Below are 115,343 nucleotides of genomic sequence, written 5' to 3' on the forward strand. Positions count from 1 at the left end.
TCAAGCGTTCGATGATGGTCTTAGGGTTCCAGCTCCAGCCAGAAAGTTCTTCGAGGGTTGCCTTGGTGTCGATGCCGATGCCGGCCTTTGCCGGCGTGACTTTAGTCGTTGCGTTACCTGCGGTGAGGGTGAGGTCCTCGTTGAGTTTGCTACCGAGCTCTTTGTCGATCTTGACGGCGGCCTCATCAGTGGAGAGACCGGAAATGTCGATGCCGCTGACAGTGAGGTTCGCAGGCAGCTTGTCCGATGTGTACCACGCGGATCCGACGTAGGCGGCGCCGGCGAGCAGGAGGACTCCGCCGGTGATGGACGTTGCGATCAGCCCGCCACGCTTACGCTTTTCGGCACGCTTTTTGCGTGCGCGGCGGTTGGCTGGCTGAGGTGAAGACTGCTCTTGTGCGGCGGTCTCGTCCGGCCCAAGCTGTGCGTCCATGAATACCCTTCTGCAGTGCGCTCGGAAGTGCACCTGTTTGAATGCTGGTGAAGCGCTCCCAACATTCTAAGGCTTTTCATATGTTTTATAGAGGCGGCTTGCGGGCTTGGACTGTGGTTTAGCTCTCTATAGATCCCATCCGAGCAGCGCCGCTACGGCATCCAGGCGACGCAGTGAGAGGGTTCCGCTGGCAACGGCCCGGAGAGCTGGTTTGGGCTGCAAGCCGAGACCTCCGGTTGCTGTTGTTAGTAGGTCGATGTCGTTGGCGCCGTCGCCGAGCCCTAACGAAGGGATCTGGTTATCGGAAGTCCATTGCGCGCGATGGGTGGCTTTGGCTTGGCGGTCGATGACCGCGCCGGTCACGCGGCCGGTGAGTGCGCCATCGGTGATTTCGAGGTGGTTGGCAACGGCTCCGTCGAGGCCAAGCCGTTCCGCGAGCGGGTCGAGGATCTGCTGGAATCCGCCGGAGACGGCGTAGACTTTCCAGCCGCGCTGGTGAGCAGCGTCGATCAGTTTGTCAGCCCCGGCAGTTGGGGTGGTTTTCCTGCGACGTCTTCGATGACGTCGGCCGAGAGCCCTTTGAGCACCGCGACACGTTCGCGCAGGCTTTGTTCGAAGTCGAGCTCGCCCCGCATCGCGCGTTCGGTCACCGCGGCAACCTGGTCTTCGAGTCCCACATGCGCGGCGAGCATTTCGATGACTTCTTGTTCGATCAGCGTTGAATCGACGTCGGTCACGATCGCGCCGGCGGGTGCGTTCCAAGCAGCCATTTCTGCACTCGTCCACGCGGCCCAAGCGCACGCTGCGCCGGTAGTGCCGGCCGCTCCAGCTTCGCCTTCCTTGGCAGCCCACTCACGCAAGCGATCGCGCGCAACGGCGACCGCGTCGTCGTGCGTCAGAGTCCATGCCGTGGCGGCAAGGTCTGGCGCGGTGTGGGGTGCGGGGCATTCGGATTCCAGTAGTTTCCCGAGCAGGTCAGCAACCTGCGTGCGTGCAGCCGCAACAGAGTCCGTTGGCGCGACGAGAAACACGGTGGGCTTGGATGTGCGAGGAGTGCTCATAGTTGCATTGTTTCGAATATTGAGCAGATGTTGCCCATCCATGGCGCAAGAATGACGCCGATGTGTCCTAAAGTGGTGTGCATGAGCTCCGTTTTGAACCTGGAAAATGTCAGCCTGTGGCGTGGCCGGAAGTACCTGCTGAAGGATGTTAATTGGCAGGTGAAGGACGACCAGCGCTGGGTTGTGTTGGGTCCGAACGGTGCGGGCAAGACGACGTTGATGAAGATCGCGGCGACGCAGCTGTTCCCGTCGGCGGGCACCGTCGACATCCTGGGCGAGCGCTTGGGGCGCGTCAACGTTGCAGATTTGCGACCATCGATCGGGCTCGCGTCGAACTCTGTTGCTGCGATGGTGCGTGAGCGTGAGCAGGCGCTGGACCTTGTGGTGTCAGCGGCTTACGGTATGACGGGCCGTTGGAGCGAACACTATGACAAGGAAGACGAGCGTCGCGCGTTCCAGCTGTTGCAGGAATGGGGCGCGGGCACGCTCATGTCACGCCGGTTCGCGACGCTGTCTGGCGGCGAGAAGGCGCGTGTTCTGATTGCTCGGGCCCTCATGACTGATCCTGAGCTGATGCTGCTGGATGAGCCGGGTAACGGCTTGGACTTGGGTGGACGCGAAGATTTGGTGTCGCGCTTGGCGGAGTTCGCGCGTAGCCCGTATGCGCCAGCGCTGATCTTGGTGACGCACCATCTTGAGGAGATCCCTCCGGGTTTCACGCACGTCCTGATGCTCAAAGACGGCGAAGTGACGGCGAAGGGCCCGCTGGATGAGACTCTCACGGAAGAGAACCTGAAGAAGACGTTCGGCGTGGATGTCACGCTGACCCGGACTGAACAGGGTCGCTTTAGCGCGTTCGCTCGCTAGAAGCTGGTGGGCTAGTGGGTGAGTGGGAGCTCTGGCAGCTCGCTTTAATTTTTTTGTCTGGCTTGTGGGCCGGGACCATTAACACTGTTGTGGGTTCCGGTACGCTGGTGACGTTCCCTGTACTGGTTTCGATGGGCATGAATCCAGTGAACGCGGTGGTTTCCAACGCGATGGGGTTGGTGGCCGGCGGTTTCTCTGGGGCCTATGGTTACCGCGAAGAGCTCAAGACGGTTCCGCGCACGTTTCTGCGTTTACTTCCGGCATCGCTTGTGGGTGGACTGTGTGGCGCGGCGTTGCTTCTGAACGTTCCGGATGACGTATTCGATTGGGTTGCTCCCGCGCTCATTGTTTTTGCTCTTGTCCTGGTGATTTTTCAGCCGCGGCTTTCTGCCGCAGTTAAGGCCCGCGCCGGCTCGACGCAATTGCGTACCCCGGACCACCAGCAGTTGTCGCCGCTGTTGTACGTGCTGGTCTTCCTCACGGGAACCTATGGCGGGTTTTTCACTGCGGCACAGGGCGTGATTCTGTTCGCGATTTTCGGCGTGATGCTGTTTGGTTCGCTGCAACAGTCGAATGCGCTCAAGGTTGTTTTGACGTTGGTCGTCAACGTTGTGGCCGCGCTGAGTTATTTGGTGTTCGCGTGGGACAGGATTTCGTGGCCGGTTGTGTTGATGGTCGCGGCTGGTTCGACCCTGGGCGGCTGGATTGGTGGGCGAGTGGGCCGCAAGCTTTCTCCCGCGGTTTTGCGTGGCACCATCGTGGTGATTGGTCTGGTTGCCGTTGTGTCGATGGGGTACAAGCTTTTCGCGTAGGGATCACGGGAAGCGCGCAAGCATAACCGGAACACGGAGACGCGACGCGCGCGGCTCAGTGTGCTATCTGCCGGTTGACCATGTAGACTTGTAAAGCTGTTCACGCACGTGCGCGTGCCTGAACGCCACCGAAACCATCGCGACTGGCAAAATCCAGGCGCACTAGAACTTTAAAGGTGCAGATACATGAAGGCTGAAATTCACCCAACGTACGAGCCGGTCGTTTTCCGTGACCTGGCTTCCGGCGAGAAGTACTTGACTCGCTCGACCATGACTTCCGACAAGACCATCGAGTGGGAGGACGGCAACACCTACCCGGTTGTTGACGTTGAAATCTCCGCGGCATCGCACCCGTTCTACACGGGTAAGCAGCGCATTATGGACTCCGCTGGTCGTGTGGAGCGCTTCAACCAGCGCTTCAAGGGCTTTGGCGGCAAGCGCTAAACTCTGCATCGCAAGATTTGTTGCGCTCACATCGTGTAGCGCTTCGATCGAAGGGGCTGGCACCAACGGGTGCCAGCCCCTTCTGCATGTCGGCGTAGGCTATAAACATGAGCAGCATCGTGAACAGCAATCAGAAACCGGAGTTTACTCATCACGGCGAGTACAAGGTCCCTGGAGGCAAGCTCGTGGTGGCGGACCTCGCGGTGGCGGGGGAGCGCATTGAGCGCGCGATGATCAACGGTGATTTCTTCCTTGAACCTGACGAGGCGTTGGCAGATATCAACCGTTCGCTCGAGGGTCTGGGCGCGAATGCTATCCATTCTTCGATCGTTGAGGCTGTTGAAGCTGGCGTGCGTGAGGATGCGGTCATGTTCGGCTTTGACGCGCACGCCGTTGCCACCGCGGTGCGGCGCGCGTTGGGGCACGCGACGACGTGGGCTGACCATGAGTGGGAGGTTCTTGAGCCGGTTGCGTACCCGATTTCGTGGAATACGGCTCTCGACGAGGTTTTGACGCGGCAGGTCGCTGCCGGGAAGCGTAAGCCGACGCTGCGTTTATGGGAGTGGAATGAGCCGGCTGTGGTGATCGGTTCTTTCCAGTCACTAGGCAATGAGGTCGATGCGGCGGCTGCTGAAAAGCATGGCGTCACGGTGGTGCGCCGCATCAGTGGTGGCGGTGCGATGTTCATGGAGTCAGGTAACTGCGTGACGTATTCGCTCACGGTGCCAGCGACGTTGGTTGATGGGATGAGCTTCGCGGATTCGTATCCGTTCTTGGATGCGTGGGTCATGGAGGCGCTGCGTGAGCTTGGTGTCGAAGCGCACTATGTACCGCTGAACGATATTGCGACGGATCAGGGGAAGATCGGCGGTGCCGCGCAGAAACGTTTGGCAGGTGGCGGTCTGTTGCATCACGTGACGATGAGCTATGACATTGACGCTGAAAAGATGATGGAAGTTCTGCGGATTGGACGCGAGAAAATCTCTGATAAGGGGATTGCGTCCGCGAAGAAGCGCGTCGATCCGCTGAAACGGCAGACCGGAAACACTCCGCGCCAAGAGATCCTTGAAGTCATGATGAGCACGTTCGAGCGCAAGTATGGTGCGCGTCGCGTGAAATTGGATGAGGAGACGTTGGCTGAGGCGCGGAACCTCGCTGAGTCCAAGTTCCAAGACCCAGAGTGGACCGCTCGTTTGCCGTAGTTCGTTTGCCGCAGAGCATCGCCAGCTTGACATAAGCTAACTTTTTCGTGGCCAGCACCGATCATCCGGTGGTGGCCACGAACGGTTTTAGCCCCGAGAACACGCGCATTAAAACGAATAAAGCTCCGCTTCTAAGCAATGCGGAAAATAAAATCACTGTCGATCCGCTACACGATCTGCTTACCGTTAAAAACACCGGGCCCGGAAGCCGGCGTCCCGCAAACGGGAACCAGCACCCCCGGGTCTGTTGCAAGGAAAGTACACAAGAAAACCGAACAAAACGTGCCTCATCAACGGCACGGTTCGTCTAGAACACGATTCATCTAGGTAAACCAGCAACCGCTGGAACGCAACATGTTGGAGGTTCTTGTGAAAACCGTAAGGAACATTGCAACAGCAACAGCAACCGGACTACTCATCGGCGGGCTCGCGCTCGGCGGAACAGCCACCGCAAGCCCCGCGCACACCGCAACACCGAAGGCGGAACCAACAGCCGCATCGTGCTTCGCGGATGCCAACACGCAGTTCCTCACCGTTCAGCAGAACATCGAAGCCACGCTGGGCAATCTCAAAGTAGCGGACGAAAACCTCGAAGCCGATGACTACCAGTCCAACGACTATTCGGCTGATCTCAAGGAAAACATCGAGCTCTCGCAAGAGAAAAGCGAAGCCGCCAAGACATTGGCTGCCTCAGCCCTTCTCATCGCTGAAGACCGTTACGGAAGCATCGAGAAGCTGAACGCCGCGGTATCGAAGGCCAAGGCGGAGCTGGATGTTGCCACAAAGGCCTACAAAGAGATCGTAGAGAAGGAAAAGAAGGACGAGATCTCAGGCGAAGAAGCTGAGAAGGCCAAGAAGAAGGCCGCCGATGCGGTTGCCGAGGCAACCGGCGCCTACAACGAAAAGTTGAGCGACCTCTCAACGGTCGTCAAGCTTCTTCAGACGGCCCGCAACGTCAATGGCGAGGGCCGTGATGCTACGCAGGCCGGACTCAACAACCTCATGCAGGCCAAAGACGCCGGATACCCACCGGCAAATAACGAAGAAATCAAAGACGCTTTGATCAACGCCGACAAATCAGCACTCAAGGCAGATCAAGGCCTGGAAGAAATCTTGGCTGGAGACTGCTCGGAGCTCGTTGACCAGCCAGGAACCAAGCCAGGAACCAACTAAACGCTTCCACCGCGGAAGTGCCACATAAAATCGTGGGCACGACACCAACACTTGGTGTCGTGCCCACGATTTTATGTGAGAGAGGCTGTGCTAGCCCCTGTTGTACTAGCCCCTAGTTGTAGTAGGCGTCTGTGTTGTACTAGGCGTCTGTTTTCTAGGCATTCGAGCTAGCTGCTTGTGCTGCAAGACGACGCTCGGCATCGTCGAGCTCTTCAAGCACGAGGCGATGCAACGCGGCAGGGGCGTCCTGAGAGTCATTGAGCCATGTGCGTGCCCGCACGATCTCAGGGTTGGACTCGCGGTCACCGTCGGTCAGCTCAACCGCGCCAGGGAAGAGGCCCTCAACAACGCGGGTCGCCTGGCCCTGCGACATCGAAGACCACACGCCCTCGATCCCCTCCCAGTACTCTGCCGGTTCAGGCTGATCCTTACCGGCCGGATCGATGCCCAGACCGTCAGCGTATGCCTGCAGGTAATCGTTGGAGAGCACGGTGCCATCCGATTCCTTGCCGACGTACACGTTCGCGCGGGTCTCCTTCTTGACATCGACATCCGGCCGGGCGGCAAGCGCCTCGCGCAAACCACGTGCAGCCTCCTGAGTCGGCTTGCGGCGGTGCTCAGCCTCGATGTCTTCAGCGGTGGCGCGCCCATGCGCAGCGAGCGCGACCAGCGAAGCCCACGTCAGCTCTTCGCCGAGGGTGTCCTTGTCCTGAAGCCAGGACTCAACCACGTCGAGCAGCCCTTCCGGAAGCTCAGCGACGCGAGCTGCCGTGTACAGCAGCGAACGAGTGAACACGAGGCGGCGGTCAGACCCGAGCTCTTCTTCAAGTACCTGAGTCAGCAGAAACGTGAGCCAGCGCTGAGCGATCTCGGTGCGCTGCTGCTTGGTCGTGTAGCCGCGAACCGCAACACCTGCCTGCCCCAGAACGGTTGCCAAAACGCCGGAATCATCGATCAGCGCGGAGTTCGCGACAACGCCATCGATGAAACGCTCCGCCGGCAGATCGCCGTCGCGGGTCATGTTCCACGCGGCAGCAAGAGCCGTTGCGCGGTCCAGCTCGGAATCCAAGCCAACCGTCAACGCGACATCAAGCGAATCGCCCTCGAGGCGTACCTTTGCGTACGTCAGGTCACCCTGGTTCGGCAGCAGGGCGCTACGGCCCTCAACCAAAGTGCGGCCCACCAACTCAGGTACCGGAGCGGACTCACCCTCAAGTCGAACCTCAAACGCTTCAACCAACCGCGCAGGCTCAGCAACCTGCTCAGCTGCCTCAGCATCCGCGCCCTCGCCGGCCTCAAACAAGCCAACATTCAGAACCTGCGGGCGCACGACATCCTTGCCGGTAACCGGGTCCGTGCCCTGCTGCTTCACAACAGCGGACGTGATAACCCCATCGGAATCCGTTTCCGTTTCAACCCATAGGCTCGACGGCCCCGACGTGTTGAGCCACGCCTCGGCCCACGCCTGCATGTCGCGGCCGGACGCCTCGGAGAGGATCACCAGGAAATCATCGAGGGTCGTGTTGCCCCACGCGTGGCGCTGGAAGTAGGTGCGCGATGCCTGCAGGAACGCCTCCTGGCCCACGTAAGCAGCGAGCTGCTTCAGAACTGAAGCGCCCTTTGCGTATGTGATGCCGTCGAAGTTCTGATCCGCGGCTTCAAGGTCAACGATGTCGGCCATGATCGGGTGGGTCGTCGGATACTGGTCCTGGGTGTAGGCCCAGCCCTTGCGGCGCGAGGCGAATGTGGTCCACGCGGTAGTGAAGCGGGTCGCCTCGTCAACAACGAGCGTTCCGATGTAGTCCGCGAAGGACTCCTTGAGCCACAGGTCATCCCACCACGTCATGGTCACGAGGTCGCCGAACCACATGTGGGACATCTCGTGCATGAGTGTGTTCGCACGGCCCTCGTGCTGAGCCAGCGTCGGCGCGGAGGTGAAAACGTAGGCCTCCGTGAACGTGACGAGGCCCGGGTTCTCCATCGCGCCGAGGTTGTACTCCGGCACGAAAACCTGGTGGTAGTCGCCCCACGGGTACGCGTAGTCGAAGTGGGTGTGGAACCAGTCGAGCCCCTGCTTGGTGAGCGTGAACAGTTCCTCGTGGTCGAGGTGCCCTGCGATGGATGCGCGGCACGCCAACTGCAGCGGAACGGAGACATCAACGCCCGATGCGGTGGTTCCGTTGTAGTGGTCCTGCCAGGTTGCGTACGGCCCGGCGAGGAACGTGGTGATGTAGGTCGACATCGGCTCGGTTGTCGTGAAGGAGCGGGTTGCGCTACCGTCGCCGTGATCTTCAGTAGCCTCGAGCGAACCGTTGGCGTCCACATGCCAGTCGCTTGGCGCCGTGATGGAGACGCTGAAACGCGCCTTCTGATCCGGCTGATCGAAGCACGGGTAGATGCGGCGGCAGTCCGCTGGCTCGTTCTGGGAGTAGAGGTAGACCTGGCCGTCGGTTGGGTCCTTGAAGTAGTGGACGCCTTCACCCGAGCGAGAGTAAGCGGACTTCGAGCGGATCGTCACCGTGTTCTCGGCTTCGAGGCCCCGCAGGTAGATGCGTGCGCCATCAACCGCATCGTCGACCGCAATCTCGCGGCCGTTGAGGGTAATCTGCTCAACGATGCCGTCGACGTAGTCGAGGAAGGTCTCAGAACCAGCAACTGCTGTGAACTGCAGCGTAGTGGTGAGGCCGAAATGGGTCGGCTTCTCACTCACCGCACTCATGAAGTTCAGGTGCAACTGGTAGGTCTGTGCTTTCACGGTGCGCGAGCGCTGCTGGGCCTCGCTCCGTGACAGGTTTTCGTTGGCGGGACGCAGATTAGTCATGTGCATATTCAAGCACTTTTTTCACATTTACCCTTAACTGAGCGTGGCCTGTACCACAGAGTAATCCAGTGGACCGGATGACTCCGCGGAACAGGCCACGCTCGTCATGCATTCGCCTCAGCAACCACCCGTTGCGGTGCCCGTGCTCGCTCAGGCGAAAACCCTTACTTCGCGGACTTTTCCTTCGCCCGTAGCGTCTTCTCGGATACAGGCGCGTTCGGGTCTTTGCGCAGCTTCTCATAGTAGGTGTGCGCTTCGTCCTGACGTTCCTGCTCGCGGCCCGAAGAGATCGGCGCGCGGTAGTGCTCCTGGGTGTAGCCGAACGCATCCACCAAGTCCTGGGCGTGTGGGCGCAGGCGGGTGATCAAGCGATCCAGGTACTCGGTCAGGGTGCGGCCGCGGTGAGGGGAAATCAGACCGTGCATCATGTACCAGCCGAGCTCTTCCTCGATCACGGTGAGCGCGAAGACGTCGCGGACCCACGTCAGAACCTGCGCGGTGCCGTCCCAGGATTCGCCGTGCTTTTCTTCGAACGCCTCGATCGCGCGGGTGAACGCCTCCCACTGCAACAAGCGGGCGTGAGCCTTCGACGCGAGCACGAGGTCGTTCTGGTGCTGATTGAACATATCGGCCTGGTCCTCAGCAGAAGACTTCCGCACAGAGTTGAGGGCCTTCGCGATCTCTTCAACCGCCATCTTGACGCGGGAGGACAACAATTCGTGCTGCACCTGAGGGTCCTTGAGGCTGTTCGCTGTGCGGCGCTCCGAACCGGTGTCCAGGGCGTCCTGAACCACGTTGCGCAAACCGGAATGCGAATAGAAGTTCTCCGCCAAAGACTTCGCGGCGAACGTCGCCAAGCCCAGAGGCTCCATGCCCTTGAGCTGGCCTGCGTATTCAGTCAACAGACGCTTACCGACCAACTGAAGCAAGACGTTGTTGTCACCTTCAAACGTCGTGTAAATGTCGAGGTCTGCACGCAGAGAGGTCATGCGGTTCTCGGCCATGAAGCCAGCGCCACCGCATGCTTCGCGGCATTCCTGCAACGTGTCCATCGCGTCCCATGTGGTGACCGGTTTCAAAGCGGCGGCCAGCGTCTCAAGGTCCTGGCGGGCCTCATCGTTGTCTTCACGGCCAGAGAACACGGCGTCGAACTTGAGCAACAGCTCATCGTGAGCGAACGTGCCCGCATAAGCCTTCGCCACAAGCGGGATCAAGCGACGCTGATGGCGGCCGTAATCCAGCAGTAGTTGCTCGCGGTTTCCAGCCGAAGCGAACTGGCGGCGCTGATTCGCGTACGTGACCGCGATACCCAAGCCGATCTTGGATGCCGCAATCGAAGCGCCATCGAGGGACACACGGCCCTGAACCAGCGTCGAAATCATCGTGAAGAAGCGGCGGCCCGGCGAATCGATGCTCGAAGAATATGTGCCATCCGGTGCGACATCGCCGTAGCGGTTCAACAGGTTGGTACGTGGGATGCGCACGTTCGTGAAGTGCAACATGCCGTTGTCGATGCCGTTGAGGCCGCCCTTGACGCCGTCATCCTCAGAACCCACGCCTGGCAACATGTTGCCGTCCTCGTCGCGGATCGGAACCATAAAGCAGTGCACGCCGTGGTTGACGCCCTTGGTGATGAGCTGAGCGAAAACCGTCGCGGCACGGCCGTGCAAGGCGGCGTTACCGAGGTAGTCCTTCCACGCGGCGCGGAACGGGGTGTGGATCACGAACTCTTCGGTTTCTTCGTCATAAGTAGCCGTGGTTGCGATGCTCGCGACGTCGGAACCGTGGCCGGCTTCCGTCATCGCGAACGCGCCAGGCAACTCGAGGCTGATGATCTGAGGGATCCACTTACGATGGTGTTCCTCGGTACCAAGGTGCAGTACCGCGGCGCCGAACAGGCCCCACTGCACGCCGGCCTTGATCTGCATGGATGGGTCCGCAGTCACGAGCTCTTCGAAAGCTGCGATGTTACCGCCGTGGTCGTCACGTCCGCCGAGCTCAGTTGGGAACGCGCGCGAGATCGCGTCCTGCTCGACAAGCAGTTTGAGGTTGTTGAACACGTGCTGGCGCTGGTCAGCGAGGACCTGGCCTTCGATCTTGTGGAGGCGGGTGTCTTTGACGCGTTCGCGGGCCTCGGTGCGGGCTTCGGCAAAGCTGCCCAAGAGGTACTGGTTCAAACGTTCTACGTTGATGTTGGTGTTGCTCATGGTCAGTGTGCCTTTCCTTGTACTGAGCCGGAGGGGGCTGGTTCAGAGCTGGATGCGGTTGCAGTTTCGGTTGCGGTCCCCATGTCGATGGGGGAGAGGACTCCGTGGGTGAGCCACGTGCTGATCGCGTGCGCGAGTTGCGCTGAAGATGCGCTGTTCTCGTTTTGGTGGGTCAGCCAGTGGTCTACTGCGGAGAGGATGAAGCCGAGTGAGGCTTCTGCCCAGAGTGCTTCGAACTGTGCGCTGCTGGGGTGGGGTGTGACTTGCCGGAGCCCGAACGTCATGAGCGCGGTGATGTCGTTGCGGGCTTTCGCCGCCATGTCCGTGTGCATCGAGTTGCCGGATGGCATGACGCCGGCGGCGTTTTCTGGGTGCATCACGAATGCATACAGCGCTGGCGACCCTTGGGCTTGGTCGAGGTATTCGAGGATCATCGCGGTCAGGCCGTCTGCCGGGGTAGACGCTCGGCGGCCAGCGTCCATGACGTGCGCCTGGACGCGTTCGATGATCTTGTGTGAGATTGCGGCACGCAGCCCGTCTTTGTCCCCGAAGTATCGGTAGTAGACGGATTTCGATGTTTGTGCGGCTGACGCGATCTCGTCCATGGATAGCTGTGGCCCGCCCCGGTGGATGGCTCGGCGTGCAGCGGTGAGAAGTTCTTCTCGGCGTTGTTTCCGATGGTCTTCCCAGCGTGTCGCCCGGCCGTCGCCTTCGCGCGCGTCGCAGCTGAGGTCGTCGTCGACGTGCGTCGTGACGGCGCCTTCCGCTTTGTCGCTGTACATGGCTGTCCTCGTTTGTTTGGTGGAGTTTTCCAGAAGAGAAACTCATGTGAGGTATTTCACGATACCGATAGTATCAGGTACGCTGAGTATTGGTTGAATCACATGAGCCACTGTTGGCCACGAGTCCCACGAGAGAGGACACAGATCCGTGAACACGTCCCCAGAGAACAAGAAGGCTTCGGCGCCGCGCGACGTTGCGATCGTCGGCGGTAACCGCATTCCATTCGCTCGCGCCTACACCGCTTACGCTGACGTGTCCGAAAAGGACATGATGCTTGCGGCCCTCGATGGGCTGGTTGCCCGCTTTGGTCTGCAGGGCGAACGCCTCGGTGCAGTCGCGGCCGGCGCAGTCCTGAAGCACCCGAAAGATTTCAACCTGACCCGCGAGGTCGTTCTGGGGTCCCAGCTTGACCCAGCGACCCCAGCACACGACGTTCAAATGGCGTGTGCAACCGGCGTTGAAGCCGTCGGTTCTGTCGCGGACAAGATCGCTCACGGCCGCATCGACGTCGGCGTGGCTGGCGGCGTTGACAGCATTTCTGACGCGCCCGTCGTCGTGACCGACGGCCTGCGTAAGATCCTGGTGCGCCTCACGACCGCCAAGACCGTCAAGCAGAAGCTCGCGGCAATCGCGTCGATTCGCCCGTCCCACCTCAAGCCGGTTGCTCCGGGCACCGCCGAACCGCGCACCGGCCTGTCGATGGGTGAGCACCAAGCGATCACGAACGAACGTTGGGGAATCACACGCGAAGCCCAGGATGAGCTCGCGGCAGCAAGCCACCAGAACCTCGCGAAGGCCTACGAAGAGAACTTCTTCGACGACCTCATCACCGGTTTCCAGGGCCTGACCCGCGACAACAACATGCGTCCAGACTCGACCGTTGAGAAGCTCGCGAAGCTCAAGACCGTCTATGGCAAGAACCTCAAGTCGGAACCAACGATGACCGCTGGTAACTCGACCCCGCTGACCGACGGCGCATCGGCTGTTCTGTTGAGCTCGGTTGAATACGCCGACGAGAAGGGCCTGCCGAAGCTTGCGAAGCTCGTCGACTACGAGCTCGGCGCCGTCGACTTCGTGAGTGGCGAGGAAGGCCTGCTTATGGCTCCTGCCTACGCGGTTCCACGCATGCTCGAACGCAACGGCCTCACGCTGCAGGACTTCGATTTCTACGAGATCCACGAAGCGTTTGCGGGTACCGTCCTTTCGACCCTCAAGGCGTGGGAAGACGAAGAGTTCTGCAAGACCAAGCTCGGCTTGGATGCCCCACTTGGATCGATTGACCGCTCCAAGCTCAACGTCAAGGGGTCCTCGCTCGCGGCAGGCCACCCGTTCGCTGCGACCGGCGGCCGCATCATCGCGTCTGCCGCGAAGATGGTCCACGCCAAGGGCAACAAGGCACGCGCGCTCGTATCTGTGTGCGCGGCAGGCGGCCAGGGTGCCGTAGCAATCGTGGAGGCTTTCTAATGGCTGATCAGTACATGAAGTTCACCCAGGCTGGGTTCGGTAAGTTCCTGAGCAAGAAGCTCGGGTTGCCGCGCCCAACCACGTTGCGCCGCTACGAAGAAGGAGCGCCGCTCGTGCCCGGCACGGCGGTCGTGATCGGGCTGGAATCTCACCACGACAGCGCCAAGAAGGTCGCGGATCTGCTCGGAACCTGGGGCATCAACGCAACGGCTCATCCAGACTCAGTCCGCGGCGACATCGGCGCGATCATCTTGTGCACCGAGGAAATCAGCGATCCGGCTGAGCTTTCCCACGTCGCGATGACCGCGTCGCCTCTGGTCAAGAAGCTTGCGCGCACCGGCCGCGTCGTCGCGCTCATGCGTCCGGCCGACCAAGCCGCGAACGTAGCGCAAGCCAGCGCACGCGGCGCCGTGACCGGCATGATGCGCTCTCTCGCGCGCGAACTGCGCTGGGGCTCCACGGGCAACGGCATCGTTCTGGACAACGCGGTCGACGTCGACGCACCGAGCGTTCAGGCGGCACTTCGCTTCCTGCTCTCGGGCCGCTCGGCCTACGTTGACGGTCAGTTCATCGAGGTCACCAGCTCGCAAGGCACCCTTCCGGAGAACCCAGAGAAGCCACTCGACGGCAAGGTTGCCGCTGTCACGGGTGCCGCCCGCGGCATCGGCGCGGCCATCGCCAAGACCCTGGCACGCGACGGCGCACGCGTCATCGCGATCGACATGCCAGGCGCATCCGAATCCCTCACGAAGGTCGCCAACGAGATCAAGGGCACCGCGCTTCAGCTCGACGTGACGGCCGCAGACGCGGGTGAGCGCATCATCGAACACGCACGTCAGTTGCACGGCGGCCTCGACATCGTGATCCACAACGCCGGCATCACGCGTGACAAGCTGCTCGCCAACATGGATGAATCGCGTTGGAACAGCGTCATGGCAGTCAACCTCGAATCCCAGTTGCGTATGAACAAGCAGTTGCACGATGCGGGGCTCGAAGGTCTGCGCGTCGTGACGCTCGCCTCGACCTCCGGAATCGCCGGCAACCGAGGCCAAACAAACTACGCCGCCTCGAAGGCAGGCGTAATCTCGATGGTTGCGGCCGAAGCCGAGAAGTTCGCGGCCAACGGCGGCTCGATCAACGCGGTTGCTCCGGGATTCATCGAGACCGACATGACCGCCAAGATCCCGCTCGGCCCGCGCGTTGTTGGTCGTCTCGTGATGCCGAGCCTTCAGCAGGGTGGCCTGCCCGTCGATGTTGCAGAAGCGATCAGCTTCCTCGCATCGGACGGCGCGGGCGGCGTCAACGGCCAGACTCTGCGCGTGTGCGGCCAGAGCCTGATCGGAGCGTAAACATGGACATCCGTTATCTGGACGCGCTGCCAAGCCTCGGGAAGATCTACGCGAAAGCCGGAACGGAGGCCCTCAAGAAGCGGCCGAAAAAGGTCGCGCAAGGCAGCCTTCCAACCTACGGAGTAGGCGTACGCGACGTCACGATCTCCAGGGAAACCGTCAACGCCGTCAATCGCCACGTCGGGGCGCCAACCCGCGATTCCGTGCCGAGCATCGTGCTGTTCGGAACGGCGTTCCCGCTACTGATCGAGTTCATGCGTCAACCGGAGTTCCCGTTGCCGATGCTCGGGATGATCCACCTGACCAACACGGTTGAGCATCGCCGCAGCATCGTTCCGGGAGAGAAACTCACGTTCGAGGTGCGGCCGATTTCGCTCGACGCGCACCACGCAGGTGCGACGTGCGAGATCGAAACGCGCGTGCTCGACGAGGCCGGCGACGTGGTCTGGAAGGGAACCGGCGTGTTCCTTGCCAAGGGAGTTTCGCTAGACGGCGCGCAGAAGCCTGCGCGTCCCGAGCACGAGGTGCCTGAGCTCCCGCAGATGAACGCACAGTGGAGCTTCGGTCCGGGGGAAGGCCGCACGTGGGCCGGGATCTTGGGTGACTACAACCCGATCCACCTTTCGAACCTGAGCGCGAAGTTGCTGGGCATGAAGACCGCGATCGTTCACGGCGCAGACCTCGCGGCTCGCGCGCTCGCAGCAGTAGAGCCAGCCGACGCGACTGCGTGCGGGGGCTACGAATGGCACATCGAATTCGGTGCTCCCGTTCCGATCCCGTCCCGCATCAGCTTCAGCCAAACTGCGGGCAAGAAGGCGGAGAGCGCTAGCCAAAACCCTGGAGACGACGACGCCGGATTCGTCGGCTTCACCGGATTCAGCACCCGCAAGAAGCCGCGGGTCCACTTCACAGGCTATGTGCGTCTACTGAGCTCATAACCGCCTGGCGGTAGAGCTCCACAAGCGTTGAGGCGGTGGACTCCCACGAGAAATGCCGGCCGTGATCCGCGGCCGCAGTAACAACCTCGTGGGGGACACCGCCATTCGCCCACGGAGCCAAGGCTCGCGCCCATTCGCGGGGATCACGCGAATGGACCAACAAACCGTCAACGCCGTCGTCGATCAAATCAAGCAAACCACCCGCGGCATGTCCAACCACGGGAGTTCCGGTCGCCAGCGCCTCCGCAGCAACTAAGCCGAATGTCTCGTGACGCGACGGAACCAGAACAACATCCGCGGTCCGGTACATCAACGCGAGCCGATCCTGCATCATCGGCGGAATGAACGCGACCTTATCCTCAACACCACCTTCGCGCGCCCGCGCCACTAGATCCAGAGAACCCGGCCCGGACTGATCACCGATCATGACCAAGCTGGACTCCAGGCTGGCGTCCGTCAGCTCAGCCAGAGTATCCAGCGCGACGTCCGGGCCTTTATAGTCCTGAAAGCGTCCAGCAAACAGCATCTTGAGGCCGCTGGCAGAAACAGGCCACTGAGCTGCCGGGCCACCCGGATAAAACACGTTGCGATCAATTCCCGGGCGCACGATCCTGAGCTTTTCCGGTGGAACACCAACGTCGAGGCTCAGCTCATCGCGGTCGGTCGCGGTGTTAGCCGTCAGCGCGAACGTTTCGGCCGCGATGCGTCGTTCAGTTTGCTCGCGGAATGTTTCCGCAGGGCTAGGGGAGTGGCCGTGGTGCCGCTTGCGGGCAGCCGTCGTGTGGAACGTTGCGATCACCGGCCGGCCGTGAGCGGCCTTGAGCGCGGCATCTGCGGAGAGCCAATAATGCGCGTGAATCACATCGGCACCACGGAAAGAAGGATGGGCAGACAACTGTCGCGCGAACTCATCCGTGTACTGCGGGAGGACTTCCTTGGCGGCATCCGCTGGGCCTGCAGGCAACGTGTGGACGCGGTATCCCGGAGCCACTTCAACGGTTGAGTGATCGCCTCGCGTGAAAACATCCACGGTTGCTCCAGCGGCCGCGAGCGCACGCGACGTCTGGTCCACGAAAATGTTGAGGCCACCGGCATCACCCCCGCCAGCGGTGGCACGTGGCGACGTGTGCATGCTGATCACGGCGACGTGCATTTGGTCACACTCCAGGCAAGGGCGCAAAAGGGAACGAAGGAAAGCAAAACCAGCAAAAACGCCGGTATATGCGTTCTCATTCTAAGGCTCAGCGCACTTTGCGGATAGCTTGAGCGTCACTCTTACGACACACAGACGTCCCCTCGTTTTGGCATTCTGGAAAACCATGTGTAAAGTCTTTTCTGTTGTCTGCGGCCAGCACCGCTGAAAAGGAACTGGCCAAAGCCGCTCGCGCGGGTGGCGGAATAGGTAGACGCGCTAGCTTGAGGTGCTAGTCCTCGCATAAGAGGGTGGGGGTTCAAGTCCCCCTCCGCGCACGAACTGCCCAGGGTAGAAAAACCCGGCGCAGAAAAGCCCCGGCTTTCCGATTCGGAAAGCCGGGGCTTTTAGTTTTCCTAGCAACATGTTTCACGAGCAGCAGCTTGTTTCAAGAGCACTGCCATGACGAAGTTTCGTAGCTCTAAGCGCAGTATCTGATGCGCGTGAGCTGGGTTCTAGACTTATGAACATGTCAGACTCCGTGAGCAAGGCATCGGACACCGAGCCACGCTACTCAAGTGAACACGCCCCCGACGCACAGACGCGGGAGGCCCTCGATAAGGAAGTCGTGGACATCTGCCGCGACCTCATCCGCATCGACACCACCAACCGCGGCAGCTTCCCTGACGGAGCCAACGAACGCCCCGCGGCAGACATGGTGATGGAACTTCTCCAGGAGGTCGGTCTTGAACCGACCCTGTACGAAGCCGCGCCAGGCCGTGCCAGCGTCGTTGTGCGCATCGAAGGCCGTGAACCAGGCCTGCCTGCGCTTGTAGTCCATGGGCACCTCGACGTCGTCCCTGCGCAAGCCGAAGACTGGTCCGTTGACCCGTTTGCCGCTGAAATCAAGGACGGCATGATCTGGGGCCGCGGAGCCGTAGACATGAAGAACATGAACGCGATGATCCTCACCGCAGTGAGAGACATGGCGCGCCGCGGGATCAAACCACGACGAGACCTCATCGTCGCGTTCTTCGCAGACGAAGAAGCCGGCGGCGAATACGGCGCGCTGTGGCTCGTCAAAAACCATCCCGAGGTTTTCGAAGGCGCAACCGAAGCCATCAGCGAGGTCGGCGGCTACTCGACCACGATCAACGGCGAGCGCGTCTACCTCGTTCAGACAGCTGAAAAGGGCCGCGCGTGGGGCGCGCTGACAGCCCACGGACGCGCCGGCCACGGTTCCGCTGTGACCAACGAGAACCCCATCGTGCACCTGGCGAGCGCGATCGCGCGCATCGCAGGCGATGAGTGGCCGCGCGAATACAACGAGGCCACCGCGGCGCTGCTCGAAGGCATCGCGCACATTACGGGTACCGAGTTTGATCCGGAGAATCCTCAGCCGCAGCTCGATGCGCTGGGCCCAACCGTGAAGTTCATTGCGAACACGCTACAGACCACGAGCAACCCGACCGTTCTCAAGGCGGGCTACAAAGACAACGTGATCCCGCAGGAAGCCGTTGCCCGGCTCGATGTGCGTACGCTCCCTGGCCAGCACGAAGCGACCCTGGAACGCATTGCGGAGTTGGCGGGCGAGTACGTGACCTACAGCGTCGACCATCACCGGCCGTCTGTGAGCGCGCCGATCGAGGCTCCGATCTTCGATGCGATGCGTGAAGCGCTCAACCGTCACGATCCAGGCTGTCACGTGCTCCCGTACATGCTCGGCGCAGGTACTGACAACAATGCGCTGGCTGATCTGGGGATCAACGGCTACGGTTTCGCACCGCTCCTGTTGCCCGCCGAACTGGACTTCACCGGGATGTTCCACGGCATCGACGAACGCGTGCCGATCGATTCGATCATCTTCGGCCGGGCTGTGCTCTCCGAGTTCCTCTTGGATTACTAACTCGACTTCTAGCGCCCAAGATGAGCGCCCAAAGCTCTTAGAACTTTTCTACGTATGAAAGGACATCACCGTGTCTGACCGCGTTACTGCAATCTTGACCCCTGGCCTGCTCGCAACCCTGCGGGAGCGCGCACCAGAATTGGACCAGAACAACGAGTTCGCGTTCCAAGACGTGCACGACCTGGCCGAAGCCGGTTATTTCACAGCGACGCTGCCGATTGAGGAAGGCGGTGCGGGCTGGACCTTCGCTGACCTCGTGCGTGCCGAGCGGCTGCTCGCTGCAGCGGCGCCTGCCACGGCGTTGGCGGTGAACATGCACCAGGTGTGGTGCGGCGTCGACATGATCCTGCGTTCGTGGGGCGATGAGCGGCTCGCGTTCATGCGCAATTGGGTTGCTGAAGGTGAGCTGTTGGCTTTCGGTGTTTCAGAGCCGGGTAACGATGCGGTTCTGCTGGATTCGTACACGGAAGCCACGCCGGTTGATGGCGGCTACAGCCTCAACGGCCTCAAGGTCTTTACGTCGCTGGGCCCAGCGTGGACGCGCCTCGGGGTGATGGGTAAGCACGACGGCAAGCTGCTGTACGGCTTTGTTGAGCCGCAGGACGGCGTTCAGCGCGTCGGGGAGTGGGATGCCCTGGGCATGCGCGCTTCGGGTTCGTTCGCGACCAAGCTCACGGATGCTTTCATGAAGGAAGACACGATTCACACCCGCTTTGAACCGTGGGATGCCACCGAGCCGTTGGTTTCCGCGATCTTCGCTTCGTTCCTGACGCTCACGGGTTCTGTGTATGTAGGTATCGCGGATCGCGCGCTCGAGCTTGCTCGCCAAAGCGCGAGCGAACGCACGTCTCGCTCGACGGGTCTCGCATTGTCGCAGCAGCCTGCCGCGCGTGCGCCGATCGCTGAAGCTGGAATGAAGCAGATTGCGCTCGATGCAGTGGTTGAGTCGGTCGTCAACGAGCTCGATGGGGGACTCGCCCCGAGCCCCGAGACCGTGGCACGGTGGGTGACCTTGCGCACTATGGCAACGGATATCGCTCAGTCTCACATCGAGACCGCTCGTGCGCTCTCCGGCGGCGCAGGTTTTACTCGCACCTCAGAGATTTCGCGTCTGTACCGCGACATCGCTGCGGGTATCCACCACCCGTCCCAGCGCCCATCGGCCATGGAATCTGTGGCCAACTGGCTGGTTGGTCCAGTGGAACACACCGCGAACAGCTAGGTTGCATCCCTGTAGCGCGATAGTCTGCAGAGGTGGAATGGTTATACGCAGCGATCCTCGGCCTCGTTCAGGGGCTGACTGAGTTTCTTCCGATCTCTTCCTCTGCGCACTTGCGCATCGCGGGGTCTTTCCTGCCTGGCGGGTCTGACCCTGGTGCGGCATTCACCGCGATCACCCAGTTGGGTACCGAGACCGCGGTCTTGCTGTTCTTCTGGCGCGACATCGTGCGGATCATCAAGCAATGGTGTCTCTCGCTCGTGGGGAAGGTGTCCCGGAAAGACCCCGATGCGCGCATGGGCTGGCTGATCATCATCGGCTCGATCCCGATTGGCGTGCTCGGTTTGCTGCTCGAGAGCTACATCGACACGACCTTCCGCAGCCTCTGGATTGTCGCGTTCATGCTGGTGTTCTTCGGCTTGCTTTTGGCCGCCGCGGATGCGTTGGGTAAGCAGCGCCGTGAACTGAAGGACCTCACCGTCAAGCACGGTATTCTCTACGGTTTCTTCCAAGCGCTCGCTCTGATCCCAGGTGTGTCCCGTTCCGGTGGAACCATCACGGGTGGTTTGGCGCTCGGGTACTCACGTGAAGCCGCAACGCGGTATTCGTTCCTTTTGGCGATTCCGGCTGTCATGATTTCGGGTGGCTATAAGCTCGCGAAAGCAATGAGGGACGGTTTTGATGGACCGTATTCCGCAGGCCCTACCGCGCTTGCGACCGGTGTCGCGTTCGTTGTCGGCTTCGTCGTGATCGGCTGGCTGCTGCGCTACATTTCAACCCATTCGTTCCGCTTGTTTGTCTGGTACCGCATCGCGCTGGGATTCATCCTGTTCGTACTCTTGGGGCTTAATCTCATCGACCCGATGATCTAAGCGAACTAGACACGCGATAGCCTCGAGTCATACGAGTTGTGCTCGCGTTCAACCCCGTACCCTAAGGAGACCCCGTGCAGTCTTGGCCACGCCCTAACGTCCCGCAGGTTCCCGGACAACCACCCGTCATGCGGTTGTTCGACACGTCGACCGGGGCTATCGAGGAGGTCAGGACCACTGACCGCGCATCGATCTACGTGTGCGGAATTACCCCTTACGATGCGACTCACCTGGGCCACGCGTCGACGTACGTGACCTTTGACCTGCTGATCCGCCAGTGGCTCGATGCTGGGCTTGAGGTCAACTACATCCAGAACGTGACCGACATCGATGACCCGCTCCTTGAACGTGCGGAAGCCACCGGCGTGGACTGGGAATGGCTGGCTGAGGACCAGACGAACCTGTTCCGTGGCGATATGGAGGCGCTGCGCGTCATCCCGCCACACCATTACGTGGGTGCGGTTGCCGCGATTCCTTGGGTTGTCGAAGGCGTGGAGAAGATGCTCGCCGACGGGGTGGCCTATCGCGTGGACGGCACCGACGGGGAACCGGACGGCGATGTCTACTTTGACTCAGCTGCAGCCGCATCGGATGCGTGGCGGCTTGGCGACGTATCCCACTACGACGCCGAAACCATGAACGAGTTTTTCGCTGAACGCGGCGGCGACCCGAAACGCCCCGGCAAGCGTGACCCCCTGGATCCGTTGCTGTGGCGCGTGGCACGCGAAGGTGAGCCGTCCTGGGACGGCGGAACCCTGGGCGATGGCCGCCCCGGCTGGCACATCGAATGTTCCGTGATGGCGGCGCGCCTCAACGACGGCCCGCTCACGGTCCAGGCCGGCGGCAACGACTTGATCTTCCCGCACCACGAGTTCTCTGCCGGGCACACGGCTGCGGTCTCGGGGCATCGCCTCGCGGATCACTATGCGCACACGGGCATGGTCGGGCTTGAAGGCGTCAAGATGTCCAAGTCGCTCGGCAACCTTGTGCTGGTTTCGAAGCTGACGGCGGCGGGCCGTGATCCGCGCACTATCCGCGCGGTCATCCTGGATCACCACTACCGCGGCGATTGGTCGTTCGAAGACAGCGACCTGGACCGCGCAGACCAGCGCCTCGCGGCGTGGGAGAAGGCCCTGGGCCACACGAGCCGGCAGCAAGCCGAAGACGTGGTCGCTCGCATTCGTACGGCCCTGGCGAACGACCTCGACGCGCCGGCTGCTTTGGTCGCGCTCGACGAATGGGCCGGGGCCGTCGATGCGTCGGCTAAGGGTGCGGATGCTGCTGATGCGGAGGCAGCCGGCTTGGTTGCGGATGCCGTCAACGCGTTGCTGGGTATCGAACTCAAGCCAGCTCAGAGCTGGCAACTAGGGGGCTAGCGGCTAGCGGCTAGGAGCTAGAGCCTAGGAGCTCGGGTTCTCGCGTCCTGAAAGGTATCGACGCAGTTCCTCGGCGATCTTTTCGCCGTCAATCCGCTCGTGCGCCGGTGCCTGATCGTTTTCGGCCTGCCGTTCTTGCAACTGCGCTACCAAGGCGGACATGCGCGGGTCGTCCTCGACCGCATCGTCAAGCGCTTCCTCCCATTCCTTGGCGTGCTCACGCAAACTGTCGGTCGTCAGGTCCAGGCCCAAGTGCTCATCGAGCGCCGCAATCAAAGCGAGCTGCGCCTTAGGCGACTGCGTCGCAGCAACATAGTGCGGCACGTCGACCCACACATCCAAAACAGGCAGGCCCGCGGCCCACGCCGTATCGGAAAGCACCGAGACAATACCTGCGGGACCCACGTCATCGGACTGTTTCGCGTTCGTCAACGAACGCAAAACACGCGAATCCGACGTCAGGCGAGCGGTCACGTCCGAACTGTGCGGGATCTGCTCGGCGGTCGCGTGAAGAGCGGTCACCATCACGACGTTCAGGGCCTCAGCATGCATCAAGACCTCCCCAACAAAGGAGATCCACTGCAAGTTGGGTTCGGGACCCAAAGCGATCACGGCATCCAACCCGGTAGGGGTGCGGAAGCGGTGTAGGCGCGTCGTTGGCCACGAGAGTTTCAGGCTCCCGTTGGCTCCGGCTACGCGAGACGGGCGGTTGACGCGGAAATCGTAGTAGTCCTCGGGATTGAGCTTGGCGGCGACCGTCTGATCGACGTGTTCCAAAATCCATTCAGCCGCACCGGTCGCGGCTTGACCCGCGTTTTCGAAACCACCGAAAGCCGCGATCAACACCGCGGGGCGCCGCTCGTCTGCGCTGGAACCTGAAACCGGCTGAGCACGCACCCATTCCTTGACCGAATTGAACGCTTCTGTGTGCTCGTGTTCGCTGTTCACGTTTTCGGCCTCCTCAACCGGGTAGTAGTTTCGCGGTGCGTGTGGACGTAATGCAGTGGACGCCATGCAATGGAAGCAACGCAGGGGTTTAACGGCCTCTGTAATCGTTACCCTAGTCACCCTGACGGCGAGTGAAAAGGGCAACCTTGCACAGAGCCGCCGTTTGAGCCCCTAAGATATGAGTCATGCCTACCGAACGTGCCACGCATCCGTGGTACAACCGCCCGCTCCCTCTCGGGAGTATCGGTGGCGTACCCGTTTCGTTGTCGACGTCATGGTTTTTCGTCGCAGTCGTGCTCGCTATCGCGGTTGCGGTGGTGGTTCAGGACTGGCTACCGGGAACGTCTACGCCTGTTGCGATTCTGATGGGGCTTCTGCAGACCCTAGCGTTGATGTTCTCGGTGCTGATCCACGAGGTGGCTCACGCTCTGGTCGCTAAGGCTTTGGGCTGGAAGACCACCGGCATCGAGGTCACGCTGTGGGGCGGGCACACGAGTTTCACCACAACGAATCCGAAGGCTTCGCAGTCTTTCCTAGTCTCGATCGTGGGGCCTCTGACTAACCTCGCGCTCGCGGCCGTCATCTATTCGCCGGTGTGGTTTGGCGTTGATCTTCCGGAAGGGCCGCTGCGCTTCTTTATTCTGATGACGGTGGTCGCGAATCTCGCGATCGGTGTGTTCAATCTGTTGCCTGGTCTGCCGCTGGATGGCGGCCGGGTTGTTGAATCGATTGTGTGGGGTCTCGCTGGCCGTCAGCCGATCGGGACGATCGTCGCCGGCTGGCTGGGTGGCATTCTGGCTCTCGCGGCTGGCGTGGGCGTCGTCGTGTTCTTGTTGCGGGCGGAGCAGCGTGTCACATTCGTGACGCTTTTGATGCTTCTGGTCATGATTGTCCCGTTGCTCGATGGCGCTATTAAGTCCGTGCGGATCGGCCGGTTGCGCTTACGGATCGAAGGCATGCAGGCGGGCCACTTGGTGAGCCCGGTGGTGCGCCTTGCGCCTCATGCTTCTGTTGCCGATGCGGTTGAAGCCGGCGTTTTTGAGGACACCGTGGTCGTGGTGTTGAGTCCGGATGGCACGCGTTTGTTACGGGTGCGTCCGGAGCCGCTGCGCAGGATGGCCCCGGCTGTGTACGCAGGTACGCCCGTTATGCATGTTGCGGTTGATGCGATGGATGCCCACGTTGTGTCCGCTGAGGCTGACGGTGATATTTTGGCTCGGGCCGCGCTGGATTCGGAGACGGGGACGGTGCTGGTCGTGGATTCGCGGCAGCGGTGCATTGGCGCTGTGCGTCGTGAAAGCGTTGTTAAGGCGCTTGAAGGGCGCTGAACGAAAGGACTGGATTGTGGCTGTTGGTGCTGAGCATCGTCGTGGACCGTTCAAGGTTGGCGACCGGGTGCAGGTCACGGATGAGCGCCGGCGTGTGCATACTCTGACCCTCAAGGAGGGCGGGGAGTTCCATACGCATGTTGGTGTTTTGTTCCACGATCAGCTGATTGGCCAGCCTGAGGGCAGCGTCGTCGAGAACACGGAAGGTGTTCGCTATCAGGCGCTGCGTCCGTTGCTGAAGGATTTCGTGTTGTCGATGCCGCGTGGCGCGACGGTCGTGTACCCGAAAGACGCGGGGCAGATCGTGACGATGGGCGACATCTATCCGGGTGCGCGCGTCGTGGAGGCCGGCGTTGGTTCTGGCGCGCTCACGATTTCGTTGTTGCGCGCGGTGGGTGACACGGGCATGGTTCATTCGTTCGAGCGTCGCGAAGAGTTTGCCGACATTGCGCGTGGCAACATCGCCGCGATGTTCGGTGAGGTTCCGCCGTCGTTCCGGTTGTCTTTGGGCGATTTCCAGGAGCGCGTGGTTGAGGAGCATGAGCCGGGCAGCGTGGACCGCGTGGTTTTGGACATGCTTTCGCCGTGGGAATGCATCGACGCGGTGGCGACCGTTTTGGCCCCGGGCGGGGTGTGGGTCAACTACGTTGCGACGGTGACTCAGCTGTCCCGCGTGATCGAGGCGATTCGCGCGGACGGTCGCTTCACTGAGCCTGAGGCCTTCGAGTCGATGGTGCGCGGCTGGCACGTTGAGGGTTTGGCTGTGCGCCCGGATCACCGGATGGTGGCTCACACTGGTTTCTTGATGACGGTGCGCAGGCTCGCTGACGGCGCCGTCGGGATCCCCGGAGCCCGGCGCGTCAAGGAAGTGAACTTCCCTGCGGAGGATGTGTCTGCGTGGACTGCCGACCACGATCCCGAGGCCTGGACTCACGAGGGCTTGGGCGAACGTGGCTTGTCGGCTAAGAAGCTGCGCCGCTCAGCGCGCGACGCGGTGGCGATGGGGCGCGCCGCGGGCGCCGAACTTCCCGATGCGGGCAGCGGAGCGGAAGTCACGAAGTCTGAGTAGGTAGCGGAGTCACGCTCGTGCTCGGCGTAGTTGCCAACACGTAGGGTGGACGTATGAGCGATCAAGCAACCACCCCGTCGTCCTCACCGGCTCCAGGTGCTGAGGCAGCGAGCGAGCTTGCAGAGGTTAGAAGCCGCAACGTCGAGCTGTCCCGCCGAACCGAAGATTTGAACCGGCAGAACGCCCGGCTCGTGGATGCGTTGCGTCGTTCACGTGAGGCGATCGACGGGCTACGGGCTTCGTTGGAGCGGGACGGTGACTTCCCGCTAACGCATGCCGTGGTGTTGGCTCGGCATGAAGCGATCACTGACCGAACCCGCGCGATCCCGGGGGCATCCGGGGCAGGCGTGGACATCCTTCACGCTGGCCGAACCGTACGCACCGGGATTTCGCCTTTGTTGGAAAGCGATCTTGTTGTCCCCGGCGCCGAGGTCTTGGTCAACGAGTCACTCATCGTCGTGGCGGTTCTTGGCCAGCGGGAGACCGGTGCCGTGATGACGGTGGTCGACACGCTTGATGCCGATCGGCTTGTTGTGTCGATGCGGACGGGGGAGCGGGTTGTCGTCCGGGCGGCGCAGGCTCTCGTGCGACGCGGTGTGCGGCCTGGTGAGCTCGTGCTCGTGGACGCCAAGACGGACATGGCGTTGTCCACGATCACGGTGGATTCGGGGACCTCTGGTCTGCAGTTGGCTGAGGTACCGCAGACGACGTACCAGATGATCGGCGGCTTGGATCAGCAGATCACGCAGGTGCGTGACGCGATCGAACTCCCGTTCATCCACCGCGAAAAATTCGAAACGTACGGCCTCGAAGCCCCACGAGGGGTTCTGTTGTATGGCCCTCCAGGGACCGGCAAGACGATGATCGCGCAAGCCGTCGCCCATGCGCTGAGCGAGCAGACCGGTTCATCCGCATACTTCCTCAACGTCAAAGGCCCCGAACTGCTCGATAAGTTCGTGGGCGAAACCGAACGCCACATCCGCCTGATCTTCGACCAGGCCCGCGAACAAGCGGCAGCAGGCCACCCCGTCGTTGTGTTCTTCGATGAGATGGACGCACTGTTCCGCACCCGCGGAACCGGTGTGTCCTCCGATGTTGAAACCACGATTGTGCCGCAGCTTCTCGCCGAAATCGACGGGGTAGAGAAGCTTTCGAACGTACTCGTGATCGGCGCGACCAACCGCGCCGACATGCTTGACCCTGCCCTTTTGCGCCCTGGGCGCCTCGACGTCAAGGTGCGCATCGAACGCCCCGACCGCGCGGCAACGCTCGACATCCTGAGCCGCTACCTCAACACCGACACCCCACTTGCCGCAAGCGAGCTCAGCCGGCACACCGGTGCGGCCGCGGCGGCCGCCCACTTGCGCGAAGTAGTGGCCCACGAAGTCTTCGAGGTTGAGGCGCCGCTGTTTGAATGCCTGGATGACGACGGCGGAACCCACTACATCGGTAGGTCGCAGCTCATCTCGGGCGCGGTGATCAAAGCGATCGTGGACCGGGCTAAGCGAACCGCCATCAAACGCGACATCGAAGGCGGCGAACCGGGCCTCGATGAGTCCGCGGTGCGCTCAGCCGTGCAGGGCGAGTTCGCGCACTCGGGGCACATGCCAACGCAAGGATCCCCGGACGAATGGGCCCGCATCCTGGGCCTCAGCACGCCAGCCGGCACCCGCATCGTGAGCGTGCGCCGCATCGAACACAGCGAGCAGTAGACATGACTGAAACGCAGTATCCAGTTCCAGATGGGCTGACAGCGGCCGGCCTCGTGGGCCGAACGCCCGGCGAGCGCGTCATGGGAACCGAGACCGAATACGGGATCATCGCGCCCGGCTCAGAACTCACGCCAACGCAGCTCTCCGCGGCGGTTGTCACGGCGATGGGGGAGGCGCTTGAAGAGCTCGGCTCGGCGAGCGCTACGGCCCCGTGGGATTACCTGCACGAGCGCCCTCTGGATGATGCTCGTGGATTTTCGGTGCGGCGTGCCGACGCTCACGAATCGCAGCTGACGCATGAGGGTGCCTCTGTCGCGGCTGGAGCTTCGGTAGCTGGCGACTGTGCCGGCGCTGGAACGGGCGCTGCCGGAGCGGGTGCGTCTGGCGGCCGGATCCTCATGAACTCGGTTTTGGGCAACGGCGCGCGTTTCTATGTCGATCACGCGCACCCCGAGTACTCCTCACCCGAGACCACAAATTCTTATGATGCCGCGGTGTGGGATCAAGCGGGGGACCGCCTCGCGAGCGTGGCCGCCCGCTACGCGAGCGAGCGCATCGGGCACGAAGTGATCCTGCACAAGAACAACGTTGACGGCAAGGGCGCCTCGTACGGGACGCACGAGAACTACTTGACGCCGCGGGCTCTGCCGTTCGACGCGCTAGTTGCGGGGCTGTTGCCGTTCTTCGCGTCGCGGCACATCGTGTGCGGTTCGGGCCGCGTCGGGCTCGGGCAGTTCGGGGAGCAGGCAGGTTTTCAGATCTCGCAGCGCGCTGACTATTTCGAGCAACGCGTTGGGCTGGAGACGACGTTGCGGCGGCCCCTGGTCAACACGCGCGATGAACCACACGGGCAGAGCGATCGCTTCCGCCGGCTGCATGTGATCGTTGGGGACGCGAACTGTTGGGGCGTTTCGACCCAGGTTCGGCTCGGTGCAACGAACTGGGTTTTGCGGCTCATCGAAGCGGGGCGTATGCCGCGCATCGAGCTCGCCGACCCTGTTGCGGCCGTCAAGGTGTTCTCTCAGGATCCGTCTCTTCGCGCCACAGTTACCACGGTTGATGGCCGCAGCCTCAGCGGTCTGGACATCCAGGAAATGTTCCTGGAAGCAGCAGAGACGTATGCGGCAGAGGACAGGGCGGCAGAACAGGCGGCGTCCGATGCGGTCAGCTCTGGCGCTGAACGTGGCGTGCTCGTCTTGTGGCGCCGGATCGTCGATGCGTTGCGCGCAGACGATCCGGTGGCCGACCGGCTGGTTGAATGGCGCGGCAAATACTCGTTGTTGCGTGCCTATGCGGCTAGAGCCGGCCTTGACGCCGCGGACCCCGCCACATGGGATGCAGACCAGCTGAAACTGATCGACCTTCAATGGTCTGACCTGCGGGCAGGCAAAGGGCTTGCGTGGGCGCTCGAACGCGCCGGCAAAGCAGAAACCGTACTCGCGGAAGCCGACATCCAAGCCGCACTCACCACACCTCCAGCGACGACCCGGGCATGGGCACGCGGCCAGGCCGTGAGCACATTCGGAACCCAACTGACATCCGCATCGTGGGACAGCCTGACCTTCGACGTCGACGGCCGCATCGAACGCATCGACATGCCGGTTCCGTGGGCCGCAACCAAGCACGAAGTCAGCACCTTATCGCTCGGTGAGTTCTGCACCGGCATCGAGCAGTCAACACACGCCCACGAACCCAGCCCGAGCGACCCACACACCCTCTAACACGCCGGTTTGTAGCATGGAAGATAACGAGAACCGGCCCACGAGCTAAGGAGAACAACATGGCTCAGGAACGTATTAACCAGCAGAGCTCAACACCTGCGGAACAGAGCAGCGAAACCGTCGACGCCCCGCAGATCAACACGCAGGGTCAGGACGCCGGTGTGGACTCGATCCTTGACGAAATCGACGGCCTCCTGGAAACCAACGCCTCCGAATTCGTCTCCGGCTACGTCCAAAAGGGCGGGCAGTGAGCCTAGACAATGTAGCCGCGAACCGCATCGTAGGCCTGGAGACTGAATACGGGCTCGCCTACAGCGCCCGCAGCGGCCGCGCACCAGAGGTCGACGACGTCGCTAAGCACCTGTTCCAGCCGGTGATCGACTGGGGGAGGGCCACGTCGGTGTTCCTGCCGAACGGTTCGCGGCTCTACCTCGATGTGGGGTCTCACCCCGAGATCGCGACCGCGGAATGCTCGCTACTGAGCGAAGTCCTCGAGCAAGACCGAGCGGGAGCGCGAACTCTCGAACGGCTCGCACAGATAGCGCAAGATGCCTGGGAGGACTCCCCGCACCCTGGAACCATCCACCTGCTGCGCAACAATGTGGACTCGGCAGGTAACGCGTTCGGTTGCCACGAAAACTATATGATTCCGCGCAAACTCGGTGCCGCACGTCTTGCGCACACGCTCATCCCGTTCTTGGTGACTCGCCCGCTGATTTGCGGGGCGGGCCATATCCGTCTGATCGATGACCGGCCGCGGTACGTGCTTTCTCCGCGCGCCCGGCACATGTGGGAAGCCGTGTCATCTGGTTCGACGCGCTCCCGCCCGATGATCAACACGCGCGATGAACCACACGCGGATGCCGCGAAGCATCGCCGCCTGCACGTGATCGTGGGGGACACCAACGTCTCAGAGGCATCAACGCTTGTGAAGATCGCTTCGACGTGGCTTGTGCTGGATTGGATCGAAGCCGGCGGCAGGTCTGAACTCGGAGAGATTGATCAGCCCGTGGATTCGCTGCGTGCCGTGTCTGATGACGCAGACGGCCACACGATGCTGACCTTCGACACGGGGCGCCGCATGAGCGCGGTTGACGTTCAAGACTATTTCTATGAACAAGCCGCAGCACACGCTCAACGCAACGGCGCAATCGAGCGCGATCCGCTGATGCGTACCGCGCTGGATCTGTGGCGCCAGACGCTCGATGCGTGGCATGCCGAAGACCTCACTAGCGTCGCGACGACGCTGGATTTTGAAGCGAAGCGGCGCCTTCTGGACCGCTACGCGCAACGCCGAGGAGTCGACTGGGACGATGCCTCGGTACGCCGCCTCGAGCTCGCCTATCACGAACTCGCTCAGCCTCATGCCGCGTCACTCCAGGAAAAGCTCGAGACATCCGGGCTGCTTGAACGCATCACAACGCCCGATGCGGTTGAGACTGCACGTGTACGTCCTCCTCACACGACGCGAGCGCTATCCCGCGGCGCCTTGATCGCGGCGAGCCACGCAAGCGGGGCAAGCTATAAAGCGGACTGGATGACGTTCCGGCTCAGCGACGTAACCGAGACCAAAGTCCTCATGCCAGACCCACTTGAGGCCGCATCGTCGGCTGCATCTGAGCTCATTTCCACGCTTCCTGGGAGCCATAAGGGCACGGAACCTGAAGCGAGTGCCGCCGCGATCATCGACGCGGTTTTCTCAAGCCTTGACGAAGACTCTATGGTCCCCGGCGGACTGTAGAGTTAACCCACAAGACGTAACGTCACGCATTCTGTAACGTCACGGCGGCCCCGCCGTGTGCAAACTGAGAAGGAAGGTTTTCAGTGCGCAAATTAGCTGCTGCAACCCTGGCCGGTGTGCTGGCCTTGTCCCTGGCCGCATGCTCAGGTTCGAAAGAAGAACCAGAGAATTCCACATCGGGGGATGCGCAACTTCAAACCCCTTCACAGAGTGCTGACAAGGGCGACGCAAGCAAGCCCGTCGACTTGAGCTCGGTCAAGATCACTCATGACGGCAAGGACTCCGTATCTGCTGAGTTCGATACCCCGCTCAACGGCAACAAGCCGCTAGCGAAGGTCATCAACAAGGGCGACGGCCCCAAGGTCAAGGACGGCCAGAGCCTCCAGCTGCGCATGGCGACGTTCGATGCAGCCACCGGCAAGGAACTCCAGCCGGGTAGCTATGAGCAGGCACAAGGTCTGACCCTGGAAAAGGATGCTCTGGCTGGTGTCGAAGGGCTGTACGAGGGTCTCAAGGAAGCCACGGTAGGCTCCGATATCGCTTACTTCATCACGACCCCTAACCTGGATAGCCCGCAGCTGTGGGTCATCCACGTTGAGGAAGCGAAAGACCCTTCCGTGCAGTGGAAGAAAGCCACGATGCGCGGCGATAAGCCAACGGTCGACAAGGGCAAAAACGACACCTACACGGTCAACATTCCTAAGTCGGATGCGCCTAAGAAGCTGATCGTCGATGTCATTGACGAAGGTAAGAAGGGTCCGAAGGCCACCAAGGAATCCAAGGTGACCGTCCGGTACGCCGGCGCGAAATGGTCTGACGCTAAGCAGTTCGACGGCAACTTCGATGCTCCAGAGTCCACTTCCTTCGGCCTCAACCAGGTCATCGAAGGTTGGACGGAAGGCCTCGAGGGCCTCAAGGCTGGCACGACCGTGTTGCTCACGATCCCGGGCGAGAAGGCATACGGCGAAGAAACCCCGGGCCAGCAGAGCAGCTCGCCAATGGGCACGCTCGTATTCCTCGTGACCATCGAGAAGGTCGAAGACCAGGGCGACCCTCGCGACAACGACTAACCAGCGGGCGATATAGCCTCGCTGATCACACGTGCCAGAACAGGGTGCCAGAACAGGAGAGAATCACCATGTCATTCGGACAGCGTAACTTCGACCTCGACCGGGAAAAGCCAGAAATCGATTTCCCGGGAGCCGATGTTCCTACTGAGTTGAAGATCATTGACGAGATCGAGGGCACCGGCTCCGAGGTCAAGCGTGGATCCCACGTCACGACCCACTACGTCGGCGTCGCGTTCTCTTCGGGTGAAGAGTTCGACGCATCGTGGAACCGCGGCCAGCCGCTCGAATTCACGGCGGGCATTGGCCAGGTCATCCAGGGATGGGACGAAGGCCTGCTCGGCATGAAGGTCGGTGGCCGTCGTCGCCTCGAGATCCCAGCGAACCTCGCATACGGCGAGCACGGAGCGCCTCCAGCGATCGGCCCTAACGAAGCCCTCATCTTCGTTGTCGACTTGCTGGCCGTCCGCTAAATCCACGTACCCGATGCGCGCGAGCTAAGCGCGTAGCGTAGAGATACAGCCCGTGAGCACAAGCAACATCAAGCCTGTGAGCCCTGCGGCGAAAGCCGTGGGGCTCATGCGCGTGCTCACATCAACCCGCATCGGGCTCACAGCAGCCATGCTCCGCGATCGTATCCCCGATTATCAGGGCTTAAGCGACGCAGCTTTCGAGCGCGCATTCGAACGCGACAAGAGCCGCCTGCGTTCCCTCGGAATCGAGCTTACGGTCGAAAAGCTTGAGGCAGACGCCCTCGGGGAGGTGCGGTACCGGATCGACCTGCCCGCGCATCGGCTGCCTGAACTGCATCTGAGCGATCAAGAACGTCTTGTGACCGCGCTAGCCGCGGCCGCTGTGGGCGGTAGCGGATGGGGATCTCACGCGCGTCGGGCATCCGTGCGGCTTGGGGGAGTGAGCACATCATCGCCTGGCGCTGGCGCTGGTGCGCGCGCTGAGCTGTCGGGCCCGCCGGACGCGGCCGAGGCGCTCATCCTTGCAGCTTTGTGCGAATATCCGGTCTCTTTCGATTACCGCGCGGCGAACGGTGAGCGCACCGAACGCCGGATCCTGCCGTGGGGCGTTGGTCAGCTGGCGGGCCGCTGGTATGTGTTCGGGGGCGACATCGAGCGCGGCGGCGAGCGCATGTTCCGTTTGGATCGAATCCAGGGGAGTGTTGCGCAGGCAAATGCTCGCAAAGCCGAGATGATCCACGAGATCTATGGGCGCCCAGACAAGTTTTCGATGCGGGACGAGCTCGCCCGGCTCACGCATCGTGACCTGCTCCAGGAGGTGTGGGTTGCTCTGCCGGAAGGGGCGGGCGCTGAGCTGAAAGCCCGCGGCCGCTCCATGGTGGAGGACCGTGGTGTTGAGGTTGTCGCGGTCGATGGCGTGTATTCCGATGTGATTCGCGAGTGCGCGGCCGTTGGTGCCGCTGTTGTGGGGCCCGGTGATGTTGCCCAGGACCTCGCGGATACCGCGCTGATTGAGGCAGCACTGGCCGCACATGATTCGGCTGGTGAGGATCAGTCGTCGCCGCGTTTGCGTTTATCTGCAGGCGGAAGGCCGTCGACTGATCAGGTTTTGGCAGACGTCATCAGTTTGGCTTCGGTGATTCAGTCTGAAGGGGCCCAAGATATTGACGAGCTTGCTACGCGTTTTGCGGTGCCTCGTTCTGAGATTGAGCGCTGGCTTGCCACACTCGAGTTGGGTGCGCACATCGTAGAAGACGTTTCAACCGATCAGGCGAGCTTCGGGCTACGCCTTGATGGCAATACCGTTGAGCTGTCCGCCGATGAGGGGCTCACGTATCCGCTGAACGTTTCACTTCAGGAAGCTACGGCTTTACTGCTGGGTTGTGAGCTGTTGCTGTCCGTCCCTGGCCTCGGACCGTCAGTGCACGATGCGGCGGACGCCGTGGTTGAAAAGCTCACGCAGGCGCGTGCGCAACTCAACGATTTCAGCGCGATCGTGGCGAGCGAACCCGGACAGCATCGCGGTGAAACCTTGCGGTTTGCTGAGATGCTGGGGCAGGCCATTGCTGAACAGCGCACGGTGCATATGCGCTACGCGAGTTTCGAAGCGACGACCGAACGGAACATCGACCCGCTCACGCTTGTCCGCTTTGACGACAAGCTGTATGTGAGGGCGTGGTGTCACCTGCGTGGTGGGGAACGCACGTTCAACGTTGAGCGGATCGTCAATCTGGAAGTGACTGACAAGCAAGCAACCCACACGTTGTCTGATGAGCGCCCAGCGACCTCTACCGGCTTTGCAAGCGGCGGTGGCTTTGTAGGCGGCGATCGCGGTACCGAAGCGTTGCTTGGGTTCGGGCGGGATTCCCAGTGGATGGTTTCCTCGTTCCGGCCGAGCGTGACGCGGCGGACGGACACGGAGGTCATTGCTCGAGTTAACGTTGTGAGCGTTGAATCGATTGCCCGAACTGTTGCCGAAACCGGTGGTGACGTGCGAATCGTCTCGCCTCCGCAACTGCGTGATGACGTCCGTGCGGCGCTTGAAGACCTGCTGGAGAGTTCACGCCGTTGCCGTACAGTGGGCACTGAGCTGGTTTCTCAACTAGCTGTTACACCCACAAAGAATCCCAACCCCACAAGCAAACAGGAGCAAAAGTGAATTGGTTCATGTGGACCTTGTTATGGCTCGCGCTTTCGTTGGGCCTGATTGCGATGCTCGCGTGGGGTGTCCTGCATCTGTGGCGTAAGTTCCGCGCGTCGATGGTGGATGTTGCACAGGCGGGCGACAAGGTTGCCGATGCGCTACAGACTGAAGCCGATGAGGTTCCTTCTTTGCCAGCTGAAGATCGTCACGGAACCCCAGTGGGCTGGGACGCTACGTTCGCTGACCCAACCGTGGTGCGTGCTGGCCGGGCCATCAAGCGTGACGAACGTGTTGAAGCGCGCCGGAAGCGGCGCATCGACATGCTGTGGGCCACCGGGCGTCCACGCCGCTGGGGTGACATCCACGACAACGACGAGGCGGATATGGATGGGACTGCCGTCGCGGATGAGCCTCGCGGCGTGTGAACTGTGCGGGCAATGTGAACTGGGCGCCCCAGTAACCGGAACGTTGATCACCGAGACCGTAGGGCCCCTGCACTAGAATAAGAGAAGCGAGCTGACAACCCATGTTTGGCGGGTTGTCTCACCGAACACTATAAGGAGCAGCAACTATGCATCCGCCGTCACCCATGGCCTGGGCGATCATCATTGTCGTCATTCTTGTGCTCTTCGCGTTGCCCAAGTTGCCGAAGATCGCGCGCAGCCTGGGTGAATCTACCCGCATCTTCAAGTCGGAAATGCGGCAGATGAAGAAGGACGAAGAAGCGGAACGTAACGCCAGCAAGGACGGCGCCGCGGAGTCCGGCACGGCTGAGAACCAGGCGAAGGAACCTCTCGAAGGCCGCATCGTAGACACCCCGCAGGCTCGGGAAGACAACAAGTAATTCTCAGCGGTGTCGAGTACTCGGCGGAAGAATACCGGCGGGCATATGCCCTTAAAGCGGCACTTTAAAGAGTTCCGCAACCGGCTCATCGTTTGTGTTATTACGCTACTGATCACGTCCATCGTCGGCTTTTTCCTCTATAAGCCGGTGATGGCGTTCCTGATCAAGCTTGTTTCCGACCTCGGCGGAATCATCAACTTCGGTTCGGCGATCGCTCCGCTCGATGTGATGATCAGGGTTTCGCTGTGGATCGGCATGGTCCTGGCGGCGCCGATGTTCATTTGGCAGATCTGGGCGTTCATTGTCCCGGGTCTGCTACGGAAGGAAAAGCGGCTCACGATCTCGTTTATGAGTGCCGCGATCCCACTGTTTTTGCTGGGTGTCGCGCTGGGTATCTATGTGATCCCTCACGCGCTGCGGTTCTTCCTTTCGCTGACTCCTGACAACGCGGGCAACATCATCCTGGTTAATGATTTCCTCCCGTTCGTGACGCGATTGACGATCGCCTTCGGTATCGCGATGGTCCTGCCAGTAGGCATGGTGGGGCTCAACGTGGCCGGTATTTTGCCGGCGAAATCGATCCTGAAACACTGGCGCATCACGGTATTCCTCATCACCGTGTTTTCTGCGATTGCGGCGCCGGGCGGCGATGCGCTGAGCATGTTCTTCATCGCAGGCCCGATGTTGGTCTTGTTTATCGCGGCGACGTTCTTCTGCTGGGTCCTTGACCGGCGGCGTGCAAAGCGTGAAGCGAAAGCACGCGTTGCCGGACCTAGCGAGGTTGAGGCGCCGCGTACCGTTTCCGCGCCTAAAGGAAGTGATGATCTTTAGAAGACACCGTGATTGAGGCGTGCATTTGCGCAGCAAACATCGTCCGTATGTAACTCTTTGAGACCGCCACCATGGGTTCCTCTGTGAGAGGCCCAGCCCGAGTCAAGAATGTATCGAGGACAAGACGTGTCATCTGAAGTAGAGGGGCTCAGCCCCGCCGAACGTTTCCAAGCAGCCGCGGAACGGCAGCGTCGGAGCCGGACCGAAGTGGGCAGGTTCGCATCAACGTTTTCGTTCGATTTGGATGAGTTTCAGCTCTCGGCCTGCGAAGCCCTTGAAGAGGGCCGCGACGTGCTGGTGGCGGCACCTACGGGAGCCGGCAAGACCATCGTGGGCGAATTCGCGGTTCATTTGGCGCTTGCCCGTGGAACTAAGGCTTTCTACACGACCCCGATCAAGGCGCTATCGAATCAGAAGTTTTCTGACTTCGCCCAGACGTATGGCGCACACAACGTCGGCCTGCTGACGGGGGACACGAGCATCAATTCGGAAGCGCCCATCGTTGTCATGACCACCGAGGTCCTCCGCAACATGCTCTATGCGGGGTCGACGACACTCGATGGACTCGAATATGTGGTCATGGATGAGGTGCACTATCTAGCGGATAAGGACCGGGGTGCTGTCTGGGAAGAAGTGATTCTGCACTTGCCACAGCGGGTTCAAGTTGCCTCGCTATCGGCCACGGTTTCGAACGCTGAGGAGTTCGGCGGCTGGTTGAACTCGGTGCGTGGAGCCACCGATGTTGTGGTGACGGAGCACAGGCCAGTCCCGTTGAGCCAGCATGTTTTGGTGGGTAAGCAGCTGGTAGATCTGTTTGCTGAGGATGTTTCTTTCGACGAGACCGCGGGTGTCGATCAGCTCGTGAATCCGCACTTGATGCGGTTGGCGCAGCAACAGAATTCTCGCGATGGTTTGCGGGACTGGCGTTCGCCTCGCGGCGGTTCACATGGGCGTGATGAGCGTGGACGCCGCGATCAGAAGGGTCGCCGCGGCGGGCGTCATGGCCGCGGCCGCGGGCGTCAAGGTGGACGTTCGCGGCGTGCCAAGGAATTCAAAGAGGATGCGCTGCGCTATAGCCGCGGGGAGACATACGCGGCTCACCGTGCTGACCGCAGCGAGCACGCGCGCATTGGGCATGAGCAGCATGAGGAATATCATCTGGTGCCGTCGCGGGCGCAACGCCCTGACGTCGTGATGACGCTTAAGAAAGCTCAGCTACTTCCTGCGATTGTTTTCATTTTCTCGCGTAAGCAATGTGATCTGGCGGTTCAGCAGTGCATCAACGCGGGTCTTCGGCTTGCAGATAAGCATGAGCAACGGCTGATTCGCGAAGAGCTCGATGATGTGGCCCAGAACCTGCCAGCTGAAGATCTCGATGTGCTGGGTTACTGGCAGTTGCGTGAGGGCCTGTTGCGGGGTGTTGTGGCGCATCACGCGGGTATGGTTCCTGTCTTCAAGGAAGCCGTTGAGAGGCTGTTTGTCCGTGGCCTGATCAAGGTCGTCTACGCGACCGAGACCCTTGCGCTCGGTATCAATATGCCGGCGCGCTCGGTAGTTCTTGAGAAGCTCGATAAGTTCAACGGCGAAACTCACGTGCCGATTACGCCGGGGGAGTACACCCAGCTCACGGGCCGTGCTGGCCGCCGAGGCATCGATGTTGAGGGCCACGCTGTTGTGACGTGGCATCGTGGCATGGAGCCGGGCGAGGTTGCCGGTTTGGCTTCTAAGCGTACGTACCCGCTGAACTCTAGTTTCCGCCCGACGTACAACATGAGCCTGAACCTCGTGCGGCGCTTGGGCGCTCCGAAGGCCCGTGAGGTCCTCGAACGTTCATTTGCCCAGTACCAGGCTGACGCATCGGTTGTTGGTCTTGCTCGCCAACTCGATTCACGTGAAGAGTCCCTCGATGGCTACGCGGAGGCGATGGCTTGCCACCTGGGCGACTTCAAGGAGTACGCGCAGCTTCGCGCCGAGCTTTCGGCGGCGGAGAAGGCCGCATCGTCGGGTCGGAATCGGGCGCGCAAGAGCGCGATAGAGATGTCCTTGGATTCGCTGATGCGCGGTGACATCATCGAGGTCGGGGGACGCCGTGGGCTTGGCGTGGTCGTTGTGACGCAGCCGAGCCCATCTTTGCGGGATCCGCGGCCATTCGTTGTCACGATGGAAGGCGCGGGCCGCCGCTTGAGCGTCAACGACCTGGACACGCCGGCCGAGGTGCTGGCTCGTGTCAAGGTGCCTAAGTCCTTCAAGGGAGCCTCCCCGAAGGAGCGCATCGAGCTGGCCCGCCGCGCACGCAACGCCGTCGCCAACAGCTCGCAGAAACATCGTCAGGCGTCAGTGGGCTTCGCATTCCCTGGACAGCAGGATGCGACAGAGCGCATCGAGGAGTTGCGTTCTAAGCTGAAGGCTCATCCGTGCCATCAGTGCCCCGAGCGGGAACAACACGCGCGCTGGGCCGAACGGTATCAGCGTCTCAAGCGGGAAACGGACCGGATCCACGGCGAGATCCAGGCGCGAACCAATTCGATCGCGCGGACTTTCGACCGTGTGTTGCACGTTCTGGAAGAAGTCGGCTACGTCAAGGGCAGGGGCCAAGAAGCTCGGGTCACGGATGCCGGCACAGTGATGTTGCGCATGTACGGCGAACGCGACCTGCTGACGTGCCTCGTGGCCAACACGGGCCTGTTTTCTGGTTTGTCTCCGGCCGCGATGGCGGCCGCCGCGACGATGTTTGTTTTCATGCCTAAGCGCGATGCGGATGTGGTTCCGCACGTATGGCCGACCGGTGTGCGTCCCATCTGGGATGAAGCCGTCAGCATCGCTGAGGAGCTCACTCACCTCGAGAAGAAGCACCACATCGAACCCACGCCGGCACCGGACTGTTCGCTCGTTCAGCCGATGCACAGCTGGGCCATGGGCGAAGACCTCGCTGACGCGCTGTTCGCCTCGCCGATCGAGGCTGGCGATTTTGTGCGTTGGGCTAAGCAGACCATCGATTTTCTGGGTCAAATCGCGAGCAACGAGGCGATCGCGCCAGATGTGTGTGCGACCGCATCGGCCGCTGCAGACCTGATCTCGCGAGGCATCGTGGATGCGTCATCGGTGATTGAAGAAGCGTTAGAAGAAGAGGAAACAGGTGACTAAGCCGGTCATGTACGTCGGCGCTGCGATTTACGCGCCGGAGGACCCGTTCGCCACAGCGATGTTGGTTGAGAACGGAACCATCGCGTGGATGGGAACCCACGCTGCCGCGAAGAGCATCATGTCGGACGCGATGACCGTGGTCGATGTAGAGGGGGCGCTGATCGCTCCGGCGTTCGTGGATTCGCACGCGCACATCACCGAGACGGGCCGGCACTTGGCAACCCTCCAGCTGGATCATGTCCGCTCCAAGCAGGAGTTCCTCGACGAATTGTCCCGCTACGCTAAGGGCCTTGATCCCAAGCAACGCGTGCTGGCTTCCGGTTGGGACGAAACCCTGTGGGACGATCCAGGGGCACAGGACAGCTCCGATGCTGATGCGGATACCGACGCGAATGCTGCAGTCTTGCCGACTGTCGCGGAGCTGGACCGTGCTGTGGGCTCGCGCCCGGCGTACGTGCTTCGCCGGGATCTGCACACGGCTCTCGCTTCGAGCGCGGCGCTGACTGCGGCCGGGCTTGAGGTTCCATCCGGGGATCTTGACGGTGCATGGATGAGCGAGCATGAACATCACGTTCTGCGCGAGTGGGCGCTCACTGCAAGCGACGACGAACTCCGCTTATGGCAACGCACAGCTCTGAGCAGCTTCGCGAAAACCGGGCACGCGCTGGTCACGGAGATGTCGGCGCCCCACGTGTCTGGCCGCCGGGACCTCGATGTTCTGCTCGCCGCGCGAGAGAAAGAAGCGCAGGCGCTCCCCTCTGTTCATGCGTTCTGGGCGCAGCTTGTCGAGACCGAAGCGGAAGCGCGGGAGCTCGCCGCCTCTTTCACCTCCAACAGCCGATACCGGCGTCTGGCGGGCATCGGCGGGGACTTGTCGATGGACGGCTCGATCGGCGCCTATACGGCGGCTTTGCGGCACGACTATGCGGATGCGCCGGGGGAGAAGGGGCAACTACTGTTGACCCCGCAACAGGTTGCTGCGCACGTGATTGCGTGCGTCAACGCTGGCATTCCAACCGGTTTCCACGCGATCGGCGACGCCGCTTTGGACGCTTTGCTCGAGGGGTACAGGATCGCCGCTGAGGAGGTGGGCGCGCGGGCTATCCGTCAGCAGCGTCACCGCATCGAACACGCTGAGATGTTGGATGCCCATCACATCGAGGCGATGTTGGAGTTTGGCCTGACCGCGAGTGTTCAGCCTCGTTTCGATGAGTTGTGGGGCCACGCGGGCGACATGTATGACGCTCGCCTTGGTGTTGAGCGTGCGGCAAGCATGAACCCGTTCGGTTCGCTATCTGCGGCAGGCGTGCCGCTCGTGTTTGGCTCGGATGCGCCGGTGACTCACGCTTTGCCGTGGAAGACGATTCGTTCCGCTATGCATCACCACGATGCGGATCAGACTCTTCCCGCACGCGCAGGTTTCCTCGCGCACACGCGCGCCGGCTACCGTGCACTCAACATCCCTGACCCAACCGCTGGTGTATTGCGTTGGGGTGCCGCTGCGACGTTCGCGATCTGGGAGCCGAGTGAGCTCGTCGTGGGGTCGACTGACCTTTCACGAACCAGTTTCTCGACGGACGCGAGAGCCCGTACCCCGATGCTTCCGGACCTTGAAGCCGATTCCTTGCCGGAATGCTGGGCTACCGTTCGTCACGGCGAGATCCTGTGGGACGGCAAGGGCTTGCACGGTGAACTTCACAGCGGATCGGAAGGGCTAGAATGACCACTGTGCGTGTACTGACTATCATCCCTACCTATAACGAGATCGAGACTCTCGAAAGCATTGTCAAGCGGGTCCGTTCAGCTGTACCGGACGTCGACATTCTGATCGCTGACGATAATTCCCCGGACGGTACCGGCAAGCTTGCCGATGAGATCGCGGAGCATGACTCTCAGGTTTTCGTTCTGCATCGTCCTGGTAAGCAGGGCCTCGGCGCTGCTTATCTTGCAGGTTTCGCCTGGGGCAAGGAACGCGGCTACGACGTCTTGATTGAGTTGGATGCGGATGGCTCGCATCAGCCGGAACAGTTGCCTCGTTTGCTCCGTGCGATTGAGCGCGGGGCGGATGCAGTGATCGGTTCCCGTTGGGTGCCTGGGGGAGAGGTCAAGAATTGGCCTGCGTCCCGCAAGGTTCTTTCGAAGGCGGGATCGTTTGTTTCCCGTTTCTTCTTGGGGCTCAATCTCAAAGACATCACTGCAGGCATGCGTGCCTACAAGGCTGAGATTCTTACGGATGAGTTGCTCGGTTCGATCGAGTCCGTGGGCTACGGATTCCAGATCGATATGACGTTCCAGATTGCGTTGGCTGGCCACAAGATCGTGGAGGTTCCCGTGACCTTCATCGACCGTGAGCTGGGTGAGTCGAAGATGAGCGGCAACATCATCGTTGAGGCGCTACTGAACGTGGTCAAGTGGGGTTTGAAGGCTCGCGCCAAGAAGCTCGCGAGCTTGCTTAGAGGTTAGAAGTCCACGGCGAGAAGCCTGCGGCTTGAAACGCAAAGCGTGTGGGCGGTGTCGACATCCAATGTCGACACCGCCCACGCGCTTAAGTTCAGCGGAAGCGTTTACTTCTTTGAATTCACTTTTTTGGCTTCTCTCCGCGGGCTTCGCGGAGCTGGTTCAAGCGGTCCTTGAGGATCACTTCAAGCTCGTCGAACGAGCGGCGTTCAAGCAGCATATCCCAGTGGGTGCGGACCGGCTTTTCTTTGGTCGGTTCCTCTTCGCCACCGTCAATCCGCTTAGCCTTCTTGCCGGTCTTGGTGTACCAAATCGTAGGTACTTCGGCTTCGAGGGCGAATACGACGTCCATGCGTTCGCCGTCTTCGGTCTCGTATGTCACGGTCTGGCGTGCTGCAGGTTCAACGCCCGCTTCGGACTCCATCGACTGAGACCCAAGACGCATACCGCGTAGGCTGCGATCGCTCACACATTCTCCTCAGTGTTAGCTTGTCGTGATGATTCATTCTCCGGGTTCAACAACGGTGAGTGCGAGATTATTCCCGCACTCACCGTTATACCTGGAAAAGTAATGCGTTAGTTCTTGTCAGCGTTAGTTCTTCTCGGCGTTAGTTTTTCTCGTCGGGCTCGGCAGAGCCGTCCTTGTCAGCAGAGTCGGCGCCGAACGCGCTACCGAAGCTCGCGCCAGGCGCACCGAACGCGTTGCCGAGGCCCTTCATAGCGTCGGTCACGTCGGTTGGGATGAACCACAGCTTGTTGGACTCGCCTTCGGCGATCTTAGGCAGCTGCTGCAGGTACTGGTAAGCAAGCAACTTAGGCGACGCATCAGCCGAGTGGACGGCCTCGAAGACGTTGCGGATCGCTTCAGCTTCACCCTGCGCACGCAAGACGGCGGCCTTCGCTTCACCTTCAGCCTTGAGGATCTGAGCCTGGCGCTCACCTTCAGCGGTCAGAATCTGGGACTGCTTGACACCCTCAGCGGTGAGGATCGCGGCGCGGCGGTCACGTTCAGCGCGCATCTGCTTTTCCATCGAGTCCTGAATCGACATTGGCGGGTCGATCGCCTTGAGCTCAACGCGGGATACGCGGATGCCCCACTTGCCGGTCGCCTCGTCGAGGACGCCACGGAGCTGGCCGTTGATGCGGTCACGGGAGGTCAGCGCTTCTTCAAGGTTCATGCCACCCACGACGTTACGCAGAGTGGTGGTGGTCAGCTGCTCAACCGCGCGGATGTAGTTCTCGATCTCGTAGGTCGCGTCCTTCGCGTTGGTCACCTGGTAGTAGACGACCGTGTCGATGTTGACCACGAGGTTGTCTTCGGTGATGACAGGCTGCGGCGGGAAGGTCTGGACCTGTTCACGAAGGTCGATGACCGGGCCGAGGCGGTCGATGAAAGGAACCACAAGCGTCAGGCCGGCTTTAGCTGTGCGGTGGTAGCGACCGAGGCGCTCAACAATGCGTTCGCGGGCCTGCGGGATGATGTGGATGGACTTGACGAGGACGATGAGCGCAATGATCACGACCACGAGCGCCACAACGAGCGCCGGGGAGATGAATGGCTCCGAAGAGGATTCAAACGGTGACATGTTTTAGCTTTCGTATGTCCGGACAGGGGAGATGTAGGCGGTTGCACCCTGGACACGATCGATGACGACGTGTTCGCCGGGTGCGATGCCTTGAGCGAGGGTCGTGCGGGCGGTCCAGGTGTCGCCGTGAACGCGAATCAGCCCGGTGTGGTGGGTGACGCGCTCGACCACGACGGCGTGGCTGTTGATGAGTCGGTCAACATTGGAGCGACCGTCTGATGTTCGTTTACGCAGCATCCGCATCGCGAAGGGGCGCAGCGTCAACATGAGGATCAGCGAAACCGCGCTGAACACGATGAGCTGGAGCCAGAACTCGGCATCTGCCAGCGCAGTGAAGGTCGCGACAAGCGCGCCGCCTGCAAGCATCGCGAACCATAAATCCAGCGATAGCATTTCGATGCCCAGCAACAGGAGCATCACGACGAGCCAGAAGGCCCACCCGTTTTCGAGGATCCATTGCATCATGGCTTTATTTTCGCATGAGTCATACTTTTTTGGGAGCTTATTCAGGCTTTTGCGGGAGTTTGTGTGAAAGCGCTGACTTGAACGTTGCACGAGACGCTCAGCTGAGCCAGCTCAGTTTCTTCAGGGGAGAGCTCGATCGATTCGCGTTCAATGCGTTTGGCGATCTCGTCTCGGCTCTGGTGGTGGCCTGCAGGTCCCATGTGCGCTAGCGCGGCAACCGCATCGTGAGTCAGTTGCATCGAACGTTTGATGGTGTATTCGCCAGCAAGCTCGAACCCGTGGCGGCGGGCTTCTTCGCTGAGATGCTGTTGCTTGTCCTCCTGAATGCTCAAAAGGCCCGCGAGCCCTCGTATTTCCACGAGGTGCTCAGGTAGGGGAGTCACAACGATCAGAGCGCCCCGAGGCTTGAGGACTCTGTGGAATTCTTCCCAGTTGCGCGGCGCGAACACGTTGAGGATCGCGTCGGCACAATGCGAAGCCACGGGCCATGGGCGCCACACATCCCACACAAGCGACAACGCGCCATCGACCTGCGCCGCGCGTTGGGCCGCCGCCGGCGAGATATCGAATCCAATCCCACGGGCGTATCCGGCTAGCCCATCCAAAGCGTGCTTGAGGTAGTAGCCCGTCCCGCATCCGGCGTCGAGCATGAGAGGAGAGGCATTTGAATCCTCGATCCCGATGGCGTGGCCTGCGTGTTCCGCGATTGCGGTGCGGATGGCTTGTGCGATGGGTTCGTAGTAGCCGGACTCGAGGAACTCGACCCGCGAAGCAACCATCTCGCGGGTGTCCGGCGTGAATGAGGTTCCGCGTCCGGTGAGCAGGTTGATGTGGCCTTGGCGGGCCGCGTCGAATCGGTGGCCCTCGGCGCACGATGCGAAGGACGGCTTTCCGTGTTCCCTGCGGTGAACGGTCAGCGCAGCTGAGTCGGTGCCGCACACAGGGCACGTGAGCGGCCAGGGAGCGTTGCCTGCTACGGTGTATGTATTATCTATTGTCATGGCATGAACCCTTGTGCAAGGGGAGTGATAGCGATATGATCGCTTTAGAAATGCAACGCTTCCCGGGCTTCGTCGGCCGTTGGTGCGGCCCACATGTGCGCGTAGTTCTCGTCTGTGCAGATGCTGCGGATATGGGCCTTGTCGATGTAGATGATGCCAGCGAGGTGGTCGGTTTCGTGCTGGAAAATGCGGGCCTGCCAGCCTGAGAGTTCACGCGTGTGCTGTTGTCCGTCAAAGCCAAGCCAGGTCGCGCGGATGTCTGCAGGGCGTTCGACTGCAGCGGTGTAGCCAGGCATTGAGAGACAACCTTCGTAATGGGTTGCTGTGCGGGTTCCGATCGGCTCATAAGACGGATTGAGTATGACCATGAGCTCGAGCTTTTCGCGCTCGCGCGCCTGAGCGAAACTTTCTGGAATGTCGTACATGTCCTCAAGAACGGCTAGACGCAAGTTGACGCCAACTTGAGGTGCTGCGACACCAACGCCTGGCGCATCGTGCATTGTGGCAACCATGCGGTCGATGAGCTCACGCAACTCAGGTGTGTCGTTGCCGTCCCAGTCGTTACATACCTGGCGCAAAACTGGGTCGCCGACGTGCACAAGCGGCAAAGGCTGTACGGACTCGTCGTGTGTTTCATTGAGTTCAGCGGACATGTGCATCATTATCGCACTGCGGTTGTGTGTAGATGTTTGTGTCTCAGTCGCACTGTGCAACTTACATCTAAGGCTCACTGTGTATATGTCTGTGCGGTACGTTCCGTCCTAACCAATATAAAGCGCCGATAATCTACATTATGTCAAGTAGCGCTTAGGGGCACGCCCAAGCGCCGAGATGTTCCCTCATGTGACGCTCCGTGCGCCCCTCTCCCGCATAGACTAATGAGTATGCAACGTTTCGTGTGGATCCTGTGGCTCATCGTCGACCTCGCACTCATGGTTGTCTTCGCAACCACCGGGCGTAGTTCGCACAATGAGGAACTCAGCGCAGGCGGCATTTTCCAGGTCGCATGGCCGTTCATGGTTGCTGTTGTTATCGCATTCGCTGTGACGCGTGGATGGGAAACCTACTGGAAGATCTGGCCGCACGGTTTTATTTATTGGGGCCTCGTCGTCATCCTGGGCATTTTGCTGCGTGTTATCGCCGGCTCGACCGCGGCTATGCCGTTCATCCTCGTCACGGCAGGTGTTTTGTTCTTGTTCCTGATTGGCCGGCGCATGATCAGCGGACTGTTCATGCGCCACCGGGTCTAGTTGACATGGTGAGTGGCCACTTCCCCACTGTTTCTACGAGTTAACGCGTATGTACGCCGCGTTCGTTCTCCGCGCGTAAAGTGGCTAACAGGACCTAGATAAAAGGACTTAGATAAGGATTGTCATGATTACTGCATTCGTCATGATCGACGTTGAAGCCGACCGCATTCCAGAAACCGCTCAGCAGATTTCGGAGCTCGACGGCGTATCTGAGGTTTATTCCGTTGCGGGTGGCGATTGGGACCTCATCGCGATCGTCCGCGTCATGAACCACGAAGACCTCGCCGAGGTCATCCCAAACCACCTCAACAAGGTTCAGGGTGTCGTGTCCACGACGACGAACATCGCCTTCCGTGCTTTCTCGCAACACGATCTCGAAGCCGCATTCTCGCTCGGCCTCGAATAGAGCTCAGTGGCGATATTTCCTTTAACGCTGTGAGGCGTGGCTAGCTCCGAAACGAGCTAGCCACGCCTCACTGTTTAAGTCTAGTCTGCCTAGGTTGCTTAGCTTTCTTGGGTGGCGGAGACCCATGCTTCAAGCACCTTCTGAGCGGCGCCCGAATCGATCGATTCCTCTGCGGCGCCGTACTTTGCGGCTATCCGGTCCTTGAAAGAGCCCGTCGCGTCTTGATCGAAAGCAACCAAGGCGGCTGCCGTGTTGAGCAGAACCGCATCGCGAATAGGACCCTTCTCCCCCGCCAGCACATCGCGCACAACCTGAGCGTTGTGCTCAGCGTCCGCGCCACGCAAGTCGTCCAGGGTGGCCCGTGGGACACCGATGTCCTGGGCATCAAACATGAAGGTTTCGATATTGCCGTCACGGACTTCCCACACCTTATTAGACGCGGTGGTCGTGAACTCATCGAGGCCGTCTTCGCCGCGGAACACGAGTCCTCGCTTACCGCGCTTGGCCAGAACGCCAGCCATGATCGGCGCCATCGGGGCGATAGCACAACCAATCACTGAAGCGCTCGGGTCGGACGGGTTGGTGAGTGGGCCCATGAAGTTGAAGGCCGTCGGCACTCCAAGCTGAGCACGCGCCGGAGCTGCAAACCGCATCGATGGGTGGAACACCTGAGCAAAGCAGAACGTGAGCCCAGCCTTCTCAAGGACAGGCAGGAGCTTCTCCGGTTCGATGTCGAGCCGGACGCCGAGCGCCCCGATCACATCAGCTGAGCCCGACGAGCTGGATGCTGCACGGTTACCGTGCTTGACGACGCGTGCACCCGCGCCGGCGCATACGAGCGAAGCCATCGTCGAAATATTTACGGTGTTCTGGCGGTCGCCGCCAGTGCCGACGATGTCGAGGGTCTCCCCCGTTACATTGAGCGGACGAGCCGCCGCGACCATCGAATCAACGAGGCCGGTGAACTCATCAACCGTTTCACCCTTGGCCCTCAGCGCAACCAGAAAGCCGGCAACCTGGGCGTCGGTTGCGGAACCTTGCATGATTTCGCGCATTGCCCACGCGGCTTGAGCAGTCGTGATGTCACGACCATCCATAAGTGGTGCGAGGATCTGGGGCCAGGTGAAAGTTTCATTAGTCATCGTCACGTGGTCAGATTACAAGGTCACGGGGCAACAAGCGGTGAACGTGACGACAATCATGTAACTCTTTGAGGTTAAGACACGCCAGGTGCCGTATAAGCCTAAGAGCGACATGCCGCAGCCTATGTTGCGAAACCTCTAAAAGCCTGTGAGTAAGCGGCTAAACGGTCATGCAAGACATCTGCAGCGGCGTGCCGTTGGGCAAAATCGATCTAAATAGGGATAATGGTTCCGTGACCACTGCGACTTCATCACTCAGCAAGCAGGGGCAGGCCATTCCTCGCCGCCCCAACATGGTGGCCGTCGGAACCATCGTTTGGCTGTCGTCCGAACTGATGTTCTTCGCGGCTCTATTCGCCATGTATTTCACCCTCAAGGCCACAAGGCCAGACGTCTGGGCAGCGGATACCCAGCATCTGGCCTTCCCTCTTGCCTTGATTAACTCGACGATCCTCGTGCTTTCGTCGTTCACCTGCCAGATTGGCGTGAACAAGGTCGAAGCACACGGTAAGCCTGCGGTTCCGCGGCGTACCGGTGGAATCTTCGAGATCAGCAAGTGGGGGCTGGCGGAATGGTTCATCCTGTCGTTCCTGATGGGTGCCATCTTCGTTGCCGTGCAGTCCTTCGAATACGCCGAACTTGTACAGGCAGGCGTGACGTTCTCGTCCTCGGCCTTCGGTTCCGCCTTCTTCATCACCACGGGCTTCCACGGCCTCCACGTGATCGGCGGTCTGATTGCCTTCCTGATCGTCATTGGACGTACTTACATGGCACGCAACTTCGGTGCCCATGAAGCGTCCTCTGCCATGGTCGTCTCCTACTACTGGCACTTCGTTGACGTAGTGTGGGTGGCCCTGTTCATCATCATCTACATCCTGAAGTAGTACGCGGCCTAGCCCGTCATCACTTCATTGCCCACAAACCCGAATTGAGGATCCGCACGTGAAGGCTTTGTCCCAGCGCCGGCGATCGCCCCTCGCTCTCCTCGCCTTGCTTGTGCTCGGCTTGGTAGCGACCGGTGGTGTATACACAATTGCCGGTTCCGTAACTTCCGCCAATGCTGAAGCCCAGGCTGTAGCCGAGGGCGACGTAGAAAACGGCGGCAAGCTTTTCTCTGCTAACTGCGCAACCTGCCACGGCGTTAACGCCGAAGGCACCCCTGCTGGCCCAAGCCTGATTGGTGTAGGTGCAGCATCGGTTGACTTCCAGGTTGGCACCGGCCGTATGCCTATGCAGATGCAGGGCCCACAGGCTCAGATCAAGCCAAAGCAGTTCTCCGAGCAGCAGACCGCCGACCTTTCGGCTTATGTCGCTTCCCTCGGTGCAGGCCCAGCTATTCCGTCTGACGACGTTCTGGACCACTCCAACCTGACTCCAGAAGAGATCGCTGACGGCGGTACGATCTTCCGCGTCAACTGCGCTATGTGCCACAACGCTGGTGCATCCGGTGGTGCTCTGACCCGCGGTAAGTACGCACCAACCATTCACGGCGTTTCCGAGAAGCACATCTATGAGGCCATGGTCACTGGTCCTCAGAACATGCCAGTCTTCAACGACACCAACCTCCCGCCTGAGCAGAAGCGCCAGGTTCTCGGTTACCTCAAGATGCTTGAGAACGAGGGCAACCCAGGCGGCTTCCCACTCGGTGGTTTGGGTCCTGTGGCTGAGGGTCTGTTCATCTGGACAGGCGGCCTCGCCCTGATCATCTCGTTCACCATCTGGATCACGTCGCGTCGCGCCTAATGATCCACGTGCTCCCCGGCTCCGGCCGGGGACGCATACGTCATCTCCACTTGCACATCTAAGAGAAGGTAGTAAGCCACTATGAGCGACGAACGTCACGGCAACCCGCACACGTCGGGTGCCGTCGATCCGGTCGGTCAGGGAGGAACTTCTAAGGAGTTCCAGAACCCCGGTCTACCGCCGCACACCCCGCGTATCACCGACGTTGATCCGAAGGCAGAAAAGCGAGCATCTCGCCAGGTCTTCGTTTTGTTCCTGATCTCGATCCTGGGAACAATCCTGTTCTTCTTCGGTTACTTCGGTGTCGGCCACACCGGCATCGAAATCGGCACCAAGCTGCGTCTGCAGAACACCCTCATCGGTCTGGGTACCGCATTCGCGATGCTCGGCATCGGTCTCGGCATCATCCACTGGGCTAAGTCCCTCATGCCAGACCACGAGGTCATTGAAGAGCGCCACGAGCTTGCCCCAGAGGCTGGCCGTGCTGAAGCTCAGCAGATGATCGAAGAGATCATTGAAGAGTCCGGTATGAGCCGCCGTAAGGTCCTCACCGGTACCCTCATCGGTGCAGCAGCAATCGCACCGCTGCCAGCGATCTTCATGTTCCGCGACCTTGACCGCAGCAAGAAGACCGCAAACCAGATGGTCGACCAGCTTCGTCACACGATGTGGCACGAAGGTGTTCGCCTGGTTCGTGACCCTTCCGGTCTGCCAATCAAGGCTTCCGACATCCAGATCGGCTCCGCAGTACACGTCATCCCTGAAGGCCTCAACGAGCTCAAGGAGAACAAGCTCAACGAGAAGGCCAAGGCTGTTGTGCTGGTCATGCGCCTGTCTGAAGAGAAGATGCACATCTCCCCTGGCCGTGAAGACTGGCACGTCAACGGCATCGTTGCATACTCCAAGATCTGCACCCACGTCGGTTGCCCGATCGCACTGTACGAGCAGCACACACACCACCTGCTGTGCCCATGCCACCAGTCGACGTTCGACCTCACGCAGGAGTGCAAGGTTGTCTTCGGCCCGGCGTCGCACGCTCTGCCGCAGCTTCCAATCACCGTTGACGATGAAGGCTTCCTTGTCGCCCGTAGCGACTTCCAGGAGCCTGTCGGCCCGAGCTACTGGGAGCGTGGTTGATCACTATGACCAACACAGTGACTGAATACCAGGCAAAGACCAAAACTGGTCGCATTGCCAACTTCGTTAACACCCGTACCGGCGCTCAGGCGCTTGTCAAGGAGTTCGGCCGCAAGGTCTTCCCAGACCACTGGTCATTCATGTTCGGTGAGGTTGCCCTCTACTCGTTCGTGATCCTCCTGCTGTCCGGTACGTTCCTGACGTTCTTCTTCGATCCATCGATGACGCACGTCACCTACACCGGCTCCTACCCTGGCCTCCAGGGGATCGGCATGTCGGCGGCCTACCACACCGCACTCGACCTCTCGTTCGACGTTCGCGGTGGCCTGTTCATGCGCCAGCTGCACCACTGGGCTGCACTGCTCTTCGTAGCTGCAATGTCCGTTCACATGCTGCGCGTGTTCTTCACCGGCGCGTTCCGCCGTCCACGTGAACTGAACTGGGTTGTCGGTTGCGTACTGCTCATCTTGGGCCTCGCGGCAGGCTTCACCGGCTACTCCCTGCCAGACGACCTCCTCTCCGGTAACGGTCTGCGCATTATCGACGGTGTTATCAAGGCGATCCCGGTCGTCGGTACCTACATCTCGATGTTCCTGTTCGGTGGCGAGTTCCCAGGCGAACACATCATTCCTCGCCTCTACGTGCTGCACATCCTTGTGGTTCCAGCGATGATCCTCGCAATGATCGTTGTCCACTTGATGATGGTCGTAGTGCACAAGCACACCCAGTACCCTGGCCCAGGCCGCACCAACAACAACGTTGTCGGCTACCCAGTTGGTCCTGTTTACGCAGCAAAGGCTGGCGGTTTCTTCTTCGTCGTCTTCGGTGCGTTGGCATTCATCTCGGGTGTATTCCAGATCAACGCGATCTGGCACTACGGTCCATACGACCCGTCGCCGGTCTCCGCTGGTACTCAGCCTGACTGGTACATCGGTTGGGTTGACGGCGCGTTGCGTCTCATGCCAGGTATGCTCGGCGACTTCTCGTTCGAGCGTCACATATCCTTCCCATGGGGCGACAACACCTTCGCATTCGCAGTGCTCTTGCCAGCGCTCGGCCCGGCACTGTTCCTGTTTGCGCTGATGTTCGGCTGGCCATGGATCGAACGCTGGATCACCAAGGACAACCGCGAGCACCACATCCTCGACCGTCCACGTAACGCTCCGTTCCGTACGGCCGTTGGTGTTGCAGGTGTGATTTTCTACTGCGTCATGTGGGCGGCAGCGTCCTCTGACCTCGTAGCAACGCACTTCAAGGTTTCGCTCAACGACGTCACCTACTGGTTGCGCGTCCTGTTCTTCCTGGGCCCAATCCTCGGCTTCATCATTACCCGCCGTATCTGCCTCGCGCTTCAGCGTAAGGACCGCGAGACCGTCTTGCACGGTAGCGAATCCGGCATCGTTCTGATGAGCCCAGAGGGTGGCTTCCACGAGAAGCACACCCAGCTCAGCGAGTACGACCGCTGGCAGCTGGTCTCCTACAACTCGCCTGCCTACATCCCGGCTCAGCCTGATGAAGACGGCAAGATCACCAAGAAGGAGCGTCGCCGCGCCAAGTGGGCCAAGTTCTTCCTCGAGGACCGCGTCGCACCGGTCACCCCGGCAGAACTCGAAGCAGCTCACGAACACCACGATGAGATCGAAGGATCTGATCACCGTTCGGTAGAGAAGTAAGCTTCAACACCACACAGTCAAAGGGTGGGTTCGAAACTATGGTTTCGAACCCACCCTTTGCGTTACCCGGGCTCTGTCGACAGCATCCTTCTAGCCAACAGCCACGCTCAACTGGTGTGTATGATACATAGTCATGAACAAATGAACTCCACCCCCGCTTCTAACGGCAGCAGTCGGCACGCTATAGGTGCCCATTGTGTTGCTAGAACCTAGCAATGCTCAGGAGATCACTATGCCTTCCATCAAGCTCGATCATATTTCTTTCGCATACGGTTCACACCAGGTACTAGATGAGGTGTCACTCAACGTTGGTGATGGTGAGCGAGCCTTCCTTGTGGGACCCAATGGCTGTGGCAAAACCACGCTCCTGAACTTCGCCTCGGGGCTACTTAAACCAGACAGCGGTCGTATCACCTCCGGGGTTGTTGGCGCACCGATTCCAGAACCGGAACGCTTCAGCGGTACTGTAGCGGAGTATTTTGCGACCGCGTTGGCACCGTTGCATGAACTGTCGAGACGCTTCGAAGAAACCACTGCATCGCTATCTACTGGCGACACCGGCGTCGAGCGCGAATATGACCAGCTTTTGGCAGCGATGACCGCACGCGATGTCTGGTCACTCGAAGCACGCCTAGATGAAACACTTGAAGGCCTAGGTCTAGGGGCGCTTTCTGGTTCTTCGGAGCGTCTGCTCACGAGTCTCTCCCCCGGTCAGCGTGCACGCCTTCACTTAGCTACGCTACTCACGCTACGACCAGACGTGCTGATACTCGATGAACCGACAAATCACCTGGACCGTGAGGCGATCGACTTCCTCACCGCGATGGTCTCCAGGTGGCCCGGCCCTGTGCTTGCAAGCAGTCACGACCGTTTGTTCATTGAGAACGTTGCGACTGTCATCTACGACATGGACATCACGGTTTGGCAAGAGCTCGCTAGAGCAGAAGGCCACGAGCTTACAGGTGGACTGTTCCGTAACGGTGGCAACTACTCGCAGTATCTCGACGCGAAAGAAAAAGCTAGGCAATCACATCGTCAGATTCACGCCGAGCAACAAGCAGATAAACGTCAGATACGCGAGCACCGTAACGAGAGCATGACAATCGCGCGCGGCGGGGTACGTCTCAAGACCGCGAGGGGTATGGCAAAGAAGTTCTTCGCCGACCGCGCAGCCGCGACATCCGTCAAACGCACACGCAACGATGACGTCAAGCTAAAGCGACTAGAAGAGCGCGAAGTCCGTAAGCCACGCGACTATCAACTCGAACTCAGCATCCCAACTCCAAAGCCACAAGAAGGCCTAGCTCTCAGCATTCGGCACGTTGCTGTCGAGCACCGGCTGACACCGTGCGACCTCGACCTATCTGCCGGTGAACACCTTCTTGTAACTGGCGAAAACGGTGCCGGAAAATCGACTTTGCTGCAGTGGATCGCCACCGCTCAGCCGCCCGAGGGCGTCCTCTCGTCAGGGAGCATAACTCGCAAGGAGCCCGTGACTATGGTTCCGCAACGACTTCCAATGGAAAACGACCCGGGGTTCACCGTTGATACTTGGTGCAACGGTGTGGGCGAGCTCGGTAAGGGCGTCATCCACCCAGCAATGTGGTCTACCCCGATTCCTGAGTTGTCGGATGGAAACCAACGCAGAGCGCAATTAGCTGTTGCCATATCAGCACACCCGACAACACTGATCGTGGATGAGCCAACCAACTATCTGGATCTCGACACCATCGAGTCGTTGGAACGAGCCTTACGTGACTGTCCGGGAACACTGATCATAGCGAGCCACGATCGGTGGCTGATAGAGCATTGGCAGGGCCGCCATCTCCATCTGCAGTCATGCAGTTAAAAGCTCTACTGGCGCCTGAGATCAAGCCTGATCGGGAATGCCTCAGGCCTGTAGAACGTACCGCTGAAGATCACCACGTTGTCGCCTGAGAACTGGTGACGCACGATCTGCAGGAGTGCCGCCTTAGAGTTCAGGTTGAGCATCCGCTCCTGCAACAGCGTTGCTGTTACAGCCTCAATCTGCTCCAATGAGCGATCCAACGAAACATTGCATCGTTCAGCTAAGTGCTTTTCGATCTGAGCGCTCGGGCGGCCCTCCAAGAGGCCTGGCACGCGGCGCAATGCCACATACATCTCTTCGACTGCAGCAGGCGCCTCATCCGCGCTATGGAGGCGCTGCAGATACAGGATCTCCTCCCCCGGCTCAATACGTAGCTCACGAGCGAGAAGATTCGTTGCCTTGACGACTTCGTGACGAATCAGACGCACGCTTGGAGTGCGATGCCGCAAACGCATCTCCTCTGCGAACGTGCGCAACCCGTATGTAGGCGGTGTTGCTTGAGGCCGGGCTGAACGGGTCCCCCTACCAGGCTGTACCCGCACGTAACCTTCCCGCTCCAACGTCTCTACCGCAGTTCGTAGCGTGGTGCGGGAGACCTGGAGTGCCTCAGCCAGTGGCCGCTCCCCCGGCAGCCGCACACCGGGAGGTATTTGCAGTAGTACGCCGCGTAGAGCTTCTGTGAGGCCGTCTGAGCGCTTATACGCTTCTCGACTGCGCTGACCACGCTGTGCCGGGCCTTGAGCGCCCATAGGATGTTGTCTCCAGGTCTCAACGAGTGCTTGGAGGATGATGTCTGTGCTTGCAACTAGTGGAGCGGAGTTGGCTGGGACTGAGGTGTCTACGCTCGATGATGTTCTAGTAATGCTCTCGGTGATAACTGACGAGTTCTTCATGGAAGGTCCTGCCGCAGAAGGAATGACACGTGAAGATAAGAAACGACGAGGGCTTACGTCTCAACTATATCCACTAAAGCTCGTTTACCTGGTTAAACAGCTGCGGGCTCCCACACCGTAGTGTGGAAACCCGCAGTCTGAATCAGCTAATGATTAGTGGCGGTAGGAGCCACGGTTGAGCTCGAATGCCCAGCCGATGACGCCGACTGCTACAGCACCAAGGCCGATGTAGAAAACCCACCAGCCGATAGCCAGGCCCGCGAAGCCGATAGCTACGCCGGTACCCAACATGAGTGGCCACCAGGACCATGGGGTGAACTGGCCGTAGATGCCTGCACGATCAGCGATCTCGCCGTCATTGTTATCTTCTGGCAGAGCATCAGACAACTTGGCGTGCTTGTTGAAGTAGTAACCGATCATGCCGGTCATCAGACCGAGCAGAACCAGTGCTGGGAAGCCAACCCACTCTTCGAAGTTAGTCAGGAAACCGTAAACGATTCCGACCGGGATGAAGAAGAAGATGCCAGCAAGGAAAAAGTAACCGCTAGTTTTCATAACCTAATCACTTATCTCCCTGGTCAGCAGGACCGAAGATGGTTGCCACTGCGCCCTTCGGAGTTACACGACCCGAGGCGAGCTCTGGGTGGTGCAGGTCGAGGGCCGGGCGCTCGGAGCGAATGCGTGGCAGCGAGTAGAAGTTGTGACGTGGGAGCGGGCAAGGAGTTGCCCACTCGAGCGAGGCGCCGAAGCCCCATGGGTCATCAACCTGTACGCGGCGACCGTTGCGGTGGGTGATGAATACGTTCAGGAAGAACGGAATCATCGAGACTGCAAGGATCATTGCACCGACGGTGGAGACCTGGTTCATGGCGGTGAAGCCATCCGACTGCAGGAAGTCAGCGTAACGACGTGGCATACCCATGACGCCGAGCCAGTGCTGAACCAGGAAGGTCAGGTGGAAGCCGATGAACACGAGCCAGAAGTGAATCTTGCCCAGGCGCTCGTTGAGCATCTTGCCGGTCCACTTTGGCCACCAGAAGTAGAAGCCTGCGAACATCGCGAACACAACGGTACCGAAGATCACGTAGTGGAAGTGAGCCACAACGAAGTAGGTATCGGACACGTGGAAGTCCAGCGGAGCCGAGGACAACGTAATACCGGTGAGACCACCGAAGAGGAAGGTCGTAAGGAAGCCGAGGCTCCAGATCATCGGAGTCTCAAACGTGATGGAACCGCGCCACAGCGTACCGAGCCAGTTGAAGAACTTCACACCGGTCGGGACAGCAATCAGCATGGTCATGAAACCGAAGAACGGAAGCATAACCGAGCCAGTGACGTACATGTGGTGTGCCCAGACTGCCACCGAAAGAGCTGCAATCGCGATAGTCGCGAACACGAGACCCTTGTAACCGAAGATTGGCTTACGGGAGAAGACTGGGAAGATCTCGGAAACCACACCGAAGAACGGCAGAGCGAGAATGTAAACCTCTGGGTGACCGAAGAACCAGAACAGGTGCTGCCAGAGAATCGGGCCACCGTTGGCGGCGTCGAAGATCTGGGCACCCAAGCGGCGGTCAGCGCCAAGGGCGAACAGTGCTGCTGCGAATGGTGGGAACGCCATGAGGATCAGCATCGAGGTGATCAGCGTGTTCCACGAGAAGATTGACATGCGCCACATGGTCATACCAGGTGCACGCAAGGTGATGATCGTGGTGATGAAGTTGACCGCACCGAAGATGGTACCGAAGCCCTGAAGCGCAAGACCGAAGACCCAGAGGTCGCCGCCCAAACCAGGGCTGAAGGTCGTGGACGCAAGTGGGGCGTAACCGAACCAACCGAAGGATGCTGCACCCTGTGGGGTGATGTAACCCGACATCGCAATGAGCGAGCCGAACAGGAAGAACCAGAAAGCCAGAGCGTTCAGACGTGGGAAAGCCACATCCGGTGCACCGATCTGTACTGGCATGAGGACGTTCGCGAAGCCAGCGAAGAGCGGCGTACCGAACATCAGCAGCATCAAGGTGCCGTGCATCGTGAACAGCTGGTTGTACTGCTCCTTGGTGTGCAGAATCTGCATACCTGGCTCGAAGAGCTCAGCACGGATCAGCAACGCCATGACACCGGCGATGCAGAAGAAAATAAACGCAGAGATCAGGTAAAGGTAACCGATCTTCTTGTGGTCAGTCGTCGTAATCCAGTCGACGATGATGCGTCCCTTGGACTTAGGCACCACCGACTGAGCTACGGTGCGAGACTCGTTGGTCGAGTATTCAAATGTTGCCACGAGTCATCACTTCCCTTCTCGGCTCGGCTCTTCTTCGCCGGTCAGACGGTGGTAGGAAGGGTCGTTAGTCGGAGTAACCTCAAGGCGGTTGTACTCCTCCTTCAGGCTGCCCTTCTCCATCTTCGCGAGCTGCTTCTTGAATTCTTCCTCAGAAACAACCTTCACCTGGAAGATCATCTCGGAGTGGTATTCACCACAGAGCTCAGCACACTTACCTGGTAGGTGCCTTCCTTCTGCGGGGTGAGCCACATGTGGTTCTGCTTACCTGGGATCATGTCCATCTTCTGAAGGAACGCAGGAATCCAGAACGAGTGGATCACATCACGCGAGTTCAACTGGAAGTGAACCGGAACGTTAACTGGGAGGTAGAGCGTTGGGAGCTTGGACTCGTCAACGACCTTGCCTGGCTCGTGCACCTGGGTCGTGACCTGGTAGCGCTGTTCGCCCTCGTAGTCGTAGTTGAAGTCCCAAGCCCACTGCTTGCCGTAAACGTTAACGGTCAGCGGAGAGTCAACTGGAGTGTCGACCTTCTGCTGGGTGCGGTGGGTGAAAATAAAGAAGGTCATGACAATGGCGATCGGGACCGCCGTGTAGAAGACCTCGAGTGGCAGCGAGTAGCTCAGCTGCTTTGGATAGCCGGTATCGCCCTTGCGGCGGCGGTAGGCAACGATGCACCACAGAGCCAAGCCCCAGGTAATCACACCGATTACCAGCGAGGCGATCCAGGAGTGATTCCACAGCTCAGCGAGTGCGCGAGTGTGGTTGGTCGTGTCCAGATCTTCCAGGGGCAGGAAGCCATTCTTGGACACGGGGGTGCATCCCGCGAGGGCTAGTGCCCCAACGGCAAGGATCCCGCCGAAGACCTTAGTCTTGACGCGACCGCTGGTCCGAACTTGCGAACTCACAGACGGCCCTTCCTCTTGAGTGTATGCGGATGACGTGATGTGTAAGCGGCGGCCAGTCCTAGAACTGGCACACCTACTCTTATAAGAGAGTACCGCTCTTTGGCTTTCGGCGCACAGTTGGCACGCCGAAAGCACTTAATAGTTGGTCAGTGGAACGAGTCGCCGCATGCGCATGAGCCTGCAGCGTTCGGGTTGTCGATCGTGAAACCGACTTTCTCGATGGAATCTTCGAAGTCGACGGTCGATCCCGCAAGATATGGGGCCGACATCTGGTCCACGATGAGTTCAACGCCGTCGAAATCGCGGATGGCGTCGCCGTCCAGGACTCGCTCGTCGAAGTACAGCTGGTAAATCAGTCCAGAGCAGCCGCCCGGTTGAACAGCTACACGCAGACGAAGGTCATCGCGACCTTCCTGCTGAAGCAGTTCACGGACCTTACCGGCAGCGCCGTCGGTCAAAGTGACTTCGTGGCTTGCAGTTTCTGCAGCAGTTGTCATGAGAAAACCTCCATACCCAACACGCAGTGTCTCAGCGTGCCGTGTTTTGTGCGGTGTTCGATGGCGGTTTTTCTACCGCCATCGAACACTCTGTGTTGTCTCTAGTGTAGACCCCGGGTCTTAGCGGTTTGAGGCGCTTGAAGCGAGGTGCGCGAGCAGCAATGCTTCGGAAAGCGTGGCCTTGTAGAAGTCTTCAATGTGAAGTGATTCGTTGGCCGAGTGTGCTCGCGTGTCTGGGTCCTCGATACCTGTGACGAGAATCTCAGCGTCTGGGAAGACTTCCTGCAGATCACCGATGAATGGGATCGATCCACCCAAGCCCATTTCTACCGGCTTGACGTTCCATGCCTGCTCGAGCGCCCACATCTTCGCCTGAGCTGCCGTGGACGATGTGTCGGTTGCAAACGATGGACCAACCTCGGTGGTCTTGTACGTGATCTGTGCGCCAAAGATGTTCTGCTTAGCGAAGTGATCTTCCATCGCCTTCGCAGCTAGTGCTGGATCCTGTCCCGGGGCCAGACGCACCGATACCTTGCCGCGCACCATCGGGATGATTGTGTTCGAAGACAACGAAACGTTGGTGATGTCCATACCGATGAGCGAAATGGCTGGCTTACGCCACAAGCGGTCTGCGATCGAACCGGTACCAGCGAGCTGCAAGCCATCGACGACGTTGGCGTCGGCACGGAAATCAGCTTCCTCGTAATCGATCTCAGCGCTGGAAGCGGTCGCGAGTCCCTCTACCGCCACGTCGCCGTTCTCATCGTGGAGGGTCGAGACCAAGCGGGCCGCGATCGTCGGGGCATCCAAAACAGGCCCGCCGAATACACCCGAGTGAACCGCATGCTCGAGTACGCGTACCTCGAACTCACCTGCAGTCAAGCCGCGCAGCGACGTGGTCAGTGCGGGCTGACCTACCTTCCAGTTGCTGGAATCGGCCACGATAATGACGTCGGCCTTGAGCGCATCGCGGTTTTCCTTCAGGAAGTTGGCGAAAGACGGCGAACCGGCTTCCTCCTCCCCCTCAATGAAGTACGTGAGGCCCAAGCCCGTTGCTGCTGCGACCTGATCGACAGCGCGCAGTGCGCCGAGGTGGACCATGATGCCGGCCTTGTCGTCGGCGGTTCCGCGCCCATACAGGCGCCCATCGACCTCGGTTGCCTTCCAAGGATCCGTGTTCCACAGCTCGAGGTCACCGGTTGGCTGCACATCGTGGTGCGCGTACATCAGAACAGTAGGCATGCCCTCAGCGGCCTCACGACGCGCGATGACCGCAGGACGGCCCTCTACCCCATCGGGACGGGCGGCCGAAAGGATGCGGACATCATCCAGGCCAGCGGAACGGAAAAGCTCCGCAACAGCCTCGGCCGAGTCGATAACAGGCTGTGGATCGAGGTCATCCCATGCGATCGATGGGATCTCAACGAGTGCGCTGAGCTCATTGATGAGATGCTCGCGTTGGCCGTCAACTGCGGCGCGGAGCTGATCGATGATCTCAGAAGGCACAGCGGAATGAGTTGGGTTTGTAGGTGTCATAGAACCAACACTAATACGAGCAACGTGTGCAAGAACACGTCGCTGTTCGGTAAACAGTGCAAAGACCGATAAGATAAGGGCCGTGTTTGGTCGTAAAAAGAATGAACAGGCGGGGAACACCCCGGAACCTGTAGTGGAAGAAGACAAGGGCAGGGCACCTGGCGCCAAGAAGGGTCCTACCCCATCGCGCCGTGAACAGGAAGCAAAGAACCGCCGCCCTTTGGTGGGCGGTTCCCCGGCAGTCTCGAAGCAACGCGAACGTGAGCGCCGCGCCGCAGAAGCCGCACGCATCCGTGAAGGCATGCGCACCGGCGATGAGCGTTACCTGCTTGCCCGCGACAAGGGTCCGCAGCGTCGCTACGCCCGCGAGTTCATCGACGCCCGCACATCCATCGGTGAGACGTTGCTCATCGTTGTAGTGCTGTTCCTCGTGACCTCGCTCCTGATGTCTTCGATCCTTCCACCTGAAGCACAGGCCAACATGGTCTTCATCATGTGGATCTACCTGTTCATCGTGATCGTGGACGGGATCTGGGCTAGCCGCCAGCTCAAGAAGCGCTTGCTCGCGAAGTTCGGCGAAGTCCAAAAGGGGACGATGTGGTACGCGTTCATGCGTGCGCTGCAGTTCCGTCCGATGCGCCAGCCTAAGCCGCAGAATAAGCGCGGCCACTACCCAGAGTAGACCTGACGAATCGAGTAGAACTCACCAACTCAGGAGAGCTCACGAGGTAGAAACGGTTCGGGACCCACCTGCATGGTGGGTCCCGAACCGTTTAAGGAGCCTGCTATCGACGCGTGTGCCGAGTTTTACTTCCGGCCATAGGCTTTCTTGAGGGCACGGTTGATGCGGTGCACCCAGAACGGCCCCTCATACAGGAAAGCCGTGTAGCCCTGAACCAGATCCGCGCCGGCCTCGATGCGCTCAACGACGTCGTCACCAGACGTCACGCCACCAACGGAGATGATTGCGATATCTTTCGGAAGGGACTCTCGCAGGATCTCTAGGACCTCGATCGAGCGCTCGCGTAGTGGGCGGCCGGACAAGCCACCCGCGCCGAGAGCCGCAACCTCATTCGTTGGCGTCGAAAGTGGCTCACGCTTAATCGTCGTGTTGGTAGCGATGACCGCATCCAGGCCCAGGTCCTGAGCCAAACGGGCTACATCGCGAACGTCTTCGTCCGCGAGGTCCGGGGCAATCTTGACAGCCAGAGGCACGTGGCGATCAGTGACCACCGCATCGGCCTCTTCACGCACCGCAGTGAGCAGCGGACGCAACGATTCGATGTCCTGGAGCATCCGTAAGCCCGGCGTATTCGGCGAGGAAACGTTGACAACCATGTAATCGGCGTACGGAGCCAGCGTGCGAGCCGAAAGACGGTAATCATCAACCGCGTTCTCGAGCTCAACAACCTTGGTCTTGCCGATGTTCACGCCGATGATCGGGCGGATGCCCGCGCGGCGGCTCAAAACCTCACGCGTGCGCGCCAAACGCGGTGCGATCGCGGCCGCGCCTTCGTTATTGAAGCCCATGCGGTTGATGAGCGCCTTGTCCTCCACCAGACGGAACAGACGAGGCTGAGGGTTGCCGTCTTGTGCCTGGCCCGTCACCGTTCCGACTTCGATGTGGCCGAAACCAAGGTTCGTGAGCGCGGTGGTGCCGTCTCCGTGCTTATCGAAGCCAGCGGCCAGACCAAACGCCGAAGGGAACGTCAGCCCCATGACGCGCACAGGCGTCGATGGGCGGGTCCAGCGCCGCAGGACCGCGCCGAGGCCGCACTTCTCAGCCAACTTGATCATCGAAAAACCGATGTGGTGCGCCTTCTCAGCATCCATGCCCGAGAACGCAAGCTTAAAAAACGTAGGGTAAAAACGCATCAAGCAACTTCCTGATCAACACAACTGCCCGGATCACAACAACGCTCACAATGCATGAGCTAAACCTCTGCTCCGCCTGAGTTGGCCGGCGGCGCTTCATGCGGAGAATCCAACGAAACCGGCTTATTCACCGCACCACCAAAACGGCGGTCCCGCGAAACATACTGCTCTAAGGAATGCCAGAACACTTCGCGGTTCATGTCCGGCCACAACGTGTCTAGGAAAACCAATTCGGCGTACGCGGACTGCCACAGCAAGAAGTTCGAGATCCGCTGCTCCCCCGAGGTACGCAAGAACAAATCAACGTCGGGCAGGTCCGGCTGATACATCCGCGCGCCTAGCGCTTTCTCCGTGATCCCTCGCGCAGAGACCGCACCGGAAGCGTAATCGGATGCCAAAGCCTGGACCGCGTGCATGATCTCGGAACGGCCGCCGTAATTGACACACATCACTAGATCCATCACGGTGTTGTTCCGCGTCATCTCTTCGGCAGTCTGCAATTCAGAAATGACGGACTTCCACAACCGCCCGGGTTCACCAGACCAGCGGACACGAACACCCCACTCGTTCAACGTGTCACGTTGCCGGCGCAAAACATCGCGCGACAAACCCATCAGGAAGCGGACCTCTTCAGGGCTGCGCTTCCAGTTCTCAGTAGAAAACGCGTACACCGAAACATGCTTGATGCCGGCCTCAATAGCGCCAGCAACAACATCCAGAAGCGCCTGCTCCCCCGCCCTGTGCCCCTCTGTGCGTGGCAGGCCCCGCTGATTCGCCCATCGGCCGTTGCCATCCATCACGATGCCAACATGACGAGGCAATAAAGACTTCTTATATCCCGGAGCGAAGCGGACAGGCCCCTCGCCCGGGGCGGGAACCGAAGCGGAAGAAACATCAGCCACTATGAGCGCAAACCTCCGACCTAAACTTCCTGCGCGCGATCCAGCACACTCAACGACTTAACCGAACGTTCGAGGTGCCACTGCACATATTGTGTCACGATCTCACCGGCCTGCCGCATCGTTGCCTGATCGGCGCGCTGAACCCTCTCCCACTCCCCCGTGTTCAAGGCATCCAGCAGGTCCATGACCTCAGGCGAGGGACTGCGGGAGCCAGCGGGACGGCAATCGGGGCACACAGCTCCACCGAGCGGAACGTTGACACTGCGATGAGGGCCAGGCATACCGCATCGAACGCATTCAGCGAACGACGCCGCCCAGCCTGCCACGGCCAGCGAACGCAGAATATAGGAATCCAGCACAGCGAACGGATGCAACTGGCTGTTCGCAAGCGCATTCAGCGCCCCGTAGAGCAGCGTGAACTGCGTGTGGGTCGAATCCGCATCATCACGCGTGAGCTTTTCGGCGACCTCAACCATGACGGCGGCGCAACTGTAGCGAACATAGTCCGCGCTCAACGCGGCGCCGTATGCCTCCACGATCTGCGCCTGCGTCACGGTGTCCAGGTTCCGGCCCTTAGCGAACTGAGCGTCGATGACCATGCCCGGTTCCAGCACCGCACCGAACCGCGAGGACGTCCGACGGACACCCTTCGCGACAGCCCGCACCTGACCGTGCGCCTGCGTCAGCAACACCACGATGCGGTCAGCCTCCGCGAGCTTGTAATGGCGCAACACAACAGCGCGATCCCTGAAGGAACGCGCCGAGAAAGTTGAACCACGGGCCATACCTACACCCTATATACAGGAGCTGACACACGTGTGGGTGGGGTGCGCGGTTGAATGCGCACCCCACCCACACGGACTGAATGTTTGATTACGATGCGGAAGCGGCTGCCGCCTGGCGGTCGCGGATCGCGCGGTTGACAGCGGAGATCACCGCGTTCAAGCCAGCGAGTGTCGTGTTGGTGTGGATGCCCACACCCCACAGGATGCGGCCATCAACTGCGGCCTCGATGTACGCGGCTGCGCGAGCGGCGCCACCGGCCTCGAGCGCGTGCTCGGAGTAGTCCATGACCCGCACATCGACGCCTTCAGCGTTGAGCAGGTTCACGAGGGCATCGATAGGGCCGTTACCGGTAGAGGTGCGGACACGCTCAATACCATCGATCTTCATGGTTGCGGTGAGCTTGACCGAATCGTTCGGCTCGTGTGCGCTCTCAACGTTGAGCAGGCGGAAGTAGCCCCACTGCTCATCGTCTTGCTTGGATGGAAGGTACTCGTCGGTGAAGACGTTCCACAGCTGCTCGGACGTGACCTCGGTTCCGGAGGTCTCCGTGTGCTTCTGGACGACCTGCGAGAACTCGACCTGGTGGCGACGCGGCAGATTCAAACCGTAGTCAGCCTTCAGCAGGTAGGCGACGCCGCCCTTACCGGACTGCGAGTTCACGCGGATCACGGCCTCGTAGGTGCGGCCCACATCGCGTGGGTCGATCGGCAGGTACGGGACAGCCCAGACCATTTCGTCGACGGTCTTGCCGGCTGCCGCGGCATCGGCCGCCATCGCTTCGAAGCCCTTCTTGATCGCGTCCTGGTGCGAACCGGAGAACGCGGTGAAGACCAAGTCGCCGCCCCACGGCACGCGCTCTGGGATCGGCATCTGGTTCGCGTACTCGACCGTGCGGCGGATCTTGTCCATGTCGGAGAAGTCGATCTCAGGATCAACACCCTGGCTGAACATGTTCATGCCCAGCGCGACGAGGTCGACGTTACCGGTGCGCTCACCGTTACCGAACAAGCAGCCTTCGATGCGGTCAGCGCCAGCCATGTAGCCCAGTTCCGCAGCGGCGACGCCGGTTCCGCGGTCGTTGTGCGGGTGGAGCGAGAGGATGATGGATTCGCGGTTCTTGAGATTGCGGTGCATCCACTCGATCGAGTCTGCGTACACGTTCGGGGTCGCCATTTCGACCGTCGCAGGCAGGTTGATGATGATCGGGTTGTCAGGTGTTGCGCCGAACTCTTCGACGACCTCGTCAACGATGCGGCGCGCGAACTCGAGCTCGGTGCCCGTGTATGACTCCGGCGAGTACTCGTAGATGATCTCGGTGTCACCCGACATCTGCTCTTCGTACTTCTTGCACAAGCGAGCGCCCGTCAACGCGATATCGACGATGCCGTCCTCATCCTGGCGGAACACGACGCGGCGCTGAAGGATCGAGGTCGAGTTGTAGAGGTGCACGATCGCGCGGTGAACGCCGTCGAGGGCTTCAAAGGTACGCTCGATGAGGTGCTCACGCGACTGCGTCAGAACCTGGATCGTGACGTCTTCAGGGATCAGGTCGTTATCGATCAGGTGGCGGACGAAATCAAAATCCGTTTGGGACGCGGCAGGGAAACCAACCTCGATCTCTTTGAAACCCATCTCAACCAACAGCTGAAACAGCTTGAGTTTGCGGTCGGTGTCCATCGGGTCGACGAGCGCCTGGTTACCGTCGCGCAGGTCGACTGCGCACCAACGCGGTGCCTTAGTGATCTTCTGGTCAGGCCACGTACGGTCCGGCAGGTCAACAGTGATCTGCTCGTGGAAAGGGACGTACTTGTGGATTGGCATGCCGGATGGCTGCTGAAAATTCTTCACGGTTTAGCTCCTGTAGACAACGAAGGTGCAACGGCCGGGCGCGAAAGTTTCCGCAACAAAAGACTCCGCGACGAGATTCGGCCGAAACGTTGATCTGCAACGTGCTTACCGAGCGGTAACGCTCAGGTTCAGGACTCTGGCATCTCGTCGCGGCAAGCAAGAAGAAGCATGCGCACCGTGATCATGTGTACAAACCTAACACTCGCCTCAAGTGCGGTCGCATATTCATGACGAAACAGCGTTAGAAAGCGAAACGGGGCCTTTGAAAACTGAGGCCATCCGCTTAGAAACCAAAACGATCAAGGTGCCGGGCGTCGCGTTGCCAGTCCTTGGCGACCTTGACCCGGATGTCGAGGTAGACCTTGGTTCCGAGCATCGCTTCGATCGAGCGGCGGGCGCGTTGCCCAACGTCGCGCAACCGCGAGCCACGCTTTCCGATCACGATGGCTTTCTGCGAGTCGCGCTCAACGTACAGCGTCGCGTAGATGTCGGTCAGCGGGTTGTCTTCGGGGCGGTCTTCGCGCGGTTCCATCTCTTCGATGGTCACAGTCAGGGAGTGCGGAAGTTCCTCGCGGACACCCTCAAGAGCCGCTTCGCGAATGAACTCCGAAACGAGCTTGAGCTCAGGCTGGTCCGTGACATCGCCGTCCGGATACAGTGGCGGAGAAACCGGCATGTGTTCAGCCATCACGTTTTCAAGCGCGTCAAGCTGGTCGCCCTTAACCGCGGAGACAGGCACGATGTCCTTGAAACCGCCGGGCAACAGCTCGTCCCCCATCGCCTGGACCTCGAGCAAGTGGTTCGCGACCCTCGCCTTGTCAACCGTGTCAGTCTTAGTCACGATCGCGATGACCGGCGTGCGCTTAACCTTGGCGAGCTGTTCAACGATGAACCGATCCCCCGGTCCTACAGCCTGATTTGCGGGCGTGCAGAAACCGATGACATCGACTTCCCGCAAAGTGTCTTCAACTAGGTCGTTGAGCCGGTGCCCCAACAACGTCCGCGGGCGGTGAATACCCGGAGTATCAACCAGGATGAGTTGAAAATTCTCGCGATGAACTACACCGCGGATCGTGTGCCGGGTTGTCTGTGGCTTATTCGACGTGATCGCGATCTTCTGCCCCACCAACGCGTTAGTCAGCGTCGACTTTCCTGCATTAGGGCGGCCAACAAGGGAAATAAAACCTGCGCGGAAATCGGAACTTGAAGTCATCTAGTGGCGCTCGCTTTCACGGTTCGTCGAAGTCCGCGGAGCTTTCCTAACGGACCCATCTTCACTGTCCAGTGTGCCACGCGATGCCTTGTGGCCTTCCCTCGCCTCATGCTCATCTGTTCGCTCGGCACGCAGGCGTTCATAGCGTTGCATCGTGGACTCGTCGTCATCCCCGCCAAAGTCATCAACGAACTCATCGGCAGAGCCCTCCGAATCAAAGCCACTCGAAACTCGCGGCTCAACCTCGGTAACCCTGATCTTGCCGGGACGGTTGCGGCGGCCTTCAAGGGTCATGACTTCTAGACGCAAACCATCGATTTCAGCAACGGAACCCACAATCGGAACCTTGCCGATGAGCTTGCCGATCAAGCCAGCCACTGTGTCGACATCCTCATCGCGCAACTCGCGGTCAAACAGCTCACCGAGGTGCTCAATCTGGAAGCCCGCATCGACTTCGTAGCTGCCGTCCTCGAGCTGCGTGTAATCCGGTGTATCCGTGTCGTATTCGTCGTCGATGTCGCCGACAAGTTCCTCAAGCAAGTCCTCGAGGGTGATCAGGCCGGCCGTGCCGCCGTACTCATCCACGACAATCGCGAAGTGGGTGGATTCGCGCTGAAACTCTTGCAACAGTTCGTTCACGTGCTTCGAGTCCGGTACGAATCGCGCACGCCGAGCAACCTCAAGAACGTTCGTCGCGTTGAGTTCATCCGAATACAGGTTGCCGATCACATCTTTGAGGTGAACGACGCCGCGAACGTCGTCGTTGTCTTCACCGATCACCGGTACACGTGAACAGCCCGAACGCATGAACAGCCGGATCGCGTCTTCAGCCGAAGAATCGGCAGAGATCGTGACCATGTCAGTGCGAGGGACCATGAGGCTGCGAACCAGCGTGTCATCGAGCTCGAAAACCGAGTGGATAAGTTCCGCTTCGGCATCGTCGATCTGATGAGTTTCCGACGCCCGCTCCAGCATGTCGCGGAAGTGCTCCTCCGTGAAGAAGGTAGCGCCGGGGCGGGCGCCCTTCGGGGTCGCCATCGAAACAAGCCACGAGGACACCGGACCGAGCAACCACGTCACGAAACGCACAATCCACGCCGTAAAGAGAACGGTTTTCTCTGCGTGCCGCTGACCGTACTGACGCGAGGCAAAACCAACGACGAGGATCGAAAGAACCGCTGTCACGAGCGCTGCAAGACCTGCAGCGGCCAAAGGGTGCGGGAAAACGTAGAAGAATGCACAAGCCAGCGCGATGCCCGCCAAAGATTCAGTCCAGACGCGCCAGAACCTGATGGCGTAGGTGTGCTGAGTCGGCTTTGCGAGGATTTTCCGCAAAAGATTGCGGCGCGGATGGTCAGTGAGCTCTTCAGCCGCCGGGCGAGATAGCGCCAAAAAGGCGGCCTCCGCTGTGCTCAATAGCCACGCCAGAGCAAAGAAAAGGCTCGCGGCGCAGAACAATAAAACGCTGGTCATAAGTTAGTGGGTTTCAGTTTCTTTCGGTGCTGGTCGGTTCAAGAACTTTTCAAGCAGCTCACGTTGCAAGCCGAACATTTCCGCCTTAGCTTCAGGCTCATCGTGATCGAAACCGAGCAGATGTAGGAACCCGTGGGTCAGCAGAAGGCAGATCTCATCTTGAGTTGAATGGCCATGAGCCTTTGCCTGCTTTGCCGCAACGGTTGGGCTGATCACGATGTCGCCCATGACTCCCGGCGGTGTCGGACGTTGCGGTGTTCCCGGGCGAAGCTCGTCCATAGGAAAGCTCATGACGTCAGTTGTATCCGGGAGGTCCAGCCAGTCGATGTGGAGCTGTTCCATCGCCTCATCATCGATGAGGGTCACGCCGAGCTCAGCATCCGGGTGGATGTAGAGCTCATCCATCAGGAACGCGGCGAGCGAGCCAAGTTGTTCGAGATCGCATTCGTGTTCGGTCTCGTTGTGGATCTCAACGCTCATGCCGTTTCAGGCTCCTCTGTTGTCGTCTGGCGGTGCTGTGCTTGCTTGTGTTGTGCGTGATGATTGTGATCGTTGCGAGGCTCGCGCGCCCTCTTAGCCTTGCCGGTGCTCAAGCGCTGATGGTCTTCATCCCACTTCTGGTAGGCGTCCACGATCTTGCCGACCAAGCGGTGACGTACGACGTCCTCAGCTGAGAGCTCGCAGATTGCGATGTCATCGATGCCGTCGAGGATGTCCAGAACCACACCGAGACCCGAGGTTTTCCCGCCAGGGAGGTCGATCTGCGTGATGTCGCCCGTCACGACCATGTGTGAACGGAAACCCAGACGCGTCAGGAACATCTTCATCTGTTCGGCGGTCGTGTTCTGAGCTTCATCGAGGATCACGAACGCATTGTTCAGCGTACGGCCACGCATATAAGCCAGCGGGGCAACCTCGATGGTTCCCGCGGCAATCAAACGCGGAATCGACTCGTGCTCGACCATGTCATGCAGAGCGTCATACAGAGGCCGCAGGTACGGATCGATTTTGTCTGAGAGCGTTCCCGGCAAGAAACCAAGGTTCTCACCGGCTTCGACCGCGGGGCGAGTCAAGATGATCCGGTCAACCTCACCGGACTGCAACGCTGCAACCGCGCGTGCCATAGCCAGATACGTCTTACCTGTACCGGCCGGCCCCACCCCGAACGTGATCGTGTGGGCGTCCATAGCCTCAACATAAGCCGCTTGGTTATTCGTCTTCGGGCGGATGCTCTTGCCGCGATGACGCAAAATCTCACCCGTCACCGCAGGATCAGGATTAGCGGCAGCTTGCTGACGCTCAGCCATAATCCAGCGCTCAATAAGCGTTGCCGTGACCGCGTTGCCTCCGGCCGCTGCTGCACGAGCCTGCTCGACGACGCGGCGCACAGCCTTAACATCATCGACCGGCCCAGCAACGTCGAGGGAATCACCGCGAGGAATCAACGTGACCTCGGGCCACACCCCGCCAACAATCCGTAAGAGCGTGTCTGCGGGACCGAGGCTCGCAACCATAGCCTGGTCAGATTCGAAATCGATGCGTGCGCGCGCAATACCGGCGTCCCCAGCGGAACCAGTCGCGGACGGTTTTGCTGAGCTGTTCTTAGATGTGAAGGGCACGTGCGTGCTCATCCTCGCTTCGGTAGATATGAAGTTCACGCCAGACCCGGCCGAGCCGGAATCTATCTTCAGTTTAGGACGCCTCGCATGTGTTCTCTATAGAAACCAAAGCGAGGCTTGCAAACGGTGCAGAACTTCGCTGACAGCTTTAATCTTGCGCTGTATTCTCCGATTTATTTTTCGGCAAGGACATGACGGGTTAGGACCGTTCCGACAGCACCCGCTGTAGATGCGCGCAGAATATGCGGCCCCAACGACACCAAAACCGCACCTGCCTGTGTTAGCGAGCCAACCTCGTCGGGAGAAATGCCGCCTTCCGGGCCGACCGCAAGCATCACATCGACATCCCACTCTGGCGCAACATCGGCAGCCTTCTCTTGGGTCTTCTCTGGGGCCTCGCTGTTAGCTTCAGCTTCCGATGGGGTTGCTGGCTCGGTCTGAACGCGGGCCGCGTGCGCGGCAAGAACTGTGGCGAGATGGTCGCTTGCGTCCTCATGGCACACGGCAACAAGGACTCCCCGCTTGCTGGCTTCAGAAACCGCATTCACGAGTTGCTTGGTGGTCACCATTGAACCCACAACGGGCTGTTCAGCCCGACGCGACTGTTTAGTCGCGCGAACGGCTGTATCGACCCACTTTTGATGCGCCTTCGCAGCGCGGTCCCCACGCCAGCGGACAATCGAGCGGTCCGCTTGCCAAGGAATGAACGCGTCGGCCCCGATCTCGACGCACGTCTCGACAGCCTGCAGATCGCGGTCATTCTTCGACAACGCCTGAATCAGCCCAACACGTACCCCGGAGGATGTGTGCAGGATCTGCTCAACCTTGACTGAGACAGCCTCTGTATCCACGCGTTCCAGCGTCACGACCGCCGCGCGCCCCGCTCCATCGACAACCTGGATCGACTCGCCAGGCTCGAAACGCATCACGCGCACGTGATGAGCCTCAGACCCACACAGCTCGTAAACGCCGCCCGGCTCCCAGTGCGTGGCCGCCGGGTCCATGAACGATTTCAGCGACACCGTCTAGCCTCGGAACTTATCGCGCAAACGGCTCATGAAACCCCGCTGGGCGAGCTTGCCCTGGGTGAACTGCTCGTCACGGGCTTCAGCGAGCTTCTCCAACAGCTCGCGCTGATTCTCGTCGAGGTTCTTAGGCGTCTCAACGTTGACCGTGACCTTCAGATCACCGCGGCGACCGCCACGCAACGACGGAACACCCAAACCAGTCAGCGTTAGGGTCTCGCCGGACTGGGTTCCGGGCTGAATATCGAGCTCTTGGTCGCCATCGAACGTCTCGAGCTTGACCTCGGTACCCAGAGCAGCCTGCGTCATCGGAACCGACAATGTCGCGTGCAAATCGTTACCGATGCGCTCAAAGGTCGCGTGGTTCCGAACGCTGATCTCAAGGTAAAGGTCGCCGTTCGGGCCGCCACCTGGGCCAGCCTCACCCTCGCCTTGCAACTGGATCCGGGTACCCGTGTCCACGCCGGCAGGGATCTTGATGGTCTTCTCGGCCTTCTCACGCACACGACCCTCACCGCTACACTCAGGGCACGGCTTGACCAGGCGCGAACCGTAGCCCGCACACGCAGGGCACTCAGCGAGAGTCATGACGTCACCGAGCATCGACCGTACCGGGCGCTGAATATGTCCCGAACCGTGGCAGGTCTCGCACGTCACTGGCTGTGTATCGCCCTCGGTGCACGAGCCGTGGCACAAGGAACACACGACCGCAGTAGAGACCGTGATATTGACTTCCTTGCCCTGGACAGCATCAACAAGGTCAATCGGGACCCGGACGAGCCCGTCGCGGCCCGGCTGAGTACGCGACTTCGGCTGCGGGCGGCCACTCCCGCCGCCACCAAAGAACGCATCGAAGATATCGGAGAAGCCACCGAATCCGCCGCCACCGAAACCACCAGCAGCGCCGTTCTCATCGCCCGTACGGTCATAATTGCGGCGCTTATCCGGATCAGACAGAACCTCATAGGCGTGGGTCACCGCCTTGAACTTCTCGTGAGTATCCTCACCAGGGTTCAAGTCCGGGTGCAGCTGACGCGCAAGCTTGCGGTACGCGCGCTTGATTTCCTCATCCGAAGCGTCCTGGGAGACCCCAAGGGTTTCGTAGTGGTTAGCCATGACGTTAGTAAGTCGCTTTCCTTCGCTGTTCTCGTCGGGTGTGAATTGGCGTGCTTTTAGCTAGAAAGAATCCGGTTCAGGTAACGCGCGATTGCACGCACCGCGCCCATCGAGCCTGAATAATCCATGCGCGTAGGCCCTAAGACACCGAGCATCGCCGAACGGTTCTCTCCGTAGCTGCTGGCCACCACCGAGGTGTCCGTGAGCTCGGCATGCGTATTTTCGCTACCGATGCGCACCACAACCTGGTCTTCATCTACTTCCATTTCTGAAAGCAAACGCAACAAGACAACCTGTTCTTCAAGGGTCTCCAACAAACCAGTGAGGTCCTTACGGAAGTCCTGCTGTGAGCGGGCAAGGTTCGCAGTGCCCGAAAGTACTACCCTATCGACCTGGTGCGCCGTAAGGGCCGAAGCGACCGCGCGAGCCACAGCGTGAGCGAAGTCCAGAAGCTGATGCGGAAGGTTGAACCCAGTCGGGTCGCCAGGTGGCTGTGCGGCCACAGACGTCAAAACGTCAGTCACCGCATGCAACGGTTGCCCCACGATGTGCTCAGCGATCTGATCGCGTACCAACGCAACATCAACATCGGACACCTCATGTGGAGCCTGCACCATGCGCTGAGTGACATCGCCGTTGCTCGCGATCACCACAACCAAGGCTTGCCCTGGGCCCATCGTGAGGATCTCAACGTGACGGATCCGCGTGTTCGAAACATTAGGGATCTGGATGACAGCAACCTGCTGAGTCAACGCTGAAAGCGCGCGAGCCGTGCGCGCGAGGACGTCATCGAGCTCTTCCGCGCCGTCCAAGAGCTTGTGGATCGCGCGACGCTCGGCAGCTGATAGCGGCTTAATGTCTTCGATGCGGTCCACAAAGTAGCGGTAACCGCGCTCGGTCGGGATGCGGCCAGCGGACGTGTGCGGAGCCTCAATGAGCCCCTGCTCTCCCAAAACGGCCATGTCGTTACGGATCGTGGCCGCAGACACGCCAAGGTTGTGGCGTTCAACGAGCGCGGCGGAACCGACAGGCTCACGCGAGTTCACGTAATCGTCCACGACGGCACGCAACACATGCACGCGACGCGCAGTTGCGCGGCTCATCGGCTTGTCGCTGTCTGGGCTGACCACGTGAACTCCCCCTACCTCGCTAGAACGTTGGCGGTGCCCTCAAGTTTGGCACTCTAAGGGCTCGAGTGCCAATTGTATCGGGTGAGGGTCAAGCAACGCTTGGGCTCTGCCTCGGCGCGCCCATCAGCTGAGGCGGCCCGTGCCGGTTACCCTCAGTGTCAGCGCCTAACTAAAGGAGTCACGTGATGGATTGGAGCCAGTGGGGTCCCGGATCTATTTCACAGCCTGCCCGCAAAGCCCCACGTAAAGTCGCGGCGCAGGTAGGGCTTGTTCTGGAAGACGTCGAAACCGGATTCGTCGGCGAAGTCATAAGAACGGAACGCTCAGGTGGGGTGCGGGTGCTCGAACTAGAAGACGGACGCGGCGTCCGGCGCTCGTTTCCCGCGGGCTTCGGGTTCTGGATCGACGGTGAACCGGTTGAAATCGTTGAGCCGGCCTCGGTCGCAGAACCCCCGCAAGTGACTAAGATTTCCGCTTCCGGATCCGTGTATGTCGAAGGAGTCCGCGCGAAAACAGCGCGTGCCGCACGGATCTGGGTTGAAGGCATCCACGATGCCGCGCTGATCGAAAAAGTGTGGGGCCACGACCTTCGCGTTGAAGGCATCGTCGTGGAGCCGATGCACGGAGCCGACGACCTCGCCGGCCTCATTGAAGAGTTCCAGCCCACCTCGCAACGCAAGCTTGCGATCCTTCTGGACCACCTCGTCGAAGGTTCTAAGGAAAGTCGCTTGGCTGCCGACGCGATGCGCGTGCCAGGTGCCCGCGAGCACGTACTGATCGTGGGGCATCCGTTCGTTGACGTGTGGGAAGCGGTCAAGCCTCAGAAAGTCGGCTTGGGCGCGTGGCCGCAGATTCCTCGAGGGCAGGACTGGAAGCGCGGGATCCTGCGCCACCTCGGTTGGCCCTCGGATACGGACGCCGACGTCGGGGCTGGTTTCTCGCGCATCCTTGAGTCGGTCTCGACCTACGCAGACCTTCGTCCCGAGCTACTGGGCAAAGTTGAGCACATGATCGACTTCGTGTCAGCTGAGGCATGAGGGCTTCTTGCGATGAAGCGAAACAATCAGCGAAAGCATGTGAGGAAAAACACTTAAGACGCGTTTCTGTGGCGAGTGGCCTACAACGTGATAGCCCTCAAAGCCATTAGACTGAAATGAACGCCAACACCCAAAGGAGAGGACAGTCGCGTGACGAACCCGACGCCTGGGAAGCCACAGCAGCCTCGTGACAGAGAGCTGTCATCTGAAGCCCTCCCGTTGGCTCCAAGTGAAGACCGCCGCTGGGCAACCGTCGCGCATTTCAGCGCCATCGCAGGTTTCATCCCGGCCATGATCATCCACTACCTCTTCAAGGATCGTGGACCATTCACGGCACAGGAATCGCGCGAGGTTGTCAACTTCACGCTACCGCTGTCGATCCTCATGTTCGTGCTTATGCTTTTGGCGATCTTCATCCCGGGAATCGGCTCGATCTTCGCTGTACTGCTCGTTGCGGTCTGGCTGTTCATGACCTTCTCCGGTATCGTCGCCGGCGTTGAAGTCAACAAGGGCCGGCCATACCTGTACCGCTTCAACATGCGCTTGTTCTAGCGGCGCTGTTAGCTGTCAATCAGTTCGAGGACGAGTCCGTCAGCGAGCAAACGCCCCTTCAACGTCAAAACGAAACGGCTATCTTCCGAAGCTTCCAGTTGCGTGTTGCCAGAAGCGTCAACGATGTTGCCCAGGCCGCGTGCAACAAATCCAGGCAGACGCCCACGCTCACGCTCAGACAAAAGCGAGACCGGAAGCCCGCTAGCTAAGCGAATCGAGAGCATGATGTTCTCAAGATGCGTCGCATCAGCGGACGGGACTTCACGCCCCAAGGCCGGAGAAACACCCGCATCAATACGCTGTTGATACGCGGCAGGATGCTTCACATTCCACCAACGGATGCCGCCGATGTGCGAATGCGCCCCCGGACCGATCCCCCACCAATCCTGGTTCCGCCAATACGCAACATTATGGCGGGCCTGATGCTGCTCAGAGCGAGCCCAATTGGACACCTCATACCAACTGAAACCAGCATCCGCGAGCGCCGCATCAGCCAGCTCGTACTTCTCAGCGTGATCATCCTCATCGACCGCTGGGACTTCGCCGCGGCGCATCTGAGCCGCCAACTTGGTGCCCGGTTCAACAATGAGCGAATACGCCGAAATATGGTCCGGCTCCATCGCCAAGGCGGCGTCGAGTGACGTCCGCCAATCATCGATGGACTCCCCCGGTGTCCCATAAATCAGGTCGACCGAAACATCCAAGCCAGCTTCGCGAGCCCATTGAACCGCCTGCGGTACACGCTCCGGGCTGTGAGTCCGATCCAGCGTGGCCAGCACATGGGGAACAGCGGACTGCATCCCGAAAGAAACGCGCGTGAAGCCTCCCGCTTTGAGCTGAGCGAGCGACTCTGGCGTGACCGAATCCGGGTTCGCCTCCGTGGTAACTTCCGCATCGGGCGCCAAACCATACAGCGAACGCGCACGATCAAGGATCATCACCAGGTCATTAGCAGGCAACAGCGTTGGCGTGCCGCCGCCGAAAAACACGGTCGACAATTCACGAGGTTCGGCGTCGGCCTTGCGAAGCACATCAGCCGAGAAATCGAGCTCACGAGCCGCCGCCAGCGCGTACGTATCTTGGCTAGCGCCATGCCCCAGTTCGGTCGCGGTATACGTGTTGAAATCGCAATAACCACACCGGACCGCGCAAAACGGGATATGAACGTAGAGGCTCAACGAACGCTCACGCGCATGCGCAACCGACTCGGGGCTGAGCGAGCCATCGGCAGGGGCAGGATCCCCTTCCGGAAGTTGAGCCATTACTTCTTCTTACCGCCGTTGTCGTCCGAAGATAGCGCCGCGATGAAGGCTTCCTGTGGGACCTCAACACGGCCCACCATCTTCATGCGCTTCTTACCTTCCTTCTGCTTCTCAAGCAGCTTGCGCTTACGGCTAATGTCACCGCCGTAACACTTGGCAAGAACGTCCTTACGGATAGCACGGATGTTTTCACGCGCAATGATGCGGGAACCGATAGCCGCCTGGATCGGGACCTCGAACTGCTGACGCGGGATCAGCTCGCGCAGACGGGAGGTCATCATGACGCCGTAAGAGTAGGCGTTGTCCTTGTGCGTGATCGCAGAGAACGCGTCCACACGCTCTCCCTGAAGCAGAATATCGACCTTGACGAGGTCGGCTTCCTGCGAGCCGTCGGCCTGCCAGTTCAGGGACGCATAGCCGCGGGTGCGCGACTTCAAGTGATCGAAGAAATCGAACACGATCTCAGCCAACGGCAAGCGGTAACGCATCTCGACGCGTTCCTCAGACAAGTAGTCCATGCCCATCATGTGGCCGCGGCGGCTCTGGCACAGCTCCATGACAGCGCCGATGAATTCGGCCGGGGTGATGACCGTGGCCGAAACCATCGGCTCAGTGATCGACTTGAGCTTGCCGTCCGGGAACTCCGATGGGTTCGTCACGTGAACGTGCGAACCGTCCTCCGTCACGACGTCGTACTCAACGTTCGGTGCCGTGGAAATGAGGTCCAGATTGAACTCGCGCTCAAGACGTTCGCGAATGATCTCAAGGTGCAACAGGCCAAGGAAGCCCACGCGGAAGCCGAAGCCCAAGGCTGCGGAGGTTTCCGGCTCATAAACAAGCGCGGCATCGTTGAGACGCAACTTGTCGAGAGCGTCACGCAACACCGGGAAGTCGGAGCCATCGATCGGGAACAGACCCGAGAAAACCATTGGCTGCGGCTCGTCATAGCCGGCCAAGTGCTCGGACGCCGGATTCGTGAAGTTTGTGACCGTGTCACCGACCTTCGACTGGCGGACATCCTTAACACCCGTGATGAGGTAGCCCACCTCGCCCGCTGCCAAGCCATCCGTCGGGATCGGGCCCGGCGAAGAGACACCGATCTCAAGCAATTCATAGCTCACGCCAGAAGACATCATCTTGACCTTCTCGCGCGGCTTAAGCCGGCCATCGACCACCCGGACATACGTGACCACGCCGCGGTAGACGTCGTACACCGAGTCAAAAATCATTGCGCGAGCCGGGGCTTCAAGATCGCCTTCTGGAGCCGGGATATCGCGGACGATCTTCTCGAGCAGCTCCTCAACGCCCTCACCGGTTTTACCGGACACGCGTAGTACATCGTCAGGCTCGCAACCAATGAGGTTAGCGAGCTCAACAGCGAAGAAATCAGGCTGAGCGTTCGGCAAGTCGATCTTGTTCAAGACCGGGATGATCGTGAGCTCGTGCTCCATCGCAAGGTAGAGGTTCGCAAGCGTCTGCGCCTCAATACCCTGGGCCGCATCGACCAGAAGAATCGCGCCCTCACACGCCGCCAAGGAACGGGAAACCTCGTACGTGAAGTCCACGTGGCCTGGCGTGTCGATCATGTTCAACGCGAACGTCTGGCCGTCGACCTCCCACGGCATACGGACCGCCTGGGACTTAATCGTGATGCCGCGCTCGCGCTCAATGTCCATGTTGTCGAGGTACTGGGCGCGCATTTCGCGAGGCTCCACAGCACCAGTCGCCTGCAACATACGGTCAGCCAGAGTCGACTTACCGTGGTCAATATGGGCGATGATGCAAAAGTTTCGAATGACGTCCAGCGGGGTCTTCGAAGGAACCTGCGGCGTAACGGCCTTAGGGGACACGGAGAGGGCCTCACTTCACACGGCGAAACACGAACTCCCCTAGTATCTCATGTCGCAGGCTGTATCTCGTGATGCGGGATGTAGCTCGCGATGCACGTAGTTACTTATGGCGCGGGGCTCATCCTCATAAACTAGAGGCATGTCTTCACAAGGTCGATTTCTGAGCAGACTCCTGCGGGCAGCGCGTCCGCTCGTCGAACGCTACCTCTCTTCTCAGCGCACAAGCGATAGGCAACGCACAGGAGAGGAGCAGCGCAGAGGACAGGCCCAGCGCACGGTGCGGCGTCCGTCGGGATCTACCTCGCAACGCAGCCCTCAGCAAGCGACGCAAAAATCTCAATATCCTGGTGACTACCGTGGTCGGCTCAACGCGGTCTACGATCCACATCCCGATGGGAACCCGGATCCGGGTGAGGTCGTGTGGGCCTGGGTGCCATATGAAGAGGACCATTCGAAGGGCAAAGACCGGCCAGTTTTGCTTGCTGGCTGGGACGGGCCGTGGCTGCTGGGGTTCATGCTGACATCCAAGGACCATGACGACCGCCACGATCACGAAGAATTCGTTGACATCGGATCAGGCTCGTGGGACAAGGAACGCCGTCCGAGCGAAGCACGCGTTTCGCGTGTGATCCGCATCGACCCGGAATCGTTGCGACGCATCGGGGCGATCCTCGATAAAGCGCGGTTCGACCTCGTGATCAGCGAATACCACCGGCAACTCTGACACGGGTGGGTGGCTTCTAGGTCAGTGATGTCTAGGTCGGTGGCCTCTATGCAGGCGGCCTCAAGACAGCGAACCGCTGTGGCGCGGCTCATGCGGCATGAACGCTAAATGAATGTTAGGATGGTCGCTAGTGTGTCCGCGCGTGGTCGACGGGCACTCGTGACTACCGGACCCAGTTCCCCACTCTCTCAGTCGTGGTAGTCGCGGAACCCTCAGACCCAATTCATCTTCAACACGAAGGAACAACGTGGCGAACATCAAGTCGCAGAAGAAGCGCATTATTACCAACGAGAAGGCGCGCCAGCGCAACCAGGCTGTAAAGTCCGAGCTGCGCACTTTCGAAAAGAAGGTCCGCGCCGCAGTTGAGGCCGGTGACAAGGAAGCAGCAGTTCCAGCTCTGCAGGCAGCAAGCCGCAAGCTCGACAAGGCAGCAACCAAGAAGGTTATTCACAAGAACCAGGCTGCTAACCGCAAGTCGAAGCTCGCTCACGCTGTCAACGGTCTCTAATCAATAGACGTTGAACGACCGGTAGTACAACCGGGAACGTGGCTTGGGGCCCATCCGTTTGGATGGGCCCCGAGTTGTTTAATGCTCGTTGTTGGGAAGCGCGTTTTAAGAAGCGCAGAGCCTAGGAGGCCAAGGCTTACGAAGCTCGTGGCCCTGCGGCTGCCATGCGCGATATCGCGATCACGCAACGTTCGAGGGCGTATTCGGGGTTGCGCGATGCGCCCTTGAGCATGTGGTCAGTGGTTGCGATGAGCTGGACCGCTTTGGAGATGTTGGTTGGCGAGAAGCGGCGCGATGATGCCTGCGCTTGTTTGATCATCCACGGCGCCATTCCTAATTCGGAAGCGAGCTGGCCCGAAGGCGCAGAGTTGCCGGCTACCTTCGCGATCTGGCGGACCTTGCCGCCAATCGCGGCGAGCAACGGTACCGGGTCCAGCCCGCTCGCGAGCGCGTACCGCAGCAAGCTGACCGCTTCCGCTCCCCTGCCTGCGACTGCCGCGTCAGCGACGGCGAAGCCCGTGGTCTCAAGCCGGCCACCGAAATAGGTGGTCACCGCATCGACCGTGATTGGGCCATCGACATCCGAAACCAGCTGGGAGACGGCGGCTCCAAGTTCCGCGACATCGCTACCCACGGAATCAACGAGGGCACGGACCGCTTCAGGGTCTGCTTTTCGGCGCAGTGCTTTGAACTCGCCGAGTACAAAGTCCTGACGCTCCTGGTCCTTTTTGAGAGGCGAAACATCGATGACGCTGGCCCGCTTCTTCAAGATGTTGACCAGTGATTTACCGCGCTGGCCACCGCTGTGATGGAGGACCACGATGGCGTCGTCTTGGGGCGCTTCAAGATAGTTGAGCAGATCTTTTTGGAGGGCCTCATTCATTTTCTCGAGCCCATGAATTTCGATGAGTGGCGCTCCGCCGAAAAGCGATGGACTCGAAGCCAAAATGAGCTGGGACGGCTCATACGATTCCCCATCGATGCGGGTTACGTCGATGGACTCGTTAGCTTCCCGTGCTTTGTTGCGGATGATCTCGAAAGCTCTCGCCGCTTGATAGTCGTCGGCACCGTCGAGGAAAACGAGCAGAGCCGGTTCAGCTGTTCGGAAGTTTGGGCCGCGTTGTCCACCCTTAGCCCTTGCGGCTCGAGTTGAGCGGGCAGGTGGTGTCATCGTGTCTCCTTGACGGCATAGAGCATCGCGGTCAAAACAATAATCCCGGTCGGAACAATAAAGACCTACTCCAAAATGCTACCCGCTGGCGCACGCTCATGAAGTACCTCGGCACCTCCCCCGGGATTAGTGCCTTCAGCAGAACCATGAGCAGAACCTTCAGATTGATTGACGGGCCTGACCACGAGTGTGCCTTCGAGGTCTGTCCTGTGAACGCTCACTTTAGCGCGGTAGAGCGCCTCGAGGATCTCTTGGCGTGGGTGACCGTAATCGTTATCAGCCCCCACGCCGATCAACGCGATATCCGGGCTCCATTCTTCGATGAGCTGGGTGCCTCCAGTCGCAGAGCCGTGGTGAGCGACTTTGAGGACACGTACGCTTCGGTTGGATTCGCCTAGCTCGTACGTCTGCAGCATCAACTGTGCCTGCTCCGATTCAAGGTCGCCCGTGTCTATCAGCTCAATGTCGAAAGCGTCCCCGTTCCACAGGCGGGCCCGCGTCACAACGGAAGCGCCGTTTTCGGTATGCGCGGTGTGCGGAGCCCAGATGACCTCGGCATCCCATGCGCCGCACGTCATGGTCTCCCCTTGCTCAGCTCTCCGAGCGCCTTCTACCGGCGGAGGTCGCTTCGACGTCCCATAGATCACCTCTCCGTCTAGTTCTCGATTGCTGAGGGCCCCTTCAATACCTCCCACGTGATCGAGATCCAGGTGAGTAATGACCACGCCACACAGCTTGGTGACTCCGGCACGTGTCAAGCAATCATCGATCAGTACAGGCTCTGCACCCACGTCGATCAGCAGCGCGCTGTTGTGCTCCCCTATCAGCGCGAGTGCATCGCCTTGACCAACATCGCAAAAGAGAATGTCCCCGGGCTTGACCTCAGCGGTCGTTGAAGCAGGTGATCTAGTGAAGCTGAGGGCGAGAAGCACTAAGACGACGGTGATGAGACCCGAGATCGTTATGACTGCGATCTTCTGCTGGGGAGTTTGCCAGCGGTGAGTTTGCCGGTCGTGATTCCTGCTCTTCGGCCGTTGCTCAAGTCGCAGACGCGTCTCGGTAACGAATGTGCGTAGTTGGCCTGGCCGCATGCGTTGGGCCAGCACCAGGAAAGTCGCTGGAAGAACCCAACTCAGTGAGGCCGCTAGAACGAAACCCCACGGCATGTCAGGCCAGCGGTGCGTTGGGGCGTTCTCGGCAGAGAACTGCGCGAGCACAGTGATGGCTTGTGCCGGGAATCCAACTGATGCCGCTAACGGCCAACCCCACGGCCAGGGAATCCAGCCCAGGATCATGACTATCGGCGCTGCCAGTCCTACGAGAGCGGCGGCGGGGCTAGCCAGCACGTTGATGGGTATGACCCACAACGACTGTTCAGGATCCAGGACAACCAATACGGGTGTGCACGCGATTGTTGCGGCCGCTGATACCGCTGTGACTTCTGCGAAGAGCCTCGGGAATTTGATGCGTTGCAGAAGCGACGCAATCGGACGCGACCCAACAAGTATTCCGAAAGTCGCCAGCACTGAAAGCTGAAAAGCTGCTGCTGAGAGCATCCACGGGTCGACGAGCAAGAGAGTCGTTGCCGCGAGGGCAAGCAATGCGATTGAAGCAGCGGGCCTGCCGACCGTCACCGCGAATGCACCCACAGCACCCGTGATGCATGCCCTGAGAACCGACGGATCAGGCCCAACAATATGCGTAAAGACGATGATGACCGTGAGAATCACGACGTAGAGCATCACCCCGCGAATACGTAGTGTGCGACACAGCGACGAAACAACGAGAACCATGGCGGCGACGTTCGCGCCAGAAACCGCGGTGAGGTGACTGAGCCCTGAGACCACCATCGACGCAGCAAGCTCGACTGACTGACTCGAGCGGTCACCCACGATGAGTCCGGGTATCAGCGCGCCGGCATCGCCGCCCCATTTCCTCCCGATGTCCTGCAGGTTGCCTCGCACCCACGACGTGAAGCCGGTTGGCGCGGTTGATTCTGCGACAGGTTGCGAAAGGACGGCAACGCTGACCGGTTCCGATGCTCGTTCACGAGCGGCGCTGACACGTATCCACGCGGTCCATTGCGTACCAACCACCGCGTCCTCCGGCAACTGGGCTGATGGGGTGAAGATCACGGCGTCGAAGGTAGGCTCCGTGTGGGTTTGTTCTTGCTGTGCAGAAGCTGGCTGTCCCGGAGGTGCTAGCGGTGTCACTGCGACGTGCGTCAGCATCGACTGGCCGATGTCTCGCGGAGCGTCAGTAACCTCGATACGCGCCTGTAAAGGTGTGTCCGCTACATAAGCCTGGGCGTTCAACCGGTCTTGCGCATCGATCGCACACGAGGAAAATCCCGCGCTCACGATCACTAATGCGAGCACAACATGGGATAAGCAATGAGAAGACCAGCCGGATGAGCCGGGATGTGTTCGAGGCACTCGAAGCCGTAGAACGAAGAACAGGACTGCCGCGGTAGCCGCTGAAAGAAACGCGCAAGACCACGCGAGAACAGGCGAGAAACCATAGACGTTATAGATCCAGCAGAGCGCGACGCATGCTGCGGTACCAGACAGGACCGCTGGTGCGAGCGGTTGCAGGGTTCGCCCGCGCCGCCCCATTCGACGCTGCCGCTGTGTCTGACCGCGCTGATGGGTGCGCCTAGTCATACGAGACCATCTTCTCGATCTTTCCGAGGATGGAAGGACCGATTCCCGAGACCGCGTCGAGATCAGCCGGCCCGCGGAACGGCCCGTGCTCGGACCGAAAATCGAGGATCCGTTGCGCGAGTGCCGGCCCCACGCCGGGCAGTTGCTGTAGCTCGTCCGCGCTCGCAGAGTTGATGCGTACCACGGGTGAACTTCCCGCGCCGGCCGCAGAATCGGCTACTGGTGGTGTACCAGTGTTACCTGGACCTTCAGCGTTGCCCGGTGGGCCGCCCCCGGTGTTGCTGTTGACTTCTCCTTGTTGTGGAACGCGGATTTGCTCGCCGTCGTTGACGGGCGCAGCTAAGTTGATCCCTGCTTGGTCCGCCTTCCGCGATAATCCTCCAGCCTTCTTGACGGCGTCAGCCGCGATTGATCCCGGCTCAAGCTCGTATAGGCCGGGGTTCTTCACAGCACCGACGACGTGCACACGAATGCGCGACGGCGTTCCCGCGGTCGTCTGCGGTTCTGTAGGCGACGTCGGTGCCTGCTTAGTAACTGGCTCTGGGGCGGGATCGGACTTGGCTGTGACAACCTCGGCTGGTTTCAATGTATTTGCGCCGGACGTAAAGAAACGGAAAGCAAGCACAGCTACTAGAACGCAGAGTGCGAGAGCAAGCGCGCCGATCCCCCACCGTCCCAGAAGGGGCCGGCGGGGCGGTTCGTCAAGCCACGAATACTCCTCGTCAGGGTCTTCCGGACTCGGAAGCTCTGTGGCTAGTTGATCGCGGACTAGCGGATCGCGGGCTACTGGATCGCAACTGCGGCGCGGGCTCATGCGTCCAGGCTATGAACGCAGAAACGCAGGATGACGCCACTGTGGATAGTGCGCCGGTTGCAGTCACACTGGGGAAAGCGGATTGGTTCCGGTGAAAGGATCCCCTCAGTCTTCAGCCACGCTGTGCATGACTCTGTGCACGACCAGGCCTATCGCCCCTGGCCCGCAATGAGCGGCCAGAACCGACGGTAGCGGTGAAATGGTGACAGGCCAGGACGTGTGAGGCTCGAGCGCATCGGCGACCTCGAACGCGGCTTCTTCTGCGGCGAAATGCTGAACGGCGACCTGAACGTCGCCCGGATCGGCCTCGCTCACGTGTGCAATGCCCAGCTCAGCGAGCCTCTGCAACGCGCGGTCGGTGTGCCGCACGCGTTCCAGAACGCTGATGCTTCCGGCATCGTCGAACCGCAAGATGGGCCGGATGCTTAGTAAATTACCCAGGACAGACGCCGCGATCGTGACGCGCCCACCCTTTCGCAGCGCGTCTAGCGACGGGACCGTCAGCCAGATGTGTGAACCCATCGCATGCTGCGCTGCCTCGACAGGATCACGTCCCGTCATCGCGGCATCGGCCGCGGAAACCACAGCCAGTGCTTGGCCGAAACCCGCACTGCACGAATCGATCACTTCAACATCAACGGCACACTGCTCAGCGGCAAGACGAGCAGAGTCCGCCGTGTTTGAAAGCTTCCCAGCCATCGTGATGACGATGATGCGTTCAGCACCGTTCTCTACCGCGTGATCATAAGCTTCACGAAACTTTCCGGGTGCCGGACGCGACGTCGAAACCGACTGACCCAATGCGAAGCCCATAGCAAGCGCCTGCTGCAAGTCCGGGTCGCCATCGTTATAGACCTGCCCGCCAACGGTCACGTGCATCGGGACAACCGAGAGATAGCCGCGGTAGCTCGAAACCACCTCATCGCTCAAACCCGCCGCAGAGTCAGTGATGATCCACGTACGTGGACGTCGGCCCGAATAGGCTCGAGCCAATGCTGCGATGCGGTGGCCCAAGCGTGGTTGCCCACGCGCCGGATGCCGCTCCAAAGAGGAGGGCAACCGGCGCGCGAGAGACGATAAACGGTCAGACATCAGACGACAATCGAAACCAGCTTAGGTGCGCGCACAATGACCTTGCGGATCTCTTGATCGCCAATGAAACGCTGGACGTCTGGGTTGGCGAGCGCGCGGGCCTGCAGGTCCTCTTCGGTGATGTCTACCGGGACTTCGAGCTTGTCTCGCACCTTGCCCTTGACCTGAACCACGGCGGTGATCGTCTCTTCCTTGAGGAGGGACTCGTCAACCTCTGGGTACGGCACGCGAGCGAGCGGCTCGTCGTGGCCCAGCATGTGCCACATGTCCTCGGCCGTGTATGGAGCGACGAGGCTCAAGAGCAACGCGATAACCTCAGCGGCTTCGCGCACGGCTGGGTCGGCTGCGCCGGCGCCGGAATCGATGACTTTACGGGTCGCGTTGGTCAGCTCCATCGCGTGTGCAACGACGACGTTGAACTTGCCGTTCTCGAGGTTCTCGAGCGATTCGGCGAGGTTCTTGTGGGTCACGGAACGCAGGTCCTGATCGCCGGACGCGAGATCGGCGCCTGGCTCGCTCGCGACGTCCTGGGCAACGCGCCACGCGCGCGCCAGGAACTTGCCGGCACCCGACGGGGAAACGTTCGCCCAGTCGACGTCGTCTTCAGGTGGCGAAGCGAAGACCATGGTCAAGCGGACTGCGTCAACGCCGAACTCGTCGAGCTGTTCGCCCAGGTTCACGCCGTTACCGAGGGACTTGGACATTGCCTTGCCCTGGTTCAAGACCTGACCCTGGTTGAGCAAAGCCTTGAATGGCTCGTTGAAGTCGAGGTAGCCGAAGCTCTGCAACGCCTTGGTGATGAAGCGCGAGTACAACAGGTGAAGGATCGCGTGCTCAACGCCGCCAACGTACTGGTCGACCGGCAACCAGCGCTTGACCGCATCGGCATCGAAAGCGGCCTGGTCGTTGTTCGGTGAAGCGAAGCGCAAGTAGTACCAGGACGAGTCGACGAACGTGTCCATCGTGTCGGTATCGCGCTGAGCGGCGGCGCCACACTCAGGGCACGCGACGTTGACCCATTCCTCAGCGCCGGCAAGTGGCGAACGGCCCTTGAGGGCAAGCTGCTCGCCGCGCAGGTTCTCCGGCAAACGAACCGGCAGCTCAGCCTCCGGAACAGGGACCTCGCCGCAGGCCTCGCAGTGAATGATTGGGATCGGTGCGCCCCAGAAGCGCTGACGCGAAACGAGCCAGTCACGCAGGCGGTAAGTGATGGCCTCATGTCCCGTGCCGGCCTTTTCAACGATCTCGATGGCCTTGGCGATCGCGTCCTGCTTGCTGAGCCCATCGAGCGGGCCGGAATTGATGAGGGTGCCGTCGCCTACGGTTGCTACACCGCTGACGGCAGGGTCTTCTTCGCCGGTGTCGACGACGGTGCGGATCGGTAGGTCGAATGCGCGGGCGAACTCGAGGTCGCGCTGATCGTGGGCTGGGACGGCCATGATCGCGCCGGTTCCGTAGTCGGCCAGCACGTAGTCGGATGCCCAGACCGGAACGGATGCGCCCGATACCGGGTTGGTCGCGTAGCGGCCCAGGAAGACGCCGGTCTTCTTACGGTCGGTGGACTGGCGTTCGATGTCGGACGCTGCCTTGACGGATTCGCGGTACTCCTCGAACGCGGCACGCTGTTCGTCGGTGACAAGTTGGTCTGCGAGTTCGGCGTCGACGGCGACGACCATGAAGGTCGAACCGTAGAGGGTGTCTGGGCGGGTCGTGAACACCTCGATGGTGTGCTCGTCCTTGCCGTCGGCCGCTTCGATCACGAAGTTGACGTTGGCGCCCTGGGAACGGCCGATCCAGTTGCGCTGCATCGCGAGCACGCGCTCAGGCCATTTCCCTTCCAGGGCTGGCATTTCGTCGAGCAGACGGTCTGCGAAGTCGGTGATCTTGAAGTACCACTGGTTCAGGGACTTCTTGGTCACAGGCGTCTTGCAACGCTCGCATGCGCCGTCGACGACCTGCTCGTTCGCGAGCACGGTCTGGTCTTTAGGGCACCAGTTCACTGGCGAGTTCTTGCGGTAGGCAAGGCCGTGCTTGAACAGCTCGAGGAACAGCCACTGGGTCCAGCGGTAGTACTCAGGGTCGGAGGTGTGAAGGCGCGCGTTCCAGTCCGCGGAGATCGCGTAACGCTTGAACGACTCCGCCTGGGTGTCGATGTTCTTGTAGGTCCACTCGGACGGATGCTGGTTGTTCTTGATCGCAGCGTTTTCCGCCGGCAGGCCGAAGGAGTCCCAGCCGATCGGGTGGAAAACGTCGTAGCCCTTGTGCAGCCAGTGGCGCGCTACGACGTCGCCGATTGCGAATGCCTCGGCGTGGCCCATGTGGAGGTCACCGGAAGGGTACGGGAACATGTCGAGGACATACTTACGCTCGCGTGAGCCGTCGTCGATTGGGCTGAAAACGTTGTTTTCTTCCCAATAGCCTGCCCAGCGCTTCTCGATGGCATGCGCATCGTAAGTCGCGTTTTCGTGTGGCGTAGGAGCCTGAGCCAACTCGTATTCCTCTTCTGTGTGCGTCACTTTTTGCTTGTAAATTCCTTGCGGATGGCGCGAGAGCCAAAGCAGTTCCCTATTCTACGTCGCGAACAGGGATCTTCATGTTTGGTGCACGTCACATGACGTGGTGGTTAGGTTCCGGAGTCAGCTTGGACGTCCTCGTCGACCCAGTCGAAGCTGCGGTGCACGGCTTTACGCCAGAGGCGTTTCTTGCGTTCAACCTTGTCCTTCTCCATCGTGCGGGTGAAGGTGCGCTCAAGCTGCCAGTTCTGTTCGATTTCTTCCAGCGAGCCCCACACGCCAACGGCGAGCCCGGCGGCATAGGCTGCCCCGAGCGCGGTGGTTTCGGTGACTGCTGGTCGTACAACGTCCACGCCGAGAAGGTCGGCTTGGAACTGCATGAGCAGGTTGTTGGCGACCATCCCGCCGTCTACGCGTAGCTCGGTGAGCTGACCGTCGACGTCTTCCTCAGCCGCATCGAAAACATCTGCCGTCTGGAAGGCTGTTGCTTCCAGGACGGCGCGGGCGATGTGTTCGCGGGTCACGTAGCGGGTCAGCCCGGTCATGACTCCGCGGGCTTCGGGTTGCCACCACGGAGCATAGAGTCCAGAGAAAGCCGGAACGATGTAGCAGCCGCCCGAGTCTTCAACTTGGCTTGCAAGCTCCTCGATTTTAGGGGCGTGGTCGAACATCTTGAGGTTGTCGCGTAGCCACTGAACGAGCGATCCGGCTACTGCGATTGAGCCTTCGAGCGCGTATACGGGTTCTTCGCCGTCGAGCTGGTAAGCGACCGTCGTGAGCAGTCCCTTGGAGCTGCGCGCTGGCACGGTTCCGGTGTTGTACATGACAAAGCATCCGGTTCCGTATGTGTTCTTGGCTTGGCCTGGCTTGAAGGCGGCTTGGCCGAAGAGTGCGGCTTGTTGGTCGCCCAGGATTCCCGCGATGGGCAGGCCTGCGCCCGGTTGGTTCTCGCTGATCTGGCCGATGTGGCCGGAGGAGCTCACGATGCGGGGCAGCATGGATGCTGGAATGTTGAAGTCAGCGAGGATGCTGGGTTCCCACTCTTGCTGGCGCAGGTTCATGAGCAGGGTTCGCGATGCGTTGGTTACGTCGGTGACGTGGAGCCCGCCGTTGGTTCCTCCGGTGAGGTTCCAGATGACCCAGGAGTCCATGGTTCCGGCGAGTAGTTCGCCCGCGTCGGCTCGCCGTTGAAGTTCTGGATCGCTGTCGAGGATCCAGCGGAGCTTGGTCGCCGAGAAGTAGGTTGTGAGCGGCAGGCCGGTGATCTCGCGGTAGCGGTCGAGTCCGCCGTCTTCTTCCATCTCGTCAAGGATGCGCTGGGTGCGGGCGTCTTGCCACACGATGGCTGGGGCTACCGGTTCGCCGGTTGCCGCGTCCCAAACGACGACGGTTTCGCGCTGGTTGGTGATGCCGATCCCCTGCACAGCACTGGCTTGGTCCCCGAGGATTTCGAACAGTTCGGCAAGAACGGCGGTCACGTTGTCGCGGATTTCGCTTGCATCGTGTTCGACCCAGCCTGGCCGCGGAAAGTGTTGCTCATGTTCACGCTGGGCGACAGCCTGTTGCTGACCGCGCTCATCGAAGGCAATCGCCCGTGAGGATGTGGTTCCTTGATCGATCGCCACGATCAGTTTCTGCGTCTTGGTCAGTTTCTGCGTCATGGAGCCCTCGATGTGTGCGTGGTTGGCAGATGAATCTTACGGCAAGTCTCACAGCATCGTAGCGAGCCCTCAGGCTGAGCGCGATGTCCGGCACGCTTAGCCGGGGTTCGCACGCCTTATTGTCTTGCTGACAATAACTCGGTACAGTCGCTTCTATGCACCGGTGGGCTAACGTCACTGAACGCCAAAACCTCCAGCCAGTGCTGGCGGTCTCCGTCATCGTTTTCGGCTTCCGAAAAAGCCAACCAACCTCGCCCTCGCCTTGCCGGACTACGCCGTTGCCCTACCGAATCGTGATTCCCCTCGTCGAACGAATCCGGGAACCTTTCCGCGGCCGCTACGCGCTCCCAGGCGGACCACTCGAGCCAGCGTTATCGCTCGATGAATCTGCGGCCGTGACGTTCGATAACGCAACCGGGCTCGCTGGTCATCGGCGCGGTTATCAGCCGAAGCAGATGCACACGTTCGGTGGCCTGAACCGCACTCCTGAACAAAACGAGCCCTCCCCCGGACTCCGAGTCGTCACGGTCGCCTACTGGACCCTGTTGCAGCTAACGGACCTCGATGCGGCACAGCAGGTCGCCGAGTCCGACCCCCACCTCAGTTGGTGGGATATCGATGACCTCCCGGAGATGGCTTTCGACCACCGCCACATCATCGACCAAGCCCTCGAAACCCTGCGGAACATCCAATTGGACGCCCTCGCACAAGCAACCCTGCCGTCGAAATTCGTCCTCGCTGACCTGCGAGAGCTTGCCGAAACCATCCAGAGCACCCGCCTGGACCCCGGAAATTTTCAACGCACCATCAAGAACCATCCGCGCATCAAACCCACCGGAGAGTTCCTCGAAGGAACTAAGCACCGGCCGCCGCGGCTTTACACCCTCGAAACAACTGAAGCGCTAGAAACAACGGCTACGCCTGAAACAACGGAAGTGAACCATGACTGACCTGCCTATGCCGACTATCCGCCGCGATGTACTCACCCCAGACATGCTCGCCGCGAGCTCATGCTCGACGGGGCTTGTGGCGGCTCCGTGGACCATCGACCAGCAGGGGCCGGCATATGGTCCTGGTGCTTCCGAGTCCGATCAGATCCCTGTCAACGCACCGGTCCAGGGCAGCATCCCTGAGGAGTACCGCAAGGCCAGCGATGAGGAGCTGCACGAGCGGATCGCGAGCGCCAAGGCCACGCTGGGCGACCGCGTCGTGGTGCTAGGGCACTTCTATCAGCGTGATGAGATCGTCCAGCACGCTGACTTCCTCGGGGACTCATTCCAGCTCGCGCGCGCGGCACTGACCAAGCAGGACGCCGAATACATCGTTTTCTGCGGCGTGCACTTCATGGCGGAAACCGCGGACATCCTTTCGAAGCCTGAGCAAGCTGTGGTGCTTCCGAACCTTGCTGCCGGATGCTCGATGGCGGACATGGCGGATGTCGCAGGCGTTGAGGACTGCTGGGAGCAGCTGGGCTCTGTTCTGGGTGATCTGAGCACACCGGATGAGACCGGCAAGATGCCGGTTATGCCGATCACCTACATGAACTCTTCGGCCGCGTTGAAGGCGTTCGTGGGGCGGCACGGCGGCGTGGTGTGCACGTCGTCCAACGCCGAAGTGGTTCTGGAGAAGGCTTTCGAGAAGGCACACCGTGTGTTGTTCTTCCCGGACCAGCATCTGGGCCGGAACACGGGCCGCGCGATGGGGATCCCGCTGGAGAAGATGCCGATGTGGAAGCCGAATCAACCGTTGGGCGGTTACGGCAATACGGCCGACTCGCTCCGGGATTCGAAGGTCATTCTGTGGCACGGTTTCTGCTCGGTGCATGAGCGGTTCACGGTCGAACAGGTTGAGGCGGCGCGTGCAGCGTTCCCGAACGTGCGGGTTATCGCCCACCCAGAGTGCCCCATGGAAGTCATCGATGCCGCGGATGAAGCGGGCTCGACCGACTACATCCAGCGCGCCGTGAAGTCCGCGGAGCCGGGCACGGTTTTCGCGATCGGAACCGAGATCACGATGGTCAACCGCCTCGCACAGCAGCATCCGGAACACACGATCTTCTGTCTGGATCCTGTGGTGTGCCCGTGCTCGACGATGTACCGCATCCACCCTGCTTATCTTGCGTGGGTTCTGGAGGAGCTCGTTGCGGGCCGCGTTGTTAACCAGATTTCGGTTCCAGAGGATCAGGCGCGCGATGCGAAGCTCGCTCTGGACCGCATGCTCGAAGCCGCTCCGCGTAAGTAAGCGGACGTAAACGAGCGGAAGGAACACTGGGAGGGAAACGCTTGGCTGTTGATTACGATGCTGTAGATGGCTTGCCAGCGGACGCTCGGCAGATTGTTGCGCGAGCTTTGGAAGAGGACGCCCCGTACGGCGACATCACGTGCCGCACGTTCGTCGATGCCGGCTCGGTGATCGATGCGTGGTGCGGGCTCGAGAAGCCGGGGTCATGGCTGGTGGCGAAGTCTTCGCCGAGGTCATGCGCCAGGCCGCTGAACGTGTGGGAACGCAGGACGGCCGCGGCCGCGAGGCTAGCGGGATCGAGGCTAGCGGGATAAAGGTGCGTCAGCGTGTTGCCGATGGTGAGGCTTTCGCCGCTAACGATGTGCTGATCTCGGTTTCGGGACCCGCGCACGCGGTTCTGCTCGGTGAACGCGTTGGCCTGAACCTTCTGCAACGCATGTGTGCCATCGCTACCGTGACTCGCGCTTACGTTGACGCGGCGCAAGCGGGACGTGCGCGCGGCGGGCTTGACGGCATCGTGCGTGTGGCTGACACACGCAAGACAACCCCGGGTCTGCGTTCCCTCGAACGGCTCGCGGTGCGGTGCGGTGGCGGATTCAACCACCGTTGGGGCTTGTCGGACGCAGTGATGCTCAAGGACAACCACGTGAGCCTCTTGGGTGAAGGGGACGAGCTGACGCGGAATCTGTTGCGCGGCAAACAGCGGATGGGGCACACAACGCATTTCGAGGTCGAAGTGGACACGCCGGAACAGATCGAGCCTGTGCTCGCGGCGGGAGTGGACACCATCATGCTCGACAACTTCGATACCGACGCGCTCGCTGCGGGGGTCCGCCAGGTTGCTGGCCGCGCGTATGTAGAAGCGAGCGGGAACGTGAACCTCGAAACTATCGGCGCCATCGCGGCGACCGGCGTCGACGTGATCTCGGTAGGCGCTTTGACGCACGCGGTTTCGAACTTGGACCTCGGCCTGGATGCGGAGTTCGCGGATTCGAACTGTGCCTCGGACAGTGCTGACACTGAAACGGATGCTGCTGACACTGAATCGGATGGTGCTGGTGCTGTATCTGGATGAAGCGGCGTCGGCCCCGCAGTCTGCTGAGTCTCTGCGGCACCACGTCGCGTGGCTTCAGCAAGGCATCGGCAACCCGGCGAGTGTTCACGCAGCCGGAGCGTCGATGCGCTCCGGACTGAATTCCGCTCGCTCGCTCATTGCCCAGGGGCTCAATGTTGCAGACAGCTCAGTCGTGTTTACCTCGGGAGGGACTGAATCGAACGCGATGGCCGTCACGGGCCTCGCACGCGCCGCTCGTGATGCTCAGCCGGAACGCACACGAATCCTCGTATCAGCCATCGAGCATTCCTCGGTCCTGACCCCGGCCCGGGATGTGGCCGAGCGTGAAGGGTTCTCTCTCGAGCAGATCCCGGTCGATTCCCGCGGGCTGCTCGACGTTGACGCTTTGGCCTCGATGCTCGATGAGCGGGTCGCGTTGGTCGCCGTCATGGCCGTCAATAACGAGGTCGGCAGCATGCAACCGATCGAGCCAGTGGCCCGACTCGCGCGTGATGCTGGTGCCCCTGTGGTGTGCGATGCCGTTGCGGCTCCGGTGCCGCTCATGCCGGGGCTCGTGGTTCACTGTGACGCGCTGACGCTTGCGGGTCATAAGTTCGGTGGGCCCACGGGAACTGGCGCGCTAGTTCTGGCCGGGAACGTGGTGAAGGTGCGTGGATTCGTGCCGATGCTCCCCGGTTCACAAGAACACGGATTGCGTGCAGGTACCCCAAACGTTCCTGGGCTCATGGGTATGGCGGCCGCGTTCTCGGAGAAGCTTATGGCCGGCGCTGCGGATATCAAAACCCCGGCGTCTGGTGCAGGGGAAGGTGAAGCCGCAACGGAGGGCGAAACCCCAGCCGAACAGCTCAAACGCGTGGTCCTCGCGCATGCCGGGGACGAGGTCGTGGTGCTCGGCCCTGAAACGCCTCAGGACTGCTCCCCTAGCATCGCGATGTTCCTTTTCCCGCGAGTCAATGGCGAGGCGATGCTGATCGAGCTAGAACACCGCGGCGTCGTGTGCTCGAGCGGCTCGGCGTGCCACGCGGGCTCAACCGAACCATCGCACGTGCTCACGGCCCTGGGGATCGCCGCGGCCCAAGCCCGCACTTCTGTCCGAATGAGCATCGGCCGCAGGCTCAGCCAGGAAGAGGAAGCGACCTTAGGTACCGCAGTAGCGGAATCGCTAGCCGCTCTAGCTCCTAGAACTCCAGCGCCTAGAACTCCAGCTCCTAGCCCACGCTAGCTTTCAGCAACGCATCGACTTCAGCAGCTCCTCAACCTCGCTGACCACCGCATCGTTGACTTCTCCGTTGAAGCGCAGGTTGGTGCGTCGCCGCAGGATGTCTTCGGCGCTCGTTGCGTGTTCGCGCTGAGCCATCCACGCGACCTCTCCTCTGAGGAGCCCGCGCGTGTGGGTCAGCGGTTGCGCCGCATCGGGATCCGACCCTGTGTCGATGAGCTCCGCGATGAACTCAGCCACCTCGTTCGCGTAGGAACCGTAGCGTTCCACGAGAGCCGCTGCGTACTCGCCCACGACCTTCTCGCAGTCGTCGGTCGGATCGTATCGGCGGATCATGCCTTTGACGTCCCTGCCGCGCGTTGTTTTCGTGCGGTCACGGTCAAGGTGGTCGAGGACGTGGTCGGTCAGTTGCTCCCCGACCGCGCGGAACGTCGTGAACTTTCCACCCACAAGGCACATGAGCGGGATTCCGCCGCGGGTTGAGCCGGAGGCATGGTTCAGGTGCACGATGTGGTGGTCGCGTGTGATCGCGCCGGTTGCGTTGGCGTTGGATCGCGGCAAAGGTCGTACGCCGGCGAACGTGTGTACGACGTGCTCCCTCGTGATCGGGATGTTCGGGAACATGTCTTGCACCAGATCGAGCAAGTACTCGTATTCCTCGTCCGAGCACTCGGGTACTTCCCCAGCCTGGGCCGGTAGGTCCGTCGTGCCGACGAGCACGCGGTCCCCGAGCGGACAGATCAGCACAATCCGGCCGTCTTTATGCTCGAAGAAAATCTCGCCGCCGCGGCACGCCTCAAGCAGTGCGGGATGGTTGAGCACGAGGTGTGCACCCTTGGTGCCGCCCATGAAATTCGTTTCGTGGCCGAGCGCGCGGTTGGTGAGGTCAACCCAGTTGCCGGAGGTGTTGATGATGATGCGGGGCTTGACCTCGACGCGACGTCCAGTGAGCTGATCGGTCAGCGTTACAGTGCTGGAATCATGGCCCGTCACCCCAAGCTGGTTCGCGACGCGAGCCCCGTAATCCTCGGCCTCGCTCAACAGATCGATGATGAGCCGTTCTGGGCTTTCTACCTGAGCGTCCTGATACTGCGCAACGTAACGCGTGTCGGGCCGCAGTTCCGGGAACGCACGCCGTACGGCCTTGCGACCCATCAGGAACGAGTGGCGCTTGAGGCCAGCGGCTTTCCTCGTCGTCCTCGAATACGCGTCGTAGAGCATAAGCCCAGCTTTGATCATGAGGGCACCGCGCTCGGCCGGAGCACCTTGGTAATCCTTGATGAGGAAGCGCAGCGGAGCGTTCATGATGCCCGTGAAGGTTGTCCGCAGAGGCACGAAGGTTGGTAGCGGGCGCACACGGTGGGCGGCATGGTGAAGCAGGCGGTTGCGTTCCTGCACCGACTCTTTGACGAGCCGGAACTCGCCGTACTCGAGGTAGCGGATTCCGCCGTGGATCATGTGGCTTGATGCCCCGCTCGCACCGAACGCGAAGTCGTTGGCTTCAGCGAGCACAACGTCAACGCCTTGAAGCGCTAGCTCACGAGCCGTTGCGGCTCCGTTGATTCCGCCGCCGATGATCAAGACATCGGTTTCTGGCCGCTCAACGATGCGCGAGATCGATGGGCGAATGATCGATTCCCGAACCGCCGGAGCGCCATTAGCTGTCTTCTTCTCTGAACGCATACCGACCATCTTGCCGGTGTGAACTTCAAGCAACAAGCACGACCCGGCATAAAACCGCGATTACGCTTGCTTGTCACCTAAGGTTAAAGCGTGAGTAAGGACAGCATCGCGAAGCACCCGTATCCGGCCTCGATCCCGCTTGCCGAGCGGCCGCTCGACGATGACCGGGACTCGCTGTATTTCGATCTCAACGTCCATGGATCGCGGATGCGCACGTGGGTCTACCCTGCCGTGAAAGCTACCTCCAGCACCCGAACGATCCTCGCGATCCACGGTTTCCGCGGAGACCACCACGGCTTGCGTCGCGTGATCAACGCGATGCCAGAACACACGTGGGTCGTGCCTGATCTCCCCGGCTACGGCGTCTCCACGCCGTTCGGCAGCAGCCCTAGTTTCGGCAACAGTCATAGTTTCGGCACCAGCCATGTTCACGACGACAGCCAAGCTCGACACACGGCGCACGGCTTCCATGCGGTGATCGATGCGCTCATCGACGCCCTCGAGCTCGGCCCTGACACCGTTCTGCTCGGGCACTCGTTCGGTTCCGTCGTGACCTCGACGTACATGGCGGCCAAGCCTGGACGTTTTGCGCGCCTCATTCTGCTCAACCCGATCTCCGAGCCGCCACTCGCCGGCCGCCACATCGTGCTGACCCAAGCCACTCGCCTGCTCTACGACCTCGGAACCCGCGTTCCGGCCCGCTGGCGCACCGCTGTCCTCAGCTCTCCAGCGCTTGTCGACGGCGCAACCATCACCATGACCACGAGCCCAGACCCCGCAACGCGCGAGTACATCCGACACCAGCATCGGGCGTATATGAGCGGCTTTGCAAGCCCGGAAGTATTGCTCGAAACCTATGAGTCATCTGTGCAGACAACAGTGCTCGATGCGGCGGCAGATGTCGATGCGCCCACGCTACTGATTGCAGGGGCTGGAGATCCTCTGGGCACAGTTGCAAGCCAGACCGCGCTTGAAGCGCTGTTCCCGAACGCACAGCTGGTCATGATTCCTCGCGTTGGGCACTTGATCCACTATGAGACGCCGTTAACTGCGGCGCAGGCGATTAGGGAATGGCTGTCAGGCTCGCCTACAGCTCGCTAGGGTCATCCACACGAACCATGACCTTGGGGTCACGCCGGAGCGAGCCCAAAACCTTACGCCTCCGCAGAGCGTGGGTCACCTTGGGGCCGGATGCGTAATCGAAGAAGAGAAGCCAACGTTGCTCGGCATCATCCGATCCGTCGGCAACGGGCGTCGGCCCGACGGCCCGGACCCCATCGACTGCCTGCATATCGGAACAGAACTGATTGACCACTTCGCGCGGACCCGTCAGCGAGGCCGAACGAACAGCCGGAGGCAAACCCACTTCCGAACGCTCAGCGAGCTCCTGCGCAGCCAGTCCAGACGGATCCCAGCGCACCAAAGCCCTACCTTGAGGCGACGGATGCCCCGTGAGCACCACCTGGCCACTGTCCTGACGACCGCGCACCAAGGCCGCGGCAGCAAACCACCGGTGAGCCACGTTCTCCCCCGAACGCAAACCGCCGGAAGCCAGCATCGCATCCGCGTCCAGAAGCAACGCAGCCGCATAACCGCCGTCCACGAGCGGCTCAGCACCCGGCGTTGCAATCACCAGCTGAGGTTTAGCGTCTACGTGGTGGACCGCATCGGCCCCTGTTGCGCGAACCAGAGGCACGCCAGGGAAAGCGCGGCCGAACTCCTCGACTGTGCGCTGGGCGCCCACATGGCCCGCACGCAACTGACGGCCGCCGCACTCGGCACACGCAAACGCGCGTTCGATCGTGCCGCACCAGCCGCACGTTGGAGCAGGATCATGCGACCCCAAGAACTGCAGAGGGCCCTGGCACTGCCGGCACCGCGCCGGCATCCGGCACCGTTGACACCGCAACAACGGGATGAACCCTGTGCGGGCGACCTGAACCAAGACGGACCCAGTTTCGAGGGCCTTTCGGGCTACTTCGAAAGCCAAGCGAGGAAGCCGAACCGAATGGAAAATAGGGTCCCGCTCGGACTCGTAGCTATCCGAGGTTGCCCTGACCCACGGGGTGTGGTCCCGAAGGAGCGAACGCTCAGCGGCGAGCTCCCGGGCCCAGCCGGTTTCGACCAGACGCTGAGCCTCGGAACTGCGCGCGAACGACGCGAAGATGGCCGCGCATCCGGACTCTTGCGCGCGCAACAGAAGGACCTCGCGGGCGTGATGGTACGGAGCGCGCTGTTCGACGTGGGAGTCATCGTGGTCATCCCACATCGCGACCAGGCCGAGGTCCCACACTGGCGCGAACGCCGCCGAACGCGTCCCTACAACAATTCTCCGTTGGCCCGTGACGACCTCAAGAAACGAGCGATATCGAGGGCTCGGGCCATCATCAGCGGAAAGCCGCGCGTAAGCATGCTGGCCGACAACCGCATCGAGCGCTTTGGACAACGTATCGAGATCGCGTGCATCCGGAACCACGAGGACGCTCCCCCGCCCCGCAGCCAGCGTTGCGGCGGCAGCTGTTGCCAAGCGGACGGCCCACCCCTCAAGCCGATATTGGGCGTCATCGGGTGAGGCCTGATCGCGTGACACCGCTTGCGCGACTACGTCGCCCGGGGTGACGGAAACGACCGCGCGCGGAGATTCCCCTGCCAGCAAGGCTGAGGTGAGCCACGCATCGGGATCCTCAGGCGCCCACGATGCCGCCCACGCTTGAGTCTTCGGGCACACAACGGGCAACGCCACAGGCCCCGGCCACGGCTCCTTCTCGATCCGGGCAACCCGCGGAGCCACAGCAGACTTCACGACGTCAGCGAGCGTACCTGCATAACGTTCAGCAACCGCCTCAGACAGCCGCAAAACCTCAGCCGACAGAACAGGCAGAGGCGAGTAGACCGTCGTGAGCGGACGCGGCGTTACCTCGGGGTCACAATCGGCGGCCCGCTCAACGATGTACCCATTGACCCGCCGCCCACCGAAGACGACACGCACGCGGGCGCCAGGAACCGCATCGGAATCCTGATCCTTCAAGACCGCGTAATCGAAGAGCCGATCAAGGTGCGGAACCGGAGTATCGACCAAAACCCGGGCGTATGGAAGCCGCTCAGCGTACTCATCAGCGCCGATCCGAGGCGTTTTCGACGCTCGCTTAGCGGGCTGGGCGTCCTTGACCCCGGGCGAAAAACCAAACTGGGAGGCGTCGAACAAAACGCCATCAGGCGAATCAGTCAACATGCCTCCCAGCTCAGAAAATCCAGTTCAGTTCATCACAGGTTGAAGTAGGACTTGAGTGCGTCGACGCGGTCCAGGTTCTCCCAGGTGAAATCAGGGTCAGGGCGGCCGAAGTGGCCGTGCGCTGCAGTCTTGCGGTAGATCGGACGCTTGAGGTTGAGATCCTCGATGATACCGAGCGGACGCAGATCGAAAACCTCGCGAATAGCTGAGGCGATCTTGACCGGATCCTCCTGCGAGGTGCCGAACGTCTCGACGTACAGACCCACCGGAGCTGCCTGACCAATCGCGTAGGCGACCTGGATCTCGGCGCGGTCAGCCAAACCAGCTGCCACAACGTTCTTCGCAACCCAGCGGGCAGCATACGCAGCCGAACGGTCAACCTTCGAAGGGTCCTTGCCCGAGAACGCGCCACCGCCGTGGCGTGCGAAACCGCCGTAGGTATCAACGATGATCTTGCGGCCGGTCAGACCAGCGTCACCGACCGGGCCACCGATAATGAACTTGCCCGAGGGGTTCAGAAGGATTTCCGACTCGGAGGAATCCAGCTCCTCGGTAGCCAAAACAGGCTTGACGACGTAGTCATGCAGATCAGACTGAACCGATACGAGGTCGTAGTCTTCGGCGTGCTGGCTCGAAACCACGACCGACTCGATCGAAACTGGCTTGTCGCCGTCATAACCGATCGTGACCTGCGTCTTTCCGTCAGGACGCAAGCCCGGAAGCACGCCGTCACGGCGCACACGCGTCAACTGCTGCGAGAGACGGTGCGCCAAGTGGATCGGGGTCGGCATGAACGAATCGTTCTCGTTGGTCGCGTAACCGAACATGATGCCCTGGTCGCCGGCACCCTGGATATCGCGTGGATCCTTGGCTTTGCCGAGGCGCTGCTCAAGCGATGAGAACACGCCAGAAGAAATCTCCTGGGACTGCTGACCGATCGAGATGTTGACGCCGCAACGGGCGCCATCGAAACCGTTGGCGGACGAGTCGTAGCCCAAATCTAGGATGGTCTCGCGAACGATCTCCGGGATCTCGACGTACGCGTCCGTGGTGACTTCACCCGCAACCTGAACCAAACCCGTGGTCGTCAACGTTTCTACAGCGACGCGGGACTCAGGGTCCTTGGCCAGAAGAGCGTCGAGGATCGCGTCCGAAATCTGGTCGCAGATTTTATCCGGGTGCCCCTCGGTCACGGACTCCGAGGTGAAAAGGCGTAGGTGATCAGAAGTAAACATAATTATTTTTCGATTCTATAGAGCTTGGACGGTGCAGCTTGTGCCTCAGTGTCGAATCACCGATGAAACCTGGCAGCAATCGCATCCACAACAAAATCAGCGACTTCGCGTTTAGAGCCGGAGAACTCACCGGCATCAGCTCCGTCAGCAGCTAAAACAGCAACGGTGTTATCCGGCGTACCGAAACCTCGAGTCTCGGACACCTCGTTGACCACCAGCAAGTCGGCGCCCTTGCGCTCGAGCTTGGCGCGACCATATTCGAGAACACTGCCGTTCTCATCGCCGGTTTCTGCGGCAAAACCAACGATGATGCGAGGCAGAAGACCCGGCTCGTTCGCTGCGCTGCCCTCGTTGTTGCGCTGAGCACGCGCACCCCGATCCTCTACCAGACCCTTCAAAATATCTGGGTTACGGACCAGCTCGATCACAGGCGCCGAATCATCGGCTGGGTTCTTCTTAATCTTGCTGTCCACGTATTCTTTCGGCCGGAAGTCGGCAACAGCGGCAGCCATGACAACCACATCGGCTCCCGCGGCCGCGTCGCGCATAACCCGCTCCAGATCAGAGGCCGTAGTCACAGCGGTGACCTCTACCCCGTCGGGAGCTGGAACTTCGATGTTGGCGGCCACGAGTTCAACCTCGGCCCCCGCGTCACGTAGAGCCTCAGCCAGAGCCACACCCTGGCGGCCGGAAGAACGGTTACCCAAGAAACGCACCGGATCCAGAGGTTCGCGGGTTCCGCCGGCGCTGACGACGGCACGCACGCCAGCAAGGGGCGTCGGCCGGTCGATGAGCGCGAGGGCTTCGCGGGCGATGACCGTGATCTCTTCGAGCCGGCCAGGGCCAGTGTCCTTGCCTGTGAGGCGACCAACAGCAGGGTCTGGTACATGGATCCCGCGGTTACGCAAGGTCGTGACATTCGCTTGAGTAGCAGGGTTCTGCCACATCTCCGTGTGCATTGCCGGCGCCATGTACACGGGTGCGGTGGTTGTGAGGATCGTCGCGGTCAGCAGGTCATCGGCGCGCCCAGCGGCGACGCGAGCCAAAAGATCCGCAGTGGCTGGAGCCACGACCACGAGGTCAGCTTCCTGGCCAAGTCGCACATGGTTGACGCTGTCGACAGCTTCGAACACGGAGGTGCGCACCGGGTTGTGAGATAGCGCTTCCCACGTAGCGGCACCAACAAAATTCAACGCTGACTCGGTTGGGATCACGTCAACGTGATGTCCAGCCTCGGTGAATTCGCGCACCAAGCCGGGGACCTTGTACGCAGCGATACCGCCGCCAACTCCGACGACTATCCGAGCCATCCGAAACCCCTACCTCGCTCAACCGTTCCTCAATCCGCGCACAACGCGAACTGTCCGATGCGACACCGTGCTCATTCGAAACACCACATCTATTTAAACACGCGAAGACGTATGTAGGTTCATAAACGTTAACGGACCCCGTATACCAGGACCGCAGAACCCACATACGTCCGCGAAAACGTTACGTGGTACCTACGTAACCGAGTCTACTCAGCAGCAGGTTTCGACTCTTTGAGAGGCTTCACTTCGAGAAGGCCCTCGTTGTATTCGCGCAAAGCGATCGAAAGCGGCTTCTCGTTCGGCTGGGTGTCAACGAGCGGACCAACGTATTCGAACAGTCCCTCGTGCAGCTGCGAATAGTAGGCGTTGATCTGACGAGCACGCTTGGCTGCGTTGATGACCAGCGCGTACTTCGAGTCAACGTGGGTCAGCAGTTCATCGATCGATGGATCGGTGATACCTGGCAGTTCTTCAGACACAAAGTCTCCTTGGCATTGGTATTGACACGGATCTGTCAATGGCACCATGAGGTGCAAACTATAAGTTTACAACGTCGAAGCCACGGTCGTGACCATCACGGCCGTGAACCTCTCAGTGGGTCGGATCGATACCCATGATCCGCACGAGCTCGGCGGCCGCACGCTCAACTTCGTCGTTGACGATCGTGTGATCGAATTCCGATTCAGCTGCGAGTTCCTTTTTCGCGGTCTCAAGCCTGCGAGCTTGTTCTTCTTCGCTTTCAGTCCCGCGGCCGATGAGACGGGCAACCAGTTCATCCCACGACGGTGGAGCGAGGAACACGAAGCGTGCCTCGGGCAGGGTTTCGCGGATCTGCCGCGCGCCCTGCAAATCGATCTCCAGCAAAACATGCTTACCGTCAGCGACCGCTGCATCGACTGAAGCGCGCGGCGTTCCGTACGTGTTCTGGCCGTGGACGACCGCGTACTCCAGCATTTCCCCGGCGTCGATCATACGGCGGAACTCTTCAGGTGAAACGAACTGATAATGCACGCCGTCGACCTCGCCTGGGCGTGGATCGCGGGTTGTCGCGGACACTGAAAGCCACACTTCCGGGTAGTTCTCCCGGATGAACGTCGAGACGGTACCTTTGCCTACCGCCGTCGGGCCAGCCAGCACCGTGACCCGTGCTGGGTTGGGTTGGGTTTCAGGCTGTGCCATAGGTTTTCCTCCGTTATCCAGGAAATCTAGAGGCCGATGAGGCCGACTTTATTCTAGCTATTGACTGAAGCGAGGTCCTCTTGGGCGGCTTCGATCGCGGCTTCCATCGTGCGTGGCTTCGCAAGCGAACGCGATGCTGGCACAACCACTTGATCCCAGACGTCACCGAACGTTGCGGCGAGGTCCGATGCGGTGGCCCCTTGCGCTCCGTAGCCCGGCGTCAACAGTGGTGGCTTGCCTGCGGCCAGGTCGATGCCGAGCTTACGTGCCGCATCGCCGGTCGTCGCTCCGACGACGAGGCCGACGTCACCTAGTGCGGCGGTGGCCGCCGCATCAGGCGCGCTGCCAGCGTGGTGAGCCGACATGCGCTGGTTGACCTCAGCCACATCGTTGACCACACGCAGTGCCGCGGAGTCATCGCCGCCTGCGTGCTGAACACGTGCACCCTCAGGGTTGGAGGTCAACCCGAGGACGAAGACTCCACCGCCGAATTCCGCCGCGGTCTCAAAGACCGGGCCGAGCGCCCCGACCCCGAGGTACGGTGACACCGTGACGGCATCCGCCGCGAGCGGCGAGGAAGGATCGAGCCAGGCCTGGGCGTAACCGGCCATCGTGGAGCCGATGTCGCCGCGTTTGGCATCAGCCAGGACGAGGATTCCGTGTTCCTTGGCCTCGGCCTGGACCTTCTCGAGCGCAGCTAGCCCTGCGGAGCCGAAACGCTCGAACAGCGCGACCTGCGGCTTGATGATGCCGGCGCGGCCGGCCGCGGATTTCACCGCGGCCAAGCCGAACGCGAGCGCACCATCAGCTGACTCTGCAAGCCCCCAGTCCTTGAGGGTCGAAGAGTGCGGGTCGATGCCCACGCACAACTTGCCGTAGCGTTCCATCGCCCGGGCGAGCCGCGCCCCGAAGGGCTGAACCGAATCCGTGGCCATGCTTAGCCCTCTTCGCCGGCGCGGATTGCTGCGAGGCGTTCAGCGTGCTCCTGGAGGCTTGCGACCTCCCACGGGTAGGTACGCTGAGCCTCGATCGCCATGACGGCGGAGCTGAATTCAGCGACCGTCGTGATGATCGGGGTGCCTACCGAGGTTGCTGCTGCACGGATCTCGTAGCCGTCGGAACGCGAATCCCCACCGCCGGACGGCGTGTTCATGATCATCGCGATCTCACCGTCGGTTACGAGATCAACGATCGAGCGTTCATCGCCTGCTTCGTGAACCTTGTTGACCACGGTCGCCTTGATGTCGTTGCGGCGCAGAACATCCGCGGTACCGCCCGTGGAAACGATTTCGAAGCCGAGGTCTGCCAGAAGCTTGACCGGCATGACCACCGAACGCTTATCGCGGTTCGCAACCGATACGAAGACCTTGCCTTCGGTCGGCAACGGGTTGTTCGCAGCGGCCTGAGACTTAGCGAAGGCCGTATCGAAGTGCTTATCGATACCCATGACCTCACCCGTCGAACGCATCTCTGGGCCCAGCAGCGAGTCCACAGCACGCCCTTCCTTGGTGCGGAAGCGCGCGAATGGAAGAACGGCTTCCTTGACCGCGATGGCTGAACCCATTGGCAAGGATGCGCCGTCGCCTTCCGCTGGAAGGATTCCGCCGCGCATCGACGCGATGGTCGCGCCAACTCCGATGAGTGCAGCCGCCTTGGCGAGCTCAACACCGGTCGCCTTGGAGACGAACGGAACCGTGCGGGATGCACGCGGATTCGCTTCGATGACGTAAAGGACATCGGATGCGAGCGCGAACTGGATGTTGATGAGGCCGCGCACGCCGACGCCTTCTGCGATGGCGCGGGTTGCCGCCGAAACACGGTCGAGGGTTTCCTGCGAGAGCGTCGTCGGTGGCAGGGTGCACGCCGAGTCGCCAGAGTGGATGCCGGCTTCCTCGATGTGCTCCATAACGCCACCGATGAACAGGTCGCTGCCGTCGAACAGCGCGTCCACGTCGATCTCGATCGCGTCTTCGAGGAAGCGATCCACGAGCATCGGGTGGTCTGCGGTGATCTCGGTCGCGTTCTCAACGTAGGCTGCGAGCTGGGCTTCGTCGTAGACGATCTCCATGCCGCGGCCGCCCAGAACGTAGGACGGGCGCACCAGAACCGGGTAGCCGATTTCGTCCGCAATCTTCTTGGCCTGCTCGAAGGACACGGCGGTGCCGTTCTTCGGTGCGGTGAGGCCCGCGCGGTCCAGAACGCGCTGGAACTCGCCACGGTGCTCGGCGAGATCGATTGCGGTTGGGCTCGTGCCGAGGATCGGAACGCCTGCTGCCTCGAGCTCAGCTGCGAGCTTGAGCGGGGTCTGACCGCCGAGCTGGACGTAGACACCCAGCACACCGCCGGTCGCCTGCTCAGCGTGGATGATCTCGAGGACATCCTCGAGCGTGAGCGGCTCGAAGTAGAGGCGGTTGGATACGTCGTAGTCGGTCGAGACGGTCTCTGGGTTGCAGTTGATCATGACCGTCTCGTAGCCGGCATCGCGCAGGGCCATGGTCGCGTGGACACACGAGTAGTCGAACTCGATGCCCTGGCCGATGCGGTTCGGCCCGGAACCGAGGATGATGACGGACGGCTTGTCGTGCTGCGCGAGTTCGGTCTCTTCATCGTACGAGGAGTACAGGTATGGCGTGAATGCCTCGAACTCGGCGGCGCATGTGTCAACGGTCTTGAACACTGGGCGGATTCCGAGAGCCTGGCGGATGCCACGCACGACGTCTTCGCGGCGGTGCGCAAGCTTGGCGATCTGCGCGTCGGAGAATCCGTGACGCTTAGCCAGACGCAAGGTCTCAGGCGATAGATCCTGGTCAGCTGCGATCTCTTCGGCCACCTCGTTGATCAACTGGAGCTGATCGAGGAACCACGGGTCGATCGCAGTCGCCGCGTAGACGCGTTCGATGCTCGCGCCACCAAGCAGCGCACGCTGAACGTTGTAGATACGTTCGGTCGAACCGCGCTCGGAGTCCTTGAGCAGCTGCTCAATCTCGGCCTCATCTGGCTTCTCGAAGCTGAACTCGGCATCCTTCTGCTCAAGCGAGCGCATCGCCTTCTGAAGGGCTTCAGTGAAGTTGCGGCCCAGAGCCATGGCCTCGCCGACCGACTTCATGGTCGTGGTCAGCGTAGCGTCAGCCGCCGGGAACTTCTCGAACGCGAAGCGCGGAACCTTCACGACAACGTAGTCGAGGGCCGGCTCGAACGAAGCCGGGGTCTTCTGTGTGATGTCGTTCGGGATCTCATCGAGCGTGTACCCCAGCGAAAGCTTCGCCGCGATCTTCGCGATCGGGAAACCGGTCGCCTTGGATGCGAGCGCCGAGGAACGCGATACGCGTGGGTTCATCTCGATCACGACAACGCGGCCAGTTGCCGGGTCAACGGCGAACTGGATGTTGCATCCGCCGGTGTCGACGCCGACTTCGCGGATCACGTTGATCGAGATGTCGCGCAGCTTCTGGTACTCGACATCGGTCAGCGTCATGGCAGGTGCGACGGTGATCGAGTCACCCGTGTGAACACCCACCGGGTCGAAGTTTTCGATGGTGCACACGACAACCACGTTGTCGTTCTTGTCACGCATCATCTCGAACTCGTATTCCTTCCAGCCGAGGATGGACTCCTCGAGGAGCACCTCGCTGGTTGGCGAATACTGCAGGCCGGCCCCGCAAATGCGGCGCAGGTCGTCTTCGTTGTAGGCCATGCCGGAGCCGAGGCCACCCATCGTGAAGGATGGGCGGACCACAACCGGGTAGCCGAGTTCTTCGACGGCTTCGAACGCCTGCTCCATCGTGTGAACGATCGCGGAGCGAGCGGATTCACCGCCTGAGCGTTCCACGACGCCCTTGAACTTCTCGCGGTCTTCGCCGAGTTCGATGGCTTCGATGTTCGCGCCGATGAGTTCGACGTTGAACTTCTCAAGCACGCCGGACTTATCGAGCTCGATCGCGGTGTTGAGCGCGGTCTGGCCGCCCAGGGTAGGCAGCAGAGCGTCCGGGCGTTCCTTCTCAATGATCTTCGCGACCACGCTCGGGGTGATCGGCTCGACGTAGGTCGCGTCCGCCATCGCTGGGTCGGTCATGATGGTCGCCGGGTTGGAGTTGACCAGGATCACGCGTACGCCCTCTTCCTTGAGGACGCGCAGCGCCTGGGTTCCGGAGTAGTCAAACTCGGCGGCCTGACCGATGACGATCGGGCCGGAGCCGATCACAAGGACGGATGAAATGTCAGTGCGCTTTGGCATGGAGGTTTCAGCCTTCCTTCTGCGCGGTGTGCGCTTGCATAAGTTCGATGAAACGGTCGAAGAGGTACGAGGAGTCGTGTGGTCCAGCACCGGATTCTGGGTGGTACTGCACCGAGAACGCTGGGATGTCGAGGCAGCGGATGCCTTCGACAACCTGGTCGTTGAGGCCGATGTGGGAGACCTCTACGCGGCCGAAGCGCGACTCTGGTGCCTCTACGGTTCCCTCGACTGGAATGTCGATCGCGAAGCCGTGGTTCTGCGAGGTGATTTCGACGCGGCCGGTTGCCTTGTCGAGGACCGGCTGGTTCATGCCGCGGTGGCCGAAAGGCAGCTTGTAGGTCGAGAATCCGAGCGCGCGTCCCAAGATCTGGTTGCCGAAGCAGATGCCGAAGAGCGGGATGTTGGCGTCGAGTACGTCGCGGACGAACTGCACTTCGGGGTCGGCCTGGGCTGGGTCGCCTGGGCCGTTGGAGATGAAGACGCCGTCGAAGTTCTCGCCCTTGATCTCGTCAATGGTCGATGCGGCAGGTAGCACGTGTACGCGAACGCCGCGTTCTGCGAGGCGGCGCGGGGTCATGCCCTTGATACCGAGGTCGAGGGCGGCAACGGTTGCGACCGGCTCCCCTTCCCAGCCGTGATCGGCTGGGTCCACCCAGTAGCTTTCCTTGGTCGTGACCACGTCGGAGAGGCGCTGGCCCTGCATCGAAGGCTGGCCCTTGACGGTCTCTACGAGTTCTTCGACCGGCTTGTCCGCGGCTTCACCCGAAAAGATGCCGGCCTTCATCGCACCAGCGGTGCGGATGTGGCGGGTCACTGCACGGGTGTCGATGCCCGCGATGCCCACGATGCCGTCGCGCTCGAGCTCATCATCCAGCGTGGTTTCGGAGCGCCAGTTCGAAGCGATACGCGAGGGTTCGCGGACCGCGTAGCCAGCAACCCAGATCTGAGCCGATTCATTGTCGGTTGGATTGGCGCCAGTGTTGCCGATGTGTGGGAACGTCTGGACGACGATCTGCCCTGCGTAGGACGGGTCGGTCAGGGTTTCCTGGTAGCCGGTCATGCCCGTGGTGAAGACGAGTTCACCGAGGGTCTGGCCACGTTTGCCGTAAGCGGTTCCGCGGAATACGCGGCCGTCTTCAGTGACAAGGAGTGCCTTGTCGTGATCGGTGTGTGCCACCTATGCCGTCCTTTCTGGGTGCTTCCCGGTCTCCGCGCCCGCGTTGTCGTTCGCGGTTGTCGATGACTCCGGTTGCGTGTGAATTTCTGGGGCGAGCTTACGCAAAGCTGCCAAGAGTGTGCTGTGTACGGTGCGGGATGCGGCCCGGAAGCCGGTGTCGACGCTCGCTTCGCCAAGCTGATGGCGGATCACGATGACACCGCCGTCTTCAACGAACTTGCCGACCATGCCGCGCACCGTCGTGATCCCAGTGATGTGCTGTGCCGGGATGAAGAAGTTCTCTGCCTCGGTGCGGTAGACGGCCACGCCGTCTTCCTCTACGGACAGCGCCGCCGCGCATCGGACGCCGAGATCGTGTGCCGCGATCCGCTCAAGGTGCTGGCCTGCGAAGGTCGTGACAACGTAGGTGCCTTCGCCTTCAACGCGTGGCTCAGCCAGCTCAGCTGGAAGCTGGTGCGGTGCCGCGATCGCTGATTGGCGCTTTTTGCGGTGCGACCAACCGAGCAACATCAGTGCGATAGCGAGAACGCAGATCGCAACCGTGACGATCAAGCCAATGAATTCTCCCTGAGTCATGCAACCTCCTTGCGTGGGGTTGCGAGCTCGCCGTCCATGAACGTCGCGTGGCCCGCGTAGAACGTGTGCATAACCTTGCCCGGTAGTTCGAGGCCCTTGTATGGCGAGTTACGGCCCTTGGTGTGGTGTTCTTCAGGGTTCACGATGCGCACGGCACTTGGGTCGTACAGCGTCACGTTTGCCACGGAACCGACTTTGAGCGGCTGGCCGTGGTTGGTCGCCTTAATGAGCTTGGCTGGGGCCGTCGACATGATGCGTGCGACGTCTTCCCACGTGATCAAGCCCGTGTCCACGAGGGTCTTCTGGACCACAGGCAGAGCGGTCTCCAGGCCGGTCATGCCCATCGCGGCTTCGTTCCAAGCGCACTGCTTGGTTTCCGATGTGTGTGGCGCGTGGTCGGTTCCGATCATGTCGATCGTGCCGTCAGCCACTGCCTCGCGCAACGCGAGGGTGTCTTCCTTGGTGCGAAGCGGCGGGTTGACCTTGAACACTGGGTCGTAGCCGCGCACCATTTCTTCAGTCAGAAGCAGGTGGTGCGGGGTGACCTCGGCGGTCACGTCGATCCCCTGGGACTTAGCCCAGCGGATGATCTCAACGCTTCCCTTGGTCGATACGTGGCACACGTGCAAGCGGGAGTCGACGTGCTGAGTCAACAAAACATCGCGAGCAATGATCGATTCCTCAGCGACGGCTGGCCAACCGGTCAAGCCGAGCTCCGAAGAAACGAGGCCCTCGTTCATCTGAGCGCCCTCGGTAAGTCGCGGCTCCTGCGCGTGCTGCGCGACCACGCCGTCGAAGGAGCGAACGTATTCGAGTGCCCGACGCATCAGAACCGGGTCGAAAACGCACATGCCGTCGTCGGAGAACATACGGACGTTGGCGCGGGAGTCTGCCATCGCACCTAGCTCCGCGAGGCGCTCGCCAGCAAGGCCCTGAGTCACTGCGCCGATAGGACGAACCTCAGCCCAGCCGGCCTTCTCCCCCAGCTGTCGTACCGACTCGACAACGCCAGCGGTGTCTGCGACCGGCATCGAGTTTGCCATCGCGTAGACCGCAACGAAGCCGCCGGCTGCGGCGGCCTGGGTTCCGGTCTCGACGGTTTCGGCGTCTTCACGGCCAGGCTCGCGCAAGTGAGTGTGCGGGTCAACCAAGCCAGGAAGCGCGATCAGGCCCTTGGCATTGATGACCTTCGCGTCTTCAGGTGCAGTGATGCTTCCGGCGTCGGCGATGTCCTTGATGACACCTTCATCCAGGAGGATGTCTGCGGTGTTTCCGCTCGGGAGGGTTACAGACTGAATCAACGTGGTCGTCATGATCATGCCTTCTGAGTGTCGGTCGTATCTCCAGCCAAAACCAGGTAGAGCACGGCCATACGGACGGCTACACCGGCGGAGACTTGGTTTAGTACGCGAGAGTTAGGGGCATCCGCTGCTACGGAGCTGATTTCCAGGCCGCGGTTCATGGGGCCTGGGTGCATCACGATCGCGCCAGGCTTCATCGATGCGTGGCGGGCCGGAGTCAGTCCCCAGCGGCGCGAATATTCAGATGGCGATGGGAAGAAGGCTCCGTGCATACGCTCGGCCTGGACGCGAAGCATCATGACGGCGTCGGGTTCGGTCGCGAGGGCTTCGTCGAAGTCGTGGGTTACCTTTACAGGCCAACCTTGAACGCTGTGCGGCATGAGCGTTGGCGGAGCGACGAGCGTGACCTCGGCGCCCAGGATGTTGAGCAGCCATACGTTGGAACGGGCCACGCGCGAGTGCAGGATGTCACCCACGATGACCACCTTGGCGCCGTCGAGGCCCTGGCCGAGCGAAGATTCACCCTTGATGGCGGCGAGTTCGCGGCGCAGAGTGAACGCGTCCAGGAGTGCCTGGGTCGGGTGCGCGTGCGTGCCGTCGCCGGCGTTGACGATCGCGGCGTCGATCCAGTCGGTTTCTGCGAGGCGGTATGCGGCGCCGGAAGAGCCGTGGCGGATCACGATCGCGTCGGCGCCGATCGCCTCGAGCGTCTGCGCGGTGTCCTTGAGGGACTCGCCCTTCGAAACCGAGGAGCCTTTCGCGCTGAACGTGATGACGTCCGCTGAAAGACGCTTGGCAGCGGCTTCAAAGGAAATGCGCGTGCGGGTCGAATCCTCAAAGAAGAGGTTCGCAACCGTCAAGCCGCGCAGGGTCGGGAACTTCTTGATTTCCTTACCCGTGGCGTCCGTCATTGATTCTGCGATGTCCAGGATCTGGATCGCTTCTTCGCGGCTGAGGTCTTTAGTGTCGAGGAGGTGACGCATCAGTTGTTCGCCTCGCTTTCGCCTGCAGCGCTCTCGTCGAGCTCAACCTGAGCGGCTGGACGTTCGATGATCACGCGGTCCGAGCCGTCGATCTCTGCGAGTTCAACGCGAACGGCCTCGGAGCGGGAGGTCGGAATGTTCTTGCCGACGTGGTCAGCGCGGATCGGGAGCTCACGGTGCCCGCGGTCAACGAGAACCGCGAGGCGCACAGCTTGCGGACGCCCGCAGTCGACGAGCGCGTCGAGTGCAGCCCGGATGGTGCGCCCCGAAAAGAGGACGTCGTCGACCAAGATCACGGTCTGGTCATCCACGCCAGCCTCCGGCAGACGCGTTGGTGCGGGAACACGCGGGGCACGGCGACGAACGTCGTCACGATGCATAGTGATGTCCAGTGAGCCGCAGAACGAAGCGGCTGGACGGTTGATGATGCGCTCAAGCTTTTCAGCGAGCCGTTCGGCCAACGGAACTCCACGCGAAGGGATTCCCAGGACCACGAGATCGTCGCCTCCACGGTTCTTCTCAACGATCTCGTGAGCGATACGTGTCAGAGCGCGATCGATGTCGGATGCATTCATCACTTCAGCGGTTTCAGCTGAGGTGCTTCCCATGCGCCGACCTCCTTCCCCGCCTCACTGGACGGTTGTTAAAGGGTGTCTTCTCCGGTTCTCTAATCTACCAGCACGCGCGCTTGCTGTTGATGTTCGTGACTGCCTGCGCACTGTGATCTCGCTTGCAGTAGTCTGCGTTGATTAAACGCCGATGGGGCACCCGGCTTAAGCGGGCACCCCATCGAATGCATGGTGGATCTAGTCTGACCGCACCGTTAGAGAATCAGCGTCGGCTTGATGCGCTGCAAGCGACCCAGCAAGCCGTTGACGAAATCCGGTGATTCAGGCGTGGACATTTCGCGTACAAGCCGCACCGCCTCGTCGACGGCTACCGCGTCCGGGATCTCATCGTTGAACAAAAGCTCCCACAAACCGATCCGCAACGCGGCTCGGTCCACCGCTGGCATACGGTCGAGAGTCCAACCCTGCGCGTAGGTCGTCAGGATCTCATCGAGCTGGGTAGCGTGCGTGCTGACACCGCCGACCACTTCACGGGTGTACGGATTAACCGCAGCACCGTCTTCGTCTCGGCGCTGCAACACTTCAGCCGCATCGACGGCCCGCTGATCCGCCTCGAAGAGTACTTCGAGTGCGCGGCGGCGAGCTTTCGAGCGGGTGCTCTCCCCTTGCTTGGTCACTCTGTTACGCGGCCCAGGTATTCGCCGGTGCGGGTGTCGACCTTGACCTTGGTGTTCTGCTCGACGAAGAGCGGAACCTGGATTTCGTGGCCGGTCTCCAACTTGGCTGGCTTGGTGCCGGCGTTCGAGCGGTCACCCTGCAGGCCTGGCTCGGTGTAGGTGATTTCCAGGGTTACCGAAGCCGGAAGTTCGATGTACAAAACCTGGCCGTCGTTGAGCGCAATCTGAACGTTCTGGTTCTCGAGGAGGAAGTTAGCGGCATCGCCGACGGTCTCGCCAGGAACGGTCAGCTGATCGTAATCCTCGAGGTCCATGAACACGTAGTCAGCGCCGTCCTGGTACAGGTACTGGAAGTCACGGCGGTCAACGGTAGCCATCTCAACCTTGGCACCAGCGTTGTACGTCTTGTCTACGGTCTTGCCGGATACGACGTTGCGCAGCTTGGTGCGCACGAACGCGCCACCCTTACCTGGCTTGACGTGCTGGAATTCAACGACGCTCCACAGCTGGCCGTCGATGCGAAGAACGCTGCCGTTCTTGATGTCGTTGCTGGTTGCCACGATGGCTCCTTCAAAATAGTTACCGAAGTAAATAGTGATCTAGTCGCGATTCATGGTTCATGTCGCGAAACGCTCACGCCTAGTTTACGCGTGTATCCGCATATGCGTTGGATATGGCCCTATGCGTTGGAAGCGTCAGTCAGAACTGAAACCTGAATCTCCTCAGAGGGGCCGTTGACTTCCTCGAGAACGGCTTCGTACGCAGCGCGGGAAGCCTTGAGCAAAACCTCGGAAAAGTTGAACTGTTTCCGCCCCTCGAGCGCCGCCTTATAGCGGGATGCTGCCGCGAGCATGTCGCCGACACTGTAGAAGCACGCACCGAGGTTCTGAACGATATCGACCTCGTCCGCAGTGCCATCAAACTCTTTCCTGAGCTGTTGAAGCCGGTAGATCGCGCGTTCCGGATCGCCGCTCCAGCGAGACACTTCAGTGTCAAGGAGCCGCAAGCGGATGTTCGCGGGATCCATGAGCCGCGCATCGGCCACAAGTTCAGATGCGGCAGCAAGCCGGCCCTGCGCGATCAAAGCAACCACCCGGTCGCCCGCTTCACCCGACTGTGCGGTCTGGTTAGCGAGCTCTTCATTCACAACGATGGGCCGCAAGTCGGGGAGGCGGAACTCAACACCCGGGATACCCGTGCTAATGCTTTCCGTCTTCGTCACGCAGCAACCTCCTGGAATGCTGTAAAGAGTAGATGATCCTCGGGACCTTCAAGGACGCCCGGGCGCGCCAAACCGTCCAATACGACAAAGCGCAACAAGCGGCCGCGCGCCTTCTTATCGCGCCGCATCGTTTCAAGCAAGCTTTGCCAGCGGTCTCCACGGTAGTTTACAGGCAACCCCAAGGCAGTGAGGATTTCACGGTGCCGGTCGGCGGTTGGATCGTCGAGTCGACCGACGAGCCGGCCAAGCTCCGCAGCAAACACGAGACCCACCGAAACCGCGGCTCCGTGGCGCCAGTGATAGCGTTCGGCGTGCTCGATCGCATGCCCCAGAGTGTGGCCATAATTCAGGAATTCTCGGCGACCAGATTCTTTGAGGTCGGAAGACACGATGTCGGCCTTGACCTTGATCGTGCGCTCAACGAGTTCGAACAAGCGATCACTCGACGGGTCAGTCGCCTCCTCCACGTTCTCCTGAATGAGATCCAGGATCTGTGGGTCTGCAATGAAACCGGACTTGACGGTCTCAGCCATACCGGTCACTAGCTCATTCTGTGGCAGGCTCTGGAGAGCATCGAGGTCTGCAAGAACGCCCGCTGGCGGATGGAACGCACCCACAAGGTTCTTGCCCTCAGCGGTGTTGATGCCCGTTTTGCCGCCCACCGCGGCGTCGACCATGCCCAAGTACGTTGTCGGGATGTGCACAATCCGCACGCCACGCAACCACGTCGCGGCAACAAAGCCTGCAAGGTCGGTTACAGCGCCACCGCCCACGGAAACGACGGCGTCGGTACGCGTAAAGTCAGCCTGACCCATGACCTGCCAGCAGAACGACGCGACCTCAATACGCTTGCCTTCTTCCGCATCGGGAATCTCGGCTGAAAGCGCTTCAACGTTTTCCTGAAGCAAGAACTCACGCACGGCTTCACCCGTAGCGCGCAACGCACGCGGGTGAATGATGAGGACCTTCTGAACCTTCTCACCCAGCATTGGGCGCAAACGGTTCAGCAAGCCGCGGCCGATCACCACATCGTAGCCAGAACCATCAGTGTGGTCGACGCGGACGGTACTCACGCGGTCAGTCATGGCTGTGTACTCCTCTGGGGTGCTCTGAAAGATTTAGGGTTCTGTGACGGATACAGGATCCGTGGTTGACGCGGCATCGAGCATACCTTGCAAGGCGCGCGCTACTTCGCGGGGGCTCGACGCCGAGGTGTCGATGGGACCAATGCCACACTCTCGATACAGTGGTGTGCGCTCAGCCCTAATCGACTGCCAGGTTTCGAGTGGATCGTCGCCCGCGAGCAGAGGCCGGTTGGCTCCGCCACGCATACGGGCTGCGACCGCCTGAGGCGAAACGTCTAGCCAGAACGCTACCTGATCGGTGAGGACGGCACGGTTTGCTTCCGCAAGCACTACTCCCCCGCCGGTCGCAATGATCTTAGGCTCACTTTGACTGAGAGCACGCTCGAAAATGACTGATTCGGCTTCGCGAAATGCCTCAAAGCCATGTTGTTCAATGAACGCGGGAATGGGTCCGTGCTCCGAGACGAACTCGGCGTCCAGATCAGTCCATGGCTGGCCCGAAAGCAGGGACAGCTCGCGCGCGACCGCGGACTTCCCTGAACACATCGGCCCAATCAGGACAATATGAAAAGCTCGGGGGCCACCCTTCGGGAGAGGCTGGCGCGAATCATTGGTCTCGGTCATAGTTGAAGATTTATTCTTGGTCGGTGGCCCTGGCTGCAAGATCGTCGGCGGCCTGACGATAGTTAGCGATATTCGTGCGAATCTCTTCGACAGAGTCGCCACCAAACTTCTCAAGAACCGCGTCAGCAAGGACCAAAGCAACCATCGCTTCAGCAACAACGCCAGCGGCCGGAACCGCGCACACATCCGAACGCTGGTGATGCGCCTTCGCCGGCTCGCCCGTTGCAACGTTGATCGTGCTGAGCGCACGTGGAACCGTCGCGATCGGCTTCATAGCGGCACGAACCCGCACAGGCTCACCGTTGGTCATGCCGCCTTCGATACCGCCCGCACGGTTGCTCGAACGCACCGCGTGGCCATCCTCGTCAAGTGCGATCTCGTCGTGGGCCTGGGAGCCGCGGCGGCGCGCGGTCTCGAAACCGTCACCCACTTCGACACCCTTGATCGCCTGAATACCCATGAGCGCACCCGCAAGACGCGCGTCAAGACGGCGATCCCAGTGAACAAACGAACCAAGACCTACCGGGCAACCGGTCGCGATGACCTCAACCACGCCACCGAGAGTTTCGCCCTCAGAGTGCGCGTCATCAACCTCAGCGACCATGAGCTTCGAGGTCTCAGCATCGAAACAACGCAACGGATCAGCATCTAGCGACTCGACGTCGGCCTTGGAGGGAAGCGGAGCGTCGGCTGGCGACGCAACGGTACCGATTGCAGTCGTGTGTGACACGAGTTCGATGCCGAGGCTTTCCAAAAACTTCGACGCCACGGCACCCAAAGCCACACGCGTCGCGGTCTCGCGAGCGCTCGCACGCTCGAGAGCCGGGCGAGCCTCGTCGTAACCGTACTTCTGCATACCCGCCAGGTCAGCGTGACCCGGGCGAGGCCGAGTCAGCGCAGCATTACGCGCCTTGCCCTCCAAAACCGAAGGATCCACCGGATCCGGGTTCATGACATCCTGCCACTTAGGCCACTCAGTGTTG

At 60.6% G+C, this 115,343-nt stretch carries 101 protein-coding genes, 1 tRNA gene and 2 pseudogenes (2 of these 104 running past the window's edge); 45 read left to right on the forward strand and 59 right to left on the reverse strand.

Annotated features, from left to right (window positions below; genetic code table 11):
- Both CAY35_RS00825 and CAY35_RS00830 read right to left on the reverse strand, forming a co-directional pair.
- On the reverse strand, positions 1-433 hold the start of the coding sequence (locus CAY35_RS00825; protein WP_109302914.1) for a VanW family protein. It extends 1,346 nt beyond the left edge of the window; 433 of the gene's 1,779 nt are visible here — the first part of the coding sequence; the start codon lies at positions 431-433; its stop codon lies off the left edge, out of view.
- 126 nt (positions 434-559) lie between these two features.
- Positions 560-1,285, reverse strand: a complete 726-nt coding sequence (locus CAY35_RS00830) for an HAD family hydrolase (protein ID WP_309136509.1) — start codon at positions 1,283-1,285, stop codon at positions 560-562.
- A 290-nt stretch (positions 1,286-1,575) separates the two neighbouring features.
- Here CAY35_RS00830 and CAY35_RS00835 point away from each other — a divergent pair, with 290 nt between their 5' ends.
- The 5 genes from CAY35_RS00835 (at position 1,576) to CAY35_RS00855 (ending at position 5,992) form a co-directional block, all read left to right on the forward strand.
- The gene (locus CAY35_RS00835) at positions 1,576-2,361 is read left to right on the forward strand and encodes an ABC transporter ATP-binding protein (protein WP_109302915.1); all 786 of its coding nucleotides are present in this window, start codon (positions 1,576-1,578) and stop codon (positions 2,359-2,361) included.
- A gap of 14 nt (positions 2,362-2,375) precedes the next feature.
- Positions 2,376-3,173 carry a sulfite exporter TauE/SafE family protein gene (locus CAY35_RS00840; protein ID WP_109302916.1) on the forward strand — a complete coding sequence of 266 codons (798 nt, stop codon included), beginning with the start codon at positions 2,376-2,378 and terminating at the stop codon, positions 3,171-3,173.
- Between the two features lie 186 nt (positions 3,174-3,359).
- Entirely contained in the window at positions 3,360-3,617 is a 258-nt protein-coding gene (locus tag CAY35_RS00845) for a type B 50S ribosomal protein L31 (RefSeq protein ID WP_109302917.1), read from the forward strand.
- A 107-nt stretch (positions 3,618-3,724) separates the two neighbouring features.
- The gene (locus CAY35_RS00850) at positions 3,725-4,819 is read left to right on the forward strand and encodes a lipoate--protein ligase family protein (RefSeq protein WP_109302918.1); all 1,095 of its coding nucleotides are present in this window, start codon (positions 3,725-3,727) and stop codon (positions 4,817-4,819) included.
- A gap of 354 nt (positions 4,820-5,173) precedes the next feature.
- The gene (locus CAY35_RS00855; RefSeq protein WP_109302919.1) at positions 5,174-5,992 is read left to right on the forward strand and encodes a hypothetical protein; all 819 of its coding nucleotides are present in this window, start codon (positions 5,174-5,176) and stop codon (positions 5,990-5,992) included.
- Positions 5,993-6,146: 154 nt separating this feature from the next.
- Here the strand turns inward: CAY35_RS00855 and pepN are convergent, their stop codons facing one another.
- The 3 genes from pepN to CAY35_RS00870 form a co-directional block, all read right to left on the reverse strand.
- Positions 6,147-8,813 carry an aminopeptidase N gene (pepN, locus tag CAY35_RS00860; RefSeq protein WP_181377431.1) on the reverse strand — a complete coding sequence of 889 codons (2,667 nt, stop codon included), beginning with the start codon at positions 8,811-8,813 and terminating at the stop codon, positions 6,147-6,149.
- A gap of 164 nt (positions 8,814-8,977) precedes the next feature.
- A complete protein-coding gene (locus CAY35_RS00865; RefSeq protein ID WP_109302921.1) occupies positions 8,978-11,020 on the reverse strand; it encodes an acyl-CoA dehydrogenase family protein in 2,043 nt (680 codons plus the stop codon).
- A 2-nt stretch (positions 11,021-11,022) separates the two neighbouring features.
- Entirely contained in the window at positions 11,023-11,802 is a 780-nt protein-coding gene (locus tag CAY35_RS00870) for a TetR/AcrR family transcriptional regulator (protein WP_109302922.1), read from the reverse strand.
- Positions 11,803-11,950: 148 nt separating this feature from the next.
- Between CAY35_RS00870 and CAY35_RS00875 the strand changes: the two genes are divergently transcribed.
- Genes CAY35_RS00875 through CAY35_RS00885 form a run of 3 tightly spaced genes read left to right on the forward strand, consistent with a single transcriptional unit; the run spans position 11,951 to position 15,554 of the window.
- A complete protein-coding gene (locus CAY35_RS00875) occupies positions 11,951-13,267 on the forward strand; it encodes an acetyl-CoA C-acetyltransferase (RefSeq protein WP_109302923.1) in 1,317 nt (438 codons plus the stop codon).
- Entirely contained in the window at positions 13,267-14,616 is a 1,350-nt protein-coding gene (locus CAY35_RS00880) for a 3-oxoacyl-ACP reductase (protein ID WP_109302924.1), read from the forward strand. Before CAY35_RS00875 ends, CAY35_RS00880 begins: the two co-directional genes overlap by 1 nt.
- 2 nt (positions 14,617-14,618) lie before the next feature.
- On the forward strand, positions 14,619-15,554 hold the full coding sequence (locus CAY35_RS00885; RefSeq protein ID WP_109302925.1) for a MaoC/PaaZ C-terminal domain-containing protein: 936 nt from the start codon (positions 14,619-14,621) through the stop codon (positions 15,552-15,554).
- On the opposite strand, the gene CAY35_RS00890 is transcribed toward CAY35_RS00885, so the two are convergent.
- The gene (locus CAY35_RS00890) at positions 15,523-16,707 is read right to left on the reverse strand and encodes a glycosyltransferase (RefSeq protein WP_109302926.1); all 1,185 of its coding nucleotides are present in this window, start codon (positions 16,705-16,707) and stop codon (positions 15,523-15,525) included. The two genes, CAY35_RS00885 and CAY35_RS00890, sit on opposite strands and share 32 nt — an antisense overlap.
- Before the next feature lie 231 nt (positions 16,708-16,938).
- Here CAY35_RS00890 and CAY35_RS00895 point away from each other — a divergent pair.
- The 5 genes from CAY35_RS00895 to mshC all read left to right on the forward strand — a co-directional run bounded on the left by CAY35_RS00895 (position 16,939) and on the right by mshC (position 22,059).
- A tRNA-Leu gene (locus CAY35_RS00895) sits at positions 16,939-17,024 on the forward strand.
- Positions 17,025-17,215: 191 nt separating this feature from the next.
- Positions 17,216-18,592, forward strand: a complete 1,377-nt coding sequence (locus CAY35_RS00900; RefSeq protein ID WP_109302927.1) for a M20/M25/M40 family metallo-hydrolase — start codon at positions 17,216-17,218, stop codon at positions 18,590-18,592.
- Positions 18,593-18,662: 70 nt separating this feature from the next.
- Complete coding sequence (locus tag CAY35_RS00905; protein ID WP_109302928.1) at positions 18,663-19,814, forward strand: acyl-CoA dehydrogenase family protein; 1,152 nt, start codon at positions 18,663-18,665, stop codon at positions 19,812-19,814.
- Between the two features lie 32 nt (positions 19,815-19,846).
- On the forward strand, positions 19,847-20,683 hold the full coding sequence (locus CAY35_RS00910) for an undecaprenyl-diphosphate phosphatase (RefSeq protein WP_109302929.1): 837 nt from the start codon (positions 19,847-19,849) through the stop codon (positions 20,681-20,683).
- Between the two features lie 74 nt (positions 20,684-20,757).
- A complete protein-coding gene (gene mshC / locus CAY35_RS00915) occupies positions 20,758-22,059 on the forward strand; it encodes a cysteine--1-D-myo-inosityl 2-amino-2-deoxy-alpha-D-glucopyranoside ligase (RefSeq protein WP_109302930.1) in 1,302 nt (433 codons plus the stop codon).
- A gap of 24 nt (positions 22,060-22,083) precedes the next feature.
- On the opposite strand, the gene CAY35_RS00920 is transcribed toward mshC, so the two are convergent.
- Positions 22,084-23,073: a PAC2 family protein gene (locus tag CAY35_RS00920; protein ID WP_109302931.1), complete on the reverse strand. Its 990-nt coding sequence runs from the start codon at positions 23,071-23,073 to the stop codon at positions 22,084-22,086.
- Positions 23,074-23,192: 119 nt separating this feature from the next.
- On the opposite strand from CAY35_RS00920, the gene CAY35_RS09775 reads away from it, so the two are divergent.
- The 15 genes from CAY35_RS09775 to CAY35_RS00995 all read left to right on the forward strand — a co-directional run bounded on the left by CAY35_RS09775 (position 23,193) and on the right by CAY35_RS00995 (position 41,543).
- Positions 23,193-24,335, forward strand: coding sequence for a site-2 protease family protein (locus tag CAY35_RS09775; RefSeq protein WP_109302932.1), 1,143 nt, complete (start codon positions 23,193-23,195; stop codon positions 24,333-24,335).
- Positions 24,301-25,404 carry a tRNA (adenine-N1)-methyltransferase gene (locus CAY35_RS00930; RefSeq protein ID WP_375231726.1) on the forward strand — a complete coding sequence of 368 codons (1,104 nt, stop codon included), beginning with the start codon at positions 24,301-24,303 and terminating at the stop codon, positions 25,402-25,404. Before CAY35_RS09775 ends, CAY35_RS00930 begins: the two co-directional genes overlap by 35 nt.
- A 53-nt stretch (positions 25,405-25,457) precedes the next feature.
- Positions 25,458-27,116 (forward strand): proteasome ATPase, encoded by a 1,659-nt coding sequence (gene arc, locus CAY35_RS00935; protein WP_109302934.1) that lies wholly within the window; start codon positions 25,458-25,460, stop codon positions 27,114-27,116.
- A gap of 2 nt (positions 27,117-27,118) precedes the next feature.
- Positions 27,119-28,837 (forward strand): depupylase/deamidase Dop, encoded by a 1,719-nt coding sequence (dop, locus tag CAY35_RS00940; protein WP_181377432.1) that lies wholly within the window; start codon positions 27,119-27,121, stop codon positions 28,835-28,837.
- Between the two features lie 59 nt (positions 28,838-28,896).
- Positions 28,897-29,088 (forward strand): ubiquitin-like protein Pup, encoded by a 192-nt coding sequence (locus CAY35_RS00945; protein WP_109302935.1) that lies wholly within the window; start codon positions 28,897-28,899, stop codon positions 29,086-29,088.
- The gene (locus CAY35_RS00950) at positions 29,085-30,578 is read left to right on the forward strand and encodes a proteasome accessory factor PafA2 family protein (protein ID WP_181377433.1); all 1,494 of its coding nucleotides are present in this window, start codon (positions 29,085-29,087) and stop codon (positions 30,576-30,578) included. The genes CAY35_RS00945 and CAY35_RS00950 overlap by 4 nt, the downstream gene beginning before the upstream one ends.
- 83 nt (positions 30,579-30,661) lie before the next feature.
- Positions 30,662-31,648 carry an FKBP-type peptidyl-prolyl cis-trans isomerase gene (locus CAY35_RS00955; RefSeq protein ID WP_109302937.1) on the forward strand — a complete coding sequence of 329 codons (987 nt, stop codon included), beginning with the start codon at positions 30,662-30,664 and terminating at the stop codon, positions 31,646-31,648.
- A gap of 68 nt (positions 31,649-31,716) precedes the next feature.
- A complete protein-coding gene (locus tag CAY35_RS00960) occupies positions 31,717-32,118 on the forward strand; it encodes an FKBP-type peptidyl-prolyl cis-trans isomerase (protein ID WP_101630130.1) in 402 nt (133 codons plus the stop codon).
- A gap of 52 nt (positions 32,119-32,170) precedes the next feature.
- A complete protein-coding gene (locus CAY35_RS00965) occupies positions 32,171-34,276 on the forward strand; it encodes a helix-turn-helix transcriptional regulator (RefSeq protein WP_109302938.1) in 2,106 nt (701 codons plus the stop codon).
- A gap of 8 nt (positions 34,277-34,284) precedes the next feature.
- A complete protein-coding gene (locus tag CAY35_RS00970) occupies positions 34,285-34,686 on the forward strand; it encodes a hypothetical protein (protein WP_146191887.1) in 402 nt (133 codons plus the stop codon).
- 146 nt (positions 34,687-34,832) lie between these two features.
- Positions 34,833-35,105 carry a Sec-independent protein translocase subunit TatA gene (gene tatA / locus CAY35_RS00975; protein ID WP_204881192.1) on the forward strand — a complete coding sequence of 91 codons (273 nt, stop codon included), beginning with the start codon at positions 34,833-34,835 and terminating at the stop codon, positions 35,103-35,105.
- Between the two features lie 45 nt (positions 35,106-35,150).
- Positions 35,151-35,936 (forward strand): twin-arginine translocase subunit TatC, encoded by a 786-nt coding sequence (gene tatC / locus CAY35_RS00980; RefSeq protein WP_109302940.1) that lies wholly within the window; start codon positions 35,151-35,153, stop codon positions 35,934-35,936.
- 126 nt (positions 35,937-36,062) lie between these two features.
- Positions 36,063-39,080 carry a DEAD/DEAH box helicase gene (locus CAY35_RS00985; RefSeq protein ID WP_258265563.1) on the forward strand — a complete coding sequence of 1,006 codons (3,018 nt, stop codon included), beginning with the start codon at positions 36,063-36,065 and terminating at the stop codon, positions 39,078-39,080.
- Entirely contained in the window at positions 39,073-40,803 is a 1,731-nt protein-coding gene (locus tag CAY35_RS00990) for an amidohydrolase (protein WP_109302942.1), read from the forward strand. Before CAY35_RS00985 ends, CAY35_RS00990 begins: the two co-directional genes overlap by 8 nt.
- Positions 40,804-40,808: 5 nt before the next feature.
- Complete coding sequence (locus CAY35_RS00995) at positions 40,809-41,543, forward strand: polyprenol monophosphomannose synthase (protein ID WP_181377434.1); 735 nt, start codon at positions 40,809-40,811, stop codon at positions 41,541-41,543.
- A 115-nt stretch (positions 41,544-41,658) separates the two neighbouring features.
- Here CAY35_RS00995 and CAY35_RS01000 read toward each other — a convergent pair whose 3' ends face one another.
- From CAY35_RS01000 to CAY35_RS01020, 5 genes are all read right to left on the reverse strand, one after another.
- Positions 41,659-42,006, reverse strand: coding sequence for an RNA polymerase-binding protein RbpA (locus CAY35_RS01000; protein WP_101629296.1), 348 nt, complete (start codon positions 42,004-42,006; stop codon positions 41,659-41,661).
- Between the two features lie 139 nt (positions 42,007-42,145).
- Positions 42,146-43,123 carry an SPFH domain-containing protein gene (locus tag CAY35_RS01005; protein WP_109302944.1) on the reverse strand — a complete coding sequence of 326 codons (978 nt, stop codon included), beginning with the start codon at positions 43,121-43,123 and terminating at the stop codon, positions 42,146-42,148.
- Between the two features lie 3 nt (positions 43,124-43,126).
- Positions 43,127-43,588 (reverse strand): NfeD family protein, encoded by a 462-nt coding sequence (locus CAY35_RS01010; protein WP_101629298.1) that lies wholly within the window; start codon positions 43,586-43,588, stop codon positions 43,127-43,129.
- Between the two features lie 41 nt (positions 43,589-43,629).
- On the reverse strand, positions 43,630-44,589 hold the full coding sequence (locus CAY35_RS01015; protein WP_109302945.1) for a methyltransferase domain-containing protein: 960 nt from the start codon (positions 44,587-44,589) through the stop codon (positions 43,630-43,632).
- Between the two features lie 44 nt (positions 44,590-44,633).
- Entirely contained in the window at positions 44,634-45,242 is a 609-nt protein-coding gene (locus CAY35_RS01020; RefSeq protein ID WP_181377435.1) for a peptide deformylase, read from the reverse strand.
- Between the two features lie 231 nt (positions 45,243-45,473).
- Between CAY35_RS01020 and CAY35_RS01025 the strand changes: the two genes are divergently transcribed.
- Together CAY35_RS01025 and CAY35_RS01030 are read left to right on the forward strand one after the other, a co-directional pair.
- A complete protein-coding gene (locus tag CAY35_RS01025; RefSeq protein WP_181377436.1) occupies positions 45,474-45,839 on the forward strand; it encodes a DUF3054 domain-containing protein in 366 nt (121 codons plus the stop codon).
- A gap of 124 nt (positions 45,840-45,963) precedes the next feature.
- Positions 45,964-46,245 carry an Lrp/AsnC family transcriptional regulator gene (locus CAY35_RS01030; RefSeq protein ID WP_109302948.1) on the forward strand — a complete coding sequence of 94 codons (282 nt, stop codon included), beginning with the start codon at positions 45,964-45,966 and terminating at the stop codon, positions 46,243-46,245.
- Between the two features lie 98 nt (positions 46,246-46,343).
- Here the strand turns inward: CAY35_RS01030 and trpD are convergent, their stop codons facing one another.
- A complete protein-coding gene (gene trpD / locus CAY35_RS01035; RefSeq protein WP_109303065.1) occupies positions 46,344-47,387 on the reverse strand; it encodes an anthranilate phosphoribosyltransferase in 1,044 nt (347 codons plus the stop codon).
- Positions 47,388-47,620: 233 nt separating this feature from the next.
- On the opposite strand from trpD, the gene ctaE reads away from it, so the two are divergent.
- The 5 genes from ctaE (at position 47,621) to CAY35_RS01060 (ending at position 53,789) form a co-directional block, all read left to right on the forward strand.
- Positions 47,621-48,271 carry an aa3-type cytochrome oxidase subunit III gene (gene ctaE, locus CAY35_RS01040; protein WP_109302949.1) on the forward strand — a complete coding sequence of 217 codons (651 nt, stop codon included), beginning with the start codon at positions 47,621-47,623 and terminating at the stop codon, positions 48,269-48,271.
- 58 nt (positions 48,272-48,329) lie between these two features.
- Positions 48,330-49,130: a cytochrome bc1 complex diheme cytochrome c subunit gene (gene qcrC, locus CAY35_RS01045; protein WP_109302950.1), complete on the forward strand. Its 801-nt coding sequence runs from the start codon at positions 48,330-48,332 to the stop codon at positions 49,128-49,130.
- 81 nt (positions 49,131-49,211) lie between these two features.
- The gene (qcrA, locus tag CAY35_RS01050; protein WP_101629305.1) at positions 49,212-50,267 is read left to right on the forward strand and encodes a cytochrome bc1 complex Rieske iron-sulfur subunit; all 1,056 of its coding nucleotides are present in this window, start codon (positions 49,212-49,214) and stop codon (positions 50,265-50,267) included.
- Between the two features lie 5 nt (positions 50,268-50,272).
- Positions 50,273-51,940 carry a cytochrome bc1 complex cytochrome b subunit gene (qcrB, locus tag CAY35_RS01055; protein ID WP_109303066.1) on the forward strand — a complete coding sequence of 556 codons (1,668 nt, stop codon included), beginning with the start codon at positions 50,273-50,275 and terminating at the stop codon, positions 51,938-51,940.
- A 232-nt stretch (positions 51,941-52,172) separates the two neighbouring features.
- On the forward strand, positions 52,173-53,789 hold the full coding sequence (locus tag CAY35_RS01060; RefSeq protein WP_109302951.1) for an ABC-F family ATP-binding cassette domain-containing protein: 1,617 nt from the start codon (positions 52,173-52,175) through the stop codon (positions 53,787-53,789).
- 5 nt (positions 53,790-53,794) lie between these two features.
- Here the strand turns inward: CAY35_RS01060 and CAY35_RS09780 are convergent, their stop codons facing one another.
- The 8 genes and pseudogenes from CAY35_RS09780 to CAY35_RS01090 form a co-directional block, all read right to left on the reverse strand.
- A complete protein-coding gene (locus CAY35_RS09780) occupies positions 53,795-54,238 on the reverse strand; it encodes a GntR family transcriptional regulator (RefSeq protein WP_258265565.1) in 444 nt (147 codons plus the stop codon).
- 75 nt (positions 54,239-54,313) lie between these two features.
- Positions 54,314-54,682: pseudogene (locus CAY35_RS09975) on the reverse strand (GntR family transcriptional regulator); the annotation flags it as partial.
- Positions 54,683-54,835: 153 nt separating this feature from the next.
- A complete protein-coding gene (locus tag CAY35_RS01070) occupies positions 54,836-55,237 on the reverse strand; it encodes a cytochrome c oxidase subunit 4 (RefSeq protein ID WP_101629308.1) in 402 nt (133 codons plus the stop codon).
- A gap of 7 nt (positions 55,238-55,244) precedes the next feature.
- The gene (ctaD, locus tag CAY35_RS01075; protein ID WP_109302953.1) at positions 55,245-56,966 is read right to left on the reverse strand and encodes an aa3-type cytochrome oxidase subunit I; all 1,722 of its coding nucleotides are present in this window, start codon (positions 56,964-56,966) and stop codon (positions 55,245-55,247) included.
- 6 nt (positions 56,967-56,972) lie between these two features.
- On the reverse strand, positions 56,973-57,143 hold the full coding sequence (locus CAY35_RS10055) for a hypothetical protein (RefSeq protein ID WP_309136510.1): 171 nt from the start codon (positions 57,141-57,143) through the stop codon (positions 56,973-56,975).
- Positions 57,140-57,871 carry a cytochrome c oxidase subunit II gene (locus CAY35_RS01080; protein ID WP_309136511.1) on the reverse strand — a complete coding sequence of 244 codons (732 nt, stop codon included), beginning with the start codon at positions 57,869-57,871 and terminating at the stop codon, positions 57,140-57,142. Before CAY35_RS01080 ends, CAY35_RS10055 begins: the two co-directional genes overlap by 4 nt.
- Before the next feature lie 146 nt (positions 57,872-58,017).
- Entirely contained in the window at positions 58,018-58,368 is a 351-nt protein-coding gene (gene erpA / locus CAY35_RS01085; protein WP_101629311.1) for an iron-sulfur cluster insertion protein ErpA, read from the reverse strand.
- 120 nt (positions 58,369-58,488) lie between these two features.
- Positions 58,489-59,904 (reverse strand): dipeptidase, encoded by a 1,416-nt coding sequence (locus CAY35_RS01090; protein ID WP_109302954.1) that lies wholly within the window; start codon positions 59,902-59,904, stop codon positions 58,489-58,491.
- Between the two features lie 82 nt (positions 59,905-59,986).
- Between CAY35_RS01090 and CAY35_RS01095 the strand changes: the two genes are divergently transcribed.
- On the forward strand, positions 59,987-60,586 hold the full coding sequence (locus tag CAY35_RS01095; RefSeq protein ID WP_109302955.1) for a DUF3043 domain-containing protein: 600 nt from the start codon (positions 59,987-59,989) through the stop codon (positions 60,584-60,586).
- 125 nt (positions 60,587-60,711) lie between these two features.
- Here CAY35_RS01095 and CAY35_RS01100 read toward each other — a convergent pair whose 3' ends face one another.
- The 11 genes from CAY35_RS01100 to hrcA form a co-directional block, all read right to left on the reverse strand.
- The gene (locus CAY35_RS01100) at positions 60,712-61,779 is read right to left on the reverse strand and encodes a quinone-dependent dihydroorotate dehydrogenase (protein ID WP_101629314.1); all 1,068 of its coding nucleotides are present in this window, start codon (positions 61,777-61,779) and stop codon (positions 60,712-60,714) included.
- 59 nt (positions 61,780-61,838) lie between these two features.
- On the reverse strand, positions 61,839-62,681 hold the full coding sequence (locus tag CAY35_RS01105) for an isoprenyl transferase (RefSeq protein ID WP_258265566.1): 843 nt from the start codon (positions 62,679-62,681) through the stop codon (positions 61,839-61,841).
- A gap of 20 nt (positions 62,682-62,701) precedes the next feature.
- Positions 62,702-63,466 carry a DNA repair protein RecO gene (gene recO / locus CAY35_RS01110; protein WP_109302957.1) on the reverse strand — a complete coding sequence of 255 codons (765 nt, stop codon included), beginning with the start codon at positions 63,464-63,466 and terminating at the stop codon, positions 62,702-62,704.
- 88 nt (positions 63,467-63,554) lie between these two features.
- Positions 63,555-65,315, reverse strand: a complete 1,761-nt coding sequence (gene leuA, locus CAY35_RS01115; RefSeq protein ID WP_109302958.1) for a 2-isopropylmalate synthase — start codon at positions 65,313-65,315, stop codon at positions 63,555-63,557.
- A 283-nt stretch (positions 65,316-65,598) separates the two neighbouring features.
- Positions 65,599-66,528: a GTPase Era gene (gene era, locus CAY35_RS01120; RefSeq protein ID WP_109302959.1), complete on the reverse strand. Its 930-nt coding sequence runs from the start codon at positions 66,526-66,528 to the stop codon at positions 65,599-65,601.
- Positions 66,529-68,001, reverse strand: coding sequence for a hemolysin family protein (locus tag CAY35_RS01125; RefSeq protein ID WP_109302960.1), 1,473 nt, complete (start codon positions 67,999-68,001; stop codon positions 66,529-66,531).
- 3 nt (positions 68,002-68,004) lie between these two features.
- Positions 68,005-68,481, reverse strand: coding sequence for an rRNA maturation RNase YbeY (gene ybeY / locus CAY35_RS01130; protein WP_101629320.1), 477 nt, complete (start codon positions 68,479-68,481; stop codon positions 68,005-68,007).
- Positions 68,478-69,620, reverse strand: a complete 1,143-nt coding sequence (locus tag CAY35_RS01135; RefSeq protein ID WP_375231727.1) for a PhoH family protein — start codon at positions 69,618-69,620, stop codon at positions 68,478-68,480. Before CAY35_RS01135 ends, ybeY begins: the two co-directional genes overlap by 4 nt.
- 173 nt (positions 69,621-69,793) lie before the next feature.
- The gene (locus CAY35_RS01140) at positions 69,794-70,642 is read right to left on the reverse strand and encodes a 16S rRNA (uracil(1498)-N(3))-methyltransferase (RefSeq protein ID WP_258265567.1); all 849 of its coding nucleotides are present in this window, start codon (positions 70,640-70,642) and stop codon (positions 69,794-69,796) included.
- Positions 70,643-70,645: 3 nt separating this feature from the next.
- Entirely contained in the window at positions 70,646-71,761 is a 1,116-nt protein-coding gene (dnaJ, locus tag CAY35_RS01145; protein ID WP_109302963.1) for a molecular chaperone DnaJ, read from the reverse strand.
- Positions 71,762-71,817: 56 nt separating this feature from the next.
- Entirely contained in the window at positions 71,818-72,864 is a 1,047-nt protein-coding gene (gene hrcA, locus CAY35_RS01150; protein ID WP_109303067.1) for a heat-inducible transcriptional repressor HrcA, read from the reverse strand.
- A gap of 212 nt (positions 72,865-73,076) precedes the next feature.
- Here hrcA and CAY35_RS01155 point away from each other — a divergent pair, with 212 nt between their 5' ends.
- Both CAY35_RS01155 and CAY35_RS01160 read left to right on the forward strand, forming a co-directional pair.
- Positions 73,077-73,928 carry a DUF3097 family protein gene (locus tag CAY35_RS01155; protein ID WP_109302964.1) on the forward strand — a complete coding sequence of 284 codons (852 nt, stop codon included), beginning with the start codon at positions 73,077-73,079 and terminating at the stop codon, positions 73,926-73,928.
- 150 nt (positions 73,929-74,078) lie between these two features.
- Positions 74,079-74,480 carry a DUF4870 domain-containing protein gene (locus CAY35_RS01160; protein WP_101629324.1) on the forward strand — a complete coding sequence of 134 codons (402 nt, stop codon included), beginning with the start codon at positions 74,079-74,081 and terminating at the stop codon, positions 74,478-74,480.
- Positions 74,481-74,488: 8 nt separating this feature from the next.
- Here the strand turns inward: CAY35_RS01160 and hemW are convergent, their stop codons facing one another.
- Together hemW and lepA are read right to left on the reverse strand one after the other, a co-directional pair.
- Positions 74,489-75,742, reverse strand: a complete 1,254-nt coding sequence (gene hemW, locus CAY35_RS01165; RefSeq protein ID WP_109302965.1) for a radical SAM family heme chaperone HemW — start codon at positions 75,740-75,742, stop codon at positions 74,489-74,491.
- Positions 75,742-77,592, reverse strand: a complete 1,851-nt coding sequence (gene lepA, locus CAY35_RS01170) for a translation elongation factor 4 (protein WP_109302966.1) — start codon at positions 77,590-77,592, stop codon at positions 75,742-75,744. Before lepA ends, hemW begins: the two co-directional genes overlap by 1 nt.
- 139 nt (positions 77,593-77,731) lie before the next feature.
- Between lepA and CAY35_RS01175 the strand changes: the two genes are divergently transcribed.
- Positions 77,732-78,316, forward strand: coding sequence for a type II toxin-antitoxin system PemK/MazF family toxin (locus tag CAY35_RS01175; protein ID WP_109302967.1), 585 nt, complete (start codon positions 77,732-77,734; stop codon positions 78,314-78,316).
- Positions 78,317-78,563: 247 nt separating this feature from the next.
- The gene (gene rpsT / locus CAY35_RS01180) at positions 78,564-78,824 is read left to right on the forward strand and encodes a 30S ribosomal protein S20 (RefSeq protein WP_101629328.1); all 261 of its coding nucleotides are present in this window, start codon (positions 78,564-78,566) and stop codon (positions 78,822-78,824) included.
- 136 nt (positions 78,825-78,960) lie between these two features.
- On the opposite strand, the gene holA is transcribed toward rpsT, so the two are convergent.
- The 6 genes from holA to glpK all read right to left on the reverse strand — a co-directional run bounded on the left by holA (position 78,961) and on the right by glpK (position 88,738).
- A complete protein-coding gene (gene holA / locus CAY35_RS01185) occupies positions 78,961-79,995 on the reverse strand; it encodes a DNA polymerase III subunit delta (protein ID WP_109302968.1) in 1,035 nt (344 codons plus the stop codon).
- 65 nt (positions 79,996-80,060) lie between these two features.
- Complete coding sequence (locus CAY35_RS01190) at positions 80,061-82,355, reverse strand: ComEC/Rec2 family competence protein (protein ID WP_181377438.1); 2,295 nt, start codon at positions 82,353-82,355, stop codon at positions 80,061-80,063.
- A gap of 295 nt (positions 82,356-82,650) precedes the next feature.
- Positions 82,651-83,472: a helix-hairpin-helix domain-containing protein gene (locus tag CAY35_RS01195; protein ID WP_109302970.1), complete on the reverse strand. Its 822-nt coding sequence runs from the start codon at positions 83,470-83,472 to the stop codon at positions 82,651-82,653.
- A gap of 105 nt (positions 83,473-83,577) precedes the next feature.
- Positions 83,578-84,564, reverse strand: a complete 987-nt coding sequence (locus tag CAY35_RS01200) for a DegV family protein (protein ID WP_109302971.1) — start codon at positions 84,562-84,564, stop codon at positions 83,578-83,580.
- Positions 84,564-87,053: a leucine--tRNA ligase gene (gene leuS / locus CAY35_RS01205; RefSeq protein WP_258265584.1), complete on the reverse strand. Its 2,490-nt coding sequence runs from the start codon at positions 87,051-87,053 to the stop codon at positions 84,564-84,566. Before leuS ends, CAY35_RS01200 begins: the two co-directional genes overlap by 1 nt.
- Before the next feature lie 134 nt (positions 87,054-87,187).
- On the reverse strand, positions 87,188-88,738 hold the full coding sequence (gene glpK / locus CAY35_RS01210) for a glycerol kinase GlpK (protein WP_109302972.1): 1,551 nt from the start codon (positions 88,736-88,738) through the stop codon (positions 87,188-87,190).
- A gap of 155 nt (positions 88,739-88,893) precedes the next feature.
- Here glpK and CAY35_RS01215 point away from each other — a divergent pair, with 155 nt between their 5' ends.
- From CAY35_RS01215 to CAY35_RS01230, 4 genes and pseudogenes are all read left to right on the forward strand, one after another.
- Positions 88,894-89,688: an NUDIX hydrolase gene (locus CAY35_RS01215; protein WP_146191888.1), complete on the forward strand. Its 795-nt coding sequence runs from the start codon at positions 88,894-88,896 to the stop codon at positions 89,686-89,688.
- 7 nt (positions 89,689-89,695) lie between these two features.
- Complete coding sequence (gene nadA / locus CAY35_RS01220) at positions 89,696-90,979, forward strand: quinolinate synthase NadA (protein ID WP_258265585.1); 1,284 nt, start codon at positions 89,696-89,698, stop codon at positions 90,977-90,979.
- 71 nt (positions 90,980-91,050) lie between these two features.
- A pseudogene (nadC, locus tag CAY35_RS01225) lies at positions 91,051-92,054 on the forward strand (carboxylating nicotinate-nucleotide diphosphorylase).
- Positions 92,038-93,276: a cysteine desulfurase family protein gene (locus CAY35_RS01230; RefSeq protein ID WP_181377439.1), complete on the forward strand. Its 1,239-nt coding sequence runs from the start codon at positions 92,038-92,040 to the stop codon at positions 93,274-93,276. The pseudogene nadC and the gene CAY35_RS01230 overlap by 17 nt, the downstream one beginning before the upstream one ends.
- A gap of 3 nt (positions 93,277-93,279) precedes the next feature.
- Here CAY35_RS01230 and CAY35_RS01235 read toward each other — a convergent pair whose 3' ends face one another.
- Positions 93,280-94,956, reverse strand: a complete 1,677-nt coding sequence (locus CAY35_RS01235) for a glycerol-3-phosphate dehydrogenase/oxidase (protein WP_181377440.1) — start codon at positions 94,954-94,956, stop codon at positions 93,280-93,282.
- 90 nt (positions 94,957-95,046) lie between these two features.
- On the opposite strand from CAY35_RS01235, the gene CAY35_RS01240 reads away from it, so the two are divergent.
- On the forward strand, positions 95,047-96,057 hold the full coding sequence (locus tag CAY35_RS01240) for an alpha/beta fold hydrolase (RefSeq protein WP_109302978.1): 1,011 nt from the start codon (positions 95,047-95,049) through the stop codon (positions 96,055-96,057).
- Here the strand turns inward: CAY35_RS01240 and CAY35_RS01245 are convergent.
- The 18 genes from CAY35_RS01245 to aroC form a co-directional block, all read right to left on the reverse strand.
- Positions 96,044-98,188, reverse strand: coding sequence for a primosomal protein N' family DNA-binding protein (locus CAY35_RS01245; protein WP_109302979.1), 2,145 nt, complete (start codon positions 98,186-98,188; stop codon positions 96,044-96,046). The two genes, CAY35_RS01240 and CAY35_RS01245, sit on opposite strands and share 14 nt — an antisense overlap.
- 32 nt (positions 98,189-98,220) lie before the next feature.
- On the reverse strand, positions 98,221-99,423 hold the full coding sequence (metK, locus tag CAY35_RS01250) for a methionine adenosyltransferase (protein ID WP_101629341.1): 1,203 nt from the start codon (positions 99,421-99,423) through the stop codon (positions 98,221-98,223).
- A 56-nt stretch (positions 99,424-99,479) separates the two neighbouring features.
- Complete coding sequence (gene coaBC, locus CAY35_RS01255; protein WP_109302980.1) at positions 99,480-100,733, reverse strand: bifunctional phosphopantothenoylcysteine decarboxylase/phosphopantothenate--cysteine ligase CoaBC; 1,254 nt, start codon at positions 100,731-100,733, stop codon at positions 99,480-99,482.
- A gap of 206 nt (positions 100,734-100,939) precedes the next feature.
- The gene (gene rpoZ, locus CAY35_RS01260; RefSeq protein WP_101629343.1) at positions 100,940-101,212 is read right to left on the reverse strand and encodes a DNA-directed RNA polymerase subunit omega; all 273 of its coding nucleotides are present in this window, start codon (positions 101,210-101,212) and stop codon (positions 100,940-100,942) included.
- A 112-nt stretch (positions 101,213-101,324) separates the two neighbouring features.
- On the reverse strand, positions 101,325-101,912 hold the full coding sequence (gmk, locus tag CAY35_RS01265) for a guanylate kinase (protein ID WP_109302981.1): 588 nt from the start codon (positions 101,910-101,912) through the stop codon (positions 101,325-101,327).
- Positions 101,913-101,965: 53 nt separating this feature from the next.
- Positions 101,966-102,847: an orotidine-5'-phosphate decarboxylase gene (gene pyrF / locus CAY35_RS01270; protein ID WP_109302982.1), complete on the reverse strand. Its 882-nt coding sequence runs from the start codon at positions 102,845-102,847 to the stop codon at positions 101,966-101,968.
- A gap of 2 nt (positions 102,848-102,849) precedes the next feature.
- Positions 102,850-106,146 carry a carbamoyl-phosphate synthase large subunit gene (gene carB, locus CAY35_RS01275; protein ID WP_109302983.1) on the reverse strand — a complete coding sequence of 1,099 codons (3,297 nt, stop codon included), beginning with the start codon at positions 106,144-106,146 and terminating at the stop codon, positions 102,850-102,852.
- Positions 106,147-106,153: 7 nt separating this feature from the next.
- Positions 106,154-107,323: a glutamine-hydrolyzing carbamoyl-phosphate synthase small subunit gene (carA, locus tag CAY35_RS01280; RefSeq protein WP_109302984.1), complete on the reverse strand. Its 1,170-nt coding sequence runs from the start codon at positions 107,321-107,323 to the stop codon at positions 106,154-106,156.
- The gene (locus CAY35_RS01285) at positions 107,324-107,899 is read right to left on the reverse strand and encodes a PH-like domain-containing protein (RefSeq protein WP_109302985.1); all 576 of its coding nucleotides are present in this window, start codon (positions 107,897-107,899) and stop codon (positions 107,324-107,326) included. It abuts the gene before it with no gap.
- Entirely contained in the window at positions 107,896-109,218 is a 1,323-nt protein-coding gene (locus CAY35_RS01290; protein ID WP_375231728.1) for a dihydroorotase, read from the reverse strand. Before CAY35_RS01290 ends, CAY35_RS01285 begins: the two co-directional genes overlap by 4 nt.
- Complete coding sequence (locus CAY35_RS01295; RefSeq protein WP_109302986.1) at positions 109,215-110,183, reverse strand: aspartate carbamoyltransferase catalytic subunit; 969 nt, start codon at positions 110,181-110,183, stop codon at positions 109,215-109,217. The genes CAY35_RS01290 and CAY35_RS01295 overlap by 4 nt, the downstream gene beginning before the upstream one ends.
- A complete protein-coding gene (gene pyrR / locus CAY35_RS01300; RefSeq protein ID WP_109302987.1) occupies positions 110,183-110,791 on the reverse strand; it encodes a bifunctional pyr operon transcriptional regulator/uracil phosphoribosyltransferase PyrR in 609 nt (202 codons plus the stop codon). Before pyrR ends, CAY35_RS01295 begins: the two co-directional genes overlap by 1 nt.
- 215 nt (positions 110,792-111,006) lie before the next feature.
- On the reverse strand, positions 111,007-111,429 hold the full coding sequence (gene nusB / locus CAY35_RS01305; RefSeq protein ID WP_109302988.1) for a transcription antitermination factor NusB: 423 nt from the start codon (positions 111,427-111,429) through the stop codon (positions 111,007-111,009).
- Positions 111,426-111,989 (reverse strand): elongation factor P, encoded by a 564-nt coding sequence (efp, locus tag CAY35_RS01310; RefSeq protein WP_101629352.1) that lies wholly within the window; start codon positions 111,987-111,989, stop codon positions 111,426-111,428. The genes nusB and efp overlap by 4 nt, the downstream gene beginning before the upstream one ends.
- Before the next feature lie 119 nt (positions 111,990-112,108).
- On the reverse strand, positions 112,109-112,651 hold the full coding sequence (locus CAY35_RS01315; protein ID WP_109302989.1) for a hypothetical protein: 543 nt from the start codon (positions 112,649-112,651) through the stop codon (positions 112,109-112,111).
- The gene (gene aroB / locus CAY35_RS09690; protein WP_219930427.1) at positions 112,648-113,736 is read right to left on the reverse strand and encodes a 3-dehydroquinate synthase; all 1,089 of its coding nucleotides are present in this window, start codon (positions 113,734-113,736) and stop codon (positions 112,648-112,650) included. Before aroB ends, CAY35_RS01315 begins: the two co-directional genes overlap by 4 nt.
- Before the next feature lie 33 nt (positions 113,737-113,769).
- Positions 113,770-114,360, reverse strand: coding sequence for a shikimate kinase (locus tag CAY35_RS09695; protein ID WP_219930428.1), 591 nt, complete (start codon positions 114,358-114,360; stop codon positions 113,770-113,772).
- A 10-nt stretch (positions 114,361-114,370) separates the two neighbouring features.
- Positions 114,371-115,343 carry the 3' portion of a chorismate synthase gene (aroC, locus tag CAY35_RS01325; protein WP_109302990.1) on the reverse strand. Its footprint extends 233 nt past the window's final position, so 973 of the gene's 1,206 nt are visible here — the last part of the coding sequence; the start codon falls outside the window, past its right edge; the stop codon is at positions 114,371-114,373.

It is taken from the genome of Pseudoglutamicibacter cumminsii (assembly GCF_003143995.1).
Classification (GTDB): domain Bacteria; phylum Actinomycetota; class Actinomycetes; order Actinomycetales; family Micrococcaceae; genus Pseudoglutamicibacter; species Pseudoglutamicibacter cumminsii_B.

Bases quoted from the DNA above. Each gene is read 5' to 3' on its own strand.
- CAY35_RS10055 (WP_309136510.1), bottom strand. From the start codon at position 57,143: ATGATCTTCCAGGTGAAGGTTGTTTCTGAGGAAGAATTCAAGAAGCAG.
- CAY35_RS00945 (WP_109302935.1), top strand. From the start codon at position 28,897: ATGGCTCAGGAACGTATTAACCAGCAGAGCTCAACACCTGCGGAACAG.
- CAY35_RS01195 (WP_109302970.1), bottom strand. From the start codon at position 83,472: ATGAGCCCGCGCCGCAGTTGCGATCCAGTAGCCCGCGATCCGCTAGTC.
- CAY35_RS09775 (WP_109302932.1), top strand. From the start codon at position 23,193: ATGCCTACCGAACGTGCCACGCATCCGTGGTACAACCGCCCGCTCCCT.
- CAY35_RS01100 (WP_101629314.1), bottom strand. From the start codon at position 61,779: ATGCGTTTTTACCCTACGTTTTTTAAGCTTGCGTTCTCGGGCATGGAT.
- CAY35_RS01025 (WP_181377436.1), top strand. From the start codon at position 45,474: ATGCAACGTTTCGTGTGGATCCTGTGGCTCATCGTCGACCTCGCACTC.
- CAY35_RS01015 (WP_109302945.1), bottom strand. From the start codon at position 44,589: ATGACAATAGATAATACATACACCGTAGCAGGCAACGCTCCCTGGCCG.
- CAY35_RS01290 (WP_375231728.1), bottom strand. From the start codon at position 109,218: ATGATCATGACGACCACGTTGATTCAGTCTGTAACCCTCCCGAGCGGA.
- tatC (WP_109302940.1), top strand. From the start codon at position 35,151: ATGCCCTTAAAGCGGCACTTTAAAGAGTTCCGCAACCGGCTCATCGTT.
- CAY35_RS01005 (WP_109302944.1), bottom strand. From the start codon at position 43,123: ATGTCACCGTTTGAATCCTCTTCGGAGCCATTCATCTCCCCGGCGCTC.
- arc (WP_109302934.1), top strand. From the start codon at position 25,458: ATGAGCGATCAAGCAACCACCCCGTCGTCCTCACCGGCTCCAGGTGCT.
- hemW (WP_109302965.1), bottom strand. From the start codon at position 75,742: ATGGCTCAACTTCCGGAAGGGGATCCTGCCCCTGCCGATGGCTCGCTC.
- CAY35_RS00920 (WP_109302931.1), bottom strand. From the start codon at position 23,073: ATGGCGTCCACTGCATTACGTCCACACGCACCGCGAAACTACTACCCG.
- ybeY (WP_101629320.1), bottom strand. From the start codon at position 68,481: ATGAGCGTTGAGATCCACAACGAGACCGAACACGAATGCGATCTCGAA.
- pyrF (WP_109302982.1), bottom strand. From the start codon at position 102,847: ATGGCCACGGATTCGGTTCAGCCCTTCGGGGCGCGGCTCGCCCGGGCG.
- qcrB (WP_109303066.1), top strand. From the start codon at position 50,273: ATGACCAACACAGTGACTGAATACCAGGCAAAGACCAAAACTGGTCGC.
- CAY35_RS01020 (WP_181377435.1), bottom strand. From the start codon at position 45,242: ATGTCCGCTGAACTCAATGAAACACACGACGAGTCCGTACAGCCTTTG.
- CAY35_RS00970 (WP_146191887.1), top strand. From the start codon at position 34,285: ATGTGGACCTTGTTATGGCTCGCGCTTTCGTTGGGCCTGATTGCGATG.
- CAY35_RS00890 (WP_109302926.1), bottom strand. From the start codon at position 16,707: ATGCACGTCGCCGTGATCAGCATGCACACGTCGCCACGTGCCACCGCT.
- CAY35_RS00835 (WP_109302915.1), top strand. From the start codon at position 1,576: ATGAGCTCCGTTTTGAACCTGGAAAATGTCAGCCTGTGGCGTGGCCGG.
- CAY35_RS01125 (WP_109302960.1), bottom strand. From the start codon at position 68,001: ATGACCAGCGTTTTATTGTTCTGCGCCGCGAGCCTTTTCTTTGCTCTG.
- carB (WP_109302983.1), bottom strand. From the start codon at position 106,146: ATGCCAAAGCGCACTGACATTTCATCCGTCCTTGTGATCGGCTCCGGC.
- dnaJ (WP_109302963.1), bottom strand. From the start codon at position 71,761: ATGGCTAACCACTACGAAACCCTTGGGGTCTCCCAGGACGCTTCGGAT.
- tatA (WP_204881192.1), top strand. From the start codon at position 34,833: ATGCATCCGCCGTCACCCATGGCCTGGGCGATCATCATTGTCGTCATT.
- trpD (WP_109303065.1), bottom strand. From the start codon at position 47,387: ATGACTAATGAAACTTTCACCTGGCCCCAGATCCTCGCACCACTTATG.
- CAY35_RS00845 (WP_109302917.1), top strand. From the start codon at position 3,360: ATGAAGGCTGAAATTCACCCAACGTACGAGCCGGTCGTTTTCCGTGAC.
- CAY35_RS01030 (WP_109302948.1), top strand. From the start codon at position 45,964: ATGATTACTGCATTCGTCATGATCGACGTTGAAGCCGACCGCATTCCA.
- coaBC (WP_109302980.1), bottom strand. From the start codon at position 100,733: ATGGCTCGGATAGTCGTCGGAGTTGGCGGCGGTATCGCTGCGTACAAG.
- CAY35_RS00900 (WP_109302927.1), top strand. From the start codon at position 17,216: ATGTCAGACTCCGTGAGCAAGGCATCGGACACCGAGCCACGCTACTCA.
- aroB (WP_219930427.1), bottom strand. From the start codon at position 113,736: ATGACTGACCGCGTGAGTACCGTCCGCGTCGACCACACTGATGGTTCT.
- CAY35_RS01200 (WP_109302971.1), bottom strand. From the start codon at position 84,564: ATGTCTGACCGTTTATCGTCTCTCGCGCGCCGGTTGCCCTCCTCTTTG.
- erpA (WP_101629311.1), bottom strand. From the start codon at position 58,368: ATGACAACTGCTGCAGAAACTGCAAGCCACGAAGTCACTTTGACCGAC.
- CAY35_RS01175 (WP_109302967.1), top strand. From the start codon at position 77,732: ATGTCTTCACAAGGTCGATTTCTGAGCAGACTCCTGCGGGCAGCGCGT.
- CAY35_RS01070 (WP_101629308.1), bottom strand. From the start codon at position 55,237: ATGAAAACTAGCGGTTACTTTTTCCTTGCTGGCATCTTCTTCTTCATC.
- CAY35_RS00870 (WP_109302922.1), bottom strand. From the start codon at position 11,802: ATGTACAGCGACAAAGCGGAAGGCGCCGTCACGACGCACGTCGACGAC.
- metK (WP_101629341.1), bottom strand. From the start codon at position 99,423: ATGTTTACTTCTGATCACCTACGCCTTTTCACCTCGGAGTCCGTGACC.
- pepN (WP_181377431.1), bottom strand. From the start codon at position 8,813: ATGACTAATCTGCGTCCCGCCAACGAAAACCTGTCACGGAGCGAGGCC.
- holA (WP_109302968.1), bottom strand. From the start codon at position 79,995: ATGACACCACCTGCCCGCTCAACTCGAGCCGCAAGGGCTAAGGGTGGA.
- nadA (WP_258265585.1), top strand. From the start codon at position 89,696: ATGCCGACTATCCGCCGCGATGTACTCACCCCAGACATGCTCGCCGCG.
- CAY35_RS01285 (WP_109302985.1), bottom strand. From the start codon at position 107,899: ATGACTCAGGGAGAATTCATTGGCTTGATCGTCACGGTTGCGATCTGC.
- CAY35_RS00960 (WP_101630130.1), top strand. From the start codon at position 31,717: ATGTCATTCGGACAGCGTAACTTCGACCTCGACCGGGAAAAGCCAGAA.
- glpK (WP_109302972.1), bottom strand. From the start codon at position 88,738: ATGACGCAGAAACTGACCAAGACGCAGAAACTGATCGTGGCGATCGAT.
- CAY35_RS00880 (WP_109302924.1), top strand. From the start codon at position 13,267: ATGGCTGATCAGTACATGAAGTTCACCCAGGCTGGGTTCGGTAAGTTC.
- era (WP_109302959.1), bottom strand. From the start codon at position 66,528: ATGACTTCAAGTTCCGATTTCCGCGCAGGTTTTATTTCCCTTGTTGGC.
- CAY35_RS01010 (WP_101629298.1), bottom strand. From the start codon at position 43,588: ATGATGCAATGGATCCTCGAAAACGGGTGGGCCTTCTGGCTCGTCGTG.
- CAY35_RS00855 (WP_109302919.1), top strand. From the start codon at position 5,174: ATGTTGGAGGTTCTTGTGAAAACCGTAAGGAACATTGCAACAGCAACA.
- CAY35_RS01090 (WP_109302954.1), bottom strand. From the start codon at position 59,904: ATGACACCTACAAACCCAACTCATTCCGCTGTGCCTTCTGAGATCATC.
- CAY35_RS01245 (WP_109302979.1), bottom strand. From the start codon at position 98,188: ATGTTGACTGATTCGCCTGATGGCGTTTTGTTCGACGCCTCCCAGTTT.
- CAY35_RS01155 (WP_109302964.1), top strand. From the start codon at position 73,077: ATGGATTGGAGCCAGTGGGGTCCCGGATCTATTTCACAGCCTGCCCGC.
- pyrR (WP_109302987.1), bottom strand. From the start codon at position 110,791: ATGGGAAGCACCTCAGCTGAAACCGCTGAAGTGATGAATGCATCCGAC.
- CAY35_RS00850 (WP_109302918.1), top strand. From the start codon at position 3,725: ATGAGCAGCATCGTGAACAGCAATCAGAAACCGGAGTTTACTCATCAC.
- CAY35_RS01215 (WP_146191888.1), top strand. From the start codon at position 88,894: ATGCACCGGTGGGCTAACGTCACTGAACGCCAAAACCTCCAGCCAGTG.
- CAY35_RS01295 (WP_109302986.1), bottom strand. From the start codon at position 110,183: ATGCGTCACCTCCTCGACACTAAAGACCTCAGCCGCGAAGAAGCGATC.
- CAY35_RS09695 (WP_219930428.1), bottom strand. From the start codon at position 114,360: ATGACCGAGACCAATGATTCGCGCCAGCCTCTCCCGAAGGGTGGCCCC.
- hrcA (WP_109303067.1), bottom strand. From the start codon at position 72,864: ATGAGCCGCGCAACTGCGCGTCGCGTGCATGTGTTGCGTGCCGTCGTG.
- CAY35_RS01060 (WP_109302951.1), top strand. From the start codon at position 52,173: ATGCCTTCCATCAAGCTCGATCATATTTCTTTCGCATACGGTTCACAC.
- dop (WP_181377432.1), top strand. From the start codon at position 27,119: ATGACTGAAACGCAGTATCCAGTTCCAGATGGGCTGACAGCGGCCGGC.
- recO (WP_109302957.1), bottom strand. From the start codon at position 63,466: ATGGCCCGTGGTTCAACTTTCTCGGCGCGTTCCTTCAGGGATCGCGCT.
- CAY35_RS00885 (WP_109302925.1), top strand. From the start codon at position 14,619: ATGGACATCCGTTATCTGGACGCGCTGCCAAGCCTCGGGAAGATCTAC.
- CAY35_RS01235 (WP_181377440.1), bottom strand. From the start codon at position 94,956: ATGCGTTCAGAGAAGAAGACAGCTAATGGCGCTCCGGCGGTTCGGGAA.
- qcrA (WP_101629305.1), top strand. From the start codon at position 49,212: ATGAGCGACGAACGTCACGGCAACCCGCACACGTCGGGTGCCGTCGAT.
- gmk (WP_109302981.1), bottom strand. From the start codon at position 101,912: ATGGCACAGCCTGAAACCCAACCCAACCCAGCACGGGTCACGGTGCTG.
- CAY35_RS00865 (WP_109302921.1), bottom strand. From the start codon at position 11,020: ATGAGCAACACCAACATCAACGTAGAACGTTTGAACCAGTACCTCTTG.